The sequence below is a fragment of the Paenibacillus sp. FSL M8-0334 genome (genome assembly GCF_038000405.1).
GTDB lineage: Bacteria > Bacillota > Bacilli > Paenibacillales > Paenibacillaceae > Paenibacillus_AQ > Paenibacillus_AQ campinasensis.
Window position 1 is genome coordinate 2,132,447 of sequence record NZ_JBBOCH010000001.1, and the last position, 115,343, is coordinate 2,247,789.

A 115,343-nucleotide genomic window follows, 5' to 3' on the forward strand; every position below is an offset into this window, starting at 1 on the left:
ATTAAGAATGTCCTTCCTATGGGTTTGGTTTCAGTCACATCTTGTCCTCTATGCAAGCCGTGCATAGCCCGGACATGCCTGGATGGCTTTCAAAGCAAAGCGTCTGTCTTCTTGCGTCTCCGCCTCGCTTCGGTTACTTCACATCATCCGCGATGTTTCGGATCCATTGCTCGCTTCCATCCGCTTGACGCACCGACTCATGGGAGATGGTGGCCTCCTGGACATCCCCGAATGCCCAATGCGACTTCGGCATATCCGGGAACAATGGTTCAAGGCCTTGCAGCGGACCACGATACAGCATCCGGTTAATCAAGGTCACCGCTTCAGAACGTATGATGGAATTCCGCGGCTTAAAGGATCCGTCCGGATAGCCGCTCAGGAACTTATTGCGATATAAAGCTTCGATCGCATCGGATGCCCAGTGTCCATCGATATCGTTAAAGTGCATCTCTCCTGACTGGCTGACCTCAAGATCAAGGAATCGCGTCATGACCATCGCCAGCTCGCCTCTCGTCACCTGAACATCCGGACGGAAGGTGCCGTCAGCAAATCCGTTGAAATAGCCATGCTTGGTTGCAATTCGAATATAGTTGGCAGCCCAGTAATCCGATGGAACATCGGAATAAGCTATCGGGGTATCCAGCACGCTATTCTCCGTCAGACGGGCAACAATCGCTGCCAATTCAGCACGCGTCAGGGACCGGTTCGGTTTGAACTCCCCGTCCGGGTAGCCGAGAATGTACCGCTGGTGACTTAGCGATTCATAGCGCGTAGAGAAGACTTGGATCTTCAACGAACCGCGCGCTTCCGAAGCCCCCTGTCCGTTCGCTGTGAAGCTGCCTTTGATATCAAACACCGCTTCCTTGCTATCCAGCTGCGGCCATTTCAATGTCACGATAAACTCCCCGGACTGCTGGCCTGCCAGACGTCCGATGCTCCAGGATATCGTGTTGCCTTCCACCTGACCGCCCTGGGCATCAATCACTTCCGTGCCGTCCGGCAGCGTGATGGTAATTACACCCCCTTGCAGAGGAGAAGCAGCTTCGTTCTTGTACCAAACACGCAGTTTGGACTCCGACCCTTCCTGAACAAGATTGCTGTCTACCGCCAGATCCAGGGATACGGCAGGCTGTTGAGGGCTGCTCCCCGGCTGAGCCGGACTTGATACGTCCCCGCTCGCTGGCCGATATAACTTCACATCATGTTTGACGATATCCCACTCTACGGAAATCGTCTGGCTTGTGTAGCTGTTATAGCCGTCCTTGCGAACAACCAGATAATAATCAGTTTCAGGGTAGACCATGTAAGCATAGAAGCCCTTCGAGTCACTCTTCTGGCTCGGACTTTCATTGTTGTTAGGTTCAAAACCAGGCAGCGGCGGCAAGTATACCTTCGTGTCCGGTGTCACGCCGTTCGCCTTGTTTCTTGCCGTGTTGGCATAATACAAGGTTACATCAGCGCCCTCGATCGGCAATTGGGTATGGCCGTCTGATATGGTTCCGTACGGATCTACAAGATCTTGTACGAGATTCACTTCCCCGTTGGCTTTCAATGCAATCTCTGGATAGCGGATCACATCCGGATTCTGTGGATCACGCTTCCCGTTGATCGCAATTTCCTTGTACTTGCCGGTCGGTCCATGCTCGTCATAAATCTCCATCTCATACCATACTTCAAGCACATACTTCTGCCCGGCTTCCAATCCGTCTGCGGTAAAGACACCCTGTTTACCTAACTCGAACGGCTTCTTGGAGCCGGACGCATCCGTAATATAGACGCCATTCTCATCCTTCAGATAAACCTTCATGTTATCAATCATGCTGTTGTTCAGCAAACTGGTGAGGCCGTTGCTCTTCTGGAACAACACCATGCCTGTGACCGTCTTTTCCGAATCAAACACTTCACTGTTGCCAGCGATTTTATCGACTCTCGCCTTCTGCGCATAGGTTACTGGCGTCGGAACGCCGCCGATCATAACTTCCCGGGTAAATTCCACGTTGTACGTGGCATCTCCCTTCGGAACAGGCAACGAGTAGGCCCCGTGCTCGTCCGTTACCACGGTTGCAATGAAGTCGACGCCCGCCTCGATGATGCCATCGCCATTTAGATCAAGTGTAATCCGGATCGGAGTATGGGCGACAGGACGATGAGATTCGCCTTCTGTAATCATGCCTCGAACGACAGCCGGCTGGAACGTAATCTGAATGTTGTCCTTCCCGTACAATCCTCGTGCAGGCTCATCCACGGTTGCGGTGACTTCAATCGTCTCATTGTTCACGCCGCTAATCTTTGGTGATCTAAACACAACCACCGCTTTGCCGTCTTGGTCCGTTACCGCCGTATGTGGACCCACGAACTCGCCCTGACCTGCGGGCGCTTCAAAAGTCACCGCGACCCCTTCCACCGGCTTTCCGTCTCCGTCCTTCACGACAGCAGTTAATTCCGTCGTTGATTTACCGTCCCCTGGAATGGACTCAGGCTTCGCCAGCAGTGTCAGGTTCGTACCCACCACCTTGAACTGGTTATCCTGCAGCTTCATCTCCGCAGGGAGTGATTGCCCGGCTCCGTTAAACGCCTCGAATGTAACCAGGTGCAGGCCGGCTGCCGTATCCATCGGAAGAACGCAATTTCCTGGAGCTATGCCCAGCGCCATGATACAGTGGCTGTTGCTCCAAGTCCGGTACCCCGCCGCCTCGGCTCCTGCCGGATTGACCTCGGTCAGCGGAACCACAACCCCGTTCACGATGGCGTTTACCTTCTGCGCATGCAGGGAGCTGACAGCGTTAAGCGCGAGAGGTTTGCCTGGGATGGCAGTAACGACCTCGTTATCTCCCTGCTGCTGATCGCCTACCCACCCATCGAGGGTACGGTTAATAACAATCGTCACTTCAGCCGGTTCGCTGCTCTGATGATATACATCATCCGTTACGGTGAACCGGAATGAATCTTTCCCGCCAACGAAGCTTGGATCCGGACGATATATCCAATGCTGGCTTCCATTTGCGGAGGGCTCCAGCGTTCCTTTAGCCGGTTGGCTGATAATGTCATACGTCAGAACGGCACTCTCCGCATCCTCTCCCGTCAGGATCACCGGAATAACACCGGAACCTTCCTCAGCTTCGATGATTTGCGGGTGAGCAATCGGTCTTCCGTCATACGTAATCGTAATGCTGCCTGGCTGCTCCGAGAACTGCTTCCCGTCCTGTGCCCTCCATTGGGTCACAACCGGAGGGTATAGTGGCAGATCCGCTGCAGGCGTAAAGATAACGGAGGCCAGGGTAGCGTAATCAATCGGTCCCGCAATGTCCCGGTAAGTGCCATCGGTTACCGTAGTATACTGAAGCTTCCCTATGGATGGATCCACGTTGACGATGTCAATGAGTTTCAGGTCGTCTCCATCCGCATCGGTCATTTTAAACTCTACTGCTGGGATAACGACCGGCCTGCCTTCAAGTCCTGTCTTCACGACATCCAGAGCGACAGGAGGATGGTTAATGGTAATCGTGACGGTTGCCGGATCTTTCGCATACTGAAGTCCGTCTGATGCGTTCCAGGAAAACGTCACCGTGCCCGTCTGGTTCGCACTCTCCGGCACATACGTCAATGCCGGCAGCTGCGCCCAAGGGATCTCCATTCCCTGCGTGACCGCTGTCTGTCCGAGCATCAAAGTCCCGGTAGATGGCAGTGAAAGTACTGCCACATGGTCAGGTTGCAACGGTGCCTGGTCATCTTGTACCGCCCGGTTTATGCCATCTCCCACCGGAACAGCAGTTGTTCCCTTGTTCACTGGGATGTTGACATTGTCCAGTACTGGCGCCAGGTTCGGCGAAATGACGACTTCGGCATTGAATTGTGCGTACTTCTTCTTGTCCTGATCGTAACCATTCCACTCGAAGGTGACCGGTTGATTGAACCCGCCGCTCGCAGTCGGGATAAATCTCAGGTTCCCTAGCTCCGCAGCATTCAGCTCGTCCCCTGCGGCGACATCATCTTGTCCGAAGACGAGGCGACCGGTGGACGGATCGGGCAGCGTCACGATTTTAACTTTTTCAAGTGTGTTATCCTGCCGCCCATTGATCTTGAACAACTTGTCCTCGAAATCGTTCAGGCTAAACCATGTCGGCTCATACTGAGGTCTGTTGTTCAGCTCGATGTCTTCGACCTTCGGATCAAATGTAGACATCGTATAGATATGCTGTACCTCCATCGGATCGATGTCGATACTGATTGGCGTATTGTTGACATCCTTCGGGCTTTCTGTGAGCGCTCCCCCATCCTCATACAAGATCACGTTAAGCGTGTATTCTTTATTCGGATCGAGCCTCACGTCCTTCAGGACGATTTCATTTTTGTTGAGTGTGTTCGCCTGGCCGCCTCTGATCCGCTTCTGCCCGATGGCCAGGTTCTGATCCACGACATCCCCGCCGATTGTAGCCTTCTCAATTAAGCTGACCTCAATGGAGAAGTCTCCGTTCACCTTCGGCATAAACTCCGTATTAACAATGAGTTCATTATTGACGCTGCCGGGTTCAAGGCTTGCATAAGTAATCTCCCCTTTGCTGCGGGAGCCTCCGTTAATAACAAGCTGCCCCCAGTCCACCGTCATCTGCCAATTGGAGTTGGGATTGCTCGGATCTTGATAGTAGTGATGAATCGTAATCCCTACGTAGTTCTCTCCCTGCACGATTTTGCCGGCCTCGATCGGGAGTACCGTCGTATTCCACTTGGTGTCGCTGCCCGAAAGAGCTCCGACATAAGCGTCTTGGTGCATCTCATTCATATAACCATTATTCGGAATGTTCGCACCGGGAATGGGATATTTCCACTGCGTGTAGCGCTGGTTCATGCGGATATGCTCGGGATTGGACGAGAAATATACGCGGTCCCATTCGCCGTTGGTGCTATCGTTATAGTTCCCGTCTTCCTCATCCACATCATAAGCGCGAATAAGCAGGTAAGCCTCGGCATCACCCGGTACCGGCTTGTCCACATCGAATTTAAACTCGATTGGAAACTTATCATAGTTGTCTGCCGGGGAATTGTTCTGATTCTTGATCCCGATATCCAGGTCTCCGTCTATTCCGGTTGAACCCGGCCCTCCCCAGTTATCATGGTCGACGAAGTAAGTAACGCCTTCAACAGCCCCTCCCGCACCTGAGCTGCTGGCGACAGCGGCGGGGGCAAATGAACTCAAGACGATGGCAATCGTCAAGAGCATCGACAAATACCGTCGGCCCCTCCGTAAAGATGATCTGGTAATCAACATAATTCTCCTCTCCTTTTTTCCCTTGATTAGTGGCACTCTTTTGTATATGTCTCGCTAGCTGCATTCATCAGGACAATGGATGCGACCTATAGATTGTGATCGTTCTCCCTTGTTACTAAGTACCTACTCTTTGTTACTTTCTTCCTAACTTAGTAATGATACCAGCTGCATCTCTACAAAAACTCTACAATGCCAAAATGAAATCAAAAAAATCCCGGCTCCTTTTCTTCTTGATTAAAGGAACACAGGATTTTTGATCAGCACCAATCGGTCGCGTCATAGATCAATGAACAAACGCCGCATGGTCAACCTGTAAAATCTACTTCCCTTATCCTCTTAATTGCGCCTCATTCATCCGCTCTTCGACTATACCAGCACTTCTTCTGTCATCAGCCTCATGAATCTGTCCGGCTCTTCGAAGCAGGCAAGATGCCCGGATTTCTCGAATATGTCCACATGGATGCTTGGCGCTTTAAGCTGTTTAACGTATTCCATAATGAGGTCATGACATATTCGATCATGCGCCCCAGCCACAAAATACACCGGAACCCGAACTTCCCGAATCTGCTCAAACAGATTATGTCCCACAAATTCATCCCAGAGATGCTCGTTGCTAAACGAGAACCCTTTCATGAAACGAAACCGCTCCGGCCATGACAATTCGGGGGTAAACAGATTGCTGATTACATTGATCTGAGTCGGACTTTGCACAAATGCGACGCCCCCCAGCTTTGTCAACAGCTTTCGCTGCTGGACAAAATCACTCATCGTTTTATATAGACCGTTCCTCGGGGCCCCCATACGCTCCAGCACTGCAACTGCCTTTTTCAGTCCTCGCTTCTCTGCCTCCTGATATACCCATTCATACGATCGTCCTTCCTCTGCCGCGCGGTCTGTCGGCTGATTGATGCCCACATAAGCGCGCACCAGCTCCGGGTAAGCATTGACAAAACGCAGCCCGAACAAGGCGCCGAATGAATGACCCATGACAAACAGTCGACGCTGCCCGAATTTCTGTAGAAGCTGGACCGCCAGCTCGCGGGCATCCTTAAGCAGATGGCCGATCGTCATTGTTTCAGGCGGGATTCCGGGCTGATAGTTTTTCCCCGCTCCACGGTAATCCCAATTCACCACCGTATACTTCTCTTCGAGCCCCGCCAAATATCTGCGCTGCGCTCCAGTCTGCGAAGCTCCTGGCCCGCCGTGAAAAAACAGCAGCAGCGGATTGTCGGTGTCATGCCCCCGCAGGACCACCCATTGCGGGAAGCCTCTGAGATTGAATATCTCCATAGAGGCGATGCTCTTCGGCGGATGGCTTCCGTCCTTCGACCGGATCGGCGGCGTGTACCCATGAACAATATGAAACGACATTGCGGTTCCTCCCTTATTCGACCTGCGCTGTAGGAAGACAGACAATGAGTGCTTAAGCATCCTACGCGCGATTGAAGTAAGGGTAGCAAAATTCGAAAAAGATAACCTCCGTCTCCGGGCGTTGATCTAACCCGGTCCGGAGGCGGATTATTCGCCCGGCCTCCTGCCTTTGCGCCACATGCCGGGCTTGATGCTTTGCGCTTCCACGGGATGCCTGCATACGGCTGCACATCGCTTCCCTGTAGAGGGGGCGCGAAGCGCCGGAGGAGCAGCGCGTTCGCCTTTATAATCGGGAAACTCCCTCTTCTCACATTCGTTCCACGTTTCCCGATTTTAACAGCGACCGGAGGCGATTCGCGCACCTTCCCACAAGCACGATCCAATGTGCAGCCTCTTTTCGCACCAAGCGAGAGATGCACGATGCCTTCCTGCATGACGCGGTCAACTGACCGCATGCATTCACTTCCTTGCCCTCCCGCAAAAAGCCCGGCTCCTGCCTTTGCGCCACATGCCGGGCTTGATGCTTTTGCGCTTCCACGGGATGCCCGCATACGGCTGCACATCGCTTCCCTGTAGAGGGGCGCGAAGCGCCGGAGGAGCAGCGCGTTCGCCTTTATAATCGGGAAACTCCCTCTTCTCACATTCGTTCCATGTTTCCCGATTTTAACAGCGACCGGAGGCGATTCGCGCACCTTCCCACAAGCACGATCTATTGTGCAGCCTCTTTTCGCACCAAGCGAGAGATGCACGATGCCTTCCTGCATGACGCGGTCAACTGACCGCATGCATTCACTTCCTTGCCCTCCCGCAAAAAGCCCGGCCTCCTGCCTTTGCGCCACATGCCGGGCTTGATGCTTTGCGCTTCCACGGGATGCCCGCATACGGCTGCACATCGCTTCCCTGTAGAGGGGCGCGAAGCGCCGGAGGAGCAGCGCGTTCGCCTTTATAATCGGGAAACTCCCTCTTCTCACATTCGTTCCATGTTTCCCGATTTTAACAGCGACCGGAGGCGATTCGCGCACCTTCCCACAAGCACGATCCAATGTGCAGCCTTGCCTCGCCCCCGCTCCCCCAATAAGCGCAAAAAAAGCCCGGCCCCCGCAACAGCAGGAGCCAGGCTTTTATAGCCCTTATTATTGTTGCTTCAGGTTGTAGAACGACTTCAAGCCGTCGTACTGAGCGAGTTCGCCCAGGTTGTCTTCGATGCGAAGCAACTGGTTGTATTTCGCAACGCGGTCCGTACGGGAAGGTGCACCCGTTTTGATCTGGCCAGCGTTTGTAGCAACCGCGATGTCAGCGATCGTGCTGTCTTCGGACTCACCGGAACGGTGGGAGATCACAGCGGTGTAACCAGCGCGTTTTGCCATTTCGATCGCGTCGAATGTTTCAGTCAGCGTACCGATTTGGTTAACTTTGATCAGGATGGAGTTACCGATCCCTTCCTTGATGCCTCTTTCCAGACGCTCAGTGTTCGTAACGAACAGGTCGTCACCCACGAGCTGAATTTTGTCACCCAATTTCTCAGTGAGCAATTTCCAACCTTCCCAGTCGTCCTCGGAGCAGCCGTCTTCGATGGTGATGATTGGATATTTCTCTACCCAAGAAGCAAGCAGGTCTACGAACTCAGCAGGTGTGAAGGATTTGCCTTCGCCTTCAAGCACATATTTGCCATCCTTGAAGAATTCCGTGGAAGCCACGTCCATACCCAGCAATACGTCCTTGCCTGGCGTGTAGCCAGCTTTTTCAATCGCTTCAATGATCGAGGACAGCGCGTCTTCGTTGGAAGTGAAGTTCGGAGCGAAGCCGCCTTCGTCACCAACAGCAGTGTTCAGTCCTTTGCCTTTCAGAACCGATTTCAGGTTGTGGAAGATTTCAGCACCCATACGAAGCGCTTCTTTGAAGCTGGAAGCACCTACAGGCAGTACCATGAACTCTTGCACGTCAACGTTGTTGTCAGCATGAGCGCCGCCGTTCACGATGTTCATCATTGGTACTGGAAGCTGTTTTGCGTTGAATCCGCCAAGGTAAGTGTACAGCGGCATAGCAAGCGCCTCGGCAGCTGCACGAGCGACAGCCATCGATACAGCCAGAATCGCATTTGCACCCAGTTTGCCTTTGTTCGGCGTTCCGTCCAGAGCGATCATCAGCTTGTCGATGCTTACTTGATCAAGCGCGTCCATTCCGATCACTTCAGGAGCGATAACTTCGTTAACATTCTTTACTGCTTGCAGAACACCTTTTCCGAGGTAACGGGATTTGTCGCCGTCGCGAAGCTCAACTGCTTCGTGAACACCAGTCGAAGCACCGGAAGGAACGATGGCACGGCCAATTGCGCCGGATTCCAGGTATACTTCAACCTCTACAGTCGGGTTACCGCGGGAGTCAAGGACTTCGCGTGCATATACGTCAGAAATAATGGTCATGGGTATAGTCTCCTTTTGTTAATATGGTATTTGAAACTGGCATTGCTGCCAGGCTGTTTCAGGTGTTTTATTTCTTATTTGCGTGCTGCAATCATCGAAGTGCCCGTCATTTCTTCCGGCTTCGGCAGCTGCATCAGATCCAGAATCGTTGGAGCGATGTCAGCCAGAATGCCGCCTTCACGCAAGGTCACGTTCTCATCGGTGACGATGAACGGAACCGGATTGGTTGTATGTGCCGTATGCGGACGGCCATTCTCGTCGAATACCATGTCGGCGTTGCCGTGGTCGGCCGTGATGATGGCAACCCCGCCTTTGGCCAGAACGGCTTCAACGACTTTGCCTACGCACTCATCCGTGGCTTCCACCGCTTTGATGGTTGGCTCCAGCATGCCGGAGTGACCAACCATATCCGGGTTCGCAAAGTTCAGAATGATGGCATCATGCTTATCCGCCTCGATTTCCTTCACACAAGCTTCAGCCACCTCGTATGCACTCATCTCCGGCTGAAGATCGTAAGTCGCCACCTTAGGCGAGTTGATCAAGACACGCGTTTCGCCAGGAAGCTCCACGTCGCGCCCGCCGCTGAAGAAGAAGGTAACATGTGGGTATTTCTCGGTCTCGGCAATGCGAAGCTGCTTTTTGTTATGCTGTACAAGCACTTCGCCCAGCGTGTTGTCGAGGTTCTTCGGCTTGTAGGCCACGAAGCCTTCGACCGTTTCGCTGAACAGCGTAAGGCACACAAAATGCAGGTTCTCAGGGAACTTCGGTCCCCGCTCGAAACCGCGGAAATCCTTGTTCGTGAACACTTGGGACAGCTGAATCGCACGGTCAGGACGGAAGTTCAGGAACACAACCGAATCTCCGCTCTCCACGAGGCTGACCGGGTTCCCCTGCTCATCCACGATCACCGTCGGTTCAACAAATTCATCATAGATCGACTTCTCATAGGAGTCTTCAATGGCCTTGAGCGGGTCCGTATATTTCGGGCCGTCACCGTATACCATCGCACGGTAAGCCTTCTCTACACGGTCCCAGCGCTTGTCGCGGTCCATTGCGTAGTAACGGCCAGATACCGTAGCAATCTTGCCGATGCCAATCTCTTCGATCTTGGCGATCAGGTCCTTGACGAATTGACGCCCGCTGTCCGGAGCGACGTCGCGTCCGTCCATGAAGCCATGAATGTACACCTCGTCCAGGCCTTCTTGCTTCGCGAGATCCAGCATGGCAAACATATGCTCGATATGGCTATGTACGCCACCATCGGATACAAGCCCGTACAGGTGAAGCTTCTTGTTGTTCTTCTTGGCATTCTGAATGGCCTCAACCAGGGTTTCGTTCTTGAAGAACTCCCCTTCACGAATCGACTTGCTGATCCGGGTCAAGTCCTGATATACAATCCGTCCTGCACCAATGTTCAAGTGGCCGACCTCGGAGTTGCCCATCTGCCCTTCCGGCAGGCCTACAGCTTCTCCGCAAGCGGTCAGTGTGGTGTTCGGATATTGTTTCAGATAACGGTCATAATTCGGCTTATTCGCCTTAGCGACCGCATTTCCTGCCTCCGTATTGCGCAGCCCGAATCCGTCCATGATGATCAGGGCTACCGGTCTTGGTGCTGACATCTTACTTCGCCCCCTCAACGAGTTGAATGTAAGAAGCTGGCTGCAGGCTGGCACCGCCGACGAGAGCGCCGTCAATGTCGCTTTGCCCCAGATACTCCATTACATTCTCAGGCTTCACGCTGCCGCCGTACTGAATGCGAACCGCAGCTGCAACGTCTTCCCCGTACAATCCTTTCACGAGATCGCGAATATATGCAATCACCTCGTTGGCATCTTGCGCCGTGGAGGATTTGCCTGTGCCAATCGCCCAGATCGGCTCATAGGCAATGACGACATGAACCGCTTGGTCTGCAGGAACACCTGCGAATGCAGCTTCGGTCTGCACTTTGCATACGTCCTTCGTCTTCCCTGCTTCACGTTCTTCGAGCTTCTCGCCAACGCATACAATCGGAAGCAGTCCGTGACGGAATGCCGCATGCACCTTCTTGTTGACGATCTCGTCGGTTTCCGCAAAGTACTGACGACGCTCGGAATGCCCGATAATGACGTAGTCCACGCCCAGATCCTTCAGCATGGAACCGCTGATTTCTCCGGTAAATGCACCGCTGTCTTCATAATGAAGATTCTGAGCCCCGATCTTGATGCTTGTTCCTTTCGCAGCTTCGACCAGAGCCGGAAGCGTTGTGAACGGCGCGCAGATGACGCTCTCAACGCCTTCTACTTCCGCTTTGCCCTTAACTTCCTCGAAGAAGGACGTTGCTTCCGGAACCGTTTTGAACATTTTCCAGTTGCCAGCTATGATTGGTGTTCTCACTAGGTTCACTCCTTAAATATTCCCCGCCATCCCGCGGGGAACTGCTATCTTGCGTCTTTACCCATTCGTGTCTTACTTGTCGTTCAGAGCCACAACGCCAGGAAGCGCCTTGCCTTCCATGAATTCAAGGGATGCGCCGCCACCCGTCGAGATGTGGTCCATCTTGTCAGCTACACCGAACTTTTCAGCTGCTGCAGCCGAGTCTCCGCCGCCGATCACCGTGTAAGCAGACGTTTCCGCACAAGCTTGCGCTACAGCGCGAGTACCGTGGCTGAACGGTTCGATTTCGAACACGCCCATCGGCCCGTTCCATACGACCAGCTTGGAGTTTTTAATCACTTCTGCATACTTCTCGCGTGTCTTCGGACCGATATCAATGCCTTCCCAATCTGCTGGGATGCTGTCGATCGTGACCACCTTGGTGTTTGCATCTGCACTGAAATCGTCAGTTACTACGATGTCTTCCGGCAGGTAGAAGTTTTTGCCCAGCTCTTTAGCTTTCTCAATGAAGCCAAGCGCCGTATCCAGCTTCTCTGCATCCAGCAGGGATTTGCCGATTTCATGGCCTTGCGCCTTGAAGAACGTATAGGCAAGTCCACCGCCGATGATGACATTGTCAGCCAGTGTAAGCAGGTTGTTGATGACATCGATTTTGTCCTTAACTTTGGAACCGCCGATGATCGCTGTGAACGGACGATCCGGGTTCGACAACGCTTTGCCCAGAACAGACAGCTCCTTCTCCATCAGAAGACCGGATACAGCCGGCAGATGATGGGCAATGCCTTCTGTCGAAGCATGCGCACGGTGAGCTGCACCAAATGCGTCATTGACGAACAGATCAGCAAGCTCTGCGAATTGCTTCGCCAGCTCCGGATCGTTCTTCTCTTCGCCTGGATAGAAGCGCACGTTCTCAAGCACGAGCACATCGCCGTTTTGCAGCTTCTCCACTTGAGCCTTAACCGCTTCGCCTACAGCTTCATCCGCCTTCGCAACCGGTTTGCCAAGCAGTTCGGACAGGCGCTCGCTTGCCGGATTCAGGCGCAGCGATTCAACAACCTCGCCTTTCGGGCGACCCATGTGGCTGGCGAGAATGACCTTCGCGCCTCGCTCAATCAGGTAATTGATGGTTGGCAGTGTCTCGCGGATACGAGTATCATCTGTTATTTTACCATCCTCAAGCGGTACATTGAAATCGACCCGGACAAAGACGCGTTTGCCGTTTACTTCTACATCACGTACACTTTTCTTGTTCATCTCCACGTTCCTCCTAGAAACTATTCTCCCCAGCCGACAGCAGGTGCTCTTCATCTCTTTATGTCGTCCAAAGCCCGGCGTGTTGTCTATGTGTTTAAGTGCATGGCTTATGGCTTAAAAACAGGAAAAACCATGAACCAAAGAGGAGCACCCTTAAGCGGAACTCCTCTTCGATTGAATGGTTTAAATCAATTACAGACCTTTGCTTGCGATGTAAGCAGCGAGGTCAACAACGCGGTTGGAGTAGCCCCACTCGTTGTCATACCAGGAAACGACTTTAACCATGTTGTCGCCAACTACCATAGTAGAGAGCGCATCAATCGTGGAAGAAGCCGGATCGCTGTTGTAGTCGCTGGATACAAGCGGCTCGTCGGAGTAGTTCAGGATGCCTTTCAGCGGGCCGTCAGCTGCAGCTTTCAGCGCATCGTTAACTTCTTCTTTGGTTACGTTCTTGGACAGCTCAACAACGAGGTCTGTAACAGAAACGTTCTTCGTAGGTACGCGCATAGCCATACCGTTCAGTTTGCCTTTCAGTTGTGGCAGGACAAGGCTAACTGCTTTTGCCGCACCAGTTGTGGAAGGAATGATGTTCTCAGCAGCAGCACGAGCACGACGAAGGTCCTTGTGCGGCAGATCGAGTACTTGCTGGTCATTCGTGTAAGAGTGAACCGTAGTCATCATGCCTTTCACGATGCCGAACTTCTCATCAAGAACTTTGGCGAAAGGAGCCAAGCAGTTCGTTGTACAAGAAGCGTTGGAGATAATGGTGTGGTTAGCTGGATCGTATTTGTCTTCGTTAACGCCCATAACGATCGTGATGTCTTCGTCAGTAGCTGGAGCGGAGATGATAACCTTCTTCGCGCCGCCTTTCAAGTGAGCGGAAGCTTTTTCTTTAGCAGTGAAGATACCTGTGGATTCAACCACGATTTCAACACCGTATTCAGCCCAAGGAAGAGCTTCTGGGTTACGCTCAGCGAATACTTTCACTTCACGGCCGTTTACAATAAGCGCGCCTTCTTTAGCTTCAACTGTTGCATCCAGTCTTCCGTGAGTTGTGTCATATTTCAAAAGGTGTGCCAGTGTGCTCACGTCAGTCAAATCGTTGATTGCCACGATTTCAACTTCACTGTTGTTCAGCGCAGCGCGGAACACGTTACGTCCAATACGTCCAAAACCGTTAATACCTACTTTAACCATTAGCAGTTCCCTCCATATTTGCTTTATTTGTATATATTCAAGACCGCCAAAAGGTCAGTCATGACAACAATAGCTTGAATGTGCGGCCAATGCCTGCGAAAAAGGGACAATTCCATATGATCGCAGCACTTCAGGCTCCATTCAGGCATGCAGCACTTAGGCGCTCCACCCCGTTCAATCCTGGTCCATGGTCCTTTAATGCTAGAGCGTCTCTATTTCTTTCATAACTTCCAGCGCAGCCGCTTCGTCCGTGACCAGAATGTCTTCATGGCCGAATTTCAGCACAGCGTGGATCGCTTTGCCCTTGCTTCTTCCTCCTGCGATGCCAATGACGATCTCGGTGCGCATAATATCTTCAAGCCGAAGACCGAGCGTAAGCATCTTGTGTACGACCTCACCTGATTCGCTGAAATAGTATCCGAAGGATTCCGCAATGGCACCGTCTTTCTGCAGACTGTCAATCGAGCCGTCATCCAGCTTGCGCCTGCGGGCCATCTCCATGGCGTCGCCGATGCCGTGAATGATAATGCGTGATTGACGGATGACATGCACAATCTCCTGAATATGCTGATCATGCACAAGAGACTGATAGGCATCCTCGCCCAGCAAATCCGGTACATGCAGCAGCCGGTATTCCGCGCCAACCCGTTTGGCCATCTTGGAAGCGATCGTATTCGCCTGAATCTCCACACTCTCTCCAAGGCCGCCCCGAGCCGGTACAAACCAGCTTCCCTTCAAAGGGCCGCCGGCAAGCGCGGTCATCTGCTCTGCCACTTCGGCAAGCGTTGATCCGCCCGTGACGGCAATCGTGTCTCCGCTATGAACATAGCTGAGGAGCGTTCTTGCTCCGACACGGCCAAGCTCACGCTTCACATCCGGGGAAGATTCACTGTCGCCAGGAATGACAACAACCTTACGCAAGCCATAAGCCTTGCGAATCTTCTCCTCCAGGCGGGCCAGACCGAACAGCTCCTTCATCATCGGCTCCAGCTGTTCCAGCAAACAGATGCCGGCATCGCTGATCCGCATTCCGACCGTCTCGATCTCAATCAGACCTTGTGCCTTCAGAAGATCGGTCTCCGCTCTGAGCACACGCTCGGTCATCTCGAGTGATCCGGCGAGCGTCCTCCGTCCGACAACTCCAGACAACCTGATCTGATGAAGGATCGTATACCTTCGTTTAAGAGTGTCCATGAGATCTGGCAGAAGCTGCTCTTGTATTTCTAATAGGTCACGCATGCATTCCACTCCTGCAAACTTCGTCTCGACGCTCTTTATGTTGGACGTAAAATGTCCCGGGTAAGCAATTTAAGTCCCACCCTTATTCTACTCAATTATTATGCAGGTTGCAAGGGGTCCGAAAGTATATTTCTCAGCCTCAGGCATTCTTATACATTATGGCCAAATGATGCTTGGGTCTAGACAAAAACAATCTTTTGAACGACTTCTTGTCTTTTGTTCAAACTTGTTGTATAATCAATTTCGTTGCTAATTTTTTATGCGCCCGTGGTCCAATGGATATGACGTAGGCCTCCGGAGCCTGAGATCGAGGTTCGATTCCTCGCGGGCGCGCCATATCATCATTACTGTTTACCCGCATAGTGCCTGAGATGGCTCTTTTTTTTACCCGATAGTTTGACTTTCTTTGACTTTTTGATTTGAATTGTTTATCATGTGGGTAATACGGTAACAGTATTTTAAAGAGGACTGTACTTAAGAGGAGGTTTTCCACGTGAGTTTTATACCTATGGTCGTTGAACAAAGCAACCGCGGCGAGCGGGCGTACGACATCTATTCCAGATTGCTGAAAGACCGCATTATCTTCCTCGGCTCCGATGTAAATGACGTGGTCGCCAATTCCATCATTGCCCAAATGCTGTTCCTGGCAGCAGAGGACCCTGAAAAGGATATTCATCTTTACATCAACAGCCCGGGCGGTTCGATTACCGCCGGCATGGCCATTTACGATACGATGCAATTCATCAAGCCGGATGTTTCGACCATCTGTGTCGGCATGGCGGCTTCGATGGGCGCGTTCCTGCTGAATGCAGGTGCCAAGGGCAAGCGCTTCGCGCTGCCTAACAGCGAAATCATGATTCACCAGCCGCTTGGCGGCGCACAAGGCCAGGCAACGGATATCGAAATCCGCGCCCGCCGCATTCTGAAGATGCGCGACAAGCTGAACCGCATCCTCGCAGAGCGTACCGGTCAGCCGCTTGAGCGCATCGAGAAAGACACCGATCGCGACTACTTCATGACTGCTGAAGAAGCCAAGGAATACGGCATCGTCGATCAGGTTCTGGAGAAAACTCCGGCGCAAGGACTGTAAACTCAGCCGGAAACCTTATTTGCATAAAAAAACGGGCAGGCGCCGAATCGGTGCCTGCCCGTTTTTTCCATAACTCTTGTACTCGACGAGTCTGCTTACATAACTGCAGCCCTTACTTCCACTCCTTCAGCTTCAGCTCAAACTCCGGAAAACCGTAAGCATACGCCGTGTACTCATACAGCTGGAAGAAGAGCACCGCTGCGCCGTCCTTCAGGTAGAAATCGGCATCGTCCGATACGCCTTCAAACCCGCCGAGATAGCCCTCATTCGCTTTGAATTTCTTCAATACATAATCATTCAGCTTCTTCTTGCCGTCACCCTTCAGGTTAATGACGTCCCCGAGGCTTTGCAGCGATCCGTCCTCCAGCGAGAACGTATAACCCTGGCGGTAAGTCATCCCATGCGCCCCGCCCGTATACGTGTATTCACTCGTCAAGATGCTGAGCAGCCCCTCTGCGTTGTAGGTCACTACAAAATCGCCCTGGAACTCATACTCCATCCCCGGCTCAGGCGATGGCGCTTCCGCAACCTGCTCCTTCGCCGCCTCGATGAACCGCTCGGCATGCTGCTTTAGCGTCTCGTTGATCGCAGACTGCGCTTTATCGTTGCCAAGACCGCTGATCTGGGCATAGCGCACTTGAATGTTGGCTTTATCCGTGGACTCCTTCAATGTTTTGGCAGAAATTGTGATCGCATTTTGCTTTTTCGGCACCATCGAAAGCGTCTTCTGCGCCGCATTCCACTGTCCTTGAACGCCCATATAATCACTGAGCACTTTATACGGGATATACAAACGCCCATCGATGATCTGGCCTCCAGGCTCCCCTATGTAAAGCCCGTTAACCGATAGGCCGATGTCTTTCGAGGCATACACCACCGCTTTCAGACGGTTGTATCCATCGCCCAGCGTATAAGCACGCGCTTTAGCATCATACTTAATCGGCAAACCGAGCGCGTCTCTGACGGCGGTAGCTGGCACATATGTAACACCGTTGGACAGGATTCCTTTTTGCGGCAGCACTTTGCCATTCCATTTCAGAACAACTTCCTTGCTGGACTTCTTCTGGCTGGCCGCGGCCGCCTGTGCCGATCCGTTCGCCTCAATCACCTGCCCGGTCCATCCGAGGCTTCCGATCAGAACACCAGCTGCAATGAACGATGCACATATACGGAGATTACGCTTCATTTCGAAATTCCACCTTTGTCGTTTTTGTTATGGGGTCAATTGAATAAGTTGCTGTTATTGTTCACTTCCTTTCCCATTATAATCCTTCATGCTTGGTCTATAGGTAACAATACGAATGACAATTTTGATTCCGGGGCCGAGGGCCTATCCCCGCTCATGCCTTCCCGGCCAAACTCCCTAACCTCGGGATACAGCGGCGAGCTCAGGTTCGAGAAAATGACTTCTCCAGACATAGGTCCGAGGATGTGACGGCATACAAAGAAAAGGCCTGTCGATTCGACAGACCTTTTCCCGCTTTCTATATTTAACAAACGATAACAGCTTTGTTACCGGCCGCTCTTCAGTTCGCTCCACAGACGGTCGTACAGCTGCAGCGCCTCGCCCACATTATCGAGCCATTCGGTCCGCGCCAGCTCTTCGTCTGTCAGATTGATCATCGTATTGTTGCGATAATCTTCGCTGTGGAATTCCATCGCTTTGGTATTCGGATTGCTGTATCCGATATACTCAAAGTTCTTGGCGCTCACTTCAGGCTCCAGCATGAAGTTGATGAACTTCTCGGCCAGTTCCTTGTTCTTCGCACCTTTCGGAATCGCATAGTTATCGGAGAAAATCGTCGCTCCCTCTTCAGGCACAACATAGGCCACATCCGGATTCTCAGCCGCGATAAACGCCGCATCCCCCGACCATACGCTCGCAATCCAGCCCTCTTCCTGCATCATCTTCTGTTTGATGCTGTCCGTGTCGAAGGCAAGCACATTCGGAAGAAGCGTCTTCAGCTCCTCCACCGCTGCGGTAATCTCCGCCTCGTCGGTCGTGCTGTTCGATTTCCCGAGCTTCTTGAGCGCCAAGCCGATCACCTCGCGATTATCGTCAAGCAGCAGCACCTTGCCCTTATATTCGGGATTCCACAGATCTTCCCAGCTGTTAATCTCATCCTGAATATACTTCGTGTTATATGCAATGCCCGTCACACCGGTGGTGTACACAATCGAATATTGGTTGCCCGGATCGTAGGACGGGTCCTTGAACGTGTCAGAAATGTTCTCGAAATTCGGGATATTGTTCATATCCAGCGGCTCCAGCAGGTCTGACTCAATCATCGTTTTGACCATGTAATCCGAAGGCTGAATCAGATCATATCCGCTTCCGCCCGCATTGATCTTGGCCAGCAGATCCTCATTGTTGGCATAGTTGTCATAAGTGACCTTCACATCAAACTTTTCCTCGAAATCCTTCAGCACCTCGGGATCAAAGTTATCCGCCCAGCTGTAAATATGCAGCGTTTCCTTCTCTGAGCCACAGCCTGCCAAAAGGCCTACCGACAATACCCCAACCAAGCCTGCCGCCAGCAGACGGGTCCATCCTCTTCTTTTCAATTCCTTATCTCCTCTCTTCCTCGTTCCGTTTTTTGGGATCTTTTGAGATCATCCCTCTATCCGAAAAAGCAAATTTGCTTTAAATCGGCAATGTCTTGTGTTTCTTGTCATTGTTGCCCCGGTTAAGAATGTATTGGGACAGCAGAATCAGGGTAATGCTCACCAGGATCAGCAGTGTACACAGGGCGTTAATCTCCGGCGATATCCCCCGCTTAACCTGGGCGTATATATAGATTGGCAGCGTCGTTGAACTCGGCCCCGCCACAAAAAAGCTCACCATAAAATCATCCAGCGACAGCGTAAAAGCAATCAGTGCACCGGATATAATCCCCGGGGCAATCTGCGGCAGCGTCACATGCCGGAACGTCTGCCACGGCGTGGCGCCAAGATCCTGCGCAGCCTCCTCCAGCTGCTTGCCCATGCCTGACAGCCTTGCTGTCACAACTACATAGACGTAGGACAAGCTGAATGTAATATGCGCAATCATCACCGTCGTCTTGCCTAGCGGCATGTTCAGTTGGCTGAACATCACCAGCAGCGACAGCCCCATAATGATGTCCGGGATGATAACCGGGAGATACAGAAGCCCGTTCATGCCGCTGCGTTTCTTGCCGCGCAAATCTCGCAGCGCCAGCGCCGCCGCTGTGCCGAGCATGGTCGACACCACTGTGGATGTAATCGCGATCGTCAGGCTGTTCATCAGCGCTTCCCTGACATGGCGATTCTGGAACAAGGATGTGTACCAGTCCAGTGTGAAGCCTTCCCAGTTGCCGCTAAGTCTCGCGCTGTTAAAAGAATAAATGATAATGATCAGAATCGGCATATAGATGAAGGCCAGCATCAGGTACGAATGGATCCCCAGCAGGGGATGGCTGCGCTTCTTCACGCTCTTCCCTCCCCTACTCGTTGATGACGAGCCTGCATCGCCCGGTTAAACAGCAGAATCAGGATCAGGGATGTCACGACAAAAATCACTGACAGCGCCGCGCCGAACGGCCAATTACGTGCCCCCAGAAACTGCGTCTGAATAATGTTGCTGATCATGGTCGACTTCGCACCGCCCAGAATATCCGTCACCACAAACATGCCGGAAGTCGATACATAGACAAGCACCGCACCGGTCATGATGCCCGACTTGCTCTGCGGCAGCGTCACATGCAGGAACGCCTTCCATCTGGAAGCGCCGAGGTCGCTTGCGGCGTCCAGCAGACGCTTGTCCATCTGCTCCAGCGCCACGTAGATCGGCAGCACCATGAACGGAATGAAGTTATAGACCATGCCCATCAGCACCGCGCCGTAGGTATACAGCATCTGAATCGGCTCATCAATCCAGCCGAGCCAGAGCAATGCGCTGTTGACGACCCCTTGCGTTCGCAGCAGCAGCACCCAGGCATACGTGCGGATTAGAAAGTTGATCCAGAACGGAATCGTAATCAGGACCAGCCCCCAAGTCTGAACCCGCGGGGACGCGTTCGCTATATAATAGGCCAGCGGATAGCTGACCAACAAACAGATGACCGTAGTCAGAAGCGACAAAACCAGCGTGTCCCAGTAGATCCCCAAATACAGCGGATCAAAAAAAGTGCGGTATCCCTCCAGGTTGAACTCAAATACAACTCGGCCAAGCGTGTCCCTCGACAAAAACGAGATGCCCACCACGATCAGCATCGGGATCACTAGGAACAATGACAGCCACAACAGGACCGGCGGCAGGAGAAATCGGGAATTTCTCATGGCTCGATCATCACCTCGTCCTTGTCGTTCCAGTTCACCCCTACAGCCTCACCGATCTGCCACGGACGTTCATCCGATATATCGAGCGCCACCGTCACTTTCATTGGCTCGCCATCCAGCTGCACCAGCAATTTATGCACGCTGCCCAAATATTGAATGTCCTCAATGACACCCGTCTTCTTCGCACCCGGCTCCCGCTGAGCCACCATCTTCTCGGGCCGAACAGCGATAAGCCCCTCCGGCGATGAGAAAATATTGTTCTCCCCGACAAAGGTTGCAGCGAACAGGGTCTGCGGTCTCGCATAGATCTCGCGCGGCGTGCCGATCTGCTCCACCTTGCCATTATTCATAATGACGATCCGGTCGGACATCATCATCGCTTCTTCCTGATCATGCGTCACATAAACAAATGTAATCCCAAGCGTACGCTGCAAATGTTTCAGCTCGGACTGCAAGTTTTTGCGAAGCTGCAAATCCAGCGCGCCAAGCGGCTCGTCCAGCAGCAGCACCTTGGGCTTGTTCGCAATCGCACGCGCAATGGCGACACGTTGCTGCTGACCGCCGGAGAGCTGATGCGGAAAGCGATCCCGCAGCGCCGACAGCTGCGTCATTTGGGCAGCTTCATCTACACGCTCCTTGATCTGGGCACGCGGCATCTTCTTCATCTTTAGCCCAAACGCGATGTTATCTTCAACGGTCATATGCGGAAATAGGGCATAATGCTGGAATACGAGGTTCAGATCCCGCTTGCTTGCAGGAACATCCGTCACGTTCTGCCCCGCGAGCCATACCTGTCCATCCGTAGGCTGCTCGAAGCCTGCGATCATACGGAGGATCGTTGTCTTGCCGCAGCCGCTTGGGCCCAGCAAGGTCAGGAATTCCCCTTCCTTAATGGAGAGCGACAGCGGATGCACGACCGCCTGTCCCTGAAAATGTTTTTCAATCTGGACAAGCTCAATCATAGCATCAACCCCTTTCTAATGGTGCCCTTACATGGGATAGAGCGTGAATACTTGCGCGCTTATATTCGCGGGCCTATTCGAAACCAGTAAGAAGAAACGGCAATTCTGCCCGAAGGCAGACCCGTTTCTCAAGAATAATCGTATATCATGCGTCGTTTAAGAAAAAAAAGCCATATCCATGGGTATGGCTTTACCGATGTTCATCAAATTCAGTTTTTTGCATATTCACTATACATTGTTTTCCCACTATGTACAACACTTTTCTGCGGATTTCGACAGGGTAAAGACGGGATATTCTTCAAGAACATGGCAGCGCTGGGCGAGCAACCGGAAACCCTCATCCCCAGCTTCCGCAGTGGACAAGAACGAAGCCCTTGTCTCAACACAAACACCCGCCTGCATATACAGACGGGTGCTGACCAGCCCTCCAGCAGTTCTACGCGCTGCATCGCAGCGGCACAAAGCCCGAGAGCTTAATTCCGACATACTATTTCAGCTCATATTGAACGTTAAGCTGGGTAACAATTTTGATCTCGCCCGGCTCAAGCGAGGTGCCAGCACTTTCTGCTTTCGACGCCAGGCCGTCCGCCGCGGCAAACGTAATGATATCATTCATCGCCGAACCTTCCGACACATTGATGATCGCTCCAAGCTGACGCTTGGCTGCATTGGCAATGGCGCGCGCCTTCAGATCGGCATTCGCAATCGCCTTTTCAATCACTTGCGCCTCGTAAGCATCCCGATCGGCAACCGAGAAGCGGGCGTTGCCAATGATGTTCGCACCCGCGTCAGCCGCTGAATCCAGCACGTCTCCGACCTTCGTCAGGTCAAGAAGCGTAACCTCAAGCGAATGATAAGCGGTATAGCTCTTCAGCGTGCGTCCGCCTTCATCCGAATACGTGTAGTTTGGCTGTACGAAGAACTGCTCCGTTTTGATATCCTTCTCGTTGATCTTCCATGTATCCTTCAGCAACGCTGTAATCTTCTGAACTTTCTGCGCATTGCTTCTTTGCGCCTCTTTTGCTGTTGCCGCCGTAGACTCACTGCCAATGGACAGGTAGACGATGTCCGGCTTCACAGAAATTTCGCCTTTACCCACCACCGTTACCACACTGCGCGGCGTCTCAGCCGCATATGCTTCCGTCGCACCCCCGATTCCGGTGACAGCTGCGCCTCCGGTCAGCAGCGTCCCTGCAATCATTACTGCACCAACCCGTTTAACCCACTTGTTCATTGTTCATTCGCCTCCTCAGTTTTGGCCCTTGTATGCTTGCCTTACCCTTCTAACGGTGCTCAGTTGGTAAATGTTGCATCAGACGCTGCGAAATTATCATATTTATTATGAATCATGGATCCCTGCATGGCATGCATGACAAAAAGACGGGCAACCGCTCCCGTCTCATCCCAACCCATTATGTAGAATACCCCTCGCTTGCTTATGTTAAAAAAAGCCTTGCAGATGACAAGACTTTTCTTAATGACAGGTATTGTTTATTGATTTTCGAGCTCTTCCTTGCTCACCAAATTCATGAGCGAGGTAACCGCTTGCTCAGCGTCGGCTCCTTCTGCGCTAATGTAAACCTCAGTTCCGGAACTGATAGCTAGGCTCATAATTCCCATGATACTTTTGGCATTTACTTTTTTATCATCTTTTTCGACGAAAATTTCAGAGGAATATTTATTCGCTTCCTGAACGAACAGCGCGGCCGGTCTGGCGTGTAGACCCGTCTTCAGCCGAACGACTACCGGGTGCTTTGTCATGAAAATTACCCCCTATCTTATAAATCTGCTGAATTGAAAGCGCGGTGATATTTTATCATATTATAACATTTAACCATACAGGACACTAGCAGAAAAAATGTTATCCGTTTCGAATCTTTTCCGCCAGTTCATCAATCTTGCGAAGACGGTGGTTTACCCCGGATTTGCTGACCGTCCCCTTGAGAAGTTCCCCGACTTCCTTCAGGTTCATATCCGGATGAGCCAGCCGAATTTCGGCGACCTCCCGGAGCTTGTCAGGCAAGTTCTCCAGGCCGACTTCCTTCTGCAGCAGCTTGATGTTCTCAATCTGGCGAATCGCCGCCCCGATGGTTTTGTTCAGATTGGCCGTCTCACAGTTGACGATGCGGTTGACGGAATTTCTCATATCCCGCATGATCCGGACATCCTCGAACTTGAACAACGCCTGATGCGCTCCGATCAGGTTCAGGAATTCGATGATTTTCTCGCCTTCCTTGATGTAGAAGATGAACCCTTTCTTCCGCTCAATACAGCGGGCATTCAGGTGAAATTCATTGGCAAGCTGGACAAGAGACTGACAGTGCTCCTCATACATCGTGGCGATTTCCAGGTGATACGACGAGCCCTCCGGGTTGTTGACCGAACCCCCTGCCATGAAGGCACCCCGAAGATATGCCCGCTTGCAGCAATTGTTGCGGACAATCTGCTTGTCAATCCGTGGCTGAAACAGAAATCCTTCCGACACAATACGCAGCTCCTTCAGAATTTCCTGAACCTGAGCCGGTATGCGGACGATGTATACATTATTCTTCTTCAAACGCATTTTTTTACGCACCAAAAGTTCAGTATGCGCCTGGAAATGCTTCTTGATTAAGGAATAAATGCGCCTTGCAATCGCGGCGTTCTCCGTCGAAATATCCAGAATCACCTTTTTGTTCGAAAGCTGAACCGATCCGTTCATCCGGATGAGCGCAGACAGTTCCGCTTTCTCGCAGCAGCCCTGGCTTTCGACCATGGTCAACTCTTTCTTGGTTTGAGCCGCAAAGGACAAGGTACTCACCTCTTTCGTGTTATCCAGTCTTGCACCAGCTGAAAAATATGTTGGCTCAGCTTATCCGCATCGTGCCGCAAATAGGTTCGAAACAGCACAAGCTTGTCAGCGATGAGCTTATATCCTCGGCTGGTCACCTCATCACGGTCCAGGTACACAGGCTTCGCGCCTTTCTGTGCATACTTCTCCTGCACCTGAGGAGGAATGTCTCCATCATTAACAATAACATAATCAAACAGATGAAGGCCAATATGATCGTATACCGCCTGCAAATGATCACTTACTGTATAATTATCTGTCTCTCCTGGCTGTGTCATGACATTGCATACAAACATTTTGATAGCATCCGATGCCACAATCGCCTCGGCAAGCTTGGGGACAAGCAGATTGGGCAGAATACTCGTGTAGAGACTCCCGGGCCCAATCAGAATCGCATCCGCCTGTCGAATCGCCTCAAGGGCTTCGGGAAGAGGCTCCACATGCTCCGGCTCCAGGAAGACTCGCTTGATTCGCTGGCCAGCCTCCGGAATTTTCGATTCACCGGTCACAATCGTGCCATCCTCCATCTCGGCGTGCAGCACAACCGCTTCGCCAGCCGCTGGCAGAACCTGTCCGCGAACAACAAAAACCCGGCTCATCTCCTTAACAGCCGTGACAAAATCGCCGTGCAAATCCGTCATGGCAGCCAGGATGAGATTGCCGAGGCTGTGCCCGGCCAGTCCCGAGCCGGTTTCGAAACGGTATTTCAATATATCAGACATTAGCGGCTCCACATCGGCGAGAGCCGTGAGTACATTTCTTATATCTCCCGGAGGAGGCATTTGCAGCTCACTGCGCAGAATGCCGGAGCTCCCTCCGTCATCCGCTACAGTAACAATCGCCGTTATGTCGATCGGCTTTTCCTTCAGGCCCCGGAGCATGACCGACAGCCCGGTTCCTCCACCCATCACGACGATGCGAGGGCGCTTTGTTGCTTGCTCACCCAAGTTTATCACTTCCCCTAATTAATGCCGATCCCGGTCAGAATCACGATGGCTTACCGACACCGCTTCCGTTTCGCTGGCACCCAGCATCTTGCCAAGATATTCCGCAATCGCCACCGAACGGTGCTTGCCGCCCGTGCAGCCAATCCCGATAATAACCTGGCTCTTGCCCTCCTTGCGATACTGCGGAATAAGAAAATGCAGCATATCCAGCAGTTTCGTCAGAAACGTCTGCGTCTCCGGCCACTTCATGACATAATCATATACGTCACTGTTCTGTCCGGTGTTCGGGCGCAGCTGCTCCACATAATGCGGATTAGGCAGAAAACGCACGTCAAAGATCAGGTCGGCGTCAATCGGGATTCCGTATTTAAATCCAAAAGACGTAATGTTGACCGACAGCATACTGGTCTCCAGATGTGTAAAGCGGGAGATGATCTTCTCCTTCAATTTCAGCGGCTTCATATGGCTTGTATCGATGACCTGAGTCGCCGAGTTTTTCAGTTCATCCAGCATTTTGCGCTCCAGACGGATGCCATCCAGCGGCATGCCTTCCGGAGCAAGGGGATGGCGGCGCCGGCTCTCCTTGTAGCGTTGAACCAGCACCGAATCGGTTGCGTCGAGGAACAGAATTTCACACCGAATCGTGAAATGATCCTTAATATAATTCAACGATTCGGACAATGCAGTGAAGAATTCACGGCCCCGCAGGTCGATGACCAAAGCGACCTTGCCAATCTTGCCTTTCGATTGATCGATCAGCTCCGCGAATTTCGGAATGAGCACCGGAGGCAGGTTATCCACGCAAAAAAATCCGAGGTCCTCCAGACTTTGCACCGCCAAAGTCTTCCCTGCACCCGACATCCCGGTAATGATGATCAGGGTGGCCATGGTTGATGTGTCGCTGCCTCGATCGGCTGCTTCCAGCATCAGCTTCCCCTCCCTCGATTGAATATATAATCAAGCGGCAGATCGGAAAATAACAAACCTACGAACGCAGAAGCAGACCCGCTGCGCCAACAACTCCGGCATCATTGCCCAGCTCCGCAGGCACGATGCTAACGCCGCGCTGCAGCGGCTCCGGCGCCAACTTGGCAAACACCGCCCGTACTTCGTCAAACAGAATATCACCGGCCTTGGATACGCCGCCGCCAATAATAAACACCTCAGGATTCAGCACTGCTGCCACCGTAGCCATCGACTTGCCAAGATAATAAGCGGCCCGCTTCACGATGCGAAGCGCCACTTCGTCTCCGGCCTTGGCTGCGTCGAACACTTCCTTCGCCGCGATGTTCTCCACCAGGGACAGGGACGTGCGATCTCCGCGCGCAACGGCATCCTTCGCCATACGGATGATGCCTGTAGCAGAGGAAACGGTTTCGAGGCAGCCCATCTTGCCGCAGCCGCACTGGATTGCTTCCAGATCAGGAACAACCGTAATATGGCCGAGCTCGCCGGCCATTCCGCCGCCTTGATAAATTTTGCCGTTAATGATGATACCGCCGCCCACGCCGGTTCCCAGCGTGTAGCACACACAGTTCTCGATGCCGCGGCCCGCACCGCTCCAAGCCTCGCCAAGCGCCGCCACGTTGGCATCGTTGTCTATCTTCACGGGCTTGCCCAGACGCTCTTCGAGCAGAGCGCGAATCGGCACATCCTTAAACCCTACATTCGGTGCCAGAATAATGATGCCTTCACGAATGTTCATAAAGCCGGCGAATCCAGCGCCTACACCTGCGAGCTGATCCCAGCTGTACGGAGACTCCTCCACGATATGACGCACGTACTTTTCAATGTTGCCTATTACCGTGTCAACGCCTTTTGCCGTTTCCGTCGGCCCCTCGTACTTATGCAGGAGATGTCCTTCTTCGTTGCAAATTCCAACCTTAATCGCTGTTCCGCCCAAATCGACACCGACGTAGATGTTTTCAGACATGTTACAAGCCACCTTTTTCCTTCTATTAATTGATATATGACTGCTGCATGATTCATGTTGCTCCTACTGTACCCACTATAATTGAAGCCACACTTTCGGTCAAGAGAAGGCCTCACACCCGCCAAGGACCGTGAAGCCTTTCCAGAGCTGCGCGAAACCGCCCTACGATCATCCATAACAAGACCCGCGCATGACAAAAGTCATCCCAAACCGGTGACATCCTTTACTAACACGGCCGCTGGTTGCCCCGTTATGATAGAGCCATCAAACACCTAATGCGAAAAGGGGCGTTGTCCATGATCAAGCAGCAACCCGGCGATCCGGTCGCCGAGCTGAAGCAAGTCACCAAAACGTTCGGCGGCAAAAGAGCGGTGGATCAAGTCTCCTTCACCATCCATCGCGGATCGATCACCGCCATTCTCGGGCCCAACGGCGCCGGAAAATCCACCGCCATCTCGATGATGCTCGGCCTTGCAAGCCCGAGCGAAGGCGAGGTGCTCCTGCTCGGCCAGAACCCAAGGAGTCTCGAGGTCCGCCAGCAGATTGGCGCCATGCTGCAGGAGGTCAGTGTGATGGACGGTCTCCGTACCCGGGAAGTCATCCAGCTCATCCGGGGCTATTATCCGAATCCTCTGCCGATGGATGAGATCGTCCGCCTGTCCGGACTGACGCCGGAAGAGCTGAAGCAGTGGGCCGTCAAAATGTCCGGCGGCCAAAAGCGCAAGCTGATCTTTGCCCTCGCCATCGCCGGCAATCCGGAGCTGCTGTTCTTTGATGAACCGACAGTCGGGCTGGATACAACCGCGCGCAGGACATTCTGGAACACTGCAAAGCAGCTGGCCGAGCGGGGCAAGACGATTCTGTTTACGACCCACTATCTGCAGGAAGCTGATGATATTGCCGAGCGCGTGCTGCTCTTTAATCAAGGAAGGGTTATCGCGGATGGCGATCCGAAAGATATCAAGGCCAGACTGACCCGGCGCGCCTTATCGTTCATCTCCGATCAGAAGCCTGAATCAATTCGGGAGCTCCTGCCGCATACCCTCGGCATAACCGACCTGTTCGTCGAGGATGGCCGGATACATATCGTGACGGACGATACGGACGGCACGCTGTCCGTCTTGTACCGGGAAGGCGTCGTCATGCGTGATATCCGCATCGAGCAGGGCAGTCTTGACGAAGCGTTCAGCCAATTGACAACGGACCTGGAGGAGGCGAACTGAATGAACAACTGGAGACTTATCCGCCTGCAGTGCAGGTTCGAATTACTGCGCATGGTCCGCAATCCGTACTATATTTTCTGGTCCCTGACCATGCCGATCGCGTTCTATGTCATCTTCACCCGGCTGGTGACTGGCACAGACGCCATGGATGCAGGAATATGGCAGGCCCATTATCTGATGTCGATGACCGTGTTCAGCGTGATGGGGACCGCCATCATGAACCTTGGCATTCCGCTTGTGCAGGAGCGGGCGCAGGGCTGGGCTATCTATATGCGGGTAACCCCGCTTCCGGGATCCGTCTATTTTATTGCCAAAATGTTTGTACAGACCGTGATGCATCTGCTGAGCATTATCGTCATTTTCACGGCAGGATACCTGATCAACGGTGTATCGATGGCCATGTGGCAGTGGCTGTCCAGCGGCTTATGGATTCTGCTTGCCTCGGCGCCGTTTCTGGCGATCGGAGCGCTGATCGGATTGATGAAGCGTGTGGAGACCGCCAGCGGCGTCAGCAACGGCATGTATCTCGGGCTCGCCCTGACCGGCGGACTGTGGTTCCCGATGGAGGCCATGCCATCCTTCATGCAGGTCATCGGGCAATGGATGCCCTCCTACCACTTCGGGAGCGGAGCGTGGGCGATCACCCGCGCTGAAGCGCCAGGATGGGAGCATATCGTTGTTTTGACAGGATATTTTGCCGTATTTATGTTACTATCCACCTATATTCGCAAAAAACAACAAGCTGCATAAAAGGATGATGTACATGAAGCGTGTGAAGACAGGCAAACGCCGCTTTGCGATTTTCCCGGCAGAGCTCGGATGGTTCCCTTACCTGTGGCTCATCTACCTGGTGCTTCCCATTATTAATATGCTGAGTGAATCCGGAACGAAAATGGCCGTCGGCTATGGCCTTATCGCCCTGTTCACCTTCACCTACCGCCAGCTGTACTTTGCTGAAGGGGAGCCGCGCTTCTTCACATGGCTCGGAATTCAGATGTCCATCATCTTCATTCTCTGCATGTGGTACCATCCAAGCTATATGTATATGGGCTTCTTCACCGCCAATTTCATCGGCTGGTATACGGACCGGCGCAATTTCACCATCTCCCTCGCGCTCTTTACCCTGGTGCAGAGCGCCCCTCTGATCAAACACGCCCATACGTTAGGTTGGAGGGAGCTTATTTTCATGATTCCTTTCCTCCTCATTATGGTGATGGCTCCGTTCGGGATTCGATCATTATACCGGCGGCAGCAGCTTGAGAAGGAACTGGCCCAGGCCAACGAGCAAATCCGCAGTCTGATCAAGGGGGAGGAGCGCATGCGAATCGCCCGGGACCTGCACGATACGCTTGGACATACGCTATCCCTGATTACGTTAAAGAGCCAGCTTATCGAGAAGCTGGTTGATACCAATGCCGAGCAGGCCAAGCTGGAGGCCCGCGAAATCCACAATACTTCGCGTTCCGCCTTGAGGCAGGTCAGGGAGCTGGTCTCCGAGATGCGGACGGCCACGCTGGCGGGGGAGCTGCAGGAGGCCCGCGTCATTCTGAACAGCGCAGGTATTGAGCTGATCTGCCATGGCCATCCGCGTCTAGCCGGCATCTCCGATTTGGCCCAGAATATTATGAGCCTGTGCCTGCGCGAAGCCGTCACCAACGTGGTCAAGCATAGCCAGGCGCGCACCTGTACTGTCACCATGGAAACCGGCAGCACCGATTGGCTGCTGAGCATTGAAGACGATGGCGCCGGCTTGCAGGCAGGTTACGATGCCCCCGAGAAAAACGGGCTTCGGGGCATGACCGAACGGCTCGCGCTGATCGGTGGCACGCTGGACATAGAAAGCCATGGCGGAACGAAGCTGACGATACGCGTTCCGATTGTCATCAAGAGCCGGAAGGAGGATTTACCGGATGGCGATTAAAGTACTGATTGCCGAGGATCAGAGCATGCTTCGCGGCGCGCTGGCCGCGCTGCTCAATTTTGAAGAGGATATCCAGGTAGTCGGGCAAGCCGGCAACGGAGAGGAAGCGCTGCGCCAGATCGGCGCCTTGCAGCCGGATGTCTGCCTGCTTGATATCGAAATGCCGGTGCTTAGCGGCCTGGACGTCGCCGAAGAGCTCGTGAAGCTCGGAAGCCCCTGCCGCGTCATTATTTTGACGACCTTTGCCAGACCGGGGTATTTTGAACGCGCCGTGCAGGCTGGCGTGCAAGGATATTTACTCAAGGATGAGCCTAGCGACCGCCTTGCCGAAGCGATCCGGCGCGTGATGGAGGGGCGGCGCGAAGTCTCTCCCGAACTGGTCTTCGGCACGATCCGGGAGCCGAATCCGCTCACCGAGCGCGAGCAGGAAATTCTCCGTCTAGCCGCCGAAGGCAGCAGCTCCATGGACATTGCGGGGAGGCTGCATCTGTCTTATGGCACCGTCCGCAACTACATGTCCGAAATCTTGGGCAAGCTCGGTGCCAAGAACCGGATCGAGGCCATTGCCATCGCAGAGGAAAGAGGCTGGATCTGACCCGCATCCCGCATCAAAGCATGTATGGGCTGCCCCATGCAGGAGCAAGAGGCCGGAAGGAAATATAAATAAGGGGCCTGAAGACCGCCTGTTCACCTGAACGGGGGTATATCCCCTCTTGTCAGGTTTCCCAGGACGGCCCCCGTGCCCCCAAGAAAAAGATCTGTCTCACGTTATTCCCGTCTGCCAAGCAGCACGGCAATCAGGAGACCAGCCACAAATGTGCCCGCGCTGACTGCCAGCAGCCCGATTCCCGCAGGAACCCCCGGGAAAATGACAACGAGGGAACCGAGGATCAGTCCGGTAATGACCGCATAAGTCACGCTCGGAAACACATCCAGCAAATAACGGATCAGGCGGCTGCTGACGATGAAGCCGACAACAGCTCCCAAGCCGATCACGGCAATGATGCTGATGTTCATGGACGACAGCGCAGCAATCGCCGTAGAATATGCGCCCAGAATCAACAGGACGAAAGAGCCGCTAATGCCCGGCAGCAGCATCGCCATGCTGGCCAGCCAGCCGGAGAAGAACAGCCGGATCGCCGTACCGCCCGTCAAAGCGGTGATCGGCTCGATCGCCTCATCGGTTCGCAGAAACGCCGTCAGCGCAAGCAGCCCCGCAGCCACCAGCAGAACGACGATATGAACAGTCTTAAAACGCGTTCTCGCTTCCGCTTTCCTTAAAATAAAGGGCAGCACGCCCACAATAAGTCCCATAAAGAAAAACTGTGTCGGTCCATAGTAATGCTCCAGCAAATACTCAATAACCCGGCTCAGCAGCAGCAAGGCAGATCCCATGCCGACCGCGAGCGGAATCAGAAAGCCGAGGTGCTTCTTCCACTCCTTGCTGAAGAACCCGCTAATGGCCGCCAGCAGGCGGTCATATATCCCCAGAACGACCGCAATGGTCCCTCCGCTGACGCCGGGGATGAGATCGCTAATGCCCATGACTAACCCACGATATATATTTTTCCATTCCATCGCTTAACTTGTCCTTTCATCATTCGCGTACGAGTCATACTTCATCTGTCAAACCGCGTCTGTCTTATGATCCCAATCGATTACTTCTGCTTGAAGTGCAGCACCAGATTGCCCACTCCGCCCACGGCGAACATAAAGGCAACCAGGGAGAACCCCCACTGATGGGTGCTCTTCTCGGACAGTACTACAGTGATGATAAAGGCGATCGCAGCCAAGAAGTTAAGCACCGCAACGAGCAGAAAACTGTATCTATTCATCGTTCATCCCCATCTCAATTTCATCGGCTACCCGAAGTTCACCTTGCGTTTAAACACCACGATAACATCCCGCGACTGTCCGGACATGTTCGTATCAAAGCAGGATACCAGCTCCCAGCCATCCATGCCGTAGCGATTCAGCTCCTCCTCGAAGTCCTCTTCTTTCACATTGCCGCCAAAAAAACCGCCCGTTCGATACTTCAGCGTTTTGTATTCCCATTGCTCCATAGGCTCGTCCTCCCGTTCACCTGATGATGGTTGCTTAAAGTTCATAATTGGCATCATTTTACCTTTCGGCGACAGCCAGCGGCCGAGAGCTCCGCCATAGGGGCATCTGCCGATCTGTTAATTGGTATCGCCGACATAGACCCTGGACGGGCCGGAGTAACCTCTTCTCTTCGCCAAAGGTTCAACCAGCGAACGAGGATATATACGAACATCTCCCAAGGAAGACAGCTTGACCCATTCGACCCCAACCTGATAGTCATCAGGACGATGGCCCTCAAACGAATCCCCCTGATCCGTCAGGCGGCACTCAAAATAAAACTCGACTTGGTGGATGTCGCCATCCTCTGCCGCAAACTCATGGTTGCTGCCGATATACTCGCGCACATGCAGCAGATCGCCGACCGCCACGGTCCGTCCGATCTCTTCCAGACATTCTCTGACAACGGCCTGCGCCAGCGTCTCCCCCTTCTCCTGGCCACCGCCCGGAAACAGAAAAAATTCACCCAGATGATCCACATTTCTGGTGAGCAGAACCCGGTCCTGATCCATGATGACCGCCTTGGCCGAATTACGAATCGGTTTCACTGCATCCCCTCCCCTTTCTCGTCCAACAAACCACAAACCACTTCTATTGTAACAAACCGGAACCCGCCGAGCCTAATCCTTGCACAGGGCAAGCCCGGACGGGTTCTGATCAACCTGGATATCGGTAGACTTTCCAATGATCGTGCAGACCGATCTCAACGGCAGGATGCTTCTTCATGCCGCTGCCCTCCACATCCACCAGGTTCACGCTTTGGAACCGGACGGGTACAAGCGAGCGACGATGGGGCTCCACCGTGATCTCCTTAGGCTCGAGCGTAACGTGGTCTCTGCCGAATCCAATGTCCACAGGACGAATCGTAATCTGATGCTCATTTCCGTAATTGTATATATTGAGCATGCAATCTGCAACTAAACGTGATTCGATCGTTTGATAACGGCACTCGCTGTCTTTTGTCGAATAGGCTACCGAGGATAACCCGCTGGTATTGTATTTCACGAGCGATACAATCTGGCCGGAGACCCAAGGAAATACGAGGATATAAGCAATACAGCCGATGATCAGCCTGCTCATGATCTTCGGATAACGCGCCTCGAAGAGGCGGGCCGTGCCATATACGCCAATGATGAGCAATAGGCTTCCAATGATCGTCGAAAGATGATAGGTTGTGTTCCCTGCGGTAATCAAAGGCGGGATGCCCACGCCGGTGAACAGATCGTAACCGAGGGGATAACCCAGATGGTGGACAGAAATAAACAAAAGCCCAAGAATCAGGGCCGTCACGCACAGCATTTTTGCTTTCAACCTAAATCCCCCTTGCAGTTGCATATTCCATATTATAACACAGGAGGCAGCAGGTGGTTTCAGTAAGTGGCCCATGATCTCCGCAAATCCGCCCTCTGCCTCGGAACTCCAAGCATGAATCATCGTTCTCCTCATCCCACATTTCGCTTCGCAAACCGGGTTGATTCGATCCTTCTCTTGTCAGCCAATGACCAGTTTGGTGTTGCTTTTGTACTCATGAAGCAGCTTCCGATCCCGATTCAGCAAACAGAGCACCAGATGTATGAACACCCAGCCGTCCATAATCAGAAGCCCGAACAGATACATGCCATGAAGCAGCCCCGGGAAATGAACCGTGAACACCAGCGAGTGCAGCCCGCCGACGACAACATAGAGCAGTCCGTTGCGAATCAGAATCTCCTTCAGCTTCAGATGCTCTCCCTCTCCACTGATCCGGATGCGAACGATCCAGCTGCCCACTGTCCGTCCCTCGTTCATATAAGGAAGCACGATGAAGTACAATATACTCACGATAAAATAAGCCCCTGGCACCCTCAGTATGACCAGACCGCCCCAGATCAACAGAAGCAGCATCATATCTGCCGCGAAGGCGATCCCCCGCCGCGTATAGCTGACCCGCTTGGTTGACAGATCCACATCCTCATCAAGCCGCTCCATTCGCGGCAGGTGGTTCTTCAACCAGTCCGCCAGCACCAGACCGATCATTCCGCCCAGCGTATTCATCATCAGATCATCCACATCAAACAGTCTGTACGGGTAATCGTAGAAGCCATAAATGCCCGTCACCTGGGTAATCTCGAACAGCAGGGACAGCCCGAACGAAGCTATAAGGCAGGTCAGCCATTTAGCCCGAGCATAATAGCGCAGAAACATCCCGAACGGGACGACAAGCAGCACATTAAACACCACCTGCAGAAACGCTCTTTCCTTCAGCAGGCGAATATAGGTGGAGGGCTCCGACCAGACCACCTTCGTCTCCCTCATAATATCCTGCACGAACTCGAAGGGAACCCACTGCATATACGAGGACACCGGCAGCGGGTCATTATGCCTTGAAGCTGGCAGCGGCAGCAGCACAAGATAGACTGCATTCATCAAGTACAGCAAGAACAGGTATAGCAGAAACCCGCGAAATTTATTGAAATAGCCGTATTTGCGATACTGCACGACAAGGAAAGGGATCGCACATAGCAAAGCGGCGATGGGAAAGGTCATAAAAGCATAAGAGATGGGAAACAGATAAGGCTCTAACACGGCAGCATTCACTTCCTTTCAGTGACATTATCTCCAAGACTACACACCCATGTTTAAATCGAAAGGGAGCTTCTGTTTAAAAAGAGTTTAAAAAACCGTCTACTGCTATAACGAGACAGCGCATCACTTGGTTTCAGCCGCCACGCTCCCGGCCCTTTGCGCTCCGTAGGCAGCTCCCGGCCTGCGGCGTTTCTCATGACAGAGCTGGTCGGCCCATCATGAACCGCCGCCGTATGCGGGGATTTCCCCTCCTGAACCACGGCCTTGCCTTGACCGCATAGCAAAAAGACGTTTCCATACGGAAACGCCTCCAGTTGGGCATCAGCCCATACATCTGTTCAGGGTAACTCATGTTCACTCCAGCTGGCGCGAGATCTACCCGCCTTCCCCGCTCCTCATCGGGCAAGGCGCAGATACGGGGAAGCAGCCTTGCTCACTTCAGCTCCCCATCACGCTTTTCCTTGAGTTATCATGGGTGATCCGTTCTCGTTCACAGCTTCTGCGCAATCAGCTTGCTCATCGCATGCTGGTGCGGCACGCCGGAGGAGTTGCAGTCAAAGACAACCTCGGGACAATCATGAATCATCCAATCATGGTACAGGGACAGCAGCTCGCCTGATATCCAGTCATAAGCGTACGGCTCATTCTCCGGCGGGGGCGCAATAAATGGCTTCTGTACGAACACATTCAGGAAGTGCATCCCGCCCTTGGCGGTAAACTGCTTGTAGTTAGCAAAGATCTCCGCCCGGTACTCCGGCCGGATATAGTGCAGCACCCCACTGGAGTATACGATATCAAACTCCGTCTCCAGGCGGAAATCCCGGATATCGGCTTTGAACACATGGACATGCACGCCGGTTCTTTCCGCCAGCATTTTCGTCTTCTCAATGCCAGCATCGGAAATGTCAAAGGCGGTCACATCATAGCCGTTGCGCGCCAGAAACACCGCATCCTTGCCTTCCCCGCAGCCGATGTCCAGCACTTTAAGCCTGCGTGTCGGCGGCATGAGCTCCAGCACCTTGTAACACGTAACCGACGGCTCCGTGCCCCAGTAATAATCCGGCGTTTTGTATTCCTCCTCATAGATCGTGACCGGCTTGCCGGCAGAAGTATAGCCGAACAGCCGGTCCATGCTGACAGCCAGCTGCCGTGACAGCTCCGGCAGCAGCGATACATCCGGCAGGCTCTGCCCGTTCTCCCATTTGGAGACCGCCTGAAAGGTGACGCCCAGCTGCTGAGCCAGCCGCTCCTGGGTCAGGCCCTGCTCCTTTCGATACCTGTATATGTTTTGAGACAGCTTGTGATGATTCATTCTTGTCACGCTCCTTTGTTACACTCATTGTAGGGCGTCCGCAAGACATGAAACAATAACCTGCGGATTGAGCTTGCGCCCCGATTCAACCTGGGGTGGAGCCACGCTCGGACTAGGTCGGTAAAGCGTGAAATGTTAGAATGAGGATAAGTGATCCGATGCGAAGGAAGCATTTTTTTCAATGAAAGGAGTCCCTATGCATATTAGAGAGCTGAACCCGGGCGAACCGCTTCCGCTGGAGCTGCTGCTGCTCGCTGACCCTTCGGAGCGGCTCGTCAAAGCATACACACAGCGAGGCCACTGCTTCGTAGGCGAGATCGATGGCGCTGTCATCGGCGTCTATGTTCTGCTTCCGACCCGGCCGGATACGATGGAGCTGGTGAATGTTGCCGTCGCGGAGCACCTTCATGGACAGGGCTACGGCAAACAACTGGTCCGCCACGCCATTGCGCAGGCACGCCGTCATGGGTACGCCACCCTTGAGGTCGGAACCGGAAGTACAAGCATCGCCCAGTTGGCCTTGTATCAAAAATGCGGATTTCGTATGACCGGCATTGATCGCGATTTTTTCGTCCGGCATTATGAAGAGGCCATTTACGAGAACGGCATGCGACTGCGCGATATGGTGCGGTTGTCGCTGGATCTCTACAGCCATTGACTTCGCTTCCGCTAGGCACACTTCTCCTGTCCTCTGAATAGGCTATCGCATACCGAATATGTGGAGGAGAATGATACGTGACGAGCAAGGAAGCCCCTAAGCATTTGGCCTGGCATGAAACGATGGAAATGCACGAATTAACCGCATTCCAGACAAACTATCTGATGAAATTCAAGATGTGTCTGGGCGACATTAAAGATTCGGAACTGCGTGCGCTGTACACCGAAGCGATCAAAGGTATTGAAATGAACCTGAAAGAGCTGCTGCAGTTTTTCCCTGAGGCGCCTGTCGGCATGCGCAACCTGTCCGAAGCGGATATGACCGCCTTCTACGCTGCCCAGCTGCTGATCTTTGCCAAGACCTCGGTCCGCAACTATGCCATCGCCATTACCGAGACAGCGACCCCTAGACTGCGCGACACCTTGAAGAAACAGCTGAACAACGCGATTGATCTGCATGCCAAAGTGTTCCATTTCATGCATGCCCGCAGTCTCTATCCTGCATACAATCTCAAGCAGCTGCTGACCAATGACGTCAAGAACGCCAACAAAGCTTTAAGCATGTAAGAAGCCTTCCTCCTCTTTCCTGCCTTCAGATGTGAACAAGGGGCAGTCCCGAAAGGTCCGTTTAGACTTTTCGGGACTGCCCCTCTGTGATTTACTGTATGCCAGCACCTGTGCCTTACTTGTTCAGCGTCTCGCTCCAGTCATGCACCATATGGCCTTCCAGGTACTTCTCGCAGTCCATGGCAGCCATACAGCCCGAGCCTGCGGCCGTAATCGCCTGCCGGTATCTTGTATCCTGGACGTCTCCACAAGCGAATACGCCCGGAATGTTCGTTTCCGTCGTGCCTGGCTTCACCTGAATGTAGCCGGCTGCATCCGTTGTAATTTGGCCGCCGAGGAACCCGGTGTTTGGTGTATGACCGATTGCAACGAACACGCCTTCGGCTTCGATCAATTCTTCCTCGCCGGTCTCGTTGTTGCGGACCTTCAGCCCCTTCACACCGGTTTCATGCGTAACGACCTCCAGCGGAGTGCGGTCCAGCGCCCACTGGATTTTCTCATTCTCACGGGCACGGTCCTGCATAATCTTGGAGGCTCTCAGCTCCGAGCGGCGATGAACAACCGTGACCGACGATGCAAAACGCGTCAGGAAGCTGGCTTCCTCCATTGCAGAATCGCCGCCGCCAATGACCACAATGCGCTTGCCGCGGAAGAAGAACCCGTCACAGGTTGCACAGGTGCTGACTCCGCGTCCCACATTCTCCTGCTCTCCCGGAATGCCGAGATATTTAGCAGAAGCGCCGGTCGATATAATGACCGTTTCCGTCAGCAGCTCGCCGACACCCTCCACATTGACCTTGAATGGACGCTGGGAGAGATCAACCGACTCCACCCACGCGCTCTTGAATTCAGCGCCAAAACGCTCCGCCTGCTTGCGCATGTTATCCATTAGCTCAGGCCCCATAATGCCGTCCGGGAAACCCGGAAAGTTCTCGACTTCAGTGGTCGTGGTCAACTGACCCCCTGGCTGTAATCCTTCAATGACAAGCGGCTTCAGATTCGCGCGTGCCAGATAGATGGCCGCCGTTAAACCGGCTGGCCCCGTTCCGATTACGATGGATTTATACATCGCTGTGTGCCTCCTTTATGTCATCACTGTTCGCTTTTATACAATTTATTCCTGAAATGCGGGAAATACCCGCATATTGGCTCTCTCCGTCGCACGCCTACGTTAAGTATTCACTCATAAGGCCGCTTTGCAAGCTTATTCTTGCTAGATTTTTTCCGTAAAAGGATGGAAACGATCATCGGATGACGGCTCCGGGTCGCATACATTATGGATTTGGCGCGCATAACGGCTGACCGTTGACGGGGAGACCCCGTATTGCGCAGCGGCCTGCTGATAAGTGACGGCTCGTCCACGCCTCTTCGCTACCAAATAGGCAAGCGCCGCCGCCCAGCCCTCCGTATTGCGGATATTCGGTATGTTCGGATACTGGCGGCTCAAATAGTCTGACCACAGATGCTCCAGTTCCTTCTCCCAGTATGGGTCCGTACCCTTCTCTTTGTTCTCGGCCGCCTTGACAAGCACTTCCTTCCACTCCGGAAGCCAGTCGGGAAGAACCTCGCGGCTTCGGACAGCCGGCTCGCGTTCCTCAGAGCGCTCCTGAAGCCGGCTTGCCGCCGTCTCCATCTGCTGCAGCGCCAGCCGGGCCGCATGTTTAAGCTCCGGTGGCTCGCCAGGCTCCTGCAGAAAGGACAGCAAGGCGTGCCGCACCTCTTCATCCGCGATAAGCTCCAGCGTCCGGATCACCTGCAGCTTGGTCTGCGGATCCCCATGCCGCAGCGCCCAGAAGAAGGACGAGCGGATGAGCGGATTCTGCCGGGCTTCCTGGGTCAGCCGCTCCCCGTCCAGCTCCAGGTGCTTGAGCTGTTCATCAAAGGGCAGATGATAATGGTAACTGACCTTAATCTGATCGCTGCCCATCTTCCTCATCTGCTGCAGCTGCATTAAATAGAACGGCGGGATTACCGATTCCGGATCCAGCTTCGCCGCTTGACGCCAATACTTCTCCGCTGCCTCATAACGGCCGCTGTTGCTAGCGGCTGCCGCCGTATAATGATACAGGCTCGGGTCTCCGTTAAACCCTTCATCAGTGAGCAGGCGGCGGAAATGCCGATAGGCGATCTCGTGCTGGCCAAGAATGCCCATCGTCGTTGCCAGCTTGAACACATGCTCCATATGGAACGGCACGGTGACCGACAGCATGTCCATCAGCTTGTCACGCATCTGTGTGTTTCCTTCATGCTGATAGAAAATTGCCAGGTTGCACAGGCCGTGCAGGTTGCCCGGCTCCTGCTCAAGCACATCGCCGATGGTACGTTTGGCCGTGTCGAATCGGCCCATATAATAATAGGCTAACGCCAGATTGTTCCGCGCCGCCAGGAAATCCGGATGTTCGCTGACGATTTCCTCCAGCAGCTTCACCGCTTGCGCGAACTTGCCTTCCTCCAGCAGTTCCCGAGCCCGCTCATGCTCGACCATGCCTTCACGGCTTTTGATGCGGCTGGGCTTCGCCGGGCGGCTCAGCTCATGTTGAAGAAGCTCCATCATTTCCTCCGCCTCATCCAGAAACTGACCGTTCGGATCCTCCTCCAGATAGGTGATGAGCGCTTCCTCTGCTTTTTCATACTGCTCCATATTGGCATAGTTGTTTGCCATATAGAAGTAGCATTCGGTCATGGACGGATCCACCTGCTCCAGAATGTGCCTCAGCACTTCATTGGAAGCCGTGTAATCCCCTGTCTCTGATAATATACCCGCCATGTTGCAATGATTGACCGGATTGTCCGGCTCATACTCAACCGCTTTACGAAAATATTTCAATGCCTTGTCATATTGGTAACGATCCAGCGCGCGAACCGCCCGATCGAAGAAAAAGTTGGCTGTCATTTCGATAGGTATAACATTATGCGGATCGTACGATCCGTTGTGATTCTCACTCACGGAAGCAAGGCCACCTCCTTTAACTTGCTCCTCTATCCACAACAGTATAACATAACTAACACAATCATTTGCAGAAAAAAGACACCAGCTTTACACGCCGGCGTCCTTGAACAGGGTAGCAATCGAGCCGCCCTCCATTATGATATGTGTCGCCCTCGCGAGCATCGGTGCAACAGACAGTACTCTGAGGCGATCTGTGCTGGGGTGATCCGGCAGCGCAATCGAGTCTGTAACCACGATTTCCCCGATATGGGCATGATCCAGCTTCTCCAGCGCCGAGCCGGAGAACAGCCCGTGCGTCGCACAGACGATGGCATCCTTGGCCCCCCGATCCTTCAAGCTTTCCACAACCTGGACAATCGTCGTTCCCGTGTCGATCAGATCCTCGATAATAATCGGGGTGCGGTCTCTCACATCCCCGATCACATGCGTGATCACTGCCTGATTATGCGCCGGACGCTGCTTGACCATCATGGCGAAGGGCGAGCCGAGGCGGCTCGCCAGCTTCTCAGCCGTTCTGGCCCGTCCCGCATCTGGCGATACCACGACAGGATGATCGATATCCTTGCTGTTCAAGTACTCGGTGATGAGGTCAAGCGCGGTCAGATGATCGACCGGAATGTTGAAAAATCCCTGTATGGCAGGCGCATGCAGATCCATCGTAATGACGCGCGAAGCGCCCGCCGTTGTCAGCACATCAGCCACCATCTTCGCCGATATCGGTTCACGCGGCGCCGATTTCCGCTCTTGTCGGGCATAGCCATAGTACGGCACAATGATGTTGATCGTTCTGGCCGAGGCCCGCTTGGCCGCATCAATCATGACCAGCAGCTCCACAAACATCTCATTGATCGGGTGAGAGAACGACTGCAGCAGGAACACATCGCAGTTTCGTATGCTTTCTTCATAATGCACGTAGATTTCCCCGCTTTTGAAGCGGGAGATCGTGACCTTGCCCAGTTCCACACCCAGCTGCTGGCTAATCCTTTCGGCTAGACCCGGATTGGACGTTCCGGCAAACAATCGAAATTCTCGATACATGGGGGGCCTCCTGGAGAAATGAATTGGTTGACGCATATGCTCTAGACGTGAAAGCGCTGTCGCTAAATCAGGCTGTTCCCGCCTCCATCACCGCCAATTGATACGGTTGGAGAGGAGAACAGCCGTCCGCTTCTGTGTATCGTTCTTCCTGTATTATACATCGAAAAGGTTAGGTTTCAAAAGGCACCATTTCACGCTTCCGCTCGCGGAAGGTTGCCAGTGCCGTTACGCCGAGCTCCGCCAGCAGCGCTCTGGCCTTGTCCAGATGCTCGCCAAGCTTCAATGGCTGATGGGCATCCGAGCCAAGCGTCAGCGGAATGCCTAGCGAGATGGCTTCCTCCAGCATGCGACGGCTTGGAAACATTTCCGCACAGTCCTTAGACAGTCCGGATGCATTCAGCTCCATCGCCTTCCCGCTCTTGGCCACAGCCGCCAGCGCCGCTTTCTCCAGCGCAATCACTTCCGGTTCATGCTCCTTGCCAGGGCCGTACCCGAAGCGTTTAATCACATCAAGATGGCCCATAATGTCATAGAAGCCGGTCGCAGCAGCCTTCTGAACCGCATCATAGTACTGGCGGTAGACCTCCAGCGGGTCTTTCCCTTCCCAGCCTGCGGTCTGGCGGTAATCCGTAATATCCCACTCGCCAAGAAAATGCACCGAGCCGATGACATAATCCCAAGGATATCCGTTCACGATCCGCTCAATTTCCTCCTCGCAGCCTTCGATATAATCACCTTCAAGACCTACCCGCACCTCGATCTGGCCCTTATACCGTTCCTTCAGCTGCAAGCATTCCTCAACATAACGCGGAAGCTCCGCCATCGGCATCGCCATCTCCGGATAGTAACGATCCGGATCAACATGGAGCAGCGGCATATGATCGGATAGCCCGATATGATCCAGGCCAAGCTCAATCGCCCGCTGCACATATTCCTCAAGCTGTCCCTGTGCATGCCCACACCGGGCATGGTGGGTATGGTAGTCGATTCGCATGAATGCTACAGCCCCCTAATCCCGGCGCGGCCGTTCGTGACGGCGGGCCAGCTCGTCCATAATGTCATCCAGCGGAAGCTTTCGCTCCTGCAGCAGCACCAGCAGGTGATAGATGAGGTCGCTGACTTCAAGCCTTAGCTCGGCGTTATCTTTATTTTTGGCGGCGATGATGGTCTCCGCCGTCTCCTCGCCGACTTTTTTCAATATTTTATCTACACCTTTATCAAACAGATACGTCGTGTAGGCCCCTTCCGGACGCTCGGCCTCCCGCTGTGCAATAACCGCCTCCAGCTCGCCGAGAACGGCGAAGCGGTCTGACGCACCTGCTGTACTTGAGCTGGACTCTTGAACAGGCTCGCTGCCGTCCTGGCGCTGCATCACAACGGGGTTGTGGAAGCATGTGATCTTGCCTGTGTGACAGGCCGGACCCTTCGGCTTGACCTGAATCAACAGCGTGTCCCCGTCACAGTCATAATCGATCGATACGACGGCTTGCGTGTTGCCCGAGGTTCCTCCCTTATGCCACAGCTCCTGGCGCGAACGGCTCCAGAACCAGGTGTCCCCGCTTTCCAGCGTCAGACGAAGCGACTCCTGGTTCATATAGGCCATCATCAGCACTTGTCGCGTATCCGCATCCTGGATGATGGCAGGAACCAAGCCCCCCTCATCCCAGCGGATATTCTCCACTGCCTGCTCAAGCGTCACGGCTTTATTCCGTTGATCACTCATCGTATGTCCACTCCCTTCCCGCTCAGATGCTGCTTCAGCTCCGGAATCGAGATCTCCTTATAGTGGAAGATCGTTGCGGCAAGGCCTGCATCGGCCTTCCCTGTTGTAAATACATCGTAGAAATGCTCTTCTTTCCCGGCTCCGCCTGAAGCGATCACCGGAATGCTGACCGAGGAAGATACGGCGGAAGTCAGCGGCAGATCGAAGCCATCCTTCGTCCCGTCCGCATCCATGCTCGTCAGCAGGATTTCACCGGCCCCGAGCGATTCCGCCTGCCGTACCCAGTCCAGCGCCTTGATGCCGGAAGGCGTACGGCCGCCGTGGGTGTATACTTCCCATTCGCCCCATGCCTCGTTATATTTGGCATCCACCGCAACAACGATGCATTGGGAGCCGAATTTACGCGCGCCTGCCGAGATCAGCTCGGGCTGCTTAACTGCAGCGGTATTAATGCCGATCTTGTCGGCACCCGCACGCAGGATCCGCTTCATATCATCCACGGAGGAAATGCCGCCGCCAACCGTAAACGGAATGGCAATCTCCCCGGCGGTCTTGCGCACAACCTCCTCCATGGTGGCCCGCCCTTCAACCGAAGCCGAGATGTCCAGAAACACCAGCTCGTCAGCGCCCTCGCGGTCATATAATGCCGCCAGCTCAACAGGGTCCCCTGCATCGCGGAGGTTCACAAAGTTAACGCCCTTCACCACCCGGCCGTCCTTAACATCAAGACAAGGAATAATCCGTTTTGCCAGCATGATTTCGCCTTCTTCCCATTAATCTATTTCTTATCCGAGCTTTGCCACAGCCTCGCGCAAATCGATATTGCCGGTATATAGCGCTTTGCCCACGATAGCGCCGCCGATGCCATCGCCATGGTGCTTGCTGAGCGCCACCAGATCGTCTAACTGCGTTACTCCGCCCGAAGCAATCACGGTGCGCCCGCTCGCTTGTGCCAGCGAGACAATGGCCTCTACATTCGGACCCTGCATCATACCGTCGCGGGAAATGTCCGTGAATATAAACGTTTCCGCTCCTTTGGCCGCCAGCTCCTTCGCCAGCTCGTCTGCCTTCACCTCGGAGGTTTCCAGCCAGCCGCGTGTCGCTACATAACCGTCCCGGGCATCAATGCCTATGGCGACTTTATCGCCATATTGTCCGAGCACCCGCTCGGTAAACTCCCGGTCCTCAATCGCAGCCGTTCCGATAATGACCCGGCTGACGCCGAGCGACAGCAGACGCTCCACGTCTGCCAGCGTCCGCAGCCCGCCGCCTACCTGCACCGGCACGTTCAATTGAGAGGCAATCTGACCGATCACCTCATCGTTGACCGGATGGCCGGCCTTCGCCCCATCCAGATCCACCAGATGGATGAACTGCCCGCCTTGCTCTTCCCATGCTTTGGCCGCTGCCAGCGGACTATCGTTGTATACCGTCTCCTGGTTGTAGTCTCCCTGCACCAGCCGCACACACTTCCCGCCGCGAATGTCGATCGCGGGATATATGATAAATGAGGACACAAGCAACCCTCGCCTTCACGTTATTTTGTGGATCGAACGACCATCATGGAACGTGAGCCGTTGCTCAATGCACAACCGCCCACGTCCCCTACGCATTGTCTCGTTTCTACCTCGTCAGCGCCAGGAAATTGCGCAGCAGACTCATGCCCAGCTCCCCGCTCTTCTCCGGATGAAACTGCATCCCGTGCACATTGCCGCGACCGACAATCGCTGTTACCGGACGGCCGTAGTCCGTCACGGCAAGCAAATCGGATGATTGGTCAGGCAGAACATGATAAGAGTGGACAAAATACACATGCCCTTCCTGAAGCCCTGCAAACAGCGGATGCTCCGGCTTCGTAAACGTCAGGCTGTTCCATCCCATATGCGGCACCTTGTACGCTCCGCTCTCAAAGCGAACCACCTGACCGGGCAGTATGCTCAGCCCCTCGTGGTGACCATGCTCCTCGCTCTTGCTAAAGAGCAGCTGCATGCCAAGGCATATGCCCAGCAACGGCTTTCCAAGCTCGGCCGCCTCCTTCATGACCTTATCCAGCGACGTGGCACGAAGCTGCTCCATCGCATCGCCGAATGCGCCGACTCCCGGCAAAATAATGCCATCCGCTGCGAGAATCTCCTCCCGCTTCCCGGTCACAAGCGGCTCGTCCCCGAGGCGTTCCACCGCTTTGCTTACGCTGTGCAGATTACCCATCCCGTAATCTACGATCGCAATCGCCATCGTTTACAGCACTCCCTTCGTTGAAGGAACTCCCGTCACACGCGGATCTATGCTGGTGGCTTCATCGAGCGCCCGTCCGAGCGCCTTGAACACCGCTTCGATCATATGATGTGTATTCTGTCCGTAATGGACAATGACGTGCAGCGTCATCCGGGCTTCCAGAGCCAGCTTCCACAGAAACTCGTGCACAAGCTCCGTATCGAAGGAGCCTACCTGCCCCGAAGGGTACTCGGCACGATATTCAAAATGCGGCCGGTTGCTCATATCAATAACAACCTGCGCCAGCGCCTCATCCATCGGCACAAAGACGCTCGCATAGCGTTTGATTCCCTTTTTGTCCCCAAGCGCTTCGCGGATCGTCTGCCCGAGGCAAATTCCGATATCTTCAACGGTATGATGGTCATCAATCTCGATATCTCCCTTGGCTTGTACGTGGAGATCGAAATGACCGTGCTTGGTGAACAGATCCAGCATATGATTCAGGAACGGAACGTCCGTCTCCAGGTTGGAAACGCCGGTTCCATCCACGTTGAATTTTAATGTAATGTCGGTTTCATTGGTTTTGCGGCTTACACTGGCTGTACGACCGCTTGTCTCATAACTGCTCACTTCGTTGTCCCCCCTGTATTTCGCTCTTGATCCAGCCGAATGCCGATGGCACGGGCGTGTCCTTCCAGCCCTTCGCGCCGGGCCAGCTCCATGATCGTCTCACCGTCGCGAAGCAGCGCTTCCTTGCTGTAATAGATCAAGCTCGATTTCTTAATAAAATCGTCCACATCCACAGGTGAAGCAAATCGGGCCGTGCCATTCGTCGGAATAATATGGTTCGGACCGGCAAAATAATCCCCGACAGGCTCGGAGCTGTATGGCCCCAGGAAGATCGCTCCGGCATTCTCAATCTGACCGACAATCGCCATCGGCTCCTTCGTTACAATCTCCAGATGCTCTGGCGCGAGCCGATTGATGATATCAATCGCATCCGTCAGCGAATCGGTCACGACCGCTGCTCCGTAAGAATCCATCGAAGTCCTGGCAATGTCACGGCGCGGCAGCAGCTCCAGCTGTCGCTCCACCTCGGCTGACACGGCCTCCGCCAGACTGAGGGACGGCGTGACCAGAATAGCGGAAGCCATCTCGTCATGCTCGGCTTGGGACAGCAGATCGGCAGCTATGTACGAAGGGTCCGCCCCTTCTTCCGCCAGCACTGCGATTTCGCTTGGTCCTGCGAGACTGTCAATATTAACGGCCCCATATACCTCTCGTTTGGCAAGCGCCACATAGATATTGCCCGGCCCGCATATTTTATCCACCGGCTGGATGGTCTCCGTTCCGTAGGCAAGTGCGGCAATCGCCTGGGCACCGCCAACCCGGTACATCTCCGTGACACCAGCCTCGGCTGCGGCGACCAGAATGTACGGGTTAATGCCCATCTCTCCTCCGCTAGCCGGCGGAGTCACCATGACGATCTCCGGTACACCCGCTACCTGCGCGGGAATCACGTTCATCAGCACGGAGGAGGGGTAGGCTGCTTTCCCCCCTGGCACGTACACACCGACCCGCCGAAGCGGGCGAATGATCTGGCCGAGGATGCTTCCGTCCGCCTGAAAATCCATCCAGGATTGGCGCTTCTGCTTATCATGATAAGCGCGAATCCGGTCTGCCGCCGCCCGGATCGCCGTCACAAAGGACGGCTCTACCCGCTCATAAGCGGCCTGCATTTCGGCCTCGGTTACGCGCAGTCCGGACGCCTCCAGCTTGACGCGATCCAGCTGCTCGGTATACCGCAGCAGTGCGATATCCCCTTCGGCTCGTACGCTGTTCACAATGCTTTTTACCGTTTCATTCTGCTCAGGTGTCCCGTAATCATTCTCGCGCTTCAGCTGAAAGTCACGCGCAGATACCACTCTCACCTTCAACACCTCCTGAAGTTCAGACCTTATATGCTCTGCAAGCGATATTTCATAATATCAGCACATCGTGCCGCTCTCTTCCCATCCGATGCTAGCTTCGTTGGGACAATCCCTAACTGTAGCATCAGCATGCTATCCGTTCCCATTAGAGCTGTGCCCCTGCGTTAATCACCTGCTGCAATCGGTCGCATAGCTGCTGGATTTCCGCATTCTTCATCCGATAACTGACCCGATTGGCAATGAGCCGGCTCGTAATCTCGAAGATGCTGTTCAGTTCAACCAGCCCATTCTCGCGCAAGGTCTGTCCGGTCTCCACCATATCGACAATCCGATCTGCAAGTCCGATCAGCGGCGCTAGTTCAATTGAACCGTTCAGCTTAACGACCTCGACCTGCTGTCCCTGTTCACGAAAATATTGCGAGGCAACATTCGGATACTTGGTCGCTACCCGCTGACGTATGCCCGGCGTCCAATCCGGCAGTGCAATGACGGACATCCGGCAACGGGCAATGCCCAGATCAAGGAGCTCATACACGTCCTTCTTCTCCTCCATCAGCACATCTTTGCCGACGATGCCAATATCAGCTACTCCATACTCGACATAGGTCGGAACGTCCACCGGCTTGGCCAAGATGAACTCCATCCCCGCCTCAGGCAGGGGAATGACCAGCTTGCGCGTCTCATCCACATCCAGTGGAATCGGGAGACCCGCAGCGCGGAACAGCGCAGATGCTTTTTTATAGATACGCCCTTTAGGCATGGCAACCTTCAACACTTCCGCCATCATGCATCCTCCTCCCTGTATATCGTCCATTCACACTCATCTATTTGAAAGTAATAATTTCCTGATAACCTTTATTGAGCAGTTTACCCGCAGCCGGCGGTTGATGTTCATCCTGACCAGCCACCTCGCTATGGTCGTTCTCCTCTATAACAGAGGTTACCGCAATATAACCTTGGGCACGCAGCTCTGTTGCCTTCTGCAGCCCTTCCTTGCGGAAGGCTGGCGTATACTGCACGAGAATTGGCCGCTCCTCCGGAATATCGGTTCCGGATACGCCGTCCAGTATGCGATTCGTCTTCAAGGCAAAGCCAGTTGAAGGCACTGCACGCCCAAACTGCCGCAGCAGCTTGTCATAGCGCCCCCCGCTTGCCACCGGAGAGCCCAGCTCGGCAGCATAGCCCTCAAAGATCATACCCGTGTAATAAGAGAAATCGCCAATCATTGTCAGGTCGATCATGACATGCTCAGACACCTCATACGCATCCAGCACTTCAAGCACCTTGCCCAGATGGCGAATGGAGCTCTGAGCCAGTGTATTGCCGCTCAGCGATTGCGCATGTTTAAGGGCTTCGCGGCCGCCGCGAAGCTTCAGCACGCCATCCAGCTTGCCCGCCTGTTCTTCGGGCAGATTCAGCCGCTCAATGGTACCTCGATAGCCCACATAATCCCGGTTTAACAGATCCTGCTTCAGGCTGCCCTGGTCCTCGGCCCGCTCCGGAAGCACCTCCTGCAGAAGGCCGTTCAGGAAGCCCATATGGCCCATTGCGATTTTGAACCTGGCGACACCGGCCGCCTTCAATGACTCGATGGCCAGAGCGATCACCTCGGCATCCGCCTCCGGGGAATCGTCCCCGACAAGCTCCACCCCAGTCTGAAAAAACTCCGACTCGCGGCCGGCTTCTTCTTCAATCGCCCGGAATACATTGGCATGGTAGGACAAGCGTATTGGCAGTGGCTCCTCCTTCAACAGCGAAGATACAACGCGCGCAATCGGCGACGTCATATCCGAACGGAGGACCATCGTGGTGCCTCTGTTATTCAACAATTTAAACAATTTCTGATCCGACGTCGAGCTTGCCACGCCCACCGTATCATAATATTCCATCGTAGGTGTCATGATCTGCCGGTAGCCCCAGCGGTCCATACACGCAAGAACTTCTCGTTCAATCCGGCGCAGCTTGGCAACCGCGTGCGGGAGGTAATCCCGGACACCGGCTGGTTTTTCGAAGCCTTTCGGTTTAGACATACTACACCACCTCTATATCTTCATTGCGTTAAAGCGCTAATTTGCTAACAAATTAAAGGATATTCGATATATTAACATACAAAGCTTACATCCGTCAATGGCACGGCATCACGGCCTACAAACGTTCATTACCCCCTGTAATCTTGAACTACAACGAACAAAGCCACACTAGTAATATTATCATTTTCGGCACCTTTTTTGCTTCTTTGCAGAAAATCCGAACCTACGCCAAAAAGCTGCTCGCACCAGCGAACAGCTTGCATAATAACAGGCAGGCCTCATCATGATGAGACCTGCCCTGTGTTGATTATTGGAGCAAATGAGTTACAGATCCACCGACTTCTTGCCATCTCCGGCCACGGTGTCTTTCCGATCCGCCCGAGTCCGAGGCGCCGGCTTGAGGGAGCGCGGCACGCTGCCGAGCAGCACCCAAACCCCCGGCACCCATCTCATCAGCAATTGGACAACGACCCCGCTGACAAGCAGCGCCGTAATAAATCCGCCGTAAATCCAGATCAGATAATCATCGGTAACCGGATTTAGTTTAGGGTCATATTCCCGGTAGAGGAACAGCCACAGCGGATGCACCAGATAGATCGCAAACGACAGCTCCCCGATGCGCGTCAGCAGCGCAACGATCCGCTTCCAGCCGCTGTTATAGAGCCAGCTGGCCAACTGCATCAGCACGATCGCCGAGAAGACGGTGTGCATATTCCAGAGCAGCTCATACAGCAAGGAGTCGTATCTCGCGCTATACAATCGGTTGTTGTACCATATCTGAACATGCGCCAGCGCCAGCGCCAGCCAGCCCAGCCATATGAAGACAGTTACCGTCCTCTGCCTTGCGCTCTGCTGCTTCCAGGTTGAACTGAACCATCCCTTGAACTTATCATAATGCATGGCCACATATGCGCCGAGCATGTAATAGGCGATATAAGAGATCGACAAACTTCCCTTGTACGTGATCTGGAACTCATACTTGTTCAGTATAATAAAGCCCCATTGCAGCAAGAAGCCAATCGGCACCGCCCACCGGACCAAGAACCGGGACGACTTGAACAACTTAAGGAATATCGGGAACAGTATATAGAACTGTAAGCTGATAAATACAAAGTATAAGTGCGTATAGTTCTGACCGCGAGCCAGCCGTTCGAAAAAGACCGGCATCTGAGCCCATAGATCAAGCGAGCTATTCAGCAAACCGTTCTGGTACAAGCGAACAAAGAAATAAATGATCGAGAACAGCAGATACGGAAGCAGAATATACAATAGCCGCCGTTTGTAGAAGTTCTTGATCAAATCCTTCGTCAGCGGCCTGTCGATATAGTTATAGAACAGAACAAAGCTGCTCAGGAAAATAAATGAAGGCGTGCCATACTTAAAAAAGATATTTAAAAAGTTAATAATGTAGTAGAATCGCGATTCGGTTGCAGCAACCGTAGCAAACGACGTCGCATGAACATGAAGAACGCCTATAATCGCCAGCGCTCGAAAAATGTCCAGGTGCGGCAGTCGTTCCTTCTTTATGGAATTTCCGCTCATACCAATAAAATCTCCTTTTGTATAGAATCAAGGAAGCGGGGCATACCTGCCAAAAAATCTTAAAAGTCCCGCAGGACTGTTCGTCAAGCCTGGGGACCTCTCATTAGCATTTTTCCCTATTACCTTCCTCATTCTACTATAAAACGGACAGCATGGGAACCTATGACCACGAATTGCCTTAGGTGGGCTCATCTCCCGAGCCCTTCGTCAGCACCCGCAGCGGGTTCCCGCCCACAAATGTGCCCGCAGCCACGTCCTTATGCACAACCGATCCGGCAGCCACCACGGCGCCGTCTCCAATCGTCACCCCGGGCAGAATGGTCGAATTCGCTCCAATCATCACGTTCTCTCCAATGATGACGTCACCGAGACGGTACTCCTTAATCAAGTACTCGTGAGCAAGAATGGTCGTGTTATATCCGATGATCGAATTATCGCCTACCGTAATCTTCTCGGGAAAAAAAACATCCACCATCACCATGAGCCCAAACGCCGCATGCTTGCCCACCTTCATGCCAAGGATGTGTCGATATATCCAGTTCTTAACGGATAGCACCGGACAATAGCGGGCGATCTGGATGAAGACAAAGTTTTTGACCCCTTTGAAGGGGCTCACGGTACGGTATATTTGCCACAATGCATTAGGCCCTTCCACCGGATGCCGGGTTACGTTTCTGGCCATGCCGTCAAAACCTCTATTCCTTGTGAAGTCCGATAATGTCGTACAGATCCCTCATATCGTTGATGATATAGTCCGGTCCGTACTCCTGAAGTTTGTCCACGCCCTTAAGTGACCAAGCGACAGCCGCCGCCTTCACGCCTGCTGCTTTGGCAGACTGAATGTCCACCGGGCTGTCCCCGATCATTAAAGTTGTCTCCGGATCACATCCAAGCTGCTCCACAGCGGTCAGCACAGGCTCTGGATGAGGCTTCGGATGCTCCACATCGTTCACAGTGACAACAGCCGACATATACGGCTCCAGTCCGAACTTCTCCAGTGTCATCATCGTAGACGGACGAATCTTCGTCGTCACCACACCGAGGCGAAGCCCGTGCGCATGCAGCCGCTCCACCACTTCATTCACATGCGGAAACGGCCGGACCATCTCATCATGATGCACCGAGTTGAAGGCGCGGTAGGCCTTCACGAAATGGGACACGTCTTCCTCGCCCGAAAAAGCTTGCAGCTGATGCTCCAGCGTCGTGCCCATATGGGGAATAATCTGCTCCCTTGTGAGCGGCCCTGATTCCCGCTGTTCAAACACATGAATAAAAGAAGAGATGATCAGTTCGTTTGTATCAATAATCGTGCCGTCCAAATCAAACAGTACGGTTTCAATCATGCTGATTTACTCCTTTTTGTCCTCCGAATCCAGGCTTTCGCTCACATCCGGAGTATCCTCCCTGCCAGCCTCGGTACGCTGCGCTGGTGGCTGGTTAATGTTAGTTCTCTCTCTCACTTCATTCGGCTCAGCTGCAGCTGTCGTTTGCTGCGGTTTGGATGGTGCAGCCTCTCCCTTGCGCAATTCGGCTTCCGGCGTTGGTGCTGTGCTGGTGTCCGCCTTGGTTGATACAATTGGATCCAGATAGCGCTCATTCGCTCTGCCTGTTACCCTGCGGAAGATAATCAGGGCAATCCCGACGACAACGAACAATATGGATAAGAGCTGCGATATACGGACGTTGCCGTAGGCAGGATCCAGAAAGCCTTGCTCAAAGCCCATCCAGGTCATCGGGCTCCACAGTCCATTGACGAAATCAGCCAGGCCGCTTGCGCCTCTGAATGCCAGACTGTCTGTACGGACAGCTTCAATGAAGAAGCGACCGATGGAATACCAGATGAAATATCCGATAAACAATTCTCCGGCCCGAAGGAACTTTTGTCTGCGGATAATAAAGATCAGAATAATACCAACCACATTCCACAAAGATTCATACAGGAAGGTTGGATGATGGAATACGCCCTGTACATTCATTTGGTTCACAATGAAGTCAGGCAGTCGGAGCGTCTCACGCAGGAAGGATTCCTCTACCGGGCCTCCGTATGCTTCCTGATTGACAAAATTACCCCAGCGGCCAATAATCTGGCCGGCAAGCAGGGATGGGGCGCAAATATCTGCAATGCGCCAGAAGTTATATCCTTTGCGGCGAACGTAGATGACCGCGCAGATGATCGCACCGATCAGCGCGCCAAAGATCGCAATGCCGCCCTCCCATATTTTGAACACATCCAGGAAATTGTCCTGATAGTCTTCCCATTTAAAGGCGACATAATATATCCTCGCTCCGATGATAGCCGAGGGAACGCCGAGCAACAGCAGATCCATAAAGAATTCCTGGGGAATGGAGAATCGCTTTCCCTCCTGGATCGCCAGCAGAAGCCCTGCAAGCGCACCGAGTCCCAGTATAAGCCCATACCAGTGAACAGACAGCGTTCCGATGGAGAACGCCACCGGATTGATCAGCAGTGATGACATTTAGAAATACCTCCTAATCCAAATCATCCATATCTTCGGCGATCGTCGCCGTCAGTTTATTGGTAAACTGTAATGCTGCATTCAGTCCCATTTGCTTCAATCTGTAGTTCATCGCTGCTACCTCAATGATGACCGCAAGGTTTCGTCCTGGCCGTACCGGAATCGTGACCAACGGGATATCCGTATCTATGATGCGTGTTGTTTCCTCGTCCAGACCCAGGCGATCATACTGTTTGTCCTGCTGCCACGCTTCCAGACGGACGACCAGCGTAATTCGCTTGTTGTTCCGCACGGCGCCCGCACCAAACAAGGTCATCACATTAATAATGCCGACCCCGCGAATCTCAAGCAGATGCCGAATCAGCTCAGGCGCGGTCCCGTGAAGCTGAAAATCTGACGTTTGGCGAATTTCGACCGCATCGTCAGCAATCAGCCGATGTCCGCGCTTCACCAGTTCAAGTGCGGTCTCGCTTTTGCCGATACCGCTGGTTCCCGTGATCAGCATACCCACGCCGTACACATCACATAGAACGCCGTGGATCGTCGTCGTTGGTGCCAGTCTCCGCTCCAGAAAGCTCGTAAAGCGGCTTGTTAGAATCGTCGTTGCCATGCTGCTGCGAAGCACAGGCAGTCCTTTTTCGTTGCTGACCTCCACCAGCTCCTGAGGAACTTCAAGCGAACGCGTCACCACGATACATGGCGTCTCGTCCGTGCACAGTCTGCGCATCCGGTCCTTGCGCTCCTCCGGCTTCAACATCCCAAAAAAAGCCAGCTCTGTCCGCCCCAGAAGCTGAACTCTCTCGCGTGGGTGATATTCAAAATACCCTGCCATTTCCAGACCCGGTCGATTCAAATCATCCGTAGTGATCTGCCGTTTCAAACCTTCCTCGCCTGAGATGACCTCAAGCTGGAATTGCTGTACCAGCTCTGACACTTTTACTTTTTTGGCCATGGTCTTACCCCTTTTCTTCTGCTTTTCTGCCGCTGTATTGTAGACGGTGAGCTTCCCGTAGCAGTTAGTATTGGCAGTCTGCCCTGGTTTGCTGCACTTTCGCTTCCGTCGCGTTCCTCGTATGCCTGCGGAACCCGTTGAAGTACTGCATCATTGTACCTGAATTGCACATATAATCATGCTGCCTATGTAAGCTATGTAAGTGAGCTCGTTCTCGGCTGCCTTATTTGGATATCATTAAAATAAGATGCTACACCTCATTTTACCATGTGTTGATGCCGCATCATACTCAAGATTCATAAACCTTGGAATCAGGCCGACCGCATAGCGCAAAGCTCATTACCTTCATCACTCCATACTTGTATCTTCATATAGGCCTGTTTCTGCTTATCTTATAGGAAATAAAGCCCGAATGCAATCGCGCTCGGCTTGGGCAGCCCCTCGGCACAGCAAGGATAATTCCGCATATTACCTTAATAAAATAAGAAAACCGTCCCCCAAAAGGGACGGTTCTTCGAAAGTGGTCGCTAATTAGTCAACCAACAGTACATTCAACTCGGATTCTTTATCAAAGATATGAACTTTGTTCATATCGATCGCCAGCTTCACATTGTCGCCTTCGCGTGTAGTGGAACGTCCGTCCACACGACCGATTACTGTATCCGTGCCCAGTCCGCTGAGGTACAGGAGCATTTCGTGACCCAGGTTCTCGGTTACATCAACTTTGGCGCTGAACACAGAGTTCGGGGAAGCTTCCAGGAATACTGGCTCTTCATGGATATCTTCAGGACGAAGACCCATAATAACTTCTTTACCGATCAAGGATTTATTCTTCAGCAGCTGTGCTTTGCCACCAGGAATTTGTACGTTCAGGCCTTCGGAAGTGAAGAATACGCCTCCGTCCTGCTCGGACAACGTACCGTTAATAAAGTTCATTGTTGGGGATCCGATGAAGCCCGCAACGAACATATTTACAGGGTGGTTATACAGCTCTTCAGGAGAAGCGGCTTGTTGAATAATGCCGTCCTTCATAACAACGATCCGGTCACCCATCGTCATCGCTTCGATCTGGTCATGCGTTACGTAGATACAAGTTGTCTCAAGACGTTTAACCAGCTTCGTGATTTCCGCACGCATCTGACCACGAAGTTTCGCATCCAAGTTGGAGAGTGGTTCGTCCATCAAGAACACTTGAGGATCACGGACGATCGCACGGCCCAAAGCGACACGCTGACGCTGACCGCCGGACAGAGCCTTAGGCTTACGATCCAGCAAATGCTCGATATCGAGGATTTTAGCTGCTTCACGTACACGTTTGTCGATTTCGTCTTTTTTCACTTTGCGGAGTTTCAAACCGAATGCCATGTTTTGATACACGTTCATGTGCGGATACAAGGCGTAGGATTGGAATACCATCGCGATGTCGCGATCTTTCGGTGCTACGTCATTCACGACGCGGTCGCCGATGTACAGCTTTCCATCCGAAATCTCTTCCAGTCCAGCAATCATCCGAAGCGTAGTGGACTTACCGCAACCGGAAGGTCCTACCAATACGAGAAACTCTTTATCTTTAATATCAAGATTAACGTCAACTACGGTTGGTTTGTCGGAACCTGGGTATTTCTTGTAAATATGCTCTAAACGTACACCTGCCATGTGCATTTGCCCCCTCATAGGAATGTTATGAAATCGAATACATTTGATAATTCTATATTACCCTATAGGCTCCTGGCTTGCTATACACAATCTGCACAAAAAACCTATTTCCTTTTCGTCACTTTATACAATAGCAATGTCATTTTTACCAGAACTGCATCACTGAAGCTCCGGACATCAAGCCCGGTCTCCTGTTTAATCTTGTCCAGCCGATACAGCAAGGTGTTTCTGTGGATATAAAGATGCTTAGCCGTCTCGCTCACGTTACAGTCCAGTTCAAAAAACGACTCCAGTGTAGACAACGTCTCACTATCCTCAAACAGCTCCGTATGCAAAGCGGCATATTCCTGCAAAAACCGGTTGCGCTGGGCTTCCGGGATGCTGAATATGAGGCGCTCAAGATGAAGACCTGTGGACAAGTGAATATGCTCCTTAACACGGAAGACGCGCCCGATGGCCATCGTTTCTCTCAGCTTATGAAGCACCGAGGGCAGCCCTTGCCTCGCATCCACGGGCGGAATGGCGGCGATGTGAAAATCTCCAACCCACTCCGTCGAGATTAGCTCGTACAATCCCATGCAGAATAGGGATAGCAGATCCTGGTCTGCCTCCACTGCTGAATCCTCTTTCTCATCCGCTAGGCCGCCGGCAAGCAGATCCTGACTCGCCAGAACCATCCATTCTTTCTGCTGCAGAGGAATGAGCAGGACCTCTCCGTCAAAGTAGCTCTTCAGCAAGCGCTGAAGAGCCTTGTATCCCGTCACCCCAGAGCTCTCACTCTCATTGGTCAGCAAAAAAGGAACCATGTTCTCCTTCAATCTGAGCTGCCGCAGTTCTGCCGGAAGCGCTGCATGAAGCGCTCCTTCCCGGACCTGTTCCATCAACCAATCTCCAAGCTGACGGGCCTGGCGTTCCTCATCCGCCTTTCCGGCACCTTTGCCTTTAAGGGCTTGGCCGTCCTCCTGAAGACTGGATAACCACAACTTCATTAATCCGACCTCAGAGGGGGTCAACACATCCCTTGGCGCCGTAATCACTGGAATGGGCTTCTGCAGATGGAGTGGAATCCATAGTTCATTCTCTTTGTTATTGTCGTAAACGCCGTTAGTCGGAGCAACAGCAGCCTCGTCAAGGTCGGCATCCCTGTTCTGTTTCTCGGATACAGCCTGAAGCACAGCTTCGCTCTCCTGATCATCCAATATTCGATAGCCAAGCGAAACACCCAGCACCTGCTCAAGTGTCTGAACAATAAGATCCTTCTCCACCATTGCTGTTCCCACCACTTTATTGTTTTTTCTTATTTTAGCATAATCATGCGGTACAACAACAACCGGCCGCAAGGACATCCTTCATGATTGCAGTTTTAGCTGGAACGGGAATAACGAAGGGTTCGTGAGGAGCTTAAGTATATTAAGTATAGATTCTGCCTAACTGAATAGTTACGGGCATATAATAAATTTGATACCTCAAGAAGATGAGATGCGAGGCTGTTGATACCAGAAGTGCAACCTTGTTGGGGGAGGTTTAAAAAGGAAAGGGCGAGCATAAGATCACTGAAAATAATAAAAAGCCGCCAACATCGTTGACGACTTTGATGAGCCATGAAGGACTCGAACCTTCGACACCCTGATTAAAAGTCAGGTGCTCTACCAACTGAGCTAATGGCTCTTACTGGTGGAGGCTGATGGATTCGAACCACCGAACTCGTACGAGAACAGATTTACAGTCTGCTGCGTTTGGCCACTTCGCTAAGCCTCCATAAAAGGTGGCTCGGGACGGAATCGAACCGCCGACACGAGGATTTTCAGTCCTCTGCTCTACCGACTGAGCTACCGAGCCTTATGTAATTAACAAAAAAATAAAGTGCGGAGTTTAACACTTCCCACTTTAAGTTGTGGAAATCAATTCAGTTTTATTCCCGTACCATGACCTTGAACTTATCATAGTAATTAAGTGGCGGAACTGACGGGATACTCTCACTTCGTTCGAGACTGCGAAGTTTATGCTATCGACGTCAATGCTCCGACGAACCCTTTTACGGATTCTCATCCCTGAAGCTTAAATTAAATGGCGGAACTGACGGGATTCGAACCCGCGATCTCCTGCGTGACAGGCAGGCATGTTAGGCCTCTACACCACAGTTCCGCGCATGGTGCCGGCGAGAGGACTTGAACCCCCAACCTACTGATTACAAGTCAGTTGCTCTACCAATTGAGCTACACCGGCATAGTATAATAATAGTGAAAATATCATGGTGGAGGCTGAGGGGATCGAACCCCCGACCCTCTGCTTGTAAGGCAGATGCTCTCCCAGCTGAGCTAAGCCTCCAGATATGTATGGTAGCGGCGGAGGGGATCGAACCCCCGACCTCACGGGTATGAACCGTACGCTCTAGCCAGCTGAGCTACGCCGCCATAACAATATGTTTTTCAAATGGCGGAGAGAGAGGGATTCGAACCCTCGCACCGCTTACGCAGTCTAACCCCTTAGCAGAGGGTCCCCTTATAGCCACTTGGGTATCTCTCCATCATAGCTATTGCAGTTACAGAGATTGATTCCCTGAAAACTAGATACGAAACGATTTGCGTTATATTATCCGTAGCATACCCCAATGTAGTATCGGGGTTAGCATATGCTTCCGTAGCGAGCTTTACTTCGTAAAGCTTGTAGGATAAGCCCTCGACCGATTAGTATTGGTCAGCTCCATGCATTGCTGCACTTCCACCTCCAACCTATCTACCTCGTCGTCTTCAAGGGGTCTTACGAATTGGGAAATCTCATCTTGAGGGGGGCTTCACGCTTAGATGCTTTCAGCGCTTATCCCTTCCGTACGTAGCTACCCAGCCGTGCTCCTGGCGGAACAACTGGTGCACCAGCGGTACGTCCATCCCGGTCCTCTCGTACTAAGGACAGCTCCTCTCAAATTTCCTACGCCCACGACAGATAGGGACCGAACTGTCTCACGACGTTCTGAACCCAGCTCGCGTACCGCTTTAATGGGCGAACAGCCCAACCCTTGGGACCTACTTCAGCCCCAGGATGCGATGAGCCGACATCGAGGTGCCAAACCTCCCCGTCGATGTGGACTCTTGGGGGAGATAAGCCTGTTATCCCCAGGGTAGCTTTTATCCGTTGAGCGATGGCCCTTCCATGCGGTACCACCGGATCACTAAGCCCGACTTTCGTCCCTGCTCGACTTGTGGGTCTCGCAGTCAAGCTCCCTTATGCCTTTGCACTCTTCGAATGATTTCCAACCATTCTGAGGGAACCTTGGGGCGCCTCCGTTACTCTTTAGGAGGCGACCGCCCCAGTCAAACTGCCCACCTGACACGGTCCCTGTACCCGATAAGGGCACCAGGTTAGAACCTAGATACGATCAGGGTGGTATCCCAACGGCGCCTCCACCCAAGCTGGCGCTCAGGTTTCCTAGGCTCCCACCTATCCTGTACAGATCGTACCCAAATTCAATATCAAGCTGCAGTAAAGCTCCATGGGGTCTTTCCGTCTTGTCGCGGGTAACCTGCATCTTCACAGGTATTAAAATTTCACCGGATCTCTCGTTGAGACAGCGCCCAAGTCGTTACGCCATTCGTGCGGGTCAGAATTTACCTGACAAGGAATTTCGCTACCTTAGGACCGTTATAGTTACGGCCGCCGTTTACTGGGGCTTCGGTTCACAGCTTCGGATTGCTCCTAACCGCTCCCCTTAACCTTCCAGCACCGGGCAGGCGTCAGCCCGTATACTTCGCCTTACGGCTTCGCACAGACCTGTGTTTTTGCTAAACAGTCGCTTGGGCCTTTTCACTGCGGCCCCCTCGGGCTATTCACCCTACCGAGGCACCCCTTCTCCCGAAGTTACGGGGTCATTTTGCCGAGTTCCTTAACGAGAGTTCTTCCGCGCGCCTTAGAATTCTCTTCTCGCCTACCTGTGTCGGTTTGCGGTACGGGCACCTTCACCTGACTAGAGGCTTTTCTTGGCAGTGTGAGATCATGACCTTCGCTACTGTAATTTTCACTCCCCATCACAGCCCAGCCTTACGATGTGCGGATTTGCCTACACATCAGCCTCACTGCTTGGACGGACATCCATCAGTCCGCGTCACTACCCTCCTGCGTCCCCCCATCGTTCATAACGGTTTATGGTGGTACAGGAATTTCAACCTGTTGTCCTTCGACTACGCCTTTCGGCCTCGCCTTAGGTCCCGACTTACCCTGAGCGGACGAGCCTTCCTCAGGAAACCTTGGGCTTTCGGCGGATCAGATTCTCACTGATCTTTTCGTTACTCATACCGGCATTCTCACTTGTATACGCTCCAGCGCTCCTTACGGTACACCTTCAATGCTGTATACAACGCTCCCCTACCCCTGATGCAAGCATCAAGCCATAGCTTCGGTGGTGTGTTTAGCCCCGTTACATTTTCGGCGCAGAGTCACTCGACCAGTGAGCTATTACGCACTCTTTAAATGGTGGCTGCTTCTAAGCCAACATCCTGGTTGTCTGTGCAACTCCACATCCTTTCCCACTTAACACACACTTGGGGACCTTAGCTGATGGTCTGGGCTGTTTCCCTTTTGACAATGGATCTTAGCACTCACTGTCTGACTCCCGGACATAAGTCGATGGCATTCGGAGTTTGACTGAGCTTGGTAACCCTTGCGGGCCCCGCACCCAATCAGTGCTCTACCTCCATGACTCTTTATTCCGAGGCTAGCCCTAAAGCTATTTCGGGGAGAACCAGCTATCTCCGAGTTCGATTGGAATTTCTCCGCTACCCCCACCTCATCCCCGCACTTTTCAACGTACGTGGGTTCGGGCCTCCAGTGCGTGTTACCGCACCTTCACCCTGGACAGGGGTAGATCACACGGTTTCGGGTCTACGCCCACATACTAACTCGCCCTATTCAGACTCGCTTTCGCTGCGGCTACGGCTTCTCGCCTTAACCTTGCATGGGAACGTAACTCGCCGGTTCATTCTACAAAAGGCACGCCATCACCCATTGAACGGGCTCTGACTTCTTGTAAGCACACGGTTTCAGGTTCTATTTCACTCCCCTCCCGGGGTGCTTTTCACCTTTCCCTCACGGTACTGCTTCACTATCGGTCGCTAGGGAGTATTTAGCCTTACCAGATGGTCCTGGCAGATTCATACGGGGTTTCACGTGCCCCGCACTACTCGGGATCCGTCTCGGAGGGTTCACATTTTCGACTACAGGGCTTTTACCTTCTATGGCCGGCCTTTCCAGACCTGTTCAACTAATCTAAACCTTTGTAACTCCATGTGAGACGTCCCACAACCCCGAAGAGCAAGCTCTTCGGTTTAGGCTGTTCCGCGTTCGCTCGCCGCTACTGACGGAATCACTCTTGTTTTCTCTTCCTCCAGGTACTTAGATGTTTCAGTTCCCTGGGTATGCCTCTTCACAGCCTATGTATTCAGCTGTGAGTGACTGGTTATTACACCAGCCGGGTTTCCCCATTCGGACATCCCCGGATCAAAGCTTGCTTACAGCTCCCCGAGGCCATTTCGTCGTTCGCCACGTCCTTCATCGGCTCCTAGCGCCTAGGCATCCTCCGTGTGCTCTTAGTAGCTTAACCATTTGCTCCGGTTTTGCGCTCCTCGCTCTGTTGTCCGTTTGTTTCCCTGATTGGATAAAACCGCTCAGTAGTGGAAACAAACTTCCAAAGGATCGATGATCTCAAAACCTTCGCGTGCTACTTTTATTGAAACTTGTTGTGACACAAGTTCAGCTAAAAGGATATTTCTAAAACGCAAATTCGTTTCGTTATCTAGTTTTCAAGGATCAACCCCGGTCTTCAACCGGAAGATTATCATATCATGCCATACATTTCAGTGCAACCTGCAATTTATGGAAGTGATATGAGTATGATGGTGGAGCCAAGGGGGATCGAACCCCTGACCTCCTGCGTGCAAGGCAGGCGCTCTCCCAGCTGAGCTATAGCCCCAAAAAGGAACCTCATCACTAAATATGAAGTTGAATGGTGGGCCCTAGTGGACTCGAACCACCGACCTCACCCTTATCAGGGGTGCGCTCTAACCAGCTGAGCTAAGGGCCCATATCATACGCTTGGCGACGTCCTACTCTCCCGGGACCCTTCGGTCCAAGTACCATCGGCGCTGGAAGGCTTAACGGTCGTGTTCGGTATGGGTACGCGTGGAACCCTTCCGCCATCATCACCAAACGTATATATGTATGAAAGGATTGACCTCTCAAAACTGACCAACGAGTGAGTAACAGGCCTAAACCTGATTCGGTTCCTTTGCTTTCGCAAAGGGATCGGCGACTTTACAGTCAGCCTATTTGAATGCTCTCGTTGCAGAGAGCGATTCTCCATAGAAAGGAGGTGATCCAGCCGCACCTTCCGATACGGCTACCTTGTTACGACTTCACCCCAATCATCTACCCCACCTTCGGCGGCTGGCTCCTTGCGGTTACCCCACCGACTTCGGGTGTTGTAAACTCTCGTGGTGTGACGGGCGGTGTGTACAAGACCCGGGAACGTATTCACCGCGGCATGCTGATCCGCGATTACTAGCAATTCCGACTTCATGCAGGCGAGTTGCAGCCTGCAATCCGAACTGAGACTGGCTTTTTAGGATTGGCTCCACCTCGCGGCTTCGCTTCCCGTTGTACCAGCCATTGTAGTACGTGTGTAGCCCAGGTCATAAGGGGCATGATGATTTGACGTCATCCCCACCTTCCTCCGGTTTGTCACCGGCAGTCACCTTAGAGTGCCCACCATTACGTGCTGGCAACTAAGATCAAGGGTTGCGCTCGTTGCGGGACTTAACCCAACATCTCACGACACGAGCTGACGACAACCATGCACCACCTGTCTCCTCTGTCCCGAAGGAAACCTCTATCTCTAGAGGGGTCAAAGGGATGTCAAGACCTGGTAAGGTTCTTCGCGTTGCTTCGAATTAAACCACATACTCCACTGCTTGTGCGGGTCCCCGTCAATTCCTTTGAGTTTCAGTCTTGCGACCGTACTCCCCAGGCGGAATGCTTAATGTGTTAACTTCGGCACCAAGGGTATCGAAACCCCTAACACCTAGCATTCATCGTTTACGGCGTGGACTACCAGGGTATCTAATCCTGTTTGCTCCCCACGCTTTCGCGCCTCAGCGTCAGTTACAGCCCAGAGAGTCGCCTTCGCCACTGGTGTTCCTCCACATATCTACGCATTTCACCGCTACACGTGGAATTCCACTCTCCTCTTCTGCACTCAAGTTCCCCAGTTTCCAGTGCGTCCCGAAGTTAAGCTCCGGGTTTAAACACCAGACTTAAAGAACCGCCTGCGCGCGCTTTACGCCCAATAATTCCGGACAACGCTTGCCCCCTACGTATTACCGCGGCTGCTGGCACGTAGTTAGCCGGGGCTTTCTTCTCAGGTACCGTCACCCAAAGAGCAGTTACTCTCTCTGGCGTTCTTCCCTGGCAACAGAGCTTTACGATCCGAAAACCTTCATCACTCACGCGGCGTTGCTCCGTCAGACTTTCGTCCATTGCGGAAGATTCCCTACTGCTGCCTCCCGTAGGAGTCTGGGCCGTGTCTCAGTCCCAGTGTGGCCGTTCACCCTCTCAGGTCGGCTACGCATCGTCGCCTTGGTAGGCCATTACCCCACCAACTAGCTAATGCGCCGCAGGCCCATCCTCAAGTGACAGATTGCTCCGCCTTTCCATATCCGGCCATGCAGCCAAATATCCTATCTGGTATTAGCTACCGTTTCCGGTAGTTATCCCAGTCTTGAGGGCAGGTTGCCTACGTGTTACTCACCCGTCCGCCGCTAAATCTCAGGAGTGCAAGCACTCCATCGATTCCGCTCGACTTGCATGTATTAGGCACGCCGCCAGCGTTCGTCCTGAGCCAGGATCAAACTCTCCAATAAAGATTGAACACTTCTGGATTGCTCCAAGAAATCATCCAACCAATGAGTTTGTAGCTCATTTCAAAACTGACGAGAATTTGTTCAATTCTCTTATATCTGCTTCATTTATTGTACGGCTTGTACAACATCATGTTGCAGTGGATTTTTAACAAAATCCATACTCACTCGTTGTTCAGTTTTCAAAGATCAATGCTTTGTTTTCGTTCGCCGTAACTCACAGCGGCGACTTTAATAATATATCACACTATCTCGTTCCCGGTCAAGAAGTTTTTTTGATTAATTTTTCATCCATTATCTTCTAAACCGCTGGGGAACGATCACACCCGAACAAAACGGGCGAAACTTAATGTATCACAGATGATAACCCGCCGTCAACTATCCGAGCAATGTTATTTTAAGCCCGAGAAGCAAAGCGACGCCCGGCAAGCCGAGCACCATTACCGTGCCGATCGTCATCGGATTCAGCGGAATATAGGCCTCAGCCGCAAGCCCCGTGAAATTAACGACATACAGCCCGACCGCAGCCAGCGCCAGATGAGCTCCAAACACCGTGACCCATCCCATGCCCAGTCTTTTTTTAAAGATAATATAGATGAGCAGAAGCAGCGAAACGCATAGTACACCGAGCATCATCAGTTTCACCATGACCCCCTCCTTCATCGTTGAATTGTTTGCAAATATTCGTCTGTCCAGCCTAGTTGACTTTTCCCTCTCGCTTTCCCTTCAAGTAATGCATGTCTGCCCCGTTCAGATTAAGCCGCTTCGCTTGCTTCAGATTCATCTGATATTTTCGTTCGGCCGCCTCCAGAATGTAGATCGCATAGTCAATCTGATCCTGACCCGTGGCCTCCTGGAACAAGAGATGCGCTCGTTCCCACTCCACCTGCGACCTCCTCACATCCATGTACACATTCCACAGACGCTCCTGCTCATCGGCTGTCATGTACTCCTCCTGATTCTCCTTCCGATGCTGCCTCCACCACATTTTCATCTCATATCCTCTCCTTCTATGAATCTTAAGCCTGCCAAAAAGACCGCCTGTTTCATTCATATCGAAGAAGGGACAAACTTAGAACAAAAAAAGGAGCCCTCCGGCTCCTTCTGCTGCTTAGATGTTGTTAGACTAACAATAATACTAACGATGAAGCCGGCTGCTGGTCAGTTTAGTTCCCTCCGGCCTTCAAGCGCCTTCGACAATGTCACCTCATCCGCATACTCCAGGTCGCCGCCCACCGGCAAACCATGCGCAATACGGGTCACTTTTATATCAAAAGGACGCACCAGCCGGGAGATATACATCGCGGTTGCCTCTCCCTCAATGTTCGGATTGGTCGCCAAAATCAATTCTTTGACTCTTTCATCACTAAGCCGGTTCAGCAGCTCCTTCAAACGGATTTCATCCGGTCCAATCCCTTCCATAGGAGAAATCGCACCATGAAGCACATGATAATACCCGTCGAATTCCTTGGTCCGCTCCATGGCCACCAGATCCTTCGCGTCCTGCACTACACAGATAACCGAGGCATCCCGTGTCTTGTCTTGACATATCCGGCACGGGTCCGTATCCGTAATGTTGCAGCACACCGAGCAGTATTGCAGATTCCGCTTGACGCTAACCAGCGCTTTGGCAAAATCAATAACGTCGTCTTCTTTCATATTTAGAACGTGAAAAGCCAGGCGGGCAGCCGTCTTCGGCCCCACACCCGGCAGTCGCGTAAAGGCGTCGATGAGCTTCGCGATCGGTTCGGGATAGTACAAATGTAACTTCTCCTTCTGGGGTTAAATTAGAACAAGCCCGGAATTTTCATGCCGCCCGTGAACTTGCCCATATCCGCATTAGCAAGCTCCTCAGCCTTGGTCAGCGCATCGTTCACCGCAGTCAGAACAAGATCCTGCAGCATCTCAACATCATCAGGGTCAACAGCCTCCGGCTTGATGTTAATGGACAGAATTTGCTTGTGTCCGTTCGCCTCTACTGTAACCACGCCGCCGCCGGACGTGCCTTCCACCGTTTTCGTAGCCAGCTCTTCCTGTGCCTTCAGCATTTGCTCCTGCATCTTCTTCACTTGCTTCATCATTTGGTTCATATTATTCATACCGTCTTCTCTCCTTCATTATAGGGTGCGCATATATGCGCTAATCTTTTATGACAACGAGGTCCTCACCAAATAGTTGGATCGCCTCATCAATCCATGGTTTCTCTCCTTCGGCCTCGGAAGCTTCATGTTCCAGCGTCAGCTCCTCGGCCTTAGGCTTTCCCTCGCCCTCCAGCACATCGCTCCAGTCCCGATGCATCATCGTGATCAAGCGGTGCGGCTTGCCAAGAATCCTCTCCAGCACACCCTCAATCACCTGCTTGTTGGCAGGTCTTTCGGTAGTCTCGCGATGGATGTTGTTCTTGAAAGCGATCAGGACTTGATCTTCCCATACCGATACCGGCTCTCCGTCCATCAGCCAGGCGTGAACCGTTACCTTCTCGTCTTTCACACTTTGTAAAATCTGCGCCCATTGGCGCTGAACGGCAGTAAAGGCTTCGCTCGAACTGGCGGCCACATACTGATTGATGTTCGGCGGGATTTTGGCAGTACTCGACAGCTTAGGCGCCGGCGTTCTTGCCGGTTTGGCCGCTTCACGACCACCCGCTCCCGCCACTGGCCCTTGCTGGATCAGCCGTTCCAGCTTTCTCTCAAGCTGCGCCACCTGCTGCTTCAGTTTGGCGACTTCTCCGGCATCCGCACCTGCAGCGGCATGACCTGCTGCCCCGCTCTCACCAGACCCTTGGGTAATCCCCGATAGCTTCAGCAGGGCCACTTCAAACAGCGTCTGAGGCTGGGAAGCATATTTCATCTCGCTTTGGTACCGATTCAGCGTATCGATCATCTGAAACAGCTGTGCCTGTGTAAAAGCGGCCGCCATCTCCTCGAACTCCGCCGGATTCAGTACGCGGTCGGTCAGTTTGTCGGCATTCGGCACCATTTTGATCATCAGCAGATCACGGAAATAGTACAGCAGGTTCTCCATGCACTTGTCAGCGCTTTTCCCTTCCTGCATGAACTGTTCCACGATCTGGAGCACAGCCCCGGCATCTCCCTGCTTCAAAGCGGAAGCCAAACGCCCGAACTGCTCCGATGCGATGCCCCCGGTCATATTCATAACCTGCTCGTAGGATACCGAGCCCCCTGTATAAGAAGCAATCTGATCGAGAATGCTGAGCGCATCCCGCATGCCGCCGTCGGATAGACGGGCGATGTAGGAAAGTGCTTCTGGCTCGGCCTGAATTCCTTCTTCTTCGCAGATACGCTGAAGGCGTCCCGTCTGCTCATCCAGAGACACTCTCCGGAAGTCAAAACGCTGACAGCGCGATATGATTGTGGCCGGGAGCTTGTGCGGCTCCGTTGTAGCCAATATAAACATGACGTGAGCCGGCGGTTCCTCCAGCGTCTTCAGGAGCGCATTGAACGCCTCTGTCGTCAGCATGTGCACTTCGTCTATGATGTAAACTTTGCGGCGCACCTCGGTCGGTGCGTATTTCACCTTCTCCCGCAGATCGCGAATTTCCTCCACACCACGGTTGGATGCGGCGTCGATCTCCTGCACATCCATTACAGCTCCAGCTGTAATCCGGCGGCAGGCCTCACAATCATTGCAGGGTTCCTCGGCCGGGCCTGCCTCACAGTTCACGGCTTTGGCCATAATCTTAGCCGCACTGGTCTTGCCGGTGCCCCGTGGACCGCTGAACAGGTAGGCGTGGGATACCCGCTGCTCGCGAATCGCATTCTGCAGGGTCTGGATTATATGCTGTTGGCCCACCATGTCGCGAAACGACTGCGGCCGCCACGCACGATATAACGCGATATGTTCCACTGTGCTTTACCCTCTTTCAACTTCCGGCAAATACGCCGATCCCTCATGGCTTCATTGTCCGTGCAGACACAACAGCTAGTTCTTCGCTCGTCAATCTCAAGGTCAAAAAGAACATGTCGGCAGACGGTTATATTATACTACATTCTATACTACTTACCCCAGCCTTAGCAAAAGGTTTGCTCCGGAATTTCATCGTCACAGCCAACGTGAAAACAAAAAAGCATCTCTACCCAAACGGTAAAGATGCTGATGTGCAAATATGTAATACCGTGCACCTGTTATCGATAATTGCGATCCAAGCGGAAGCCCTGAACAACAACTCGGGCTAGGCCACCCTCCGGCACAAAAGCGGTCCTGCTTATGGCTGCTTCCTTCCGGACCTGACCAGGTTCACAGGTGCTCATTGCGGAGGACCCAACCGTCAACATTGCGTTCAGGGACCAGGCCTCACATCGACAATACCTCTAACAGGAATTCAACCTCGCTACAGCGGATTGCGAGTTACAGGGCACCGCTACCTCCCCGTCTAGCACGGCGAACTTTAGTATATCGCATCGAATCTCAAAATGCAACCGATGGCATAACTTGCCTGTTAGCCGAAGCCATAGACAGAACAAAACCCCTTCGCCAGATGCAAAGGGGACTGTTATTAGATACCGTATTTCTTTTTAAATCTATCGACACGGCCGCCGGCATCCACGAATTTCTGTTTGCCAGTGAAGAATGGGTGACAGTTCGAGCAAATCTCAACACGCAGGTCCGGCTTAACGGAACCTGTCTCGAACGTGTTACCGCACGCGCAAGTAACCGTGGTAACATGATATTTCGGTTGAATATCCTGTTTCATTAGACTTTCACCTCTTTCCGCCCTGAGCCTCATGCGGACCCAGAGTTATATGGACACATAAATGGAGTATAGCATGGGAAAATTATTAGCGCAATAGCCCAACCTTATCCGTTAGCCGCAGTCCCGCTTCCATATTATCTCAAAGCGCTGCCGGCTTTTTCTTCGGTCTGGCTTGTCCGGCCGGCGGCACGTGAGTGTAAGAGCCGATGACCACATCAGGCAGCTCTGCCTGCATGATCTCAATCGCCTGCTTCATCCCGAGTATGTCGCCTTGTGCCGGCGGAATCAGCTCCAGATAACTCTCTGGATCAATGTTCAGGTTGCGCAGCTGAATAAGACGGAGACCTGTACGGCGGGCAAACTCAATCATCGCCTCCAGCTCCTCCTCCCGGTCCGTTACACCCGGAAAGATCAGGTAGTTGATCGAAGTGTACACCCCTTGATCCGATGCATAGCGAAGCGATTTCTCTACGTTCGCCAGCGTATAGCCCCGCGGCTTGTAATAGGCATTGTAATGATCGTCGAGCGCACTGATCGTGCTGACCCGCATCAGATCAAGACCAGCATCTACGATACCGCGGATAAAATCAGTCAACCCGGCATTGGTGTTGATATTAATGTAACCCATATCGGTTTGGGAGCGAACCTCGCGCATCGCTTCAATAATAATCTTCGCCTGCGTAGACGGTTCTCCCTCGCACCCTTGTCCGAAGCTGATGATCGATTCCGGAGTCTTGAGATGCTCCAGCATCACCTGTACCAGCTCGTCCACTCGGGGTTTGAAATTCATCCGGGTCTGAGGCGCCACAAAGCCGCTGTCATCCGGCTGCTCGGATATGCATCCGAAGCATCCTGCATTACAGGAATAGGATACAGGAACGGCCCCCTCCCACCGGTTCAAAAACGTATTGGATGCAGTAAGGCACTCATAGCCGAGCGCACAATTGGATAAATGCTCATACAGCCGGTTCTCCGGATATTTGGCGGTCAGTCTTTGGACGCCAAGCTCTAGCTCGCCCAGGTCACAATTGACCGGGTTCCACTTCTCCGGATCATCCGACAAACGTGCGGTTGTATAGAATCCGCCATCCTTCCACACCACGGCGGAATATCCGAATAGCGGCAGCTTATATTCCTTGTCACTTTTCACGTAGCCGGGCAGGCATAGACGCGTATACCCCTGCGGCAGCAAAGCACCGACAGCCGTATAATGGTCTTCCAGCGGCAGCATCTCTCCGGTATCGGGGTCCATCCCGATCGCCCGGGTGTTCGGCAGCCCTACAAGCGTAGCGCCTTCCGGCAACGGAATTAATTCATCCTCCAAAATCTCGACAATCATGTCTCCACTGCGACCAAGAGCAATTAGCTCGCGATGATCGTAGACCTGTCCTTGTTCATCTGCATAAACCAAATACATGCTGATCTCCTATTCTATCCGGGATATTCCGCACCTTAGCTCTGAGGAGCTGTCGCCGCTGAAGGTCTGGATGTGCGTTTAGCCGGTTCTCTTCCAGTTCCAGAGCCGCCGTTATGGCTGGCCGCATCAAACGATGCCAAAAATTCCGCATTGGTCTTCGTATCACGCATTTTCTTCAAGAAGCCTTCTACAAAATCGGCAGAATCATTCATATTTTTACGGATGGCCCATATGGTGTCAAGCTCATCCTTGCTCAGCAGCACCTCTTCACGGCGCGTGCCGGAACGACGGATGTCGATCGCAGGGAAAATGCGCCGCTCGGCAAACCGGCGATCCAGATGAAGCTCCATATTGCCCGTTCCTTTAAATTCCTCGTAGATGATGTCATCCATACGTGACCCGGTCTCTACCAGCGCCGTCGCCAGAATCGTCAGGCTTCCGCCCTCCTCCACATTCCGTGCCGATCCGAAAAACCGTTTCGGACGGTGGAACGCAGCCGGATCAATCCCCCCGCTCAGCGTGCGGCCAGATGGCGGGATCACCAGGTTGTACGCCCGGGCCAGACGGGTAATGCTGTCCAGCAAAATCACAACATCCTTCTTGTGCTCGACCAGACGAAGCGCACGCTCCAGCACCAGCTCAGCCACCTTGATATGGTTCTCCGGCAGCTCGTCAAAGGTTGATGCAACCACCTCGCCTTTAACAGAACGCTGCATATCCGTCACTTCTTCCGGACGCTCGTCAATCAGCAGCACGAACAGCTCGATATCAGGGTAGTTGGTTGAAATACTGTTGGCGATTTCTTTCAGAAGGAGCGTCTTTCCCGCTTTTGGCGGAGCCACAATCAAACCGCGTTGTCCCAAACCTACAGGAGCCAGTAAATCCATGATCCGGGTAGACAATTGATTAGGGGATGTTTCGAGAACGAGCTTTTCTTGTGGATAAAGAGGAGTCAGAGCTGGAAAGTGCAGCCGTTCAGCCGCAACAGTTGGATTTTCTCCGTTCACCGCATTGACCTGCAGGAGGCCAAAATAACGTTCATTTTCCTTCGGCGCCCGACATTTGCCGGATACCAGATCCCCGGTCCTCAGATCGAATTTGCGAATCTGGGATGCAGAGATATAAATGTCCTCTGTGCTGGGAAGATAATTAATGGGTCTTAAGAAGCCGTAGCCTTCAGGTAAAATTTCAAGGACACCCTCCATAAACATCAGACCGCTTTGCTCAGCCTGTGCGCGAAGGATCGCAAAAATCAGTTCCTTCTTCTTCAGCTGACCGTAATAGGGGATCTGATACTTCTTGGCCAGCTTATACAGATCCGTCAGCTTCATGCCTTCCAAATCGGATATTTGTAAATCCATTTAATAACCACCTATTCAATTTTAATCATTCTGTACATTAATTTAACCAGTTTGCTATGGTCTCTATCATTCTATGGATGAGTTACTAGGATAGGATTGCCCAAATTAGAGGGAGATATGCAGTAAGATTCTCATATTTCCCTCAATTTTACAATAAAAACCTTGATATGGATACCTAAAATATGACAGGCCTGTACCCCCATAACGAAGCAAACCGCGCCTCGTTATTCCGATTCACGCCATACTTCGGCACCAAGCGCACGAAGATTGGACACGAGGTTGTCGTAGCCTCGATCAATGTATTCCACACCGGTCACTTCGGTCACACCCTCAGGCACCGTTAATGCTGCAATCACAAGCGCAGCCCCAGCGCGAAGATCGGTGGCCTTCACTTTGGCCGCATTCAGCGGTCCGCCTTCAATAATGGCTGAGCGCCCCTCTACACGGATTTTCGCGCCCATGCGCACCAGCTCCGGCACATGCTTGAATCGGTTGCTATATACAAAATCGCTGAGCACACTAACCCCTTCGGCCTGGGTCAGCAAACTGGTCATCGGAGATTGCAGATCGGTAGCAAAGCCAGGATAGATCAGCGCCTTGACATCTACATGCTCGTAGCGTTCCTTCCCGGTGACCCGGATGCTCTCATCCAGCTCTTCGATACCGACACCCATCTCGATCAGCTTAGCCGTCAACGCCTCCAGATGTTTGGGGATCACGTTGTCGATGACCACATCACCGCGGGTGGCCGCAGCAGCGATCATATAAGTTCCCGCCTGAATTCGATCAGGAATAATAGAATGACGGCAGCCATGCATCTCGGAGACACCTTCGATACGGATCGTTTCCGTACCCGCCCCTTTGATGACGGCTCCCATGGAGTTGAGCAATGTAGCAACATCTATGATTTCAGGCTCTTTAGCCGCGTTTTCGATAATTGTAGAGCCTTTGGCCTTGGCGGCCGCCAGCATAATATTAATCGTCGCGCCGACGCTGCTGACATCAAGATATATTTTTGCGCCCCGCAGCTCTTTGGCATGCAGATGAATGGAGCCATGCTCATTCGTTACGGTAGCTCCAAGCGCTTCAAACCCTTTGATGTGCTGGTCGATCGGACGAGGTTCAAAGTTGCATCCGCCCGGCAATCCGATGACGGCTTCTTTAAATCTTCCGAGCATTGCGCCCATTAAGTAATAGGATGCCCGAAGCTTCTTAACCGCTCCGTTAGGCATCGGAATCGCTTTGATATCGGAAGGGTCGATCTTCATCTGACTGTCTTCCCAGGAAACCTGGGCACCCAGATCCCGCAAAATTTCAGCATATACCGCCACATCGCTCAGATGGGGCAAATTATCAAGCGTCACTTCCGATTCCGCGAGAATCGCGGCCGGAATTAAAGCAATTGCACTGTTCTTAGCACCGCTGATTGTGACGGAGCCATGCAGTGGGCGTCCACCGCTGATCATCAATTTTTCCATAAGCTTTAGGGTCCCCCTACATCACTTCGCAGCCGGAAATGGTTCTGATGGCACAATTCATAAAGGTGATGAAATGGAAAAACACCGGCTAAGCGGTGTGCTTTCCATCCCATCATATTCAGCTAGATCAAGCTAGCTGCAGAATCGCTGGAGGCCATACCAAGCATCCGTTACGCCTCAGCATTCAGAGCTAAGCAGAATAACAAGTCAGTTTACGCTTTGTTGTTGGAGCCGAACTCACGGATTTTGCCGATCACCGTTTGTTTGATCGCTTCGCGACCTGGCTTCAGGTAAGTACGTGGATCATAAGCTTCAGGCTTCGCAGCCAGCACTTCGCGAACCACTTTGGAGAACGAAATTTGGTTCTCGGTGTTTACGTTGATTTTGGAGGTTCCAAGGGAGATCGCTTTTTGAATGTCGTGTGTTGGAATGCCTGTTCCGCCATGAAGAACCAGCGGAAGCTTCACCGCATTGCGGATTTCTTCCATTTCCTTAAAGCCGAGGTTAGGCTCGCCTTTGTAAGGTCCGTGTACGGAGCCCAGTGCAGGAGCCAGTGTGTCGATTCCGGTCTCGTTGACGATACGAACGCAATCGTCGAGCTTCGCGTACATCACTTCGCCTACAACGTCATCCTCTTGGCCGCCAACCATGCCCACTTCAGCCTCAACGGAGACGCCTTTAGCGTGTGCATATTCAACAACCTGTTTTGTCGTTTCGATGTTCGTGTCGATCGGGCTGTGGGAATCGTCGATCATGACGGAAGTAAATCCGGCATCGATCGCTTCCTTACACTTCTCAACACTGGAGCCATGGTCAAGATGGATTGCTACCGGAACCGTCACTTTCAGGTCCTGCATCAGTCCTTTCACCATATGCACAACGGTGTTGAATCCGCCCATGTAACGCGCTGCGCCTTCGGACACGCCAAGGATAACTGGCGATTTCTCTTCTTCGGCAGCTTCCAGAATGGCATGTGTCCATTCAAGGTTATTAATATTGTACTGACCCACCGCGTATTTACCTTCGAGCGCTTTGTTCAGCATTTCTGTCATGGATACTAATGGCATGGTTTCATCCTCCTAAAGATGCTTTGTTTGTCTATGGACAATAGCCGTGATAACATACGGACTTATTATACCACATCGCGTTATAAATACTAAACAAGCATTTCCTAATTTACTGCGTCACACATCACACTGTTGTCAAAAAAAAGAATTCCGCAACATGTGCAGAATTCAACATTCAGCCAATATGGCTCGTCGTCCCTTTCAGCTGGGCATTTACGGCCTGTCTCATTTCATCGATATCAAACGGCTTGGTAAAGTGCATCAGAGCGCCTAGTTCCGTCGCTTCCTTGATCATGTCAAGCTCGCCATAGGCGGTCATCATGATCACCTTGATTTCAGGATCCATCTGCTTGATATGCTTCAGAATCTCAAGTCCGTCCATTCCAGGAATTTTCATATCCAGCAGAACCAAATCCGGCGAATGCTGCTTTACAATCTCAAGGGCAATCTTCCCGTTCGCCGCTTGAAACGTCTCATACCCTTCGCTGCTGAACACTTCCATCAAAAGGATGCGGATGCCATTCTGATCATCCACAATCAACACTCTTTGCCTGCTCATCTTCCCTTGCCTCCTAACTTGGAATTGAACAAAGTATATAAAAACCTGGAGTCTCAATTGTCCCAAAAGCAACCCTTATCTGTATTCGCCTGCCGATGTTGAAATCCTCCTTTGCCTGAAAAAAGTCCTAAAAAAAGATGTTTTTAGTGGATGTTTTTTCAAAAATCCAAAAAAACGACGTTTAGCCAACAAATGATATAGGGCAAAATGCTTGCATTTATCCCTATATTCGACTTGATTTCCGGCAGTTCCTCCGGCCGATCAGCACATCGTATTCACCGATGGGGCCTGACCACCGCATCACGTCAAGCCAGGGACAGCGGAATACAAAGAAAGCTTCCCGGAATCGGGAAGCTTTCTGCACTTAGGAAACTTAAAGTTGTTGTTGATGCCCGATCGACGCCTTCACAAATTCCCGGAAGAGCGGCTGCGGACGGTTCGGACGGGATGTGAATTCCGGATGGAATTGCACGGCCAGGAACCAAGGATGGCCCGGAAGCTCTACAATCTCGACCAGACGACCGTCCGGGGACGTACCGGAAATGCGAAGTCCCGCCTTTTCGATATCTTCACGGTATTCGTTGTTGAACTCGTACCGATGGCGATGTCTTTCGTATACCAGCTCGTCCTGATAGCATGACTCGGCCAGGGAACCCGGCACCAGCTTGCACGGATACAAGCCAAGTCGCATCGTGCCGCCCAGATCCTCAACATCCTTCTGCTCAGGCAGCAGGTCGATTACCGGGAACTCGGTCGAAGGGTTAATCTCCGAGCTGTTCGCCCCGTCAAGACCCACCATGTTGCGGGCAAATTCAATAACCGACACCTGCATCCCAAGACAGATGCCGAAGAACGGAATGTTTCGCTCGCGCGCGTAACGAATGGCGCTGATCTTGCCCTCGATGCCGCGATCGCCAAATCCGCCCGGCACCAGGATGCCTCCGACGCCGCGCAGCAGCTCGTCCACATTGCCATCATTCACTTCTTCCGCATTGACCCAGCGAACCTTCACTTCGGCGTTGGCATCAAATCCGGCATGGGACAACGATTCTACCACACTCAGATAAGCATCATGGAGCGCAACGTACTTGCCGACGATCGCAATCTCCACCGTCTTCTCCAGCTTCGACACCCGCTCCACCAGCTGCTCCCATTCCTTCATATCCGGGGCAGGAGTTGTCAGCTTCAGATGGTTGACTACAATCTCGTCAAGCCCTTCATCCCGGAGATTAAGCGGAATCTCGTACAAGGAGGAGGCGTCGCGGCATTCCACAACCGCATTCGGATCAATGTCGCAGAACAGTGCAATTTTGGCTTTCATCTCGGTGGACAGCTCATGCTCTGTCCGGCAAACAATGACGTTAGGCTGAATGCCAATGCTGCGAAGCTCCTTCACACTGTGCTGTGTCGGCTTTGTCTTCACTTCACCGGCCGCTTTAATATACGGAATGAGGGTAACATGAATATACATGACATTTTCGCGACCAACATCGCTTTTAATCTGGCGGATCGCTTCCAGAAACGGAAGGCTCTCGATGTCGCCCACCGTACCGCCGATCTCGGTAATGACCACATCAGAACCGGCTTCGCGACCTGCGCGGAACACGCGCTCCTTGATCTCGTTCGTAATGTGAGGAATGACCTGCACCGTACCGCCCAGGTACTCGCCCCGACGCTCTTTGCTAATGACGGAAGAGTATACTTTGCCTGTGGTAACGTTGCTGTTCTTCGACAGGTTAATATCGATAAACCGCTCGTAATGCCCAAGGTCCAGGTCGGTTTCCGCACCATCATCGGTCACAAATACTTCACCGTGCTGATATGGACTCATGGTGCCCGGATCTATGTTAATGTACGGATCGAACTTTTGAATCGTAACTTTCAGCCCTCTGTTCTTCAGCAATCTGCCCAACGATGCCGCGGTGATGCCCTTTCCTAAGGATGACACAACCCCGCCTGTTACAAAAATATACTTTGTCACTGTATAAAACCCTCCTAAATAATCTCCATAACTTCAGGCGACATATGATGTTATAGCGTAACCCGTTTTCCCCTGATTCATCAGAAGCGGGCCTAACAAAAAGCACGGCCCGCTTCCAAAAATGGCGAGCGAGCTGGCCTTCAACCTATTGCCTATGTTCCCCGGGATTCTCCGGTTGCATCCCGCATCCGTCAATCCCCATATAAACAAAAAAAGTGACCCGAAAATAAATTAACGGGGCACTTTTTATTATTAAAAAACTCATTCACAATCATAAGCCCAAGCAATAGTTTACTCTGTGCCTTATCCGATTGTCAAGAGACAGAAACAGGCTCAAAATTCACCAGTGCTTCGAAGGGCATATACTTGCATCCTAATCAAGCTCTTCTTCCTCGAGCTCTTCCTCCAGCAGATCGTCCTCTTCCTCGGCATCCTCATCGTCCAGCTCATCATCGAGGACCACCTCATCATCGACATCTTCGTCCGCATCGTCTTCATCGAAGAGATCGTCCTCCGCATCCTCGTCATCCAGCACATCGTAGCTGTCGTCTGCATCCTCGCTGCTGAACGTATCTTCCTCTTCCGTGAAATCATCGTCATCATCATCTTCATCATTGATGATCCGCGGACGCTTGGCGTTCGAAATCGGATCCTCGGATTTCTCCAGCGGGTACCAGCGCTTCAATCCCCACAGGTTCGTTCCTACACAGGCGAAACGTCCGTCTATATTGATCTCTGTATATAACTGGGCAATCGTCTCGTTAATTTCCTCTTCCGTAAAGCCGCGAAGCTTGGCTACCTCATTCATAAGGTCACGGTAATAATACGGCGTGTTGGCTGCCTTCAAAACCATAAAAGCCAGGTCAACCATCGGGATTTCCTGAACCTTCTCCGGGTCGAGCTTTAAATTGAGCGGATTACTCACTAACGTACACTTCCTCTCACGCAATCTTCACGTATATATCCTCAGGCATATCCATTATCAAACCTAAGTAAAACCTATTTGCACATAAAAATCAAGTTTTTCTCCTTTTCCCCACGGGAAAAAGGCGGAAAGCCAAGCTTTCCGCCTTCTGACTGTATCCGCCCCTAGGATCGACTCCTCACGGGAAGATGAAAGAACCCTTCAGGCCCTCACAGTTCTATTTTATGTACGTGATGCATCTTTGACACGAAAGACAGGGCCTATTTGCCGGAAATCGGGCGTTGTCCCATTCGGGCCGGGTTGTCGGTTCATACAATACCTAAGCAACGGTTCATTGAGAAGGGAGATTGCCACGCATGGACTACACCCGGATCATGCAATCACTGCTTACGGAGACGAAACTTCTCGCGCGAAACGTTCAAGGAGAGCATCGGCGGCTTCTCACGTTTCATGACCCTAGTCTGTACAGGGAATGCATCAGCCAATGGAAACATCTCGCCGATCACGGTCCCCTGTATCCCTCTGTCACCTGCTCCCCTCTCACCCAAACGATCATTGCGCCCGCTTCCCGAACTGCTGTCATCGAAAAAGAATTCCGGGAGGAGCTAACCGTGGAAGAGGACAGCCGCATTCACATCCATGCGGTTCAGGGCAGCATCGCCACGCTGACCGGCATTCCTTGGGGAGTCAAGCACATCAAAGCACCGCAAGCATGGTCCGTTTCTACCGGCCACCGCATCAAGATTGGCGTCATTGATACCGGCGTTGACTTTGCCCACCCGGATCTGAAGCATTCGCTTGGCCGGGGGATCAACCTGGTCAACCGTGCCATTCCGCCTTATGACGATAACGGGCACGGAACCCATATATCCGGCACAATTGCCGCCGCCAACAGCACGCGAGGCATGATCGGCGTCGCACCGAGATCGATTGTGTACCCCGTCAAAGCCTTCGATCATAACGGGTCCGCGTTTGTGTCCGACATTGTGCTTGCCATCGACTGGTGCATCCGCAATCAGGTCGACATTATCAATATGAGCTTCGGCATGCAGAGCCGAAGCCGGGCCCTTCTCGAAGTGGTCGGCAAGGCCAATCAATCCGGAGTCATCATCGTCGCCTCGTCCGGCAACGACGGGAAGCGCCGCACTGCCGACTATCCGGCTCGTTATCCGCAAACGATATCCGTAGGGGCGACGGACCGCAACCGCAAAATCCCCTCCTTCAGCAACCGCGGGCAATTTGTTGACATTTATGCGCCTGGGGACAAAATCGTCTCCGCCTGGCTTCAGGGAAGATACCATGAAATGAGCGGCACCTCCATGGCCACCTCCCATATCAGCGGAACGATCGCATTGCTGCTCGCGCAAAGGCCCGGACTTCGGACAACGGCGATCAAGTCGCTCCTGCGCCGAACCTCCACGCCGCTCAGGCTGCGCAAAGGCTACAGCCATTCCGACGGTGAAGTGAACGCCCTGAAATTTCTGCGTGAAGGAATGAAGCTGCAAGGGTAGTTCTGCACCCGGATCAGAATGAACCCGCAGCAAGTGGAACGTGCTCAGAATATGACGATGGAACGATGGCGGAACGATGAAATGATGAAACGACGAAGCGGCAAAGCGGCAACGCCATCTTGCATCCAACGACAAACAGCCGCCTTTCCTCCAGGGAAAGACGGCTGCTACCCGCGTTCTTATTCGACAAAAATCTACATCCGCTCCGGAGCGGATACGCCTACAAGGCGCAGCACGTTGGCAATGACGGTGCGAACAGCGCTCAAAAGCGCGAGACGCGCCTGGGTTTGCGCCGCATCTTCCGTAATGACACGCTGCGCTTTGTAATAGCTGTGGAACAGCGAGGACAGCTCGTACACATAACGGATCAGACGATGCGGAGCATAGTTGTCCGCAGCCACCGACACTTCTTGCGGAAGCTCGCCCATTTTGCGTAAAATGTCGTATTCATGCTCCGATTGCAGCACTTGCAGATTCACCTCGGACAGCGGCTGAACCTCAACGCCCTGCTCCTCGGCTTGACGGAACACGCTGCAAATCCGGGCATGGGCATATTGAACATAGAAGACCGGGTTCTCGTTCGATGTCGAAACCGCCAGATCCATATCGAAGTCCAGATGAGAATCCATACTGCGCATCGTGAAGAAATAGCGGATCGCATCCACACCCACTTCATCCATCAGATCCTCCATCGTAACCGCTTTGCCTGTCCGCTTGGACATCTTTACCTTTTCCCCGTTCTGGAACAGGCTGACCATCTGGGCGATCAGCACCGTCAGCTTCCCAGGGTCAAAACCGAGCGCTTCCATAGCCGCCTTCATCCGCGGAATGTAGCCATGGTGATCGGCGCCCCAGATGTTGATCATGCGGTCGAAGCCTCTTTCGTACTTGTTGCGATGATAAGCAATATCAGGCGTCAGGTAAGTATAGGTGCCGTCGTTCTTCACAAGCACCCGGTCCTTGTCATCGCCATAGTCGGTCGTCCGCAGCCAGGTAGCTCCGTCCTGCTCGTAGGCTTCCCCTTTGTTCTTCAGTTCGTTCAATGCTTTCTCAACCAGACCATCCTCATACAGGGACGTCTCACTGAACCATTCGTCAAAATGCACCCGGAAACGATTCAAATCGCGCTTGATCTTGTCCAGCTCTTTCCCGAGGCCATATTCGCGCAGGAATGCGGTCCGCTCCGCCGGGTCCATCGACAGAAGGGCGTCGCCCTTCTCAGCGACCAGTTCCTTGGCAAAGCCGACAATATCCTCGCCGTGATAGCCGTCCTCCGGCATTTCAGCATCCTGCCCCAGCTCCTGCAAGTACCGGGCTTCGATGGACTTGCACAGGTTCATCACCTGGTTGCCCGCATCATTAATGTAATATTCGCGCGTCACTTCATAGCCGGCATAATCGAGCAAATTGCACAGTGCATCCCCTACCGCCGCGCCCCGAGCATGCCCCAGATGCAGGCTTCCGGTCGGATTCGCGCTGACAAACTCGACCTGAACTCGCTGGCCTTTGCCGAGATCGACACGGCCATAGTCTGCCCCCTGCTGCTGCACGAGCTCGACAACCGGGTACAGATAGCTCTTGTCCAGCGTAAAGTTGATAAAGCCCGGTCCGGCGATGTCCGCCTTCTCGATCGACGCCTTCTCCTTGTCGAGATGCTCCACAATCGCCTCGGCGATCTGCCGAGGGTTCTTCTTCGCAATGCGCGTCAGCTGCATCGCCAGGTTCGTGGCCAGGTCTCCGTGCGCCTTATCCTTGGGCACTTCAAGCAGAACTTGAGGCAGCTCCTCCCGGGATACGAGCCCTGCCGCTACCGCAGCGTCGCCCACCGCTTCGGCCACCAGGCTGTTAATGTGATCTAATGGATTCAATGTCATGATTCTTGATCCTCCTGAATGCTCAAACTAATGGAAAAATGTCCTGAATAATCTTCGAACACATATAAGTCATACTCCCATGCCGCGCGTCCGGACATGCCGTCAACAACCAGCTCCATTCGCTGGGTATGGGTAGATAATTGAAATGATGTAAACGGAGAACGGTAAAACCCCGGCAAGCGCTGCCCCAGCATAAAGGACTGTTCTGACTCCACCTCGCCGTGGCGGATGATCTTCACCTCGTCCTCGCTCAGCTTCAGCATCGTCCGGGTCTCTCCCTGATGAGGGCCAAGCTTCGGCTCGATGTAGCGCACGTACAGGGCTTTGCCCCTGGCGAACACCTCTGCCTCCAGCTCATGCACCGTCTTCTCGCCCTCATGGAGGCTTTGAAGCCGGATGGCCGCTTGTTTTCGAACTGACATCGTACCGCTCCTCTATCTTTGGCTCAGCCCATCCTGTTCATGCCGCATTGCCGTAATCCGGCAATACGCTTATGGCCTTTCCGGCGGCTGATTAAAGTAACGTATTCTATCATAGTATATTTTCATGATTTCATAAACCATTGAAACTTGCAAGCAGGCTACATTTTCAAATATTCGGGAATCAGCGGCTCTCAGCAAGGCTAAACCGATGTTTACACGCAGCATAATCTACCGAATCCGGTAACCAGGTGCAAGGAAATCTTCTATTCTTATGTAGAATCGCCACGAAACCGGCATCTTATGCCTGTCCGGATCAAGGCGTATACACGCTCAAGCGATGGTGTGACGAAGCTGCAAATACCAGGCCGTGGCTCTGTATGTATATATAAGGAAGCGGGCATCCGCTATACGTCACGGATACCCGCATGGGAACAAGCTCTAGGAGGGTGCACGAACCTGTGTATACAAAGGGAGCTGCACCGCTCGAAGGCGCGGGCCCGATCCCCTCCCTTGCCCCTATTGCTTACAGCGGCAGCAGAGCTACCTTATCACGCTGCTCCAGCTTCGCTACCATCTCTGTCCAGGCCTGCGGCTTCTCCGGCAGGACAGCATAATAACGCTTCAGGAAATGGACGATCAGCTCTGCCGGCAGCTCCTGCAGCTCATCATTGCTTGGCATGAAGCACAGATCGAGGCCGGTAACGGCTTCACCGTCATTGTTCCAGGATGGATGGACATAATCGATGTCCGTACGCTTATACCCGAGATGGGACAGCACCTCCCGGCGAACGAACGGATCCATCGGCTTCACGCCGCCGAACTCATAGTCCTGAACACGATATGGATCATAGATTTCAGCGAACATGCCAAACAGCTCCTTGCCGTTCTCCGCGGCCAGACGGTTCAGATCCTTGAGCCGCTGCTGGGCCAGAAAACGGCCGATACCCAGCCCTTCACGGCCGACGATTGTAAAGTCCGTCATCGCCACGTTCCAATCCTCGTAATAGCGGTACTCGGTTGTGCCGACAACCTCACCCTCATGAACAGCGACAAAGACACGGATGCCCGGGTCCTCCAGCGGCTCCTTCCACAGACTGAACTCCAGCACTTCCTCCGGCGGAAACACCTCCTGCATCAGGTTGTGCATTTTGCGAAATAGCGGGTCTTCAATGCTTGTAATACGGATATATTCCATGTTCGTAACGGCCTCCTTAACAGCTTCATGATTTAAAAGGGTTTCTCCATTCCATCAGCGCCCCGTAATTGCAGGATTCCTCGTCCTCCAGATAATTCTCGGCTACGCCAAGCGGCGTACGTCCGCAGCGCAGCAGAAACGTGATCACCGGGTCCTTGATCTCGCCCCGAACGACCGCATCCAGATACGCTTCCGCCGACATCTGCCCGGCATATCGGTGATAGCCTGGCATTCGCCCGCCGCCGAGCAGGCGGTCCAGCTTCTTCTCAACAGTGACATGATACAGCGACTGAAGCAGCCACTTGCCCAGACCGAGCTTGCGAAAGCGCGGGCGAACGCAAATATCCGCTACATACAGCGTGTTGCCATCCGGCTTGTGTGTCCGAATATAGCCATGATCGGTTGTGTCCGCCCAGGAATGCGCCGGCTTCGCGGGATCAAAATCGACGATCAACGAGGTCACCGATCCTGCGAGCACCCCATCCACCTCAATGCACAGCGCCCCCTCCGGGAAGCGGCTCACATGCTCGTGAAGCTGCTCCTTGTTCCACCACTGCTCCGGCGGATACGGAGGCGGAAAGGTCTCGGATTGGATCACGATCAGTTCGTCGAAATCAGCTTCTGTATAACTTCGAATGACCGCCGGAACTGGCCGGGCGTCCTCAAATACGTAAAGCTGCTGATTATACTGGGTCATATCACGCATCCTTTCTTTGCTTATTCATTTCGTTGTTTATATAGAAGGTTGGCTTCTGATGTACCATGCCGTCCGTGCCCTACTTCCAATCCGGGTACAGGTCGGTGCGCCGGTCACGCCACGTCGTTACGGAGCCCTTCTCGCGCACCTGATAGAGCAGATCGAGGTCCAGGTCGGCCGTAATGATCATATCGTTGTTCAGTTCTCCTTCGGCAAGCAGCCCTTTCGGCGGAAACGGGATGTCGTTCGGGGTAATGATCGCTGCCTGACCGAAATTGGCCCGCATCAGATCCACCGTTGGCAGCGCGCCGACCGTGCCGGTCAACACCACATACACCTGGTTCTCGATTGCCCGGGCATGGCTCGTATAGCGGACGCGGTGGAAACCGTGCCGGTCATCCGTGCAGGACGGGCAGAAGATGACGTCTGCGCCTTTGGCCTTCGCCATCCGGACAATCTCCGGAAACTCAATGTCGTAGCAGGTGAGCATGGCGATCGTTCCTTTTTCCGTTTCAAAAACCTCCAGCCCTTCACCAGCGCCCATATTCCAGCCGGTAATCTCTGAAGGCGTAATATGAATCTTGGCCTGCTCGGCGATGCGTCCGTCCGGGTAGAACAGATGCGCCACATTGTACAGCTTGCCTTCCCGGCGAATGACATGCGTCCCTCCGATAATGTGCATGCCGTAACGCTTGGCGAAGCCCTGGAACAGCTCACGGTACTGATCTGTAAAATCAGGCAGATCATTGATCGTCAAAGCATGGCCCTGCGCATCCCCGATCGACATCAGCTGCGTCGTGAAAAACTCCGGAAAGAGCACGAAATCGGCCTCGAATTCCTCGGCGGCCCGGATATAATGCTCGGATTGTCTAGCGAAATCATCAAATGATTGTATGGTATGCAGATGATACTGCACAGCGGAAACGCGAAATTTCATGCTTCTCCTCCTTGGGATTCCATTCTGAATCCATTATATAAAATTTTAAAGGGTGAGCCTATGTCCAAGGATGTCCCGTGTCCTCTCCTCCACTTCTGCAGGCATGTCCACAGTCTGTCCAGAGAAATTAGTGAGAGAAATTATGGAATTCTTTGAACCGATCCAGCCTGCGGGACGTACTACATGTATACACCCATTATAAGGAGGTCTTTCATTGAAGAAAAGTTTATCACGGATACTGATCGTGATCCTTGCGGTCATGCTGCTCCTGCCGACAGCGGCCATGGCATCCGGTACTGACCCGTCTAATGAAGCGAAATCGGGACAGAACCTGGAGACGATTGCCGCCGAGAAGGCGTCCCTGCTGACACAGGCGTACGGGACGATCAGCGTGCAGTACGCACTTATCGATCAGGGTGAGATCTTGTTGTCAGGGCAGTCCGGCATGAACGATATGGCCGGGGAAATCCCGCTCACCAATGAAACGATGTATGGCATAGGTTCAACAAGCAAAGTATTTACAACCGCTGCGGTTTTGAAATTGGCAGATCAAGGAAGGATCGACCTGGATACTCCGCTGGTGGAGTACATACCGGATTTTAAAATGAAAGACGAACGCTATAAGCTCATCACGCCGCGCATGCTGCTGAATCATTCGTCCGGCCTGCACGGTTCGACGCTGATCAACGCGTTCCTGTTCGCGGATTCAGACCCTTATGCTAAAGAGTCACTGCTTCAGCATCTGGCGAATCAGACCCTGAAAGCCGACCCAGGTGCGTTCTCCGTGTACTCCAACGACAGCTTTACACTTGCTGAGATTTTGGTGGAACGGGTAAGCGGAACGGATTATACCGCATTTATTCATCAGCATTTTACCGGCCCGCTCAACATGAACAACACCAAGACATCTCAGGATGCACTGGACCCTGACCAATTGGCGGGACTCTACTACCCGACTTATCAAGGACAGCTTCCGAATGAAACGGTCAACGTGATTGGAACCGGCGGCATTTACTCAACTGCCGAGGATCTCGCCCGGTTCGCGACTATTTTTACAGGTGAGACCGAGGGCATTCTATCTCCGCAGGCTATCCAGGCGATGGAGCAGGAAGAATACAAGAACGGCATCTGGCCGGAAGATGCGGACAACTCGATTGATTTCGGGCTCGGATGGGACAGCGTTCGATTGTACCCGTTCAACGACTACGGAATCAAGGCGCTCACTAAAGGCGGAGACACCATTCTGTATCACGCTTCGCTGGTCGTGCTTCCAGAGCACAACATGGCAGCCAGCGTCCTTTCCTCCGGCGGCTCCAGCTCCTTTAATCAGCTGCTGGCAAGCGAACTGCTGCTGCAGGCGTTGAAGGAGAAGGGCGTTATTGACGAGTTCAAGCCGGCCAAGTCCTTTGGCGTGCCGGTTGCAGCTGACATGCCGGAAGAGATGAAGGAATACGCCGGTTATTACGTGGCGACCAACGTACAGATGCATGCCGATATCCGTGACGGAAAGCTGTTCCTCACCGTACCGATGAGTCCGGAAGAGCCTGCGCAGACGTTTGTTTACACTGGCGACGGGGACTTTGTGAGCGAGGAAGGCAGCACGAAGGTCCGTTTTGTGACCGAGAGCAATGACCGCACTTATATGTGGGTAAAACAATATGCCACCTTGCCGGAACTGGGGCAGATAGCACTCAATCAGTATCAGGCCGAGAAGGTAGAGAAGGAAACACTCCCTGGCAGGTCTGAAGCAGCCTGGAAGAAGCGTGAAGGGAAAAGCTACTATCTCTTAAACGAGAAGTACACCTCGATTGCGTACATGATCATGAAGCCGGTGCTTACGATCAGCCGGGTAGGTGATATGCCGGCCTATATCGCCGACCGCAAAATTGTCGGACCTGATCTGGCCGTTAGCCAGCATCAAGTTCCCGGAACGGGCAGTCGGGATACATCCGATATCAGCTTCTTCACCCAGCAAGGAGTGGAGTATGCAGAGGCAGCTGGCTCCTTGTATATGAGCGAGGATGATATCAAGCCGCTCTACCATGGCAAGAAGTCCAGACTGACGATCCATCCCGAAGGACATGCAAGATGGTTTACCGTGCCCGAGCAGGCCGCTGCCCGGACGATGACGGTGGAGCTGCCGGAGAACGGAGGTTTTGCCGTGTACGATGAGAACGGGGTGTGCTTGAACTTCACCGTTATCAGCGGCGAGGCTTCGGTGACGCTGCCCGAGAACGGAACGGTCGTATTTGCAGGGGATCCGGGATCGGTCTTCCAGATCTCCCTGGATTAAACAACTTAGAGCCTGCCCTGGTGCTTTCAAACAAACAGAGGGAGAACCCTTATAAGGGTTCTCCCTCTGTTTTGGTTGCAGCTTCGCTGGTCGGTGGCGCGCTATCCGGCCTTTTCCGGGCTATGCAGCAAATTTCATGACCCATAGCTTTGCCTTGCAATTGAGTCAGAATCGCCATTTTGTCCGCCATAGAGTATGCCGTCTCTGCCGTAGAGGAGCCGAGCAGCTGCTCCAGGTGATTCGGCACTTGGCGGGTGAACAGGCTCACAGGCTGAAACGGAGTCTGTGCCAGCAGCTTCATCAGGCTGCGAGCGGAGTAATGGTAAAGGTGATCCTTCTCGGTCAGCAGCGGAGATTGTTTGCCGTAGATCGCATTGGTGAACGATTGAAGATTCGGCACACTGAACAGCAGCAGCCCGTTGTCCTGCAGCTTCCCGGCCACTCCGCACAAAAACTCGACCGGCCTGGCCATATGCTCCAGCACATGCCAGAATACAACCGCATCGAACGGCTCCCACTCCTCGGCAAGCTCCGGGCTCCACAGAGCATTGTGCAATTCCAGGTCGTACTTCTGCTTGGCGTATTTACATGACGATGCGGACGCCTCCACTCCGGTAACGTCCCAGCCCGCACTCTGGGCGGTAAACAAGAATTCCCCTGTTCCTGAGCCAATCTCCAGCAGCCTTCCCTTTCCCGGCCTGAACATTTCCAGCTGCAGCGTGTTGAACAGCGCATGGTCTTGGAACGTTAGATGCGCGTACTTATCGCGCATGGCAACCCAGCGATCGTCGTAAACTTCCTCTATGATTCGGGCTACATCCGTCGTTTCGGCATGACGCTGAAACAGCAGCTTGCAATCGTCGCATTCAAACAGGTCGAACCGGCTATATGCGTAATATAGCGTGACATGTTCGGATGAACGGCACAGTGGGCACTCCATTGGGCTTTGCTCCCCTTTCCGCTTTCCGTATTGAGGACAGTTCGGTTCCTCGGTTCCTCGGTTCACGTTGTCCATAATATATATTCAGCACTCGGCCAAAGTTGAACCGTCCCCTCACCTCATGCATGGATTCCTCTGCATTTCAGCACAATAACAAGGCGGCCTGCGGAGCGTCCGCCCATAGACAATGAAGCGCCGCCGTACGGACGAAACACTTGTCACGCCGCGTTAGAACGGGACTGTCGGTCCGGGTATCACCCGAATCTGGATGACCTTACATATCCTGGAAACTTGAACGCTTTTTTTTCAAATTTCAGACCCTCGTTTAACAATTCTCATGTATACTGGACAGGTGATTAAAACCAGAACCATATCAAAAGCTGTGTTTGCAGCCGCAATATGTGTTAAATATGAGTAATCCGAAAGATTGAGGTGATGACCACCATGATGACCCGTTCCTTGCATTGGCTTCAGCAGTATGATCGTCGCGTCTTCCGCTGGTTCAACCGTAAACTCCGAAACAGGGCAGCAGATCTGCTGTTCAGAGGCTTTACCCATCTCGGCGGAGCGGTATTTACGATTGTAATCACGCTGTCCGTCGCGGTGCTGACGTCCGAGCCATGGTCCTTCATGGGGTGGCAGAGCTTTGCAGCGCTGTCCATCAGTTTCCTGATTACGGCGATTCTAAAAAGAAGATTGCAGCGGATCAGGCCATATCTGGCCCTGGAAGAAGTGCATGTGGGAAAGAACCCGCTCAAGGACCCTTCGTTCCCGTCGGGACACTCTACCGCGATCTTTTCCATTATTACGCCCTTCCTGTTCATATCGATGTGGTTGTCGCTGCTGCTCATTCTGATCGCCAGCACGGTCAGCCTCTCGCGAATTTATCTGGGCTTTCACTACCCCTCCGACTGCCTTGCCGGATGTGTCGTCGGCTTGACTACAGGCATGCTGATCGTTCTCGGATAATCCATAAATAGGTCGTCTGTCCTTCTTAAAATGAAGCCATTTACTACTTGTGAGTATCCTAAGGCAATTGTATAATCCATATAACGATACAGGGGAGCACCTCGGTATAGACATATGTCTATAGATGAGGTGTTTTTCGTAGCCAAAGGAGGGAATTCATGAAGGAAGAGTGGCTTCAGGAAGCGTCCGGAGGCCTTAGTGCCTCGGAGCTGAAAAATTTCAAAAATAGCATCGCCAAACTTTGGGCTGCCCCATTCTCGATGAAGGATTTTACAAATCTCGTTCATGAAATGACCGAAGCGCAGAAGCGCCGATTTCAATCCCTGCTCAACATCAAGTTGAAAGCCCCCGTGAACCGGCCTTTTCCCGTTGATGGATTCCTCCAGCTCGTTCGCATGAGACTCCATAAGCCCAATGAGAAGCTGCACATACTTCAAAGTATCATGCTGCACATTATCCCAATCTATGAAGATGACCTGCACAAATCGGATGAGGAATTTCTCGCCATGGAACATGATAAAAGGGAGCAGTACGGCGCCTGGCATTACTTGTGGGCGCTGCGTCTTTACCCGAAGCCTTCCGACCGAATCGCCGAGCGGCTCTCGGAACTGGAGCAGACACTGCCGCCGCCAGCAGTGACCGCGGCCTCCCGCGCTCCCTCGGAGCCGGACCGGCAGGAGCGGCAGCCTGCAGCCGATGCCAAAGAGCGGCAATTGCTCGCGCAGGAGCGTGAACGCCGCATCAAGGCCGAGCAGGTCATCGACGGACTGAACAAAACTGCAAGATTGACGGAAGCCAAGCTGCAGCGGATGGCGGATGCTCAAGATCAGCTGCAGCGTGCCAATCAGGAGCTGGAGCAGCAGCGGCTGGAACTGCTGCAACGGATCGAGCATGAGCGCAAGCGAATCGCGCAGCTTGAATATGAACAGGGCCAGCTGAATGCGGAAGTGAATAAGCTGCAGGCTGCCATTCAGGACCTGGAGGAGCGCGAGATTCGAACGGCGGCCGCCTTCGTGAGAGAGAAAGCGGCACTGAAGCAACAGATCGACTTGGCCAGAAGCCCCTCAGCCAGTGCGGACCAATTGATTGCGCATCTCTATGATGAGGCCCTGTCCCTGATGAACATGCTGCGGCAGCGCGTATGGCCGCGGCAGGAGCAGGCCGAAAAACGCCAGGACATGGCTTACATGCTCGATCTGGCAGGTCGGATCGAAACGCTGTTCGATCCTCCGGAAGCACCGGAAGCACAGCCGGACAAGCCCAACCCCACGAATCACAGCAGCCGCCCTGCTGTGGAGGACAAATTCACGGATGAGGCAGCCATCAGCCTCGATCTAGGGCCCCTCGCTCCTATTCACGAGGAGTCTCCGTCTCCCTCCTCCGACGAGAAGCCGAAACGATCCGGCACTTTCTATCGCAAGGATCATGGCGGATATGTTCAGCTTGAGGATGGCGGATTCTTCCGGGTAACGGAGTCCGTCGTCAACGCGATCGGCCTGGAGCATGAAGCGGAAGTGGAGTGCGAGCTACAGCGCAGGCCGGACGGCTCGACTTATCAGCATATCACCATCCTGTTCCAGGGAGACGATGCGTTCGCACCGATGGAGCAGTATTTGGGGTATGTAGAGCTCGGGGAGCGGCACACGTATTATTGTGTCGATATTCATAATCCAGACAACCGGTTTCCGCTGCATGAGAGGGACATTGAGATCCAGCGGCCGTTCGACGGGGACCCCTGTGTATTCAATGTTGCGGCAGACGGGGAGTATGCCAGGCTATCGAAATTGTTCAGCGACCAAGCGGAGCTTAAGAACGGGCGCGAAGAAGCAGCTTTAAGAAAACGGAGCACCCCGGACAAAAGAAAGAAAGCGAGCAAGGCGGTCGACCCATTTCTGGAAGGGTGCAAAGTGGCCGTTATCGGCGGACAAGCCAAATGGTTCGAATCGGTGGTCAGGGAGACCGGGGCTGAATTCGTGCATGAGAACGGGGAACATCCCGAGCGGATGTTTGCGGAGCTGCGAAAATGCCATGCCTTATTCAAGCTGTACACCGCCACTTCCCATGAAGCGATATGGTCCGGTGTGGAGATCGCCAAATCGAACGGCATCCCTCATTTTATGATCGAAGGGTCCAAATCGAACCTGCGCAAGCTGTTGTGGGATAACCGCGACCTTATCCTCAGCAAAGCGGGGAGCTAATGTAAACGCATTAGATGGAATTGGTGCAAATATCAACAAAAACAGGCCCTGCCGGTTGGCAGGGCCTGTCCGCGTTCGCGCCACATAAGGCGTGGCACCCGTGACTAGGGATTACTTCACGAGGTCTTCCACGAATTTAGGAAGCACAAACGCCGCTTTATGCAGGCGAGGCGAGTAATATTTCGTATCCATCTCCGGAATGGAGGACTCGTCCACCTCAAGTGGATCATACGTTTTGCTGCCCATCGTAAATGTCCACAGCCCGCTTGGGTACGTAGGGATGTTCGCGCCGTACACACGAACGATCGGGAAGATCTCCTTCACGTCCTTGCTGACCTTCTGGATCAGATCAGCTTTGAACCAAGGGTTGTCGGTCTGTGCAACGAAAATGCCGTCTTCCTTCAGCGCTTCATAGATGCCCTGGTAGAAGCCGCGCTCAAACAGCGGTGCCGCCGGCCCAACAGGCTCGGTGGAATCCACCATGATCACATCATATTCGTTCTTGTGTTCAAGAATGTGCATGTAGCCGTCGTTCACCAGCACCTCTACCTTCGGATCATCGAGCTTGCCGGCAATTTCAGGCAGGTATTGCTTCGAATATTCGATGACTTTGCCGTCGATCTCAACGAGAACTGCCTTCTCTACACCCGGGTGCTTGATTACTTCCCGAATGACACCGCCGTCTCCGCCGCCAACGACCAGCACCTTCTTCGGGCTTGGATGCGTGTTCAGCGCGGGGTGAGCGACCATCTCATGATAGACGAATTCATCCTTGATCGTAGTCATGACCATACCGTCCAGAACGAGCATGCGTCCAAATTCCTCGGTATCAATCATATCCAGCTGTTGAAATTCCGTCTTCTCATGCACAAACGTTTCCCGTATTTTCGCCGTAATCCCGAAAGTCGGTGTTTGCTTCTCTGTAAACCATAATTCCATCGTCTCTACCTTCTTTCCGCTAAAATAATGTTCAGCCGTCCAGATCCAAGCCGCAAAACTTTATTATAGGGCAGACGCCTTTCTTATCAGTTTCACACTTTCTCTATTGTACCAAACAAATTGTATAATAACACAGCTTTAGCGGTGTTTGCGAGAGCGGAAATAATGTGTTTGTTATACCTTCTGCACCTTGATCAGATTCGTGTTGCCAGGCTGTCCGATCGGGATGCCCGCAGACAATACAACCGTGTCCCCCGGATGGATATATCCAGTCTCCACCGCGTTGCGTGTCGCGGTCTCGAACATCTCGTCCGTCGTTGTCATTTTGCTGCCAAGAACCGGAATCACGCCGGACAGCAGACAAATCTTCGGCAGCACCTCACGGTGATGGGTGACGGCAATGATTGGAGCCTCCGGACGATACTTGGAGATCATCCGCGCCGTAAACCCGCTCTCGGTTGCCAGAATAATCGCATGAGCCCCAAGCTCCAGCGACGCGCTGACCGCGCTCTGACTGATCACTTCTGTAATGTCGGCTGCCTGCCCTGCCCTCTTCTTGTTGAACTGCTCTCTGTAATCGATAATCGATTCCGCCTGCTTGGCGATGGATGCCATCGTCTGCACGGACTGAATCGGATATTTCCCTGCAGCCGATTCCCCGGACAGCATGACCACGTCCGCGCCCTGCACGACCGCATTGAACACGTCACTGACCTCCGCCCGGGTCGGCCGAGGATTCACCTGCATCGACTCCAGCATATGGGTAGCGACGACGACCGGCTTGCCGGCCTGGTTGCACTTGTCGATCATTTCCTTCTGCAGCATCGGCACCGTCTCGATCGGCACCTCTACCCCGAGATCACCGCGGGCAACCATGATGCCGTCGGAGGCTTCGATAATCTCGTCCAAGTTCTCCATGCCTTCCTCGTTCTCGATCTTGGAGATGATCTGCACATGTCCTGCTTGATGGCTCTCCAGTATGCGGCGGATCTCCATAATATCGTCGCCTTTGCGGACGAAAGAGGCGGCAATCATCTCCACCTGATTCTCGATGCCAAATTCAATATGCTTCACATCGCGCTCGGTCACCCCTGGCAGAGAGGTGTGGATGCCCGGCAGGTTGACGCCCTTGCGCGGCTTGAGCTTCCCTCCGCTCACAATGCGGCAGCGAATCTCCGTCCCTTCTACGGCAAGTACCGTCAGATCAATCAGACCGTCATCAATCAGAATCCGGTCCCCCGCCTTGACATCGCGGGTCAAGTCCGGATAATTCACGCCAATACGCTCGCTGTCCCCCAGTATCTCTTCGGTGGTCAGCACCAGCTCTTCGCCGGTCTTCAGCTCGCAGAAGTCCTCCTTCAGCTTGCCGATTCGCACCTCCGGCCCCTTGATGTCCATCATAATGGGTACAAACGTGCCGAGCTCAGACGCTGCCTGACGGACATTCTTCATCCGCTGGACATGCTCGTCCAGCTCCCCGTGCGCCATATTGAGGCGAGCCACGGTCATCCCTGCTTGAATCATTTCCTTTAACACCGGAACCGAATCGCTGGCCGGCCCAATGGTACAAATAATTTTCGTTTTTTGCATCATAAATCTCCTCCGTTTTTTCTTCAATTGTAGCGCTGTTATTCCTGCGAGACTATGAAATATAGTATAGTGAATACACTATAGTACGATCACGAGGGAGGGATCGCATGATCACCGTTCTAGATGTACAGTTCCACCAGGGAGTCGATTGGTACGAGGAGAGCTCCTCCTGTCCGGACAGTCATACCCTGTGCCTTGTCACTTATGGCAAATGTGTGTTTTGGGTGCAAGAGCGCAAGCTGATCATCGATCAGGGCGATGTGCTGCTCATCCCGCCACAGCTCGATTATTATGGGAAAAGCATCCCCACCCTGTTCCATAGCAAGTATGTGATTCGTTTCCACAATTCATGTATGGAGGACGGACTGCCTATGCTAAGCCACCCCGATTTCATCAAACGGAAGCTGGGCAGCTATGAGCTGGTCAGAGAACGGCTGCGGAGCATTTCGCTGCAATGGGAGGACCAACCGGCGTATTACAGGCATATGGCGAACGCGCTCCTAACCGAGACCTTAATCTATATTAACCAGGAGTGGGACCGGGGTGTCATTCCGGATGACAGGCACCGACATGTAGCGCGAATGAAGCAGTACATTCAGGAGCATTACCGGGAGAGAATCACCAAAGAGGACCTCGGCGAGGTCATCCAGCGAACACCGAATTATGCAGCCACGCTGTTTCGTAGCGTCACCAACCAGACGATCAGCGAGTATGTGCACAGCCGCCGCATCAAGACAGCGATGTACATGCTGACCGAATCGCGACTGACCGTGCAGGAGGTTTCCGAGTATCTCGGATATCGGGATGTCTCGTATTTCCACCGCATTTTCAAGAAAATCACCGGCGCTTCCCCGTCCGACTTTCTGCATGAACGTTCGCGGATCGTATAAGGCGCGATGGTGCGTCTTTTTTTCAGAAACCGCAATGATTTTCAATTCCACGAATATCCTCGTTTGCCCAGCCCCATAATGAATAGAAAGGGAGCTTCAACATAAGGTAACCGAAATCTGTTGCCAATCCCTCCATGAAAAAAAGGAACTGGAAGGAGCACCACCTATGGCGGGATATCATGACCGTTCAACGAGACGCAAACGTCCTTTTGTCCGGATTGCCGCATTTCTGTTCGGCCTCCTTGGATTATCTATCATGGCAGGCGGCATGCTGCTCGCCTATCTATTCATCACGCCTCTGCCTGTGGCCGAGACCTCGCGTTATTCCCGCCTCCTGGACAGTCAGGGGGAATTAATCGCCACCTTCTCTTCGACGGGCAAGTCGTCAGAGCAGGTCAAGCTGGCCGACATTTCACCAAATCTGATTAAGGCTACGCTGGCGGTGGAGGACCGTAAATTCTACGATCATCCCGGCTTTGACCTGAAGGGGATGGCCCGGGCGCTGCTGGTCAACCTGGAGCATATGGACACGAAGCAGGGTGCGAGCACACTTACCCAGCAGCTGGCGCGCAACCTGTATCTGTCCCATGAGAAGACATGGACACGCAAGCTCAAGGAGGCCAAATACACGGCCCAGCTTGAGATGAAATACAGCAAGGACCAGATTCTGGAGATGTATCTGAACGAGATTTATTACGGGCATGGCGCTTATGGCATCGAATCGGCCTCGCTGATGTACTTCGGCAAGTCGGCCAAAGACCTGTCACTGGCGGAAAGCGCGATGCTGGCGGGCATCCCGAAAGGGCCGACCTATTATTCACCGTACAATCAGCCGGAGAATGCCGCCAAGCGGCAGCGCATCGTGCTGAATGCGATGGCCCAGACCGGGTACATTACGCAGGCCGAGGCGGATAAAGCCGCCGCCAGCAAGCTGGCCCTGCTGCCGCAGAACCGTCAGGAGAACAAGGTTATCGCTTCGTATTTTCGCGATTATGTGCGCCAGCTGGTTACCCGGGAGCTGAAGATTACGGAGAAGCAGCTGGAGGAAGGCGGGCTGAACATCTACACGACGCTCGACCCGCAGGCGCAGCAGGCGGCGGAGGAAGCCGTCGCCAAGGAGATGGAGAACTCGGGCGAGCTGGAAACCGCACTGGTGTCGATCGACCCGCGAAACGGTCACATCAAAGCGATGGTCGGCGGAAAGGATTACCGCCAGAACCAGTACAACCACGCCCTTGCGACGACGCGCCAGCCGGGTTCATCCTTTAAACCGATCATGTATTTGACCGCCATTGCCTCCGGCGAGATGACCAGCACAACGATGTTTAACAGCCAGCCGACGCTGTTTCATTATGACAACAACCGCAAGACGTACCAGCCGAGTAATTTCGGCGATAAATATTTGGGCGAAATTGCGATGCGGCAGGCGATAGCGGCATCGGACAACATTTATGCCGTCAACACAATCATGCAGCTTGGCGCGGACAAGGTGGCGGATATGGCCCGCAAGCTGGGCATTACCAGCAAGCTGGAGACCGTCCCTTCCCTCGCGCTGGGGACGTCGCCAATCAGCCCGCTGGAGATGGCCTCCGCTTATGCGGTTATCGCCAATCATGGCAAGCGAATCGAGCCGGTAGCGGTGCTGAAGATTACGGACGCCGCAGGCCGCAGCCTGTATTCGGCGCCGGAGGAGAGCGGGCAGCAGATCGTCGAGCCTGCGGCCGCTTACGTGCTCACCCGAATGATGGAGGGAGTGTTCGAAACGGGCGGCACCGGCAACCGCGTATCCTCGATGATGAAACGCCCGGTGGCCGGGAAGACCGGAACGACCAATACGGATGCGTGGATGGTCGGGTATACGCCGGAGCTGTCGACGGCGGTATGGGTCGGCTATGACAAGGGCAAGACGATCAGCACGGTGGACGGGCGGCGGGCAGCGCCGATTTTTGCCCAATATACGGAGAAGGCGCTGGAGAACGTCCCGCCGAAAATTTTCCCCATCCCGGACGGAGTAGTCAGCGTCTACGTTGACCCTAAGACTGGCCTTCTGGCTGGCCCCGACTGCCCTGCCAAAACATTGGAGGTATTCGTGGAAGGCACCGAGCCGACTGAATACTGCAGTGAGCATTCTGGCGGAGATGAGCAGGAGGAGCAGGATTCGAATGAAGAGAACCCGGCTCAGGAGGCGGAAAAGCAGGAGGAGCGTTCCTGGTGGTCTGACTTCAAACGCTGGTGGGTGGAGTAGCCCTCTTCCGCTCGGCCGCGAGTACGCATAGAAGAAGCCCTGCCTGGCCGACGGCCAGTGCAGGGCTTTCCTTGTTCCATCTCTCTATCCAGCGATGAAGAAGCTCGTTCCCGCCAATGATCCGAGGATCGGGCGGCCGATGACCATAAGCGTCAGCAGTGCAGCGACGTAGACCAGCAGAACGACGTACAGAAAGTCCAGACTGCCGGTACGTGCCTTGCCCGAGCTGGTCAGCACCAAGGTAGGGACAATCATAATCGAGCCGATGAGGACAAACACCAGCACCAGCGCTGAGACGGTGCGATCCAGTCCCAGAAACGCAAAACCGATCAGGCACAGCACGATGAACGGGGTCAGCAATGTACCGAACCGGGACAGGATATCCCCCAGCCCCGCCGGCGAGTCTGACGAGACTTTCACCGCTGCATAAGTGTACACGCCGAGCAGCAGCATAAACAGCGTGAGTGAAAGCATTGGCTTAAGCACCATATTCACAAATGCGCCATCAGGAACATAGCCGACATTGAGAATAAAGATGCAATAGATCAACAGCTGCACAGCCAGCACGTACAGCACCAGGGACAGCAGTGCGTTGAGCAGCTGGTCCTTTCCGGTCAGCCGCGCTGTGGCGACAGGCCGTCTCAGGGAACTGCCGAAGTATGTAAAGTAATCCCGGGCATGGATCTTGATTAATTCAAAAAAAGGATTGGGCTCATCATCCCGCTCGTCCATCGCTTCAAACTTCTGGGACGCTTCCCGGCGGGAAAGAGGCCACGACATCGTTGCGTCCCCGGACTCCGCCTGGACAGGCTTCCCGTCCGCTTGCGGCACGCTCTGCTTCGACTCCTTCGAGTTGTATGTGTAATAGACACGATCCGGGTCTGATTTCGACTTCTCGATCCCCGCTGCCTGCTCGGCATATGCAGCCTCTGCTTCCTGCCGCTGCGGCGCATGGCTGCCCCTCAGCTCCGCCCCGCACTGCTCGCAATACTTCCCGTCAGCCGTAACATATCGGCATATTGGACAAGTCATAACCGTTCCCCCTTAGCCACGTTTATCCATTAAACTGTTCGCTCTTATCAGGTGGATTCAACTTAGCTATTAGTATAAGTGGACTTCTGGACAAAAGGAAGGATTTTCTTGCTGGGCTTCAGCGTCCATGATGCCGCTTGGGGCATGTGCGGCAATAGGAATCGGGTTTATCGGATACAACATATTTCAAACAGCAGGTTGTTCGAACACGAATCAGGTCATCGGACACCGCTGTGACCCTCTTGGGCGTGTTGAACTGCTGGAACGGGTTGCGTTTCTCACCGAACAGGTGGCCCGGCGCCTCCTGCAGAAGGTAGCGATAATCGTCCCGGATGCGCTCCAATTGCTCGGGGGTTGCCCCTTCCGGATAGTTCTTCTCATACAGCGCATAGACAATCGTAGCCGTGTTCTCCCATAGCACCGATTTGGAGATGCGGGCTGTCTTGGCGAGCGCTCGCCAAACGAGGGAGACATTCCCGGCGAACAACTGGCCGAGCACCCGCTCACGCCAGCCGCTCCGCTGCCCCGGCGCAGGTTCAATTACCCGCCAGTCCATCAACCGGCCCTCAGGAAGCCACAGCTGCTTGTCATAGACAGATTCGATCCATCCGTTCTCCAACGTATAATCCAGCCCCTTGTTCAGGCGAGACATCGCATAGAGCGCTGCGGCGACGGTCAGATAAGCATAACGCTTGGCGAACAGCGAGGCCGCTGCTGTCTCTGACGAGGTGCCGAAGATCCCCTTCACGCCGGCCAGGTATGCCGCGACCTTGTCCTGATCTACCAGATCCGCAAAAGGAATCGAAAACGTCCGGTCTGTTGAAGGCACTTGCCTCAGCCGGTATTCCGCAGCGAGTACCTCAAGCTCATTCGGCTCCAGCCGGGCAGCCTGTTCGTTCAGTTCCATACAAGCATCTCCCCGCTCTCTTCATCTCGCTCATCTATCGATTCAATACATAAATGATATTGAGACTCATTATCATTTAAATTGTAGTTTAGCAGGCAATGGATTTCAAGTCTTTTCTTCCCCGGACAAGCAGACAGACGCTGCTTCTCCACCATCCCCTGACGGTCGTCTTTCTTATGTGATGGCAGCCCTCACATTGCTCCAATAAAAACAACCGGCCGGATGATAACATCCGCCGGTTGTAGTTCCTTATATTCTATAGAAGGAGATAAATTCCGTCATCCTTATTCTGCGGTCTCCAGCGCTTGCTTGATTTCATCCGGCGATGCGTTCCACCATTCCTCGTTACGGGAAATAAGCAGCTCGCGCAGCGCTTTCTTCTCCTGATCGCCCAGCCCATCCAGAATGATCCGGCGCTTCAGCGCATAATCCATCTTGTTCACATGGTCGGCCAGGATCTTCCATCCCCGGCGAGCCTCCTGGTCGATCAGCATCTCACAAGCCGTCATCCCGCCATAAAATTGGCCGTCCGCATTCCGGTCCACAGCCACCCATACGATCCATACCTGGCGTCCGTTCGGCACATCCTCCTTGTTGGCAGAGAAGCGAATGCCTCTTTCCACCTTGCTCTTGGCGTGCATGGCGCCGATATCCACCCGGGCTTCCCCGTTATCAATAATGACCGGCGACAGGCTGTTCAGATCAATCGAGCCCGCTCCGAATCCTTTGTGCTTGCTCTTGCTGTTAATGATATTTAACGCAATCTGCTTCTTGCCGCCCTGCTCCTGATTCTCCATCCTGCCAAAGACCTCCTATAATAAGAGCCGATACACGTATCGGCTGCCTGGTTGTGATACCTACTTCTCAATAATTTTATTTTAACTAATAATCCCCCAAAAGCAAACATATACATGCTGTAGATGCTTGTCAACGGGAGGTTGTTCAAATGGTCCCACCACGTGCCAAAGTCTTTCTATCATCCTTGCTCGCCCTCGGTGTGCTTGCAGGATCCATGCCCATATTTCTGAAAAGCGGCCCCTTAGCGTCTATTGCTGCCTCCGATGCAGCCAAGCCCTCCTCAGCCGCGGTCGAGAAGGCTCCGCTCTCGCCGCCGAAGGCGCAGCCAAGCGGCCCGGCCCCGGCACTGAGCGACCGGATCGTCGAATATCACATGGACGTCCGTTATGAACCGGAGGAGAACAAGCTCAGGGGCAAACAGACGCTCACCTGGACCCATCCGGGGAAACGAAGCGTCACCGAGCTGTATTTTCACCTCTACCCGAACGCCTTCGCATCCAATGACACTACATTTATGAAGGAATCGGGAGGGCGGCTTCGCTCCGATACGATGCCCGAAGGCGGCTACGGTTCCATGACCATCACGGGGATCAAAACACTGGAGGGGTTATCGCTGACCAATCGCCTTCAATATGTTCAACCCGATGACGGCAATATCAAAGACCGGAGCCTGGTCAAGCTGCGTCTGCCTAAACCGGTCAAAGGGGGAGAAAGCATTACCCTCTATACGGAATTTGAAGTGGAGCTTCCGCAAATATTCGCCAGAATGGGAAGCGCAGGCGATTTTGTGATGGCGGGTCAGTGGTTCCCTAAAGTCGCTGTGTACGAGCCAGTTGGCCTTCGCGACCGAACCGATGAAGGGTGGAACCTCCACCAGTACCATGGCAACTCAGAGTTTTATTCCAACTTCGGCATATACAGTGTCCGCATTCGCGTGCCGGAAAACTACATCGTGGCTGCTACCGGCTTCCCGACCAAATCCCCGCAGAAGAGCAACGGAGAGAAGATTTATCAATTCTACGCAGATGATGTGCATGATTTCGCCTGGTCAGCCTCCCCCAATTTCGTAACGGCAGAGGAAGCCTTCTCAGCTCCCGGCGTCCCCGGGGTGCGGATCAAGCTGTACCTCGACCCGGCGCATCAGCATTTAAAGGAGCGATATTTTGACGCTGCCAAGACGGCGCTGGGCTCCTTCGGTAAATGGTACGGCTCCTATCCGTATTCCACCCTCTCCATCGTCGTCCCGCCGGAAGCCGGCAATGGCGCGGGCGGAATGGAATATCCAACGCTGGTCACCGCCTTCGGGGCCAGGAATGACTCGCCGGGCTATGAACTGGAGCGAACCGTGATTCACGAAATTGCTCACCAATATTTTTACGGCATGATCGCCAGTAATGAATTTGAAGAGGCTTGGCTGGATGAAGCCTTTGCCTCCTATGCGGAAGAGAAGGTCATGGAGCAGGAGTATGGCATCACCGCCAACACCGCCGCTCAGGCCGCCTCCATCACTACCCCGGCTCCGCTGAAGCAGGAAGCCTGGAAATACGATTCCCACCAGCACTATGCCCAGAATGTGTACACCCGGGGCAAGCTGGTGCTGCAAGGGATCGAACGGCAGGTCGGAACCCAGACGATGAACAAAATTATGCTCACCTATGCCAAAAAATTCAGATTCAAGCACCCGACCACCGCTGACTTTCAAAAGGTCGTGGAGCAGGTGACGAAAACGTCCTGGCAGTCGTACTTCGATCAGTACGTATACGGTAGCCAGATGGCCGATATCGCCATTGAGGATATTCAGGTGAAGAACAAGGGCTCGGAGGCGCAGCCGAAGTACGAATCGATCGTGAAGATTACCAGCAGAGACGGGGATATCGCCAATGTGCCGATTGTGTTTGCTTTTGAAGACGGGAAGACGTTGGAGAAGGTATGGAGCGGTCAGGACGGCCACGTCACGTACAAGCTCGAGTACAGCTCCCCGCTATCCTGGGCGATGGTGGATCCGAAATATACGATCGTGCTGGAGAACAACCATATCAACAACTATATGCGGACGGGAATGGATCCGAAGACGGTCACACGCTGGAACCTTAGCGTAACCAAGCTCCTGGAGACGCTGTTCGGCAGCCTGTCATGGTGAGGGGGGAAAACATGAAAAGCTATGCAAGCCAGGGTTGGGCCAGTGTAAAAGATCAGTTGTATGTCATCATTCTGCTGTTCCTGTACCGCCTGTTATGGGGCTATTGTCTTTATCGACTGGTCAAATCCGCCGTGGTCCCGCTCCTGATGCGATATCCAGATCCGGCTCCGAACGAGCTGAGCCGGCTCCTGTTCTTCTATGAAGGGGAGATGAGCCTGTCGCTTAGCTCCACCGTCCATACCTACGGATGGCTGCTGATCGGCCTGCTGCTGATTCGTATGCTGCTGACGCCGCTCATTCAGGCCGGTATATTCTACAACCTCCATCAGGAGGCCAAGGGGGAACGAGGGCTGTTCTTTTTCATCGGCATCCGCAAATGGTGGAGAACGGTCTCCGTATTCTATGTGGCCGAGCTTGTGCTTACCTTCGCCCCTGCATACTGGCTTGTGCCCAAAATGCTGCCTCTGTTGATTAACTCGATCCAGGAGCCAGCACTCTTGCTGCGTGTGCTGCCCTTTGCGGCCGGCTGGCTGCTGTACGCCTACCTCATGAAGCTGCTCCTGTTGTACATGCAGTTCGGACGGACGGGCAGCGTCAGCATGACCGCCTCAATTGTGGCCTGTCTCAAGCGGCTCGGCACGGCAAGCCTGCTCTCGATCACGATCGGCGGATCAGCGCTGCTGGTTGTGCTGCTTCTCAGCGCCGTCTCCTTCTACTGGGCAGGGCTGCTTGCTCTTATAATTCAGCAGGCTTCCTACTTCCTGCACGGCCTGTTCCGCATCTGGTCGATCTCCGCCCAATATCATCTATGGAAATCGGGTACCGCTGACCATACATGAACCGTGTTATATGCCTTCGATGGCTGTCCATATACCGCTGCCGCTTCCAAATTAATTACAATTTTTTAACTGCAAATCAACAAATCCCTATTCCAGCTGTCTGGAAATAGGGATTTTTGTTTAAAAAAATAGTTTCCTCGTTTGCCAAATTGATAATACTCTGCTAAAATAACGAATATGTTAGTAACAACTTTGTCATCTTTGTTGTAACTTTTGTCATCAAGTCATCTTGTCGCAGCGTCGTGTAGGCAGAGTGAAACTTAAATTAACATGTTATCGAGCCGAATTCCCGCATTTACGGGAAGCGGGGGATCCGTTTTGGGTGAATTGATCTCGCTAGAGAGGGATCATAGGGTGACCTTCAACCGAACCCTTAAGCTAACCTCGCAGGCTGTGGAAGGAGCTTTTTATTTTGAAGAAGAAACTCGCGGCCGTATCCATCGGCCTTGTCCTTGCATTAAGCTTTGGAACAGGAAGCGCTTTTGCCGATTCCAAACTCAACAATGCCATTAAGCCCGTCATTGGTGTATCTTACAAATCAGGCGGAACGACAACCCAAGGGTTTGATTGCTCCGGTTTCACCACTTATATTTTCAAGAAGCTTGGAATTACCCTTCCTCGCACATCCGCAGCACAGTACAAAGTCGGAACTGCGGTATCGAAGAGCGACCTGAAGCCTGGTGATCTTGTATTCTTCAACACATCCGGCAGAGGTGTATCTCATGTCGGCATTTATGTCGGTGACGGCAAGTTTGCTCATTCTTCTTCGTCGCGCGGTGTCATTGTCAGTCCGCTGAGCCAAGATTACTATGCTAAGCGTTATGTAGGCGCCAAACGCGTCATGAGCCAAAGCACTTATAAAGCAGTAGCTGCTAACTACAACTAATAAGCAATCATATCGAATCATATAAGCCGCTGGACCGGGGATTGTAGCAGATCATCCATCCGCCGGCTTTTTTCTTGTTCTGTATATATGTATAACGTTTAAGATCGTCAAAAAGTTCCAATCGCGGCATTTTATTTTTCGATTTTTTTCGGAAGTAAGTTCCAGAAGTAAGTTGCGGGAGCAAGCGCTCCGCTTCCTACCTACCATTCCTATACCCGTTTTCAAATATAAAGAAACAGCCGTATGAACAGGCCTTCACCGGTTTATGCTAGTAATCAGATATCACATGGTTTGATCAGAGCAGCAAATGAAAAGCAAAGGAGCAGCACATTGTATGCAGGAGCCATCCATAACCTTTCATACCGTCACGATGACCGAGGAACACGCCGCCGAGATTACTTCCTGGTCTTACCCTCCCCCTTACAACATTTATGGCTGGCTGCCGTGGGAGCAGATGCAGATGCTCGGCATTGAGTTCGGCGATCCGGACATCCGTAAGCAGCAATATGTATCTGTGCTGGATCACCAGCAGCGTCTGTGGGGATTCGGGCAGCTGTTTCCGATGCATGAGGTCACCCGGCTCGGGCTTGGCATGCGGCCTGATTGGTGCGGCCAGGGAATGGGTAAAGCCTTTGTAAAAGCGATTGTGGATGAAGCGATCCGCAGACGGCCTGCCGATGAAATCGATCTGGAGGTGCTCGCTTGGAATGAACGCGCGATTCGGGCTTACGAGAAATCCGGCTTCCGGATGACGGATACGTATGAGCGGCTGACCCCGGAGGGCATGGCGCTGTTCCACTGCATGGTGTACACCCCCGCTCCAAGTGCCGGGGCAACCGATTCGGACGCCGCAGGACCGGATCAAACGATGTGAGGGTTGGCAAGTACAAATGGCACAATTTTGTGTACTTTATGTTAAGTCGGCCTTGAACGTTGCTTTTTTTGTCACAACTGGCTATGATGTCATAGGATGTTCGTTTATAATGGAAGTAAGTGCAAAAGTGCAGTATACATAGAAGGGACGATATAACGATGCAAAAATGGATTATGAGCGGATTGTTCTTCTTTGCATGCGCCTTGGCTGTTGTGCTAATGTTTACGCTTCCAGGAAGAGAAGCTGAAATTGCAGAAGAGAAGCCTACCATGCCTGAAGTAACGCTGGATGCGGCGGCTGCAGAAGCCACGCTGAGAGCCAGCTGTATTGCCTGTCATGGTGATCAGCTCCAAGGCGGAATGGGGCCAGCCCTTGACCAAATCGGCGCAGAGATGGATGTTAATTCCATTTACAACATTATCGCTAAAGGCCGCAGACAAATGCCTGCATTCGAAAATCAGCTGCAAGCTGAAGAAATCGCCAATATCGCGCTGTATCTTTCTGAGCAAAAATAATAAGCAATCCCATGCACAAAACACGCTTGCACCGGAATTCGCTCCGGATACAAGCGTGTTTTTAGTTGGATGGGATCATGTGGATCGAACGCGATAGCAGAGCTTACGAATCGCCTGTCCCATCATGCCCTACCAATGCCAACGTCACATAAGGGAAAGGTACTGTCGTAAGATGCCCGGAATGAATATCCTGGATGCCCGATTGTCGATCACCACTTGATAAGCCGCGTTAGCCGAAACTTTCTATATAGGATGCGCAAGAGGCCGGTCTGAACAACAAACCAACCATCGCCCTCCCGATTTATGTAGCGGAGTCTCTGCTGTCGTTCGAGCGGCTCTTCTCATACGCTTCATTGAATTGCTGCGCTTCCTTAATGTCCACAGCCGTAATGCCGCCTTCATCCCAGGAGGTGAGGCGCAGTGTTACCGTTTTGTAGTCAATCGTGATGTAGGGATGATGCCCGAATGCTTCTGAAATGGCAGCCACTTCATCAACGAAGGCGATTCCCTTCATGAACGAGGAAAAGGTATACTTCCGTACGATCCATCTCCCCTGCTCAAACTCCCAGCCCTCCAGCTTCTCCAGATGAGCTTCTACTTCCTGCTGCGTGTAAAGCATCTTATCTTCCTCCCCATCATACCTTCCCCAAGCCGACGCCTGCTCTCTCGGGGCCATTCCTTCATCTATTGTATTCTTCCCTCAATTGGTTGATAACCGGACGGTTCTACACTAGGGCTACGAAAGCAGCCTCTTCATCCCCGATGAGAACATGGATCCTATAGTTCGTCTTGTCGTGAATAACCACCCCGCTTCCTACGGAAATGACCGGTTCGGTGCCCAAGGCGTAGAACAGATCCTCAGCCAGCGCCTCATGAACCTCCGACTTCTCCTGATGGCCCAGGTGACCCCAGTCCTCCGGGTCCATTTCAAAAAATAGATAACTATCCGGTATCCGGCCTACCGCCTCGGTCAAATCAGCCAAAATATCACCGTAATCTCTTCCGTGCCTTACACCCACATGAATCACTCCTTTCAGCCGATTCCTGATCGTATGCCTTTCATCTTATTATACCGGAAAATACGGCTAAAAAAAAAAGCCTTCCCTGACGATAAATAGGATAAAGCGTCGAACGGCGCCTGTTCTTCCACAAGAACGGTAGAAGACGAATGGATTCGCTATTTATTTCTCACGGATGAGGTGTGGTATGGAAATTTCAACACTAATTGGTTTGGTCTTAGGACTGGTCTCCGTCATCGTCGGGATGGTTCTAAAAGGCGCATCCGTCTCTGCTTTGGCTAACGGAGCCGCGTATCTTATTATTCTCGGCGGAACAGCAGCCACTTTATTCATTGGATTCCCGCTGTCAGAGCTTAAGAAGACGCCTAAGCTGGTCGCGATGACCTTCAAGAAGCAGAAACTGATGAGCAAGGCGCAGCTGATCTCCCTGTTCATGGAATGGGCATCCATCACTCGTCGGGAAGGCCTGCTCGCATTGGAGAGCAAGGTCGAGGAGATTGATGACACCTTCCTGAAGAACGGCATGCGGATGATTATTGACGGCAATGATCAGGAATTTGTCCGCGACGTCTTGATGGAGGACATCAGCGCCACGGAGGAGCGCCACCGCGCAGGGGCGCAAATCTTCTCCCAGGCCGGCATGTATGCTCCATCCCTCGGGGTACTTGGAGCGGTTATCGGTCTGGTCGCCGCCTTGACCCATATGGAAGATATGGGCGAACTGGCTCACGCCATCGGCGCGGCCTTTATTGCAACGATGCTCGGTATTTTTACCGGTTATGTTATCTGTCACCCGATTGCTAACAAACTGAAACGTCTGTCCAAGCAGGAGGTGGAGATCCGGCTGATGATGGTTGAAGGTCTGCTGTCCATTCAATCCGGCGTTTCAACCATTGCGATCAACCAGAAACTGTCCGTATTCCTGACTCCTTCAGAACGCGCCAAATTAGCACAGAAGGGGGATGGTGCTGGTGAGCAAGAAGACTAGACACGAGCCGCATGAGGAGCATGCTGACGAGTCCTGGCTTCTGCCTTATGCCGACTTGCTGACACTGCTTCTCGCATTGTTTCTTGTCCTCTATGCCATGAGCGCAACCGATGCCAAAAAGTTTCAGGAAATGAGTGAAGCGTTCAACGTTGTCTTTACCGGCGGAACTGGCATTCTCGATTACAGCAAAACGGAGCCGAGCCCGGACCCTTCCAATCTGGAAGATTTCAAGGCAGCTCCAGCCGCAATGTCCGAGAACAAACGCCGGGAAGAGTTGAAGCGGCAAGAACAGGAAGACCTGGAGCGGCTCAAGCAGCAGCTCGATAATTACATTAAGGCCAATGGACTTAGCACTGAGCTGAGCACCAAGCTGAACCAGTCACAGCTCGTCATCACGATCCGGGACAACGCCTTGTTCGCTTCGGGGGAAGCGGTCGTGAAGCCGGAGGCGCGCGAACTGGCTGTGGCCATCGCACAAATGCTGGACAAATTCCCGGGGTATGATATTACCGTTGCCGGACATACCGATAACGTGCCGATCTCTAACAGCAAATACCCGTCCAACTGGGATTTGAGCGCCGACCGGGCGCTGCAGTTTATGAAGATACTGCTGGAGAACTCCTCCCTCGATCCTAAGCAGTTTATGCCGACCGGATACGGGGAATATCACCCGATTGCGGATAACGCAACGGTTGAAGGCCGGGCACGAAATCGCCGCGTTGAAGTATCGATTATCCGGAAGTATCAGGACAATCCGACCTTTACCGGCATTGGCGAGGAAGTGGAGACGGAAGAAGACGGGAACTAATCCATGCACCCGCTATCCCGTTCGTTCGGATGAGATACGAAATAAACCGATAGGCTTATCGCCTATCGGTTTACAGATTGTCGAGAAACCCTGCACTTTTTTCAAAGTACAGGGTTTCTCCCTTTTTAAGTGGTCACTTCAAGAGGGGAAATGGGGGGATTACCCCCTGTTTTCCAGGCGATCCAAGTGGATCGCCATCTTCTTCATATTCTGCACGGTTGCTGTCATCAGAGCTTGTTCCCTGACGTTTTGCAACCCGCGCAACCGGCAATAGCGAAACCCATGGAGCTCTTTGGCATCCGCGAAGCTTCGCTCAATCGTTTCTTTTCGTTTTCGGTATAAATACTTACCGGATCGACTGAGCCGGTTGTTTCGTACCCATTCCTTGCTGTCTTCCCAGACATGGCGCGTGACGACCTTGCGGTGATTCCGTGAACGGGTACATTGCTCCAGCATCGGGCAAGTCTTGCAGTGCTTCGGGTCGGAGGCATATTGCCGGTATCCTTCTCGATTCGTGGTGCGATACAACAATTCATGCTGGAGCGGACAAATATAACGGTTACGCTCGGCATCATAGGTAAACTTCCACTTCGGAAACAAGCCTTGGGTCGGATGAAATCTCCGGTGAGCAATCACGCCAAAGATCCCCCGTTCCTGCAATCCTTTGCAGATGGGGGTTGTTAAATAACCTGAATCCAGGGCAACGGCTTCAACTTCAAAACCAAATCGCTCTCGTTGGCGATCCAAACGCGACAAATACGGTACAGAATCATGAACGTTTCCCGGCGTGACGTGGACATCGGTAATCAGATTGTATTTTAGATCAACGGTCCGGTGATCTAAATAAAAGAATCCTTCCGGTTTGCCATCGCGAATCATATAACCGCTATCCGGGTCGGTTTTGCTCACCTTGATTTCTTTCTTCTCGACCACATCCTCTCTGGGTTTTAAAGCTTTTTTCCATGCGCCTTCCGGTCGGCTTCTACTGCGCCATTGAGTTCGTCCATGTAATCTCGTGTGTTTTGTAGAACCTGCTGCTTGGTGTACTGGTGTTTGTTCGCATTGGCCTTCACATGCGTGGAATCCGAAACCAGGACTCGTCCGCCGACCATGCGATGCTCGATTGCCTGCAGCACAATCTCATCGAAGATATCTTGAAAGATAGTAGTGTCTTTGAAACGAGTCCGTCGGTTCCAGCTAATGGTGGTATGGTCCGGAACTTTGTCTGTCAATCCCAAACCAAGAAACCAACGGTATGCCAGATTTGTCTGAATCTCGCGTTCCAGTTGACGTTCTGAACGGATGCCGTAAAAATAACCGAGGAAAATCATCTTAAATAACACGACAGGATCGATGGCTGGTCGCCCATTATCAGCACAGTAAAGCGGACGGACCTTTTCGTCGATGAAAGAGAAATCGATATACTTGTCCACTTTACGAAGCAGATGATCGTGGGGAACCAATTCTTCAATCGAAACAAACTCGTAAGCCTGCTGTTTTTCTCGGTTAGAACGCAACATATTTAACACCCTTCCGAACAGTTTATTTACTAAATATTATACAATATTAACGCGGTGTCGTGTTGAACTAAATACACAAAAAAATAGCTGTCGAGACTTTCTCGACAGCCTGTAAACCGATAGGCTTATCGCCTATCGGTTTATTTTTGTCCGGATATTGATGCCGGAGCATCGACTGTGCAGGTTACTCCAGCGTGTAATGAAGCAGTCGTCCAAGCTCCCTCTTCTCCTGTTCGCTTAGATCGCGCCAGGTGCCGATCTTCTGGCTTCCCAGACGGATGTTCATGATCCGGACCCGCTGCAGCCTTCTCACCTCATAGCCGAAAGCACTGCACATTCTGCGAATCTGCCGATTCTTCCCCTCGGTCAGAATGATTCGAAACACCCGCTCCGACACCCGGGTTACTTCGCAAGGGAGCGTCATTTCGCCTAATATCTTCACACCGCTGGCCATTCCGCGCAGGAAGGAATCGGTCACCGGACGATGGACCGTCACGATATACTCCTTCTCGTGCCTGCCTTCAGAGCGCAGTATTTTGTTGACGATATCCCCGTCATTCGTAAGCAGAATAAGCCCTTCCGAATCCTTGTCCAGCCGGCCTATCGGAAAGATTCGCTCCTTATGGCCGACAAAGTCCACGATATTGCCTTTAATATGACCTTCTGTCGTACTCGTGATGCCAACCGGCTTGTTCAAAGCAATATACACATGCTTCTTCTTGGCCTGAAGCGGTTGTCCGTTTATACGAACATCATCGCCCTCTTCTGCCTGACTGCCCAGAACAGCAGTGACACCGTTAATGGTTACTTTCCCGCTCTCAACCAGCTTGTCCGCTTCTCTGCGGGAGCAAAAGCCGGTCTCGCTTATAAATTTATTAATTCTCAAGATGCCATCCCCTTATTGTACGGAGTTTCTCATGATTCCTTCTGCTCTTCCTCTTCCGCGACACTCCCCGCCGCTGGCAGAACGATTACCACTTTCGTCCCCTGGCCGACTTCGCTTTCTACTTCAAGCGTTCCCTGGTGGCCCTGAATAATACGTTGGCTGACCATCAGTCCAAGGCCTGTACCGGTTTCCTTATTCGTAATAAAAGGCTCGCCCAGATGCGGCATCAATTCCGGCGGAATTCCTTCACCCTCGTCCTCGATCGTAATCTTGACCTGCTCGTTCGGCTCGGGACGCATCTCAATCCGGACGACTCCACCCTTAGGCATCGCCTCAATCGCATTCTTCAACAGATTGATGAACACCTGCTTGAGCTGGTTCTCTTCACAGTGGACAAGCGCCGGCTCCTCCGCAAAATCCAGCCTGAACTGTACGCCGTGCAGATGCGCCTGGGTGTCCAGGAAGGACAGCACCTCGCGCATAATGCCTCTGACGTCCTTCTGCTGGAAATGAACAGCCTGAGGCTTGGCGAGGATTAAAAACTCGCTCACAATCAAATTAATCCGGTCCAGCTCTGACAGCATCAGATCAATATGATCCGGATTGGCCTTCTTCGTCTCCTGCTGCAGCTGCAAAAATCCCCGCAGCGTCGTCAGCGGATTCCGGATCTCATGCGCCACCCCGGCAGCCAGTTGACCGACGGTTGTCAGCTTCTCAGAGCGTCTCAGCAGCTCCTCCATCCGGTTGCGCTCGGTTACGTCCCTGGAGACACTGATGATCGATGTGATGTCGCCATGCTCGTCACGCACGACAGAGGTGCTGATGCTGACCTCGATCTGGCTGCCATCCTTCCGCATGCGGACCGTCTCGATCAGTGGAAGTCGCTCCCCGCTCCGCAAGCGCTGCATCCGCTCGGCCTCTTCCTGCTCCATCTCCGGCGGCACAAGGTCGGGCTTCATGCCGATCACCTCATCAGCCTTCCACCCATACATCTGCTCAAAGGCTTTATTCACACTGATGATTCGTCCGTCCGTATCGGTCGTATGAATCGCATCAGCAGTCTGGTTAATGACAGACTCCAAGTACTCCTTCACCGACAGGTTCTCGTCCACCATCTGCTTCAACTGGCTTGTGTAGTGGCCCAAGTTGCGTGTCATGGCGTTGATACGGCCAGCCAGCTGACCCAGCTCGTCACGGCTGGTTACCTCAAGCCTGCGGTCAAAATGGCCGTCTGCTACATCATTGACCGTTCCCAGTATCGCCTGAATCGGTCGGGTGAAATACCCGGCCACGATGTAGCTGCCGAATATAACAATTTCGAGCAGGACGAGCGATATCGCCACGAGACTGATCATCTGCTCCCGCATGACTGACGAGATCGCCTCATAGTCCATCACAACGCTGATGACACTCGTTGGCCGGTTGTCGGAGCTGATGGGAATGAAGCTTTTTAACACCTTTTTGTCCTGGATCGTCTGAACAAATACGACATTCTCCCCGGTAGCCACCGCTCTGTTCACAGCCTCGACATCCTGATCCAGACTTCCATATTGATAAGTTCCGAACATGATCGGCCGATTCTTCAGTTTGCGATGCGTCTCATCACTCCCGTCCTCACGCATGGAGGGATTACCGAACGTGTCCGGGTTAATGCCCGTCACCTCCAGAATACGAGGGTTTGCCTTAATCGTTTCTTCAACGACAACATCCGGGCTCGTCACCTTGACAAAATCCTTGATATTGGAGCTTCGTATATAGGGGTCTATAATATAGTTGCGCTTGCCATCATAGTAATAACCCCATTTGTCTATAAATTCCGGGTTTGATGTGGAAAATTCAAAGGGACCGGACCAGAAGTTCTCTCCTTTCTGGCCTTGGGTCACCGACAGCACCTGCTGGTGCTCGAACAGCTCCTGAAATGCCGTATGCCAATAGCCCCAATCGGATGTGGATAACCCGATCTCTTCTTCGGCAGAGGACTTGGCGACAATAATATCGTTCCCGGACTTGACCAGAAGCGAGATATGCGTCACACCCAGCTCTGCTGCCAAATCAACCAGCTCTTCATTGGTGATGTTGCGAATATCAGGATCGAGCGACCGTGCAGCATTGATGGACGCCACACGCAGCATATCGGCAAACACACCATCGACGTAACCGGAACTGTAAGCTGTCTGTTCCACCGTAATGGCAATTTGGGTAGCGGCCATGACCATTTTGGCCTCACTGTCCTGCTGCAAATTTTCCTGTGTTGTATAATAGTTCAATGTTATATTAAGCAGAAGAATAAATAATACCGAGATCGACAAGATCATCGACAGTTTTGTTTTGATTGACAATGGCCTCTTCACCTTTCCGCTGTTGCCATAGGCGACTGAAAGCACTATTAACCCCATGATACCTTGATCAGGTACGTTTGAAAAGAATTTCGTCCGAATTACAAAAACGGCTACAGTGTGATTTTCGGCTCCTTCGGGGTATAGGTTAAGGTGGAAAAACGGATAATTTCACTACCGATGTCCACAAGTTACTCACAAATACACAACCACCTTGGGGATAATGTGTATAACTATGTGCATAACCAAGCGGTTATCCACAGATATGTCCACAACATGTTAACAAACGAATGAACGTTCGTTGTATAATAGAAGAAAATACAGCTTATTGACGTATAATCGAAGGGAGATCTAGAGTTTCATGTCATTTTCGGATTCGCTTGCTGTGGATAAAGATCAACATATATATTGGATGCAGGAAGCCATTAAAGAGGCGCAAAAAGCAGAAGAACGCGGTGAGGTCCCGATCGGGGCCGTCATTGTCCGCGGAGATGAAATTGTAGGGCGCGGCTTCAATCTTCGCGAGACCACCTTCGATGCAACCGCCCATGCGGAGATGGTAGCTATCCGTGAGGCCAGCCGCACGCTCGGAGCCTGGCGTCTGCTGGATTGCAGCCTGTACGTCACCCTGGAGCCCTGTCCGATGTGTGCCGGTGCGATTGTACAATCCCGCATTCCTCAGGTCATCTACGGCACGAGAGACCCCAAAGCCGGCTGCGCAGGCACCTTGATGAATCTGCTTCAAGAGCCGCGATTTAACCATCGCACGATGGTCGTGGAGGGCATTCTTCAAGCTGAATGCGCCGCTCTGCTCACCCAGTTTTTCCGCAAACTGCGTGGTAAAGCTTAGCATGTTGATCTGTGGTTATCCACAGCCAAGTGGCCCCTCGGCCACCTAGACAAGCTCTTTGGTTATGTATAGTGACAGCAAAGCCCGGTCTCTGTGGAGACCGGGCTTTCGCTGCAATGAAAACGAATAAAGAGAATTAATACCCGTAGTACATTGCCTCTTCGAATTCTTCCATGGTAACAACATCAGCATCTTGTGGGATGCCTACTTTAAATTCTGCTGTCTCATTGATTTTCGTGTAATGAGAGCTTCCTTTGAATACAAGCTTCATGTTGTCGCTGGACTCAGGATCGTTGAAGACCAGGTCAGCCGTCACATCTTGGTATACAGGGAAGTCTTTTTTGTTGATAGCGGTATTGATATTGAAGCTGTTGATCACGAGAAACTCATTCAATTCCTCAAGTGCGATCTTCAGATCTTCTTGACTCACCGAAGTGATGGATTCTCTCGCTTCATCAATCTCTGCTTGCGTCAGACCGACCAGTTCACGATATTCTTCCTTGGCAATGATGTCAAGGATTTTAGGAAGCACATTGTTGACGATCAGTTCTACAGCCTCATTCACATTGTCGTTATTAATGGAGAATTGAATGATTTGCTTCGTCTCAATGCCTTCTGGAAGGCTAACATCGGATGCCGCGATTTCTTTGAAGTATTTCTCTTCGTCAAACTCACTCATGAATGCTTCAAGGATTTCATTCGAGAACTCTTGGGATTTCTTCGCATCCAGTGTGGCCGGATTGAAGGATTCCCCAGCTTCCTCAGCAAGCTCCTTCAGATCAAGAACTAGGAATTTGCCTACAACTTCTTCAGGCAGCGGCAGCATCGGGATATTCGGAACCTTCACATAGATTTTCTCCTGCGTCATCACCATATCCAGATTGAAGGACATGGCCATATCGCCCTTCAAGTTAATTCCCATTTTAAACTCGGCTTGCATCGGATCGGCTTGGTATACCCCATCCAGCGTGACTTCTGCATTCTTCAGGACGTTAAGAGCAAGCTCCGCATCTGCAGTATTTATTTCGGCAATGTTCATTACCAGATCCTCAATGACGAATTTGCTGCTCATCTCATAGGAAGTCATTGCTGTTGCACTCTTCAGTGAATTGACCATAGCAGCTTTCGGCTCGTCTTTCTTGGCGCAGCCAGCGAGAACGACTGTTACGGACAGTAGCAGCGTTAACATAATGGCTACTAACTTCTTGTTCATTAAAAACTCTCCCCTCTAGATCTTAAGAAAAAAATAACAGACCTTTTCATCATAACCTATTTTGTCAGATTGAGAAACACTTTTTGGAATTTTTTCTGAAATATCTCAGTTGTTTTGAAATCAAACTTCTTTATTCCAAATGATGTCGTGTTATTTGTAAGGGCCCTTTGAATAACACTTTCCCCTTTATACGAGGTGGAGTCAGAAAGAGTTTCAGAAAAAAATCAGGCTTTTTCTCATTAGACGAAAAAGAGCCTCCCGCACGATCGCAGGAAGCTCCAATCTTCTGTTATTCTCCTCATACAGCCGGCTCTGCATCGAGCCTACCCTTCTGGATTAAAGTTACCCGACTGCTTGCGAATTTTCGCACGATGCGACCCGGACAGCGGCTCTTGCCCACCACGTTGCTGTTCCTCACGCTCGCGCTTTGGCTCCTGCGCCTCCGGCACCGGAACAGATTTCGGTTTGCTCATGCCATGACCTCCATTTCAATTGCTGGGATAGCTGCCTTCCCAGGCGTTTGCCTGGCCTTGTGTCGACCTTGCCGGCATGATCAGGACCTGGGTCCTATAATCAACGATCCCGGTCAGTGATGTGTGATTTGCTGAAGCGCTTGTGCGCATTCATGAATGTGACGTGTGTAATCGCTAACCATCCCTTGAATGTTCTCGTTGCGCTCATCCGTCGTAGCGCCCGCTCGCTCCACATCGACCAGATCCACTCTCACTTCCCTGGAATCCACGTAGGTGCATTGAAAGTCGAATGAATAGTCCTGTCTCCCTGCCGTATCAATATGGATCCGGACAGCTTGAGGATTCCCTTCGTCTGCAGCTACCTCGGCCCGGTCTCCTGGCTTCAGAATCGTCCCGAGTCTTTCTTGCCAGGCACTGACCAGCGTTTCCTGATTTACATTCAGCTCTGAGTTCATCATTCACACCTCCCCTTCCTTATAAATTGCGGAGATGCGTGTTGTTTTATACAAAAAAAGCCGTCCCCCGAAGGGAACAGCTTACTCTATATATGTATGGCGGAGAGGATGGGATTCGAACCCATGTGGAGTTGCCCCCTAACGGTTTTCAAGACCGCCCCGTTATGACCGCTTCGGTACCTCTCCAAGATGGTATAAAGCTCTTGCATGAATCACATGCGAAGATCATTATACCACAGAACGACAACAATTATCAAATATTATTTATCCTTCGGAGCAATGACATTCACATTGCCCATGTAAGGACGAAGAACCTCCGGAATTACGACGCTGCCGTCCGCTTGCTGGTAGTTCTCGAGAATAGCCGCTACCGTCCGACCCACGGCAAGCCCCGATCCATTCAAGGTATGCACGAACTCCGGCTTCGCTTTCGCTTCCGGGCGGAAACGAATATTCGCGCGGCGGGCCTGGAAGTCCCCGATATTCGAGCAGGAAGAGATTTCACGGTACATCCCGCTCTCCGGCAGCCATACCTCCAGGTCGTAGGTTTTCGTGGAACCAAATCCCATGTCGCCCGTGCACAGCAGCATCACGCGATATGGAAGCTCCAGAAGCTGAAGTACACGTTCTGCATCTGCAGTCATCTTCTCAAGCTC

The 115,343-nt window shown here is 52.8% G+C and carries 99 protein-coding genes, 12 tRNA genes, 3 rRNA genes, 1 other RNA gene and 1 riboswitch (1 of these 116 cut by a window edge); of the genes, 22 read left to right on the forward strand and 93 right to left on the reverse strand.

Annotated elements, in window-relative coordinates:
* Nucleotides 1-133 precede the first annotated feature (133 nt).
* The 8 genes from MKX64_RS09240 to MKX64_RS09275 all read right to left on the reverse strand — a co-directional run bounded on the left by MKX64_RS09240 (nucleotide 134) and on the right by MKX64_RS09275 (nucleotide 15,123).
* Nucleotides 134-5,266: an S-layer homology domain-containing protein gene (locus MKX64_RS09240; RefSeq protein WP_341035702.1), complete on the reverse strand. Its 5,133-nt coding sequence runs from the start codon at nucleotides 5,264-5,266 to the stop codon at nucleotides 134-136.
* A 366-nt stretch (nucleotides 5,267-5,632) separates the two neighbouring features.
* Complete coding sequence (locus MKX64_RS09245) at nucleotides 5,633-6,637, reverse strand: alpha/beta fold hydrolase (protein WP_341035703.1); 1,005 nt, start codon at nucleotides 6,635-6,637, stop codon at nucleotides 5,633-5,635.
* Between the two features lie 1,133 nt (nucleotides 6,638-7,770).
* Nucleotides 7,771-9,060: a phosphopyruvate hydratase gene (gene eno, locus MKX64_RS09250; RefSeq protein WP_095267858.1), complete on the reverse strand. Its 1,290-nt coding sequence runs from the start codon at nucleotides 9,058-9,060 to the stop codon at nucleotides 7,771-7,773.
* Nucleotides 9,061-9,134: 74 nt separating this feature from the next.
* On the reverse strand, nucleotides 9,135-10,679 hold the full coding sequence (gene gpmI / locus MKX64_RS09255) for a 2,3-bisphosphoglycerate-independent phosphoglycerate mutase (RefSeq protein ID WP_155618331.1): 1,545 nt from the start codon (nucleotides 10,677-10,679) through the stop codon (nucleotides 9,135-9,137).
* A 1-nt stretch (nucleotide 10,680) separates the two neighbouring features.
* Nucleotides 10,681-11,433: a triose-phosphate isomerase gene (tpiA, locus tag MKX64_RS09260; RefSeq protein WP_330164004.1), complete on the reverse strand. Its 753-nt coding sequence runs from the start codon at nucleotides 11,431-11,433 to the stop codon at nucleotides 10,681-10,683.
* A gap of 72 nt (nucleotides 11,434-11,505) precedes the next feature.
* A complete protein-coding gene (locus tag MKX64_RS09265) occupies nucleotides 11,506-12,687 on the reverse strand; it encodes a phosphoglycerate kinase (RefSeq protein WP_095267855.1) in 1,182 nt (393 codons plus the stop codon).
* Nucleotides 12,688-12,879: 192 nt separating this feature from the next.
* Nucleotides 12,880-13,884, reverse strand: coding sequence for a type I glyceraldehyde-3-phosphate dehydrogenase (gene gap, locus MKX64_RS09270; protein ID WP_095267854.1), 1,005 nt, complete (start codon nucleotides 13,882-13,884; stop codon nucleotides 12,880-12,882).
* 201 nt (nucleotides 13,885-14,085) lie between these two features.
* Nucleotides 14,086-15,123: a sugar-binding transcriptional regulator gene (locus MKX64_RS09275; RefSeq protein ID WP_095267853.1), complete on the reverse strand. Its 1,038-nt coding sequence runs from the start codon at nucleotides 15,121-15,123 to the stop codon at nucleotides 14,086-14,088.
* 261 nt (nucleotides 15,124-15,384) lie between these two features.
* On the opposite strand from MKX64_RS09275, the gene MKX64_RS09280 reads away from it, so the two are divergent.
* Both MKX64_RS09280 and clpP read left to right on the forward strand, forming a co-directional pair.
* Nucleotides 15,385-15,459, forward strand: a tRNA-Arg gene (locus tag MKX64_RS09280).
* 157 nt (nucleotides 15,460-15,616) lie between these two features.
* Entirely contained in the window at nucleotides 15,617-16,213 is a 597-nt protein-coding gene (clpP, locus tag MKX64_RS09285; RefSeq protein ID WP_095267852.1) for an ATP-dependent Clp endopeptidase proteolytic subunit ClpP, read from the forward strand.
* A gap of 112 nt (nucleotides 16,214-16,325) precedes the next feature.
* On the opposite strand, the gene MKX64_RS09290 is transcribed toward clpP, so the two are convergent.
* The 11 genes from MKX64_RS09290 to MKX64_RS09340 form a co-directional block, all read right to left on the reverse strand.
* Nucleotides 16,326-17,399 carry a PdaC/SigV domain-containing protein gene (locus MKX64_RS09290; protein ID WP_095399238.1) on the reverse strand — a complete coding sequence of 358 codons (1,074 nt, stop codon included), beginning with the start codon at nucleotides 17,397-17,399 and terminating at the stop codon, nucleotides 16,326-16,328.
* A gap of 326 nt (nucleotides 17,400-17,725) precedes the next feature.
* Nucleotides 17,726-18,778 (reverse strand): ABC transporter substrate-binding protein, encoded by a 1,053-nt coding sequence (locus MKX64_RS09295; RefSeq protein ID WP_095267850.1) that lies wholly within the window; start codon nucleotides 18,776-18,778, stop codon nucleotides 17,726-17,728.
* Nucleotides 18,779-18,857: 79 nt separating this feature from the next.
* On the reverse strand, nucleotides 18,858-19,619 hold the full coding sequence (locus tag MKX64_RS09300) for an ABC transporter permease (RefSeq protein ID WP_155618373.1): 762 nt from the start codon (nucleotides 19,617-19,619) through the stop codon (nucleotides 18,858-18,860).
* A gap of 41 nt (nucleotides 19,620-19,660) precedes the next feature.
* Nucleotides 19,661-20,512 carry an ABC transporter permease gene (locus tag MKX64_RS09305; RefSeq protein WP_095267848.1) on the reverse strand — a complete coding sequence of 284 codons (852 nt, stop codon included), beginning with the start codon at nucleotides 20,510-20,512 and terminating at the stop codon, nucleotides 19,661-19,663.
* A complete protein-coding gene (locus MKX64_RS09310; RefSeq protein WP_095267847.1) occupies nucleotides 20,509-21,474 on the reverse strand; it encodes an ABC transporter ATP-binding protein in 966 nt (321 codons plus the stop codon). Before MKX64_RS09310 ends, MKX64_RS09305 begins: the two co-directional genes overlap by 4 nt.
* A 487-nt stretch (nucleotides 21,475-21,961) precedes the next feature.
* The gene (locus MKX64_RS09315) at nucleotides 21,962-22,708 is read right to left on the reverse strand and encodes an SIMPL domain-containing protein (protein ID WP_095399239.1); all 747 of its coding nucleotides are present in this window, start codon (nucleotides 22,706-22,708) and stop codon (nucleotides 21,962-21,964) included.
* A gap of 257 nt (nucleotides 22,709-22,965) precedes the next feature.
* A complete protein-coding gene (locus MKX64_RS09320; protein WP_095267845.1) occupies nucleotides 22,966-23,235 on the reverse strand; it encodes an HPr family phosphocarrier protein in 270 nt (89 codons plus the stop codon).
* Between the two features lie 100 nt (nucleotides 23,236-23,335).
* Nucleotides 23,336-24,265, reverse strand: coding sequence for a DNA-binding protein WhiA (gene whiA, locus MKX64_RS09325; protein ID WP_095267844.1), 930 nt, complete (start codon nucleotides 24,263-24,265; stop codon nucleotides 23,336-23,338).
* Nucleotides 24,266-24,270: 5 nt separating this feature from the next.
* Nucleotides 24,271-25,212 (reverse strand): gluconeogenesis factor YvcK family protein, encoded by a 942-nt coding sequence (locus tag MKX64_RS09330; RefSeq protein ID WP_176475647.1) that lies wholly within the window; start codon nucleotides 25,210-25,212, stop codon nucleotides 24,271-24,273.
* A gap of 57 nt (nucleotides 25,213-25,269) precedes the next feature.
* Nucleotides 25,270-26,178, reverse strand: coding sequence for an RNase adapter RapZ (gene rapZ / locus MKX64_RS09335; protein ID WP_095267842.1), 909 nt, complete (start codon nucleotides 26,176-26,178; stop codon nucleotides 25,270-25,272).
* A 58-nt stretch (nucleotides 26,179-26,236) separates the two neighbouring features.
* Entirely contained in the window at nucleotides 26,237-27,184 is a 948-nt protein-coding gene (locus MKX64_RS09340; RefSeq protein ID WP_095267841.1) for an ROK family glucokinase, read from the reverse strand.
* A 296-nt stretch (nucleotides 27,185-27,480) separates the two neighbouring features.
* Here MKX64_RS09340 and MKX64_RS09345 point away from each other — a divergent pair, with 296 nt between their 5' ends.
* Genes MKX64_RS09345 through MKX64_RS09360 form a run of 4 tightly spaced genes read left to right on the forward strand, consistent with a single transcriptional unit; the run spans nucleotide 27,481 to nucleotide 30,923 of the window.
* Nucleotides 27,481-28,407, forward strand: a complete 927-nt coding sequence (locus MKX64_RS09345; RefSeq protein WP_155618329.1) for an ABC transporter ATP-binding protein — start codon at nucleotides 27,481-27,483, stop codon at nucleotides 28,405-28,407.
* On the forward strand, nucleotides 28,408-29,157 hold the full coding sequence (locus MKX64_RS09350) for an ABC transporter permease (RefSeq protein WP_155618328.1): 750 nt from the start codon (nucleotides 28,408-28,410) through the stop codon (nucleotides 29,155-29,157).
* Between the two features lie 13 nt (nucleotides 29,158-29,170).
* Nucleotides 29,171-30,328, forward strand: coding sequence for a sensor histidine kinase (locus tag MKX64_RS09355; protein WP_341035704.1), 1,158 nt, complete (start codon nucleotides 29,171-29,173; stop codon nucleotides 30,326-30,328).
* Complete coding sequence (locus MKX64_RS09360) at nucleotides 30,318-30,923, forward strand: response regulator transcription factor (RefSeq protein ID WP_095267837.1); 606 nt, start codon at nucleotides 30,318-30,320, stop codon at nucleotides 30,921-30,923. The genes MKX64_RS09355 and MKX64_RS09360 overlap by 11 nt, the downstream gene beginning before the upstream one ends.
* Before the next feature lie 173 nt (nucleotides 30,924-31,096).
* Here the strand turns inward: MKX64_RS09360 and MKX64_RS09365 are convergent, their stop codons facing one another.
* The 7 genes from MKX64_RS09365 to MKX64_RS09395 all read right to left on the reverse strand — a co-directional run bounded on the left by MKX64_RS09365 (nucleotide 31,097) and on the right by MKX64_RS09395 (nucleotide 36,305).
* Entirely contained in the window at nucleotides 31,097-31,906 is an 810-nt protein-coding gene (locus MKX64_RS09365; RefSeq protein WP_095267836.1) for a DUF368 domain-containing protein, read from the reverse strand.
* Between the two features lie 80 nt (nucleotides 31,907-31,986).
* Nucleotides 31,987-32,163 carry a hypothetical protein gene (locus MKX64_RS09370; protein WP_196426434.1) on the reverse strand — a complete coding sequence of 59 codons (177 nt, stop codon included), beginning with the start codon at nucleotides 32,161-32,163 and terminating at the stop codon, nucleotides 31,987-31,989.
* A gap of 27 nt (nucleotides 32,164-32,190) precedes the next feature.
* Nucleotides 32,191-32,391: a DUF4177 domain-containing protein gene (locus MKX64_RS09375; RefSeq protein ID WP_095267835.1), complete on the reverse strand. Its 201-nt coding sequence runs from the start codon at nucleotides 32,389-32,391 to the stop codon at nucleotides 32,191-32,193.
* A gap of 117 nt (nucleotides 32,392-32,508) precedes the next feature.
* Nucleotides 32,509-32,976, reverse strand: coding sequence for an NUDIX domain-containing protein (locus MKX64_RS09380; protein ID WP_330164003.1), 468 nt, complete (start codon nucleotides 32,974-32,976; stop codon nucleotides 32,509-32,511).
* 109 nt (nucleotides 32,977-33,085) lie between these two features.
* Nucleotides 33,086-33,739: a hypothetical protein gene (locus MKX64_RS09385; RefSeq protein WP_155618326.1), complete on the reverse strand. Its 654-nt coding sequence runs from the start codon at nucleotides 33,737-33,739 to the stop codon at nucleotides 33,086-33,088.
* 180 nt (nucleotides 33,740-33,919) lie between these two features.
* Nucleotides 33,920-34,993: a VanZ family protein gene (locus MKX64_RS09390; RefSeq protein WP_095267832.1), complete on the reverse strand. Its 1,074-nt coding sequence runs from the start codon at nucleotides 34,991-34,993 to the stop codon at nucleotides 33,920-33,922.
* 490 nt (nucleotides 34,994-35,483) lie between these two features.
* On the reverse strand, nucleotides 35,484-36,305 hold the full coding sequence (locus MKX64_RS09395; protein ID WP_155618325.1) for a methyltransferase domain-containing protein: 822 nt from the start codon (nucleotides 36,303-36,305) through the stop codon (nucleotides 35,484-35,486).
* A 196-nt stretch (nucleotides 36,306-36,501) separates the two neighbouring features.
* On the opposite strand from MKX64_RS09395, the gene MKX64_RS09400 reads away from it, so the two are divergent.
* Nucleotides 36,502-36,963 (forward strand): GNAT family N-acetyltransferase, encoded by a 462-nt coding sequence (locus tag MKX64_RS09400; RefSeq protein ID WP_095399244.1) that lies wholly within the window; start codon nucleotides 36,502-36,504, stop codon nucleotides 36,961-36,963.
* 122 nt (nucleotides 36,964-37,085) lie between these two features.
* A complete protein-coding gene (locus MKX64_RS09405) occupies nucleotides 37,086-37,529 on the forward strand; it encodes a spore coat protein (RefSeq protein WP_095267859.1) in 444 nt (147 codons plus the stop codon).
* 115 nt (nucleotides 37,530-37,644) lie between these two features.
* On the opposite strand, the gene trxB is transcribed toward MKX64_RS09405, so the two are convergent.
* The 46 genes from trxB to rpoE all read right to left on the reverse strand — a co-directional run bounded on the left by trxB (nucleotide 37,645) and on the right by rpoE (nucleotide 77,448).
* Nucleotides 37,645-38,598 carry a thioredoxin-disulfide reductase gene (gene trxB / locus MKX64_RS09410; RefSeq protein WP_095267829.1) on the reverse strand — a complete coding sequence of 318 codons (954 nt, stop codon included), beginning with the start codon at nucleotides 38,596-38,598 and terminating at the stop codon, nucleotides 37,645-37,647.
* A 144-nt stretch (nucleotides 38,599-38,742) separates the two neighbouring features.
* A complete protein-coding gene (locus MKX64_RS09415) occupies nucleotides 38,743-40,422 on the reverse strand; it encodes a tetratricopeptide repeat protein (protein ID WP_196426438.1) in 1,680 nt (559 codons plus the stop codon).
* 144 nt (nucleotides 40,423-40,566) lie between these two features.
* Entirely contained in the window at nucleotides 40,567-41,517 is a 951-nt protein-coding gene (locus tag MKX64_RS09420; protein WP_095267827.1) for a ribose-phosphate diphosphokinase, read from the reverse strand.
* A gap of 169 nt (nucleotides 41,518-41,686) precedes the next feature.
* Nucleotides 41,687-42,511 carry a histidinol-phosphatase HisJ gene (gene hisJ, locus MKX64_RS09425; RefSeq protein WP_095399246.1) on the reverse strand — a complete coding sequence of 275 codons (825 nt, stop codon included), beginning with the start codon at nucleotides 42,509-42,511 and terminating at the stop codon, nucleotides 41,687-41,689.
* A gap of 15 nt (nucleotides 42,512-42,526) precedes the next feature.
* Nucleotides 42,527-43,240 (reverse strand): bifunctional phosphoribosyl-AMP cyclohydrolase/phosphoribosyl-ATP diphosphatase HisIE, encoded by a 714-nt coding sequence (hisIE, locus tag MKX64_RS09430; protein WP_095399247.1) that lies wholly within the window; start codon nucleotides 43,238-43,240, stop codon nucleotides 42,527-42,529.
* Nucleotides 43,237-43,995 carry an imidazole glycerol phosphate synthase subunit HisF gene (gene hisF / locus MKX64_RS09435; RefSeq protein ID WP_095267824.1) on the reverse strand — a complete coding sequence of 253 codons (759 nt, stop codon included), beginning with the start codon at nucleotides 43,993-43,995 and terminating at the stop codon, nucleotides 43,237-43,239. Before hisF ends, hisIE begins: the two co-directional genes overlap by 4 nt.
* A 30-nt stretch (nucleotides 43,996-44,025) precedes the next feature.
* Nucleotides 44,026-44,757, reverse strand: coding sequence for a 1-(5-phosphoribosyl)-5-[(5-phosphoribosylamino)methylideneamino]imidazole-4-carboxamide isomerase (hisA, locus tag MKX64_RS09440; protein ID WP_176475646.1), 732 nt, complete (start codon nucleotides 44,755-44,757; stop codon nucleotides 44,026-44,028).
* A gap of 106 nt (nucleotides 44,758-44,863) precedes the next feature.
* A complete protein-coding gene (gene hisH, locus MKX64_RS09445; RefSeq protein ID WP_095267822.1) occupies nucleotides 44,864-45,475 on the reverse strand; it encodes an imidazole glycerol phosphate synthase subunit HisH in 612 nt (203 codons plus the stop codon).
* Between the two features lie 3 nt (nucleotides 45,476-45,478).
* On the reverse strand, nucleotides 45,479-46,084 hold the full coding sequence (hisB, locus tag MKX64_RS09450) for an imidazoleglycerol-phosphate dehydratase HisB (protein WP_095399248.1): 606 nt from the start codon (nucleotides 46,082-46,084) through the stop codon (nucleotides 45,479-45,481).
* Nucleotides 46,081-47,385, reverse strand: a complete 1,305-nt coding sequence (gene hisD / locus MKX64_RS09455) for a histidinol dehydrogenase (protein ID WP_341035705.1) — start codon at nucleotides 47,383-47,385, stop codon at nucleotides 46,081-46,083. Before hisD ends, hisB begins: the two co-directional genes overlap by 4 nt.
* Nucleotides 47,386-47,530: 145 nt before the next feature.
* Nucleotides 47,531-48,169, reverse strand: coding sequence for an ATP phosphoribosyltransferase (hisG, locus tag MKX64_RS09460; protein ID WP_095267819.1), 639 nt, complete (start codon nucleotides 48,167-48,169; stop codon nucleotides 47,531-47,533).
* 40 nt (nucleotides 48,170-48,209) lie between these two features.
* Entirely contained in the window at nucleotides 48,210-49,415 is a 1,206-nt protein-coding gene (locus MKX64_RS09465) for an ATP phosphoribosyltransferase regulatory subunit (protein WP_095399250.1), read from the reverse strand.
* 324 nt (nucleotides 49,416-49,739) lie between these two features.
* Nucleotides 49,740-50,957, reverse strand: coding sequence for an acyltransferase (locus MKX64_RS09470; protein WP_095267817.1), 1,218 nt, complete (start codon nucleotides 50,955-50,957; stop codon nucleotides 49,740-49,742).
* A gap of 178 nt (nucleotides 50,958-51,135) precedes the next feature.
* Nucleotides 51,136-51,639, reverse strand: coding sequence for an acyltransferase (locus tag MKX64_RS09475; RefSeq protein ID WP_095267816.1), 504 nt, complete (start codon nucleotides 51,637-51,639; stop codon nucleotides 51,136-51,138).
* 13 nt (nucleotides 51,640-51,652) lie between these two features.
* Nucleotides 51,653-52,300 carry a pyrophosphatase PpaX gene (ppaX, locus tag MKX64_RS09480; RefSeq protein ID WP_095267815.1) on the reverse strand — a complete coding sequence of 216 codons (648 nt, stop codon included), beginning with the start codon at nucleotides 52,298-52,300 and terminating at the stop codon, nucleotides 51,653-51,655.
* 6 nt (nucleotides 52,301-52,306) lie between these two features.
* Nucleotides 52,307-53,434 (reverse strand): prolipoprotein diacylglyceryl transferase, encoded by a 1,128-nt coding sequence (gene lgt, locus MKX64_RS09485; RefSeq protein WP_095267814.1) that lies wholly within the window; start codon nucleotides 53,432-53,434, stop codon nucleotides 52,307-52,309.
* Between the two features lie 13 nt (nucleotides 53,435-53,447).
* Nucleotides 53,448-54,386: an HPr(Ser) kinase/phosphatase gene (hprK, locus tag MKX64_RS09490; protein ID WP_095267813.1), complete on the reverse strand. Its 939-nt coding sequence runs from the start codon at nucleotides 54,384-54,386 to the stop codon at nucleotides 53,448-53,450.
* A 531-nt stretch (nucleotides 54,387-54,917) separates the two neighbouring features.
* The gene (locus MKX64_RS09495) at nucleotides 54,918-56,042 is read right to left on the reverse strand and encodes an ABC transporter ATP-binding protein (protein WP_095267812.1); all 1,125 of its coding nucleotides are present in this window, start codon (nucleotides 56,040-56,042) and stop codon (nucleotides 54,918-54,920) included.
* Between the two features lie 104 nt (nucleotides 56,043-56,146).
* Nucleotides 56,147-57,310 (reverse strand): PucR family transcriptional regulator, encoded by a 1,164-nt coding sequence (locus MKX64_RS09500; protein ID WP_095267811.1) that lies wholly within the window; start codon nucleotides 57,308-57,310, stop codon nucleotides 56,147-56,149.
* A 327-nt stretch (nucleotides 57,311-57,637) separates the two neighbouring features.
* Nucleotides 57,638-57,710 (reverse strand) — tRNA-Lys (locus MKX64_RS09505).
* Between the two features lie 4 nt (nucleotides 57,711-57,714).
* Nucleotides 57,715-57,800, reverse strand: a tRNA-Tyr gene (locus MKX64_RS09510).
* Between the two features lie 8 nt (nucleotides 57,801-57,808).
* Nucleotides 57,809-57,881: transfer RNA gene (locus MKX64_RS09515), tRNA-Phe, on the reverse strand.
* A 229-nt stretch (nucleotides 57,882-58,110) separates the two neighbouring features.
* Nucleotides 58,111-58,187, reverse strand: a tRNA-Asp gene (locus MKX64_RS09520).
* Nucleotides 58,188-58,192: 5 nt separating this feature from the next.
* Nucleotides 58,193-58,268 (reverse strand) — tRNA-Thr (locus MKX64_RS09525).
* 26 nt (nucleotides 58,269-58,294) lie between these two features.
* Nucleotides 58,295-58,370, reverse strand: a tRNA-Val gene (locus MKX64_RS09530).
* A gap of 9 nt (nucleotides 58,371-58,379) precedes the next feature.
* Nucleotides 58,380-58,456 (reverse strand) — tRNA-Met (locus MKX64_RS09535).
* Between the two features lie 20 nt (nucleotides 58,457-58,476).
* A tRNA-Ser gene (locus tag MKX64_RS09540) sits at nucleotides 58,477-58,568 on the reverse strand.
* Nucleotides 58,569-58,709: 141 nt separating this feature from the next.
* Nucleotides 58,710-61,635: ribosomal RNA gene (locus MKX64_RS09545) — 23S ribosomal RNA — on the reverse strand.
* A gap of 293 nt (nucleotides 61,636-61,928) precedes the next feature.
* A tRNA-Ala gene (locus MKX64_RS09550) sits at nucleotides 61,929-62,004 on the reverse strand.
* 34 nt (nucleotides 62,005-62,038) lie between these two features.
* Nucleotides 62,039-62,115 (reverse strand) — tRNA-Ile (locus MKX64_RS09555).
* Between the two features lie 9 nt (nucleotides 62,116-62,124).
* A 5S ribosomal RNA gene (rrf, locus tag MKX64_RS09560) occupies nucleotides 62,125-62,241 on the reverse strand.
* A 155-nt stretch (nucleotides 62,242-62,396) separates the two neighbouring features.
* Nucleotides 62,397-63,949 (reverse strand): 16S ribosomal RNA (locus MKX64_RS09565).
* Together the 16S, 23S and 5S rRNA genes with 10 tRNA genes alongside form the textbook arrangement of a ribosomal RNA operon.
* A 375-nt stretch (nucleotides 63,950-64,324) precedes the next feature.
* Nucleotides 64,325-64,591 carry a pro-sigmaK processing inhibitor BofA family protein gene (locus MKX64_RS09570; protein ID WP_095268164.1) on the reverse strand — a complete coding sequence of 89 codons (267 nt, stop codon included), beginning with the start codon at nucleotides 64,589-64,591 and terminating at the stop codon, nucleotides 64,325-64,327.
* A gap of 52 nt (nucleotides 64,592-64,643) precedes the next feature.
* Nucleotides 64,644-64,940, reverse strand: a complete 297-nt coding sequence (locus MKX64_RS09575; protein WP_095268154.1) for a hypothetical protein — start codon at nucleotides 64,938-64,940, stop codon at nucleotides 64,644-64,646.
* Nucleotides 64,941-65,107: 167 nt separating this feature from the next.
* On the reverse strand, nucleotides 65,108-65,707 hold the full coding sequence (gene recR / locus MKX64_RS09580) for a recombination mediator RecR (protein ID WP_095268155.1): 600 nt from the start codon (nucleotides 65,705-65,707) through the stop codon (nucleotides 65,108-65,110).
* Between the two features lie 26 nt (nucleotides 65,708-65,733).
* The gene (locus MKX64_RS09585; RefSeq protein ID WP_095268156.1) at nucleotides 65,734-66,045 is read right to left on the reverse strand and encodes a YbaB/EbfC family nucleoid-associated protein; all 312 of its coding nucleotides are present in this window, start codon (nucleotides 66,043-66,045) and stop codon (nucleotides 65,734-65,736) included.
* 40 nt (nucleotides 66,046-66,085) lie between these two features.
* Nucleotides 66,086-67,813 (reverse strand): DNA polymerase III subunit gamma/tau, encoded by a 1,728-nt coding sequence (dnaX, locus tag MKX64_RS09590; RefSeq protein WP_095268157.1) that lies wholly within the window; start codon nucleotides 67,811-67,813, stop codon nucleotides 66,086-66,088.
* A gap of 267 nt (nucleotides 67,814-68,080) precedes the next feature.
* Nucleotides 68,081-68,348: signal recognition particle sRNA large type (ffs, locus tag MKX64_RS09595), an RNA gene on the reverse strand.
* Nucleotides 68,349-68,462: 114 nt separating this feature from the next.
* Nucleotides 68,463-68,660 (reverse strand): 50S ribosomal protein L31, encoded by a 198-nt coding sequence (rpmE, locus tag MKX64_RS09600; RefSeq protein WP_095268158.1) that lies wholly within the window; start codon nucleotides 68,658-68,660, stop codon nucleotides 68,463-68,465.
* Nucleotides 68,661-68,799: 139 nt separating this feature from the next.
* Complete coding sequence (locus tag MKX64_RS09605) at nucleotides 68,800-70,077, reverse strand: radical SAM protein (protein WP_095268159.1); 1,278 nt, start codon at nucleotides 70,075-70,077, stop codon at nucleotides 68,800-68,802.
* Between the two features lie 35 nt (nucleotides 70,078-70,112).
* Nucleotides 70,113-71,438, reverse strand: a complete 1,326-nt coding sequence (gene rho / locus MKX64_RS09610; protein WP_095399369.1) for a transcription termination factor Rho — start codon at nucleotides 71,436-71,438, stop codon at nucleotides 70,113-70,115.
* A gap of 224 nt (nucleotides 71,439-71,662) precedes the next feature.
* Nucleotides 71,663-72,916, reverse strand: coding sequence for a UDP-N-acetylglucosamine 1-carboxyvinyltransferase (locus tag MKX64_RS09615; protein WP_095268161.1), 1,254 nt, complete (start codon nucleotides 72,914-72,916; stop codon nucleotides 71,663-71,665).
* A 212-nt stretch (nucleotides 72,917-73,128) separates the two neighbouring features.
* The gene (gene fba, locus MKX64_RS09620; RefSeq protein ID WP_095268162.1) at nucleotides 73,129-73,983 is read right to left on the reverse strand and encodes a class II fructose-1,6-bisphosphate aldolase; all 855 of its coding nucleotides are present in this window, start codon (nucleotides 73,981-73,983) and stop codon (nucleotides 73,129-73,131) included.
* Between the two features lie 175 nt (nucleotides 73,984-74,158).
* Complete coding sequence (locus tag MKX64_RS09625) at nucleotides 74,159-74,542, reverse strand: response regulator (RefSeq protein WP_095268163.1); 384 nt, start codon at nucleotides 74,540-74,542, stop codon at nucleotides 74,159-74,161.
* A 373-nt stretch (nucleotides 74,543-74,915) separates the two neighbouring features.
* Nucleotides 74,916-76,523, reverse strand: a complete 1,608-nt coding sequence (locus MKX64_RS09630) for a CTP synthase (RefSeq protein WP_095268152.1) — start codon at nucleotides 76,521-76,523, stop codon at nucleotides 74,916-74,918.
* Between the two features lie 373 nt (nucleotides 76,524-76,896).
* Nucleotides 76,897-77,448 carry a DNA-directed RNA polymerase subunit delta gene (gene rpoE, locus MKX64_RS09635; RefSeq protein ID WP_095268151.1) on the reverse strand — a complete coding sequence of 184 codons (552 nt, stop codon included), beginning with the start codon at nucleotides 77,446-77,448 and terminating at the stop codon, nucleotides 76,897-76,899.
* A 356-nt stretch (nucleotides 77,449-77,804) separates the two neighbouring features.
* Here rpoE and MKX64_RS09640 point away from each other — a divergent pair, with 356 nt between their 5' ends.
* Entirely contained in the window at nucleotides 77,805-78,959 is a 1,155-nt protein-coding gene (locus MKX64_RS09640) for a S8 family peptidase (protein WP_155619111.1), read from the forward strand.
* A 194-nt stretch (nucleotides 78,960-79,153) separates the two neighbouring features.
* Here the strand turns inward: MKX64_RS09640 and argS are convergent, their stop codons facing one another.
* The 5 genes from argS to MKX64_RS09665 form a co-directional block, all read right to left on the reverse strand.
* On the reverse strand, nucleotides 79,154-80,833 hold the full coding sequence (argS, locus tag MKX64_RS09645; protein WP_341035706.1) for an arginine--tRNA ligase: 1,680 nt from the start codon (nucleotides 80,831-80,833) through the stop codon (nucleotides 79,154-79,156).
* Nucleotides 80,830-81,255 carry a DUF1934 domain-containing protein gene (locus MKX64_RS09650; RefSeq protein ID WP_095268148.1) on the reverse strand — a complete coding sequence of 142 codons (426 nt, stop codon included), beginning with the start codon at nucleotides 81,253-81,255 and terminating at the stop codon, nucleotides 80,830-80,832. Before MKX64_RS09650 ends, argS begins: the two co-directional genes overlap by 4 nt.
* Before the next feature lie 523 nt (nucleotides 81,256-81,778).
* Nucleotides 81,779-82,450 carry a GNAT family N-acetyltransferase gene (locus MKX64_RS09655; RefSeq protein ID WP_155619109.1) on the reverse strand — a complete coding sequence of 224 codons (672 nt, stop codon included), beginning with the start codon at nucleotides 82,448-82,450 and terminating at the stop codon, nucleotides 81,779-81,781.
* 25 nt (nucleotides 82,451-82,475) lie between these two features.
* Nucleotides 82,476-83,147: a GNAT family N-acetyltransferase gene (locus MKX64_RS09660; protein WP_095268147.1), complete on the reverse strand. Its 672-nt coding sequence runs from the start codon at nucleotides 83,145-83,147 to the stop codon at nucleotides 82,476-82,478.
* Nucleotides 83,148-83,226: 79 nt separating this feature from the next.
* Nucleotides 83,227-84,084: a carbon-nitrogen hydrolase family protein gene (locus MKX64_RS09665; RefSeq protein WP_095399359.1), complete on the reverse strand. Its 858-nt coding sequence runs from the start codon at nucleotides 84,082-84,084 to the stop codon at nucleotides 83,227-83,229.
* 214 nt (nucleotides 84,085-84,298) lie between these two features.
* Between MKX64_RS09665 and MKX64_RS09670 the strand changes: the two genes are divergently transcribed.
* Nucleotides 84,299-86,377 carry a serine hydrolase domain-containing protein gene (locus MKX64_RS09670; RefSeq protein WP_095399360.1) on the forward strand — a complete coding sequence of 693 codons (2,079 nt, stop codon included), beginning with the start codon at nucleotides 84,299-84,301 and terminating at the stop codon, nucleotides 86,375-86,377.
* Nucleotides 86,378-86,426: 49 nt separating this feature from the next.
* Here MKX64_RS09670 and MKX64_RS09675 read toward each other — a convergent pair whose 3' ends face one another.
* On the reverse strand, nucleotides 86,427-87,317 hold the full coding sequence (locus MKX64_RS09675; protein WP_341035707.1) for a class I SAM-dependent methyltransferase: 891 nt from the start codon (nucleotides 87,315-87,317) through the stop codon (nucleotides 86,427-86,429).
* A gap of 444 nt (nucleotides 87,318-87,761) precedes the next feature.
* On the opposite strand from MKX64_RS09675, the gene MKX64_RS09680 reads away from it, so the two are divergent.
* Nucleotides 87,762-88,286, forward strand: a complete 525-nt coding sequence (locus MKX64_RS09680; RefSeq protein ID WP_341035708.1) for a phosphatase PAP2 family protein — start codon at nucleotides 87,762-87,764, stop codon at nucleotides 88,284-88,286.
* Between the two features lie 158 nt (nucleotides 88,287-88,444).
* Complete coding sequence (locus MKX64_RS09685; protein WP_341035709.1) at nucleotides 88,445-90,484, forward strand: hypothetical protein; 2,040 nt, start codon at nucleotides 88,445-88,447, stop codon at nucleotides 90,482-90,484.
* 111 nt (nucleotides 90,485-90,595) lie between these two features.
* Here the strand turns inward: MKX64_RS09685 and speE are convergent, their stop codons facing one another.
* Together speE and pyk are read right to left on the reverse strand one after the other, a co-directional pair.
* Nucleotides 90,596-91,423 (reverse strand): polyamine aminopropyltransferase, encoded by an 828-nt coding sequence (gene speE / locus MKX64_RS09690; RefSeq protein ID WP_095268085.1) that lies wholly within the window; start codon nucleotides 91,421-91,423, stop codon nucleotides 90,596-90,598.
* Nucleotides 91,424-91,597: 174 nt separating this feature from the next.
* Nucleotides 91,598-93,013, reverse strand: a complete 1,416-nt coding sequence (pyk, locus tag MKX64_RS09695) for a pyruvate kinase (protein WP_341036283.1) — start codon at nucleotides 93,011-93,013, stop codon at nucleotides 91,598-91,600.
* A gap of 107 nt (nucleotides 93,014-93,120) precedes the next feature.
* Here pyk and MKX64_RS09700 point away from each other — a divergent pair, with 107 nt between their 5' ends.
* Both MKX64_RS09700 and MKX64_RS09705 read left to right on the forward strand, forming a co-directional pair.
* On the forward strand, nucleotides 93,121-93,903 hold the full coding sequence (locus MKX64_RS09700) for a helix-turn-helix transcriptional regulator (protein ID WP_095399364.1): 783 nt from the start codon (nucleotides 93,121-93,123) through the stop codon (nucleotides 93,901-93,903).
* Nucleotides 93,904-94,069: 166 nt separating this feature from the next.
* Entirely contained in the window at nucleotides 94,070-96,148 is a 2,079-nt protein-coding gene (locus MKX64_RS09705; protein WP_095268082.1) for a transglycosylase domain-containing protein, read from the forward strand.
* A gap of 84 nt (nucleotides 96,149-96,232) precedes the next feature.
* Here MKX64_RS09705 and MKX64_RS09710 read toward each other — a convergent pair whose 3' ends face one another.
* The 3 genes from MKX64_RS09710 to MKX64_RS09720 all read right to left on the reverse strand — a co-directional run bounded on the left by MKX64_RS09710 (nucleotide 96,233) and on the right by MKX64_RS09720 (nucleotide 98,884).
* Complete coding sequence (locus MKX64_RS09710) at nucleotides 96,233-97,180, reverse strand: hypothetical protein (RefSeq protein WP_095399365.1); 948 nt, start codon at nucleotides 97,178-97,180, stop codon at nucleotides 96,233-96,235.
* Nucleotides 97,181-97,298: 118 nt separating this feature from the next.
* Nucleotides 97,299-98,087: an IucA/IucC family C-terminal-domain containing protein gene (locus MKX64_RS09715; RefSeq protein ID WP_341035710.1), complete on the reverse strand. Its 789-nt coding sequence runs from the start codon at nucleotides 98,085-98,087 to the stop codon at nucleotides 97,299-97,301.
* A gap of 284 nt (nucleotides 98,088-98,371) precedes the next feature.
* Complete coding sequence (locus tag MKX64_RS09720) at nucleotides 98,372-98,884, reverse strand: YwhD family protein (protein WP_095268079.1); 513 nt, start codon at nucleotides 98,882-98,884, stop codon at nucleotides 98,372-98,374.
* 149 nt (nucleotides 98,885-99,033) lie between these two features.
* Here MKX64_RS09720 and MKX64_RS09725 point away from each other — a divergent pair, with 149 nt between their 5' ends.
* The 5 genes from MKX64_RS09725 (at nucleotide 99,034) to MKX64_RS09745 (ending at nucleotide 104,139) form a co-directional block, all read left to right on the forward strand.
* On the forward strand, nucleotides 99,034-101,025 hold the full coding sequence (locus tag MKX64_RS09725; protein WP_095268078.1) for a M1 family metallopeptidase: 1,992 nt from the start codon (nucleotides 99,034-99,036) through the stop codon (nucleotides 101,023-101,025).
* An 11-nt stretch (nucleotides 101,026-101,036) separates the two neighbouring features.
* Nucleotides 101,037-101,864 carry a hypothetical protein gene (locus MKX64_RS09730; protein ID WP_095268077.1) on the forward strand — a complete coding sequence of 276 codons (828 nt, stop codon included), beginning with the start codon at nucleotides 101,037-101,039 and terminating at the stop codon, nucleotides 101,862-101,864.
* A gap of 269 nt (nucleotides 101,865-102,133) precedes the next feature.
* A riboswitch (cyclic di-AMP (ydaO/yuaA leader) is annotated at nucleotides 102,134-102,272 on the forward strand.
* Between the two features lie 4 nt (nucleotides 102,273-102,276).
* Nucleotides 102,277-102,750 (forward strand): C40 family peptidase, encoded by a 474-nt coding sequence (locus MKX64_RS09735; RefSeq protein WP_095399346.1) that lies wholly within the window; start codon nucleotides 102,277-102,279, stop codon nucleotides 102,748-102,750.
* 334 nt (nucleotides 102,751-103,084) lie between these two features.
* Nucleotides 103,085-103,624, forward strand: a complete 540-nt coding sequence (locus MKX64_RS09740; protein ID WP_095268075.1) for a GNAT family N-acetyltransferase — start codon at nucleotides 103,085-103,087, stop codon at nucleotides 103,622-103,624.
* A gap of 158 nt (nucleotides 103,625-103,782) precedes the next feature.
* Entirely contained in the window at nucleotides 103,783-104,139 is a 357-nt protein-coding gene (locus MKX64_RS09745) for a c-type cytochrome (protein ID WP_095268074.1), read from the forward strand.
* 301 nt (nucleotides 104,140-104,440) lie between these two features.
* Here MKX64_RS09745 and MKX64_RS09750 read toward each other — a convergent pair whose 3' ends face one another.
* Entirely contained in the window at nucleotides 104,441-104,758 is a 318-nt protein-coding gene (locus tag MKX64_RS09750) for a 4a-hydroxytetrahydrobiopterin dehydratase (protein WP_095268073.1), read from the reverse strand.
* A 106-nt stretch (nucleotides 104,759-104,864) separates the two neighbouring features.
* A complete protein-coding gene (locus MKX64_RS09755; RefSeq protein ID WP_095268072.1) occupies nucleotides 104,865-105,158 on the reverse strand; it encodes a hypothetical protein in 294 nt (97 codons plus the stop codon).
* 187 nt (nucleotides 105,159-105,345) lie between these two features.
* Here MKX64_RS09755 and motA point away from each other — a divergent pair, with 187 nt between their 5' ends.
* Nucleotides 105,346-106,146: a flagellar motor stator protein MotA gene (gene motA / locus MKX64_RS09760; RefSeq protein WP_095268071.1), complete on the forward strand. Its 801-nt coding sequence runs from the start codon at nucleotides 105,346-105,348 to the stop codon at nucleotides 106,144-106,146.
* Nucleotides 106,130-106,954 carry a flagellar motor protein MotB gene (motB, locus tag MKX64_RS09765; RefSeq protein WP_341035711.1) on the forward strand — a complete coding sequence of 275 codons (825 nt, stop codon included), beginning with the start codon at nucleotides 106,130-106,132 and terminating at the stop codon, nucleotides 106,952-106,954. Before motA ends, motB begins: the two co-directional genes overlap by 17 nt.
* Before the next feature lie 159 nt (nucleotides 106,955-107,113).
* Here the strand turns inward: motB and MKX64_RS09770 are convergent.
* From MKX64_RS09770 to MKX64_RS09780, 3 genes are all read right to left on the reverse strand, one after another.
* A protein-coding gene (locus tag MKX64_RS09770) for an IS1182 family transposase (RefSeq protein ID WP_095268202.1) occupies nucleotides 107,114-108,474 on the reverse strand; the annotation gives its coding sequence in 2 pieces (ribosomal slippage) (nucleotides 107,114-107,907 and nucleotides 107,907-108,474; 1,362 coding nt in all).
* Nucleotides 108,475-108,658: 184 nt separating this feature from the next.
* Nucleotides 108,659-109,360 (reverse strand): 23S rRNA pseudouridine(2604) synthase RluF, encoded by a 702-nt coding sequence (rluF, locus tag MKX64_RS09775; RefSeq protein ID WP_095268070.1) that lies wholly within the window; start codon nucleotides 109,358-109,360, stop codon nucleotides 108,659-108,661.
* Between the two features lie 29 nt (nucleotides 109,361-109,389).
* A complete protein-coding gene (locus MKX64_RS09780) occupies nucleotides 109,390-111,699 on the reverse strand; it encodes a PAS domain S-box protein (protein WP_095268069.1) in 2,310 nt (769 codons plus the stop codon).
* Nucleotides 111,700-112,057: 358 nt separating this feature from the next.
* Between MKX64_RS09780 and tadA the strand changes: the two genes are divergently transcribed.
* Nucleotides 112,058-112,546 carry a tRNA adenosine(34) deaminase TadA gene (gene tadA, locus MKX64_RS09785; RefSeq protein ID WP_095268068.1) on the forward strand — a complete coding sequence of 163 codons (489 nt, stop codon included), beginning with the start codon at nucleotides 112,058-112,060 and terminating at the stop codon, nucleotides 112,544-112,546.
* A gap of 136 nt (nucleotides 112,547-112,682) precedes the next feature.
* Here the strand turns inward: tadA and MKX64_RS09790 are convergent, their stop codons facing one another.
* The 5 genes from MKX64_RS09790 to serS form a co-directional block, all read right to left on the reverse strand.
* On the reverse strand, nucleotides 112,683-113,759 hold the full coding sequence (locus tag MKX64_RS09790; protein WP_095399352.1) for a hypothetical protein: 1,077 nt from the start codon (nucleotides 113,757-113,759) through the stop codon (nucleotides 112,683-112,685).
* 323 nt (nucleotides 113,760-114,082) lie between these two features.
* Nucleotides 114,083-114,232: a small acid-soluble spore protein P gene (locus MKX64_RS09795; protein WP_341035712.1), complete on the reverse strand. Its 150-nt coding sequence runs from the start codon at nucleotides 114,230-114,232 to the stop codon at nucleotides 114,083-114,085.
* Between the two features lie 113 nt (nucleotides 114,233-114,345).
* Nucleotides 114,346-114,687: a hypothetical protein gene (locus MKX64_RS09800; protein WP_095268170.1), complete on the reverse strand. Its 342-nt coding sequence runs from the start codon at nucleotides 114,685-114,687 to the stop codon at nucleotides 114,346-114,348.
* 97 nt (nucleotides 114,688-114,784) lie between these two features.
* Nucleotides 114,785-114,873 (reverse strand) — tRNA-Ser (locus MKX64_RS09805).
* 74 nt (nucleotides 114,874-114,947) lie between these two features.
* Nucleotides 114,948-115,343, reverse strand: partial view of a serine--tRNA ligase gene (gene serS / locus MKX64_RS09810; protein WP_095399353.1) — the 3' portion only. 891 nt of this gene lie beyond the right edge of the window; only the last 396 of its 1,287 coding nucleotides appear in the window; the start codon falls outside the window, past its right edge — the gene reads right to left on this strand; it ends in the stop codon at nucleotides 114,948-114,950.

What these genes read in the sequence shown, in the direction of transcription:
- MKX64_RS09240 (WP_341035702.1), bottom strand. Translation starts at nt 5,266, where the DNA reads ATGTTGATTACCAGATCATCTTTACGGAGGGGCCGACGGTATTTGTCG.
- MKX64_RS09245 (WP_341035703.1), bottom strand. Translation starts at nt 6,637, where the DNA reads ATGTCGTTTCATATTGTTCATGGGTACACGCCGCCGATCCGGTCGAAG.
- eno (WP_095267858.1), bottom strand. Translation starts at nt 9,060, where the DNA reads ATGACCATTATTTCTGACGTATATGCACGCGAAGTCCTTGACTCCCGC.
- gpmI (WP_155618331.1), bottom strand. Translation starts at nt 10,679, where the DNA reads ATGTCAGCACCAAGACCGGTAGCCCTGATCATCATGGACGGATTCGGG.
- MKX64_RS09265 (WP_095267855.1), bottom strand. Translation starts at nt 12,687, where the DNA reads ATGAACAAGAAAAGTGTACGTGATGTAGAAGTAAACGGCAAACGCGTC.
- gap (WP_095267854.1), bottom strand. Translation starts at nt 13,884, where the DNA reads ATGGTTAAAGTAGGTATTAACGGTTTTGGACGTATTGGACGTAACGTG.
- MKX64_RS09275 (WP_095267853.1), bottom strand. Translation starts at nt 15,123, where the DNA reads ATGCGTGACCTATTAGAAATACAAGAGCAGCTTCTGCCAGATCTCATG.
- MKX64_RS09290 (WP_095399238.1), bottom strand. Translation starts at nt 17,399, where the DNA reads ATGAAGCGTAATCTCCGTATATGTGCATCGTTCATTGCAGCTGGTGTT.
- MKX64_RS09300 (WP_155618373.1), bottom strand. Translation starts at nt 19,619, where the DNA reads ATGCTGGCCTTCATCTATATGCCGATTCTGATCATTATCATTTATTCT.
- MKX64_RS09305 (WP_095267848.1), bottom strand. Translation starts at nt 20,512, where the DNA reads ATGAGAAATTCCCGATTTCTCCTGCCGCCGGTCCTGTTGTGGCTGTCA.
- MKX64_RS09310 (WP_095267847.1), bottom strand. Translation starts at nt 21,474, where the DNA reads ATGATTGAGCTTGTCCAGATTGAAAAACATTTTCAGGGACAGGCGGTC.
- MKX64_RS09315 (WP_095399239.1), bottom strand. Translation starts at nt 22,708, where the DNA reads ATGAACAAGTGGGTTAAACGGGTTGGTGCAGTAATGATTGCAGGGACG.
- MKX64_RS09320 (WP_095267845.1), bottom strand. Translation starts at nt 23,235, where the DNA reads ATGACAAAGCACCCGGTAGTCGTTCGGCTGAAGACGGGTCTACACGCC.
- MKX64_RS09330 (WP_176475647.1), bottom strand. Translation starts at nt 25,212, where the DNA reads ATGGGTGGAGGAACCGGGCTGTCGGTCATGCTCCGGGGCCTGAAGGAA.
- rapZ (WP_095267842.1), bottom strand. Translation starts at nt 26,178, where the DNA reads ATGCTGGAAGCAGCCGATCGAGGCAGCGACACATCAACCATGGCCACC.
- MKX64_RS09340 (WP_095267841.1), bottom strand. Translation starts at nt 27,184, where the DNA reads ATGTCTGAAAACATCTACGTCGGTGTCGATTTGGGCGGAACAGCGATT.
- MKX64_RS09345 (WP_155618329.1), top strand. Translation starts at nt 27,481, where the DNA reads ATGATCAAGCAGCAACCCGGCGATCCGGTCGCCGAGCTGAAGCAAGTC.
- MKX64_RS09350 (WP_155618328.1), top strand. Translation starts at nt 28,408, where the DNA reads ATGAACAACTGGAGACTTATCCGCCTGCAGTGCAGGTTCGAATTACTG.
- MKX64_RS09355 (WP_341035704.1), top strand. Translation starts at nt 29,171, where the DNA reads ATGAAGCGTGTGAAGACAGGCAAACGCCGCTTTGCGATTTTCCCGGCA.
- MKX64_RS09360 (WP_095267837.1), top strand. Translation starts at nt 30,318, where the DNA reads ATGGCGATTAAAGTACTGATTGCCGAGGATCAGAGCATGCTTCGCGGC.
- MKX64_RS09365 (WP_095267836.1), bottom strand. Translation starts at nt 31,906, where the DNA reads ATGGAATGGAAAAATATATATCGTGGGTTAGTCATGGGCATTAGCGAT.
- MKX64_RS09370 (WP_196426434.1), bottom strand. Translation starts at nt 32,163, where the DNA reads ATGAATAGATACAGTTTTCTGCTCGTTGCGGTGCTTAACTTCTTGGCT.
- MKX64_RS09375 (WP_095267835.1), bottom strand. Translation starts at nt 32,391, where the DNA reads ATGGAGCAATGGGAATACAAAACGCTGAAGTATCGAACGGGCGGTTTT.
- MKX64_RS09395 (WP_155618325.1), bottom strand. Translation starts at nt 36,305, where the DNA reads ATGAATCATCACAAGCTGTCTCAAAACATATACAGGTATCGAAAGGAG.
- MKX64_RS09400 (WP_095399244.1), top strand. Translation starts at nt 36,502, where the DNA reads ATGCATATTAGAGAGCTGAACCCGGGCGAACCGCTTCCGCTGGAGCTG.
- MKX64_RS09405 (WP_095267859.1), top strand. Translation starts at nt 37,086, where the DNA reads ATGGAAATGCACGAATTAACCGCATTCCAGACAAACTATCTGATGAAA.
- trxB (WP_095267829.1), bottom strand. Translation starts at nt 38,598, where the DNA reads ATGTATAAATCCATCGTAATCGGAACGGGGCCAGCCGGTTTAACGGCG.
- MKX64_RS09415 (WP_196426438.1), bottom strand. Translation starts at nt 40,422, where the DNA reads ATGACAGCCAACTTTTTCTTCGATCGGGCGGTTCGCGCGCTGGATCGT.
- MKX64_RS09420 (WP_095267827.1), bottom strand. Translation starts at nt 41,517, where the DNA reads ATGTATCGAGAATTTCGATTGTTTGCCGGAACGTCCAATCCGGGTCTA.
- hisJ (WP_095399246.1), bottom strand. Translation starts at nt 42,511, where the DNA reads ATGCGAATCGACTACCATACCCACCATGCCCGGTGTGGGCATGCACAG.
- hisIE (WP_095399247.1), bottom strand. Translation starts at nt 43,240, where the DNA reads ATGAGTGATCAACGGAATAAAGCCGTGACGCTTGAGCAGGCAGTGGAG.
- hisF (WP_095267824.1), bottom strand. Translation starts at nt 43,995, where the DNA reads ATGCTGGCAAAACGGATTATTCCTTGTCTTGATGTTAAGGACGGCCGG.
- hisH (WP_095267822.1), bottom strand. Translation starts at nt 45,475, where the DNA reads ATGGCGATTGCGATCGTAGATTACGGGATGGGTAATCTGCACAGCGTA.
- hisG (WP_095267819.1), bottom strand. Translation starts at nt 48,169, where the DNA reads ATGGCGGAAGTGTTGAAGGTTGCCATGCCTAAAGGGCGTATCTATAAA.
- MKX64_RS09465 (WP_095399250.1), bottom strand. Translation starts at nt 49,415, where the DNA reads ATGTCTAAACCGAAAGGCTTCGAAAAACCAGCCGGTGTCCGGGATTAC.
- MKX64_RS09470 (WP_095267817.1), bottom strand. Translation starts at nt 50,957, where the DNA reads ATGAGCGGAAATTCCATAAAGAAGGAACGACTGCCGCACCTGGACATT.
- MKX64_RS09475 (WP_095267816.1), bottom strand. Translation starts at nt 51,639, where the DNA reads ATGGCCAGAAACGTAACCCGGCATCCGGTGGAAGGGCCTAATGCATTG.
- ppaX (WP_095267815.1), bottom strand. Translation starts at nt 52,300, where the DNA reads ATGATTGAAACCGTACTGTTTGATTTGGACGGCACGATTATTGATACA.
- lgt (WP_095267814.1), bottom strand. Translation starts at nt 53,434, where the DNA reads ATGTCATCACTGCTGATCAATCCGGTGGCGTTCTCCATCGGAACGCTG.
- hprK (WP_095267813.1), bottom strand. Translation starts at nt 54,386, where the DNA reads ATGGCCAAAAAAGTAAAAGTGTCAGAGCTGGTACAGCAATTCCAGCTT.
- MKX64_RS09495 (WP_095267812.1), bottom strand. Translation starts at nt 56,042, where the DNA reads ATGGCAGGTGTACGTTTAGAGCATATTTACAAGAAATACCCAGGTTCC.
- MKX64_RS09500 (WP_095267811.1), bottom strand. Translation starts at nt 57,310, where the DNA reads ATGGTGGAGAAGGATCTTATTGTTCAGACACTTGAGCAGGTGCTGGGT.
- MKX64_RS09575 (WP_095268154.1), bottom strand. Translation starts at nt 64,940, where the DNA reads ATGAAAATGTGGTGGAGGCAGCATCGGAAGGAGAATCAGGAGGAGTAC.
- MKX64_RS09585 (WP_095268156.1), bottom strand. Translation starts at nt 66,045, where the DNA reads ATGAATAATATGAACCAAATGATGAAGCAAGTGAAGAAGATGCAGGAG.
- rpmE (WP_095268158.1), bottom strand. Translation starts at nt 68,660, where the DNA reads ATGAAACAGGATATTCAACCGAAATATCATGTTACCACGGTTACTTGC.
- MKX64_RS09605 (WP_095268159.1), bottom strand. Translation starts at nt 70,077, where the DNA reads ATGTATTTGGTTTATGCAGATGAACAAGGACAGGTCTACGATCATCGC.
- rho (WP_095399369.1), bottom strand. Translation starts at nt 71,438, where the DNA reads ATGGATTTACAAATATCCGATTTGGAAGGCATGAAGCTGACGGATCTG.
- MKX64_RS09615 (WP_095268161.1), bottom strand. Translation starts at nt 72,916, where the DNA reads ATGGAAAAATTGATGATCAGCGGTGGACGCCCACTGCATGGCTCCGTC.
- fba (WP_095268162.1), bottom strand. Translation starts at nt 73,983, where the DNA reads ATGCCATTAGTATCCATGACAGAAATGCTGAACAAAGCGCTCGAAGGT.
- MKX64_RS09625 (WP_095268163.1), bottom strand. Translation starts at nt 74,542, where the DNA reads ATGAGCAGGCAAAGAGTGTTGATTGTGGATGATCAGAATGGCATCCGC.
- MKX64_RS09640 (WP_155619111.1), top strand. Translation starts at nt 77,805, where the DNA reads ATGGACTACACCCGGATCATGCAATCACTGCTTACGGAGACGAAACTT.
- argS (WP_341035706.1), bottom strand. Translation starts at nt 80,833, where the DNA reads ATGACATTGAATCCATTAGATCACATTAACAGCCTGGTGGCCGAAGCG.
- MKX64_RS09650 (WP_095268148.1), bottom strand. Translation starts at nt 81,255, where the DNA reads ATGTCAGTTCGAAAACAAGCGGCCATCCGGCTTCAAAGCCTCCATGAG.
- MKX64_RS09655 (WP_155619109.1), bottom strand. Translation starts at nt 82,450, where the DNA reads ATGGAATATATCCGTATTACAAGCATTGAAGACCCGCTATTTCGCAAA.
- MKX64_RS09660 (WP_095268147.1), bottom strand. Translation starts at nt 83,147, where the DNA reads ATGACCCAGTATAATCAGCAGCTTTACGTATTTGAGGACGCCCGGCCA.
- MKX64_RS09665 (WP_095399359.1), bottom strand. Translation starts at nt 84,084, where the DNA reads ATGAAATTTCGCGTTTCCGCTGTGCAGTATCATCTGCATACCATACAA.
- MKX64_RS09675 (WP_341035707.1), bottom strand. Translation starts at nt 87,317, where the DNA reads ATGGAGTGCCCACTGTGCCGTTCATCCGAACATGTCACGCTATATTAC.
- MKX64_RS09680 (WP_341035708.1), top strand. Translation starts at nt 87,762, where the DNA reads ATGATGACCCGTTCCTTGCATTGGCTTCAGCAGTATGATCGTCGCGTC.
- MKX64_RS09685 (WP_341035709.1), top strand. Translation starts at nt 88,445, where the DNA reads ATGAAGGAAGAGTGGCTTCAGGAAGCGTCCGGAGGCCTTAGTGCCTCG.
- speE (WP_095268085.1), bottom strand. Translation starts at nt 91,423, where the DNA reads ATGGAATTATGGTTTACAGAGAAGCAAACACCGACTTTCGGGATTACG.
- pyk (WP_341036283.1), bottom strand. Translation starts at nt 93,013, where the DNA reads ATGCAAAAAACGAAAATTATTTGTACCATTGGGCCGGCCAGCGATTCG.
- MKX64_RS09700 (WP_095399364.1), top strand. Translation starts at nt 93,121, where the DNA reads ATGATCACCGTTCTAGATGTACAGTTCCACCAGGGAGTCGATTGGTAC.
- MKX64_RS09705 (WP_095268082.1), top strand. Translation starts at nt 94,070, where the DNA reads ATGGCGGGATATCATGACCGTTCAACGAGACGCAAACGTCCTTTTGTC.
- MKX64_RS09710 (WP_095399365.1), bottom strand. Translation starts at nt 97,180, where the DNA reads ATGACTTGTCCAATATGCCGATATGTTACGGCTGACGGGAAGTATTGC.
- MKX64_RS09715 (WP_341035710.1), bottom strand. Translation starts at nt 98,087, where the DNA reads ATGGAACTGAACGAACAGGCTGCCCGGCTGGAGCCGAATGAGCTTGAG.
- MKX64_RS09720 (WP_095268079.1), bottom strand. Translation starts at nt 98,884, where the DNA reads ATGGAGAATCAGGAGCAGGGCGGCAAGAAGCAGATTGCGTTAAATATC.
- MKX64_RS09725 (WP_095268078.1), top strand. Translation starts at nt 99,034, where the DNA reads ATGGTCCCACCACGTGCCAAAGTCTTTCTATCATCCTTGCTCGCCCTC.
- MKX64_RS09730 (WP_095268077.1), top strand. Translation starts at nt 101,037, where the DNA reads ATGAAAAGCTATGCAAGCCAGGGTTGGGCCAGTGTAAAAGATCAGTTG.
- MKX64_RS09740 (WP_095268075.1), top strand. Translation starts at nt 103,085, where the DNA reads ATGCAGGAGCCATCCATAACCTTTCATACCGTCACGATGACCGAGGAA.
- MKX64_RS09745 (WP_095268074.1), top strand. Translation starts at nt 103,783, where the DNA reads ATGCAAAAATGGATTATGAGCGGATTGTTCTTCTTTGCATGCGCCTTG.
- MKX64_RS09750 (WP_095268073.1), bottom strand. Translation starts at nt 104,758, where the DNA reads ATGCTTTACACGCAGCAGGAAGTAGAAGCTCATCTGGAGAAGCTGGAG.
- motA (WP_095268071.1), top strand. Translation starts at nt 105,346, where the DNA reads ATGGAAATTTCAACACTAATTGGTTTGGTCTTAGGACTGGTCTCCGTC.
- tadA (WP_095268068.1), top strand. Translation starts at nt 112,058, where the DNA reads ATGTCATTTTCGGATTCGCTTGCTGTGGATAAAGATCAACATATATAT.
- MKX64_RS09790 (WP_095399352.1), bottom strand. Translation starts at nt 113,759, where the DNA reads ATGAACAAGAAGTTAGTAGCCATTATGTTAACGCTGCTACTGTCCGTA.
- MKX64_RS09795 (WP_341035712.1), bottom strand. Translation starts at nt 114,232, where the DNA reads ATGAGCAAACCGAAATCTGTTCCGGTGCCGGAGGCGCAGGAGCCAAAG.
- MKX64_RS09800 (WP_095268170.1), bottom strand. Translation starts at nt 114,687, where the DNA reads ATGAACTCAGAGCTGAATGTAAATCAGGAAACGCTGGTCAGTGCCTGG.